Source organism: Sphaerisporangium sp. NPDC005289, assembly GCF_040607455.1.
GTDB lineage: Bacteria > Actinomycetota > Actinomycetes > Streptosporangiales > Streptosporangiaceae > Sphaerisporangium > Sphaerisporangium rhizosphaerae.
Window position 1 is genome coordinate 113,383 of record NZ_JBEXGS010000002.1, and the last position, 115,343, is coordinate 228,725.

86 protein-coding genes (2 of these 86 only partly in view) are annotated in these 115,343 nt (G+C 72.8%); 52 read left to right on the plus strand and 34 right to left on the minus strand.

The window, feature by feature from the left end:
• The 4 genes from ABZT47_RS03395 to ABZT47_RS03410 form a co-directional block, all read left to right on the plus strand.
• Window positions 1-730 carry the 3' end of a TOMM precursor leader peptide-binding protein gene (locus ABZT47_RS03395; RefSeq protein WP_354835673.1) on the plus strand. The gene continues 1,679 nt to the left of window position 1, outside the view, so only the last 730 of its 2,409 coding nucleotides appear in the window; the start codon falls outside the window, past its left edge; the stop codon is at window positions 728-730.
• Between the two features lie 37 nt (window positions 731-767).
• Window positions 768-2,306: a SagB family peptide dehydrogenase gene (locus ABZT47_RS03400; protein ID WP_354835675.1), complete on the plus strand. Its 1,539-nt coding sequence runs from the start codon at window positions 768-770 to the stop codon at window positions 2,304-2,306.
• Between the two features lie 266 nt (window positions 2,307-2,572).
• Complete coding sequence (locus tag ABZT47_RS03405; protein ID WP_354835677.1) at window positions 2,573-2,806, plus strand: hypothetical protein; 234 nt, start codon at window positions 2,573-2,575, stop codon at window positions 2,804-2,806.
• Window positions 2,807-3,167: 361 nt separating this feature from the next.
• On the plus strand, window positions 3,168-5,675 hold the full coding sequence (locus tag ABZT47_RS03410; protein WP_354835679.1) for a histidine kinase: 2,508 nt from the start codon (window positions 3,168-3,170) through the stop codon (window positions 5,673-5,675).
• 18 nt (window positions 5,676-5,693) lie between these two features.
• Here ABZT47_RS03410 and ABZT47_RS03415 read toward each other — a convergent pair whose 3' ends face one another.
• Entirely contained in the window at window positions 5,694-6,344 is a 651-nt protein-coding gene (locus ABZT47_RS03415) for a TetR family transcriptional regulator (RefSeq protein ID WP_354835681.1), read from the minus strand.
• Window positions 6,345-6,460: 116 nt separating this feature from the next.
• Here ABZT47_RS03415 and ABZT47_RS03420 point away from each other — a divergent pair, with 116 nt between their 5' ends.
• The 10 genes from ABZT47_RS03420 (at window position 6,461) to ABZT47_RS03465 (ending at window position 20,632) form a co-directional block, all read left to right on the plus strand.
• Window positions 6,461-7,069: a 2Fe-2S iron-sulfur cluster-binding protein gene (locus tag ABZT47_RS03420; RefSeq protein WP_354835683.1), complete on the plus strand. Its 609-nt coding sequence runs from the start codon at window positions 6,461-6,463 to the stop codon at window positions 7,067-7,069.
• Window positions 7,066-8,061: a xanthine dehydrogenase family protein subunit M gene (locus ABZT47_RS03425; RefSeq protein ID WP_354835685.1), complete on the plus strand. Its 996-nt coding sequence runs from the start codon at window positions 7,066-7,068 to the stop codon at window positions 8,059-8,061. Before ABZT47_RS03420 ends, ABZT47_RS03425 begins: the two co-directional genes overlap by 4 nt.
• Window positions 8,058-10,418, plus strand: coding sequence for a xanthine dehydrogenase family protein molybdopterin-binding subunit (locus ABZT47_RS03430; protein WP_354835687.1), 2,361 nt, complete (start codon window positions 8,058-8,060; stop codon window positions 10,416-10,418). Before ABZT47_RS03425 ends, ABZT47_RS03430 begins: the two co-directional genes overlap by 4 nt.
• A 78-nt stretch (window positions 10,419-10,496) precedes the next feature.
• On the plus strand, window positions 10,497-11,714 hold the full coding sequence (locus ABZT47_RS03435; protein WP_354835689.1) for an acyltransferase: 1,218 nt from the start codon (window positions 10,497-10,499) through the stop codon (window positions 11,712-11,714).
• A gap of 142 nt (window positions 11,715-11,856) precedes the next feature.
• Window positions 11,857-12,453, plus strand: a complete 597-nt coding sequence (locus ABZT47_RS03440; protein WP_354835691.1) for a PadR family transcriptional regulator — start codon at window positions 11,857-11,859, stop codon at window positions 12,451-12,453.
• Entirely contained in the window at window positions 12,450-13,646 is a 1,197-nt protein-coding gene (locus ABZT47_RS03445) for an FAD-dependent monooxygenase (protein ID WP_354835693.1), read from the plus strand. The genes ABZT47_RS03440 and ABZT47_RS03445 overlap by 4 nt, the downstream gene beginning before the upstream one ends.
• A 77-nt stretch (window positions 13,647-13,723) precedes the next feature.
• A complete protein-coding gene (locus ABZT47_RS03450; protein ID WP_354835695.1) occupies window positions 13,724-14,086 on the plus strand; it encodes an MmcQ/YjbR family DNA-binding protein in 363 nt (120 codons plus the stop codon).
• Window positions 14,087-14,470: 384 nt separating this feature from the next.
• Window positions 14,471-15,286: a hypothetical protein gene (locus ABZT47_RS03455; protein WP_354835697.1), complete on the plus strand. Its 816-nt coding sequence runs from the start codon at window positions 14,471-14,473 to the stop codon at window positions 15,284-15,286.
• Window positions 15,283-15,843 (plus strand): hypothetical protein, encoded by a 561-nt coding sequence (locus ABZT47_RS03460; protein WP_354835699.1) that lies wholly within the window; start codon window positions 15,283-15,285, stop codon window positions 15,841-15,843. Before ABZT47_RS03455 ends, ABZT47_RS03460 begins: the two co-directional genes overlap by 4 nt.
• 4 nt (window positions 15,844-15,847) lie before the next feature.
• Complete coding sequence (locus ABZT47_RS03465; RefSeq protein WP_354835701.1) at window positions 15,848-20,632, plus strand: AAA family ATPase; 4,785 nt, start codon at window positions 15,848-15,850, stop codon at window positions 20,630-20,632.
• A gap of 77 nt (window positions 20,633-20,709) precedes the next feature.
• Here ABZT47_RS03465 and ABZT47_RS03470 read toward each other — a convergent pair whose 3' ends face one another.
• On the minus strand, window positions 20,710-21,417 hold the full coding sequence (locus ABZT47_RS03470) for a TioE family transcriptional regulator (RefSeq protein ID WP_354835703.1): 708 nt from the start codon (window positions 21,415-21,417) through the stop codon (window positions 20,710-20,712).
• 90 nt (window positions 21,418-21,507) lie between these two features.
• Between ABZT47_RS03470 and ABZT47_RS03475 the strand changes: the two genes are divergently transcribed.
• A complete protein-coding gene (locus ABZT47_RS03475; protein WP_354835705.1) occupies window positions 21,508-22,674 on the plus strand; it encodes an erythromycin esterase family protein in 1,167 nt (388 codons plus the stop codon).
• Here ABZT47_RS03475 and ABZT47_RS03480 read toward each other — a convergent pair.
• The gene (locus tag ABZT47_RS03480) at window positions 22,652-23,071 is read right to left on the minus strand and encodes a DUF2809 domain-containing protein (protein WP_354835707.1); all 420 of its coding nucleotides are present in this window, start codon (window positions 23,069-23,071) and stop codon (window positions 22,652-22,654) included. The two genes, ABZT47_RS03475 and ABZT47_RS03480, sit on opposite strands and share 23 nt — an antisense overlap.
• Before the next feature lie 361 nt (window positions 23,072-23,432).
• Between ABZT47_RS03480 and ABZT47_RS03485 the strand changes: the two genes are divergently transcribed.
• The 6 genes from ABZT47_RS03485 (at window position 23,433) to ABZT47_RS03510 (ending at window position 32,197) form a co-directional block, all read left to right on the plus strand.
• On the plus strand, window positions 23,433-28,898 hold the full coding sequence (locus ABZT47_RS03485; RefSeq protein ID WP_354835709.1) for a carboxyl transferase domain-containing protein: 5,466 nt from the start codon (window positions 23,433-23,435) through the stop codon (window positions 28,896-28,898).
• A 171-nt stretch (window positions 28,899-29,069) separates the two neighbouring features.
• A complete protein-coding gene (locus ABZT47_RS03490; protein WP_354835711.1) occupies window positions 29,070-29,510 on the plus strand; it encodes a group II truncated hemoglobin in 441 nt (146 codons plus the stop codon).
• Between the two features lie 216 nt (window positions 29,511-29,726).
• Window positions 29,727-30,176, plus strand: coding sequence for a hypothetical protein (locus tag ABZT47_RS03495; RefSeq protein WP_354835714.1), 450 nt, complete (start codon window positions 29,727-29,729; stop codon window positions 30,174-30,176).
• Between the two features lie 10 nt (window positions 30,177-30,186).
• Window positions 30,187-30,783, plus strand: a complete 597-nt coding sequence (locus ABZT47_RS03500) for a cell wall protein (protein WP_354835717.1) — start codon at window positions 30,187-30,189, stop codon at window positions 30,781-30,783.
• Window positions 30,784-30,791: 8 nt separating this feature from the next.
• A complete protein-coding gene (locus tag ABZT47_RS03505) occupies window positions 30,792-31,568 on the plus strand; it encodes a MauE/DoxX family redox-associated membrane protein (protein ID WP_354835719.1) in 777 nt (258 codons plus the stop codon).
• Window positions 31,569-31,687: 119 nt separating this feature from the next.
• A complete protein-coding gene (locus ABZT47_RS03510; protein WP_354835721.1) occupies window positions 31,688-32,197 on the plus strand; it encodes a DUF1992 domain-containing protein in 510 nt (169 codons plus the stop codon).
• Between the two features lie 213 nt (window positions 32,198-32,410).
• Here ABZT47_RS03510 and ABZT47_RS03515 read toward each other — a convergent pair whose 3' ends face one another.
• Genes ABZT47_RS03515 through ABZT47_RS03540 form a run of 6 tightly spaced genes read right to left on the minus strand, consistent with a single transcriptional unit; the run spans window position 32,411 to window position 37,633 of the window.
• Window positions 32,411-33,004: a flavin reductase family protein gene (locus tag ABZT47_RS03515; RefSeq protein WP_354835724.1), complete on the minus strand. Its 594-nt coding sequence runs from the start codon at window positions 33,002-33,004 to the stop codon at window positions 32,411-32,413.
• Window positions 33,001-33,522, minus strand: a complete 522-nt coding sequence (locus tag ABZT47_RS03520) for an NAD(P)H-dependent oxidoreductase (RefSeq protein ID WP_354835726.1) — start codon at window positions 33,520-33,522, stop codon at window positions 33,001-33,003. The genes ABZT47_RS03515 and ABZT47_RS03520 overlap by 4 nt, the downstream gene beginning before the upstream one ends.
• Window positions 33,519-34,868: an LLM class flavin-dependent oxidoreductase gene (locus ABZT47_RS03525; protein ID WP_354835728.1), complete on the minus strand. Its 1,350-nt coding sequence runs from the start codon at window positions 34,866-34,868 to the stop codon at window positions 33,519-33,521. The genes ABZT47_RS03520 and ABZT47_RS03525 overlap by 4 nt, the downstream gene beginning before the upstream one ends.
• A complete protein-coding gene (locus ABZT47_RS03530; protein ID WP_354835730.1) occupies window positions 34,865-35,761 on the minus strand; it encodes an ABC transporter permease in 897 nt (298 codons plus the stop codon). The genes ABZT47_RS03525 and ABZT47_RS03530 overlap by 4 nt, the downstream gene beginning before the upstream one ends.
• Window positions 35,754-36,617: an ABC transporter ATP-binding protein gene (locus ABZT47_RS03535; protein WP_354835732.1), complete on the minus strand. Its 864-nt coding sequence runs from the start codon at window positions 36,615-36,617 to the stop codon at window positions 35,754-35,756. The genes ABZT47_RS03530 and ABZT47_RS03535 overlap by 8 nt, the downstream gene beginning before the upstream one ends.
• The gene (locus ABZT47_RS03540) at window positions 36,614-37,633 is read right to left on the minus strand and encodes an ABC transporter substrate-binding protein (protein ID WP_354835734.1); all 1,020 of its coding nucleotides are present in this window, start codon (window positions 37,631-37,633) and stop codon (window positions 36,614-36,616) included. Before ABZT47_RS03540 ends, ABZT47_RS03535 begins: the two co-directional genes overlap by 4 nt.
• Before the next feature lie 430 nt (window positions 37,634-38,063).
• Here ABZT47_RS03540 and ABZT47_RS03545 point away from each other — a divergent pair, with 430 nt between their 5' ends.
• The 5 genes from ABZT47_RS03545 (at window position 38,064) to ABZT47_RS03565 (ending at window position 43,833) form a co-directional block, all read left to right on the plus strand.
• Window positions 38,064-39,455, plus strand: coding sequence for a selenium-binding protein SBP56-related protein (locus ABZT47_RS03545; protein WP_354835737.1), 1,392 nt, complete (start codon window positions 38,064-38,066; stop codon window positions 39,453-39,455).
• The gene (locus tag ABZT47_RS03550) at window positions 39,452-40,132 is read left to right on the plus strand and encodes a hypothetical protein (protein ID WP_354835739.1); all 681 of its coding nucleotides are present in this window, start codon (window positions 39,452-39,454) and stop codon (window positions 40,130-40,132) included. The genes ABZT47_RS03545 and ABZT47_RS03550 overlap by 4 nt, the downstream gene beginning before the upstream one ends.
• A 171-nt stretch (window positions 40,133-40,303) precedes the next feature.
• Window positions 40,304-41,260 carry a TauD/TfdA family dioxygenase gene (locus ABZT47_RS03555; RefSeq protein ID WP_354835741.1) on the plus strand — a complete coding sequence of 319 codons (957 nt, stop codon included), beginning with the start codon at window positions 40,304-40,306 and terminating at the stop codon, window positions 41,258-41,260.
• 63 nt (window positions 41,261-41,323) lie between these two features.
• Window positions 41,324-42,655, plus strand: coding sequence for an NtaA/DmoA family FMN-dependent monooxygenase (locus tag ABZT47_RS03560; RefSeq protein WP_354835743.1), 1,332 nt, complete (start codon window positions 41,324-41,326; stop codon window positions 42,653-42,655).
• Window positions 42,652-43,833: an LLM class flavin-dependent oxidoreductase gene (locus tag ABZT47_RS03565; protein ID WP_354835746.1), complete on the plus strand. Its 1,182-nt coding sequence runs from the start codon at window positions 42,652-42,654 to the stop codon at window positions 43,831-43,833. The genes ABZT47_RS03560 and ABZT47_RS03565 overlap by 4 nt, the downstream gene beginning before the upstream one ends.
• A 177-nt stretch (window positions 43,834-44,010) precedes the next feature.
• Here ABZT47_RS03565 and ABZT47_RS03570 read toward each other — a convergent pair whose 3' ends face one another.
• Together ABZT47_RS03570 and ABZT47_RS03575 are read right to left on the minus strand one after the other, a co-directional pair.
• Window positions 44,011-44,733, minus strand: a complete 723-nt coding sequence (locus ABZT47_RS03570) for an NUDIX domain-containing protein (protein WP_354836560.1) — start codon at window positions 44,731-44,733, stop codon at window positions 44,011-44,013.
• Window positions 44,734-44,795: 62 nt separating this feature from the next.
• Complete coding sequence (locus ABZT47_RS03575) at window positions 44,796-45,509, minus strand: UdgX family uracil-DNA binding protein (protein WP_354835749.1); 714 nt, start codon at window positions 45,507-45,509, stop codon at window positions 44,796-44,798.
• Between the two features lie 128 nt (window positions 45,510-45,637).
• Between ABZT47_RS03575 and ABZT47_RS03580 the strand changes: the two genes are divergently transcribed.
• The 3 genes from ABZT47_RS03580 to ABZT47_RS03590 all read left to right on the plus strand — a co-directional run bounded on the left by ABZT47_RS03580 (window position 45,638) and on the right by ABZT47_RS03590 (window position 48,852).
• Window positions 45,638-46,615, plus strand: coding sequence for a lytic murein transglycosylase (locus ABZT47_RS03580; RefSeq protein ID WP_354835751.1), 978 nt, complete (start codon window positions 45,638-45,640; stop codon window positions 46,613-46,615).
• A gap of 63 nt (window positions 46,616-46,678) precedes the next feature.
• Complete coding sequence (locus ABZT47_RS03585; RefSeq protein ID WP_354835753.1) at window positions 46,679-47,392, plus strand: GNAT family protein; 714 nt, start codon at window positions 46,679-46,681, stop codon at window positions 47,390-47,392.
• Between the two features lie 47 nt (window positions 47,393-47,439).
• Window positions 47,440-48,852 (plus strand): NAD(P)/FAD-dependent oxidoreductase, encoded by a 1,413-nt coding sequence (locus ABZT47_RS03590; protein ID WP_354835755.1) that lies wholly within the window; start codon window positions 47,440-47,442, stop codon window positions 48,850-48,852.
• Window positions 48,853-48,954: 102 nt separating this feature from the next.
• On the opposite strand, the gene ABZT47_RS03595 is transcribed toward ABZT47_RS03590, so the two are convergent.
• Window positions 48,955-50,505 carry a M28 family metallopeptidase gene (locus ABZT47_RS03595; RefSeq protein WP_354835757.1) on the minus strand — a complete coding sequence of 517 codons (1,551 nt, stop codon included), beginning with the start codon at window positions 50,503-50,505 and terminating at the stop codon, window positions 48,955-48,957.
• 568 nt (window positions 50,506-51,073) lie between these two features.
• Here ABZT47_RS03595 and ABZT47_RS03600 point away from each other — a divergent pair.
• From ABZT47_RS03600 to ABZT47_RS03610, 3 genes are all read left to right on the plus strand, one after another.
• Window positions 51,074-52,531 (plus strand): HAMP domain-containing sensor histidine kinase, encoded by a 1,458-nt coding sequence (locus ABZT47_RS03600; protein ID WP_354835759.1) that lies wholly within the window; start codon window positions 51,074-51,076, stop codon window positions 52,529-52,531.
• 112 nt (window positions 52,532-52,643) lie between these two features.
• Window positions 52,644-53,063, plus strand: a complete 420-nt coding sequence (locus ABZT47_RS03605; RefSeq protein ID WP_354835761.1) for a nuclear transport factor 2 family protein — start codon at window positions 52,644-52,646, stop codon at window positions 53,061-53,063.
• A 151-nt stretch (window positions 53,064-53,214) separates the two neighbouring features.
• Entirely contained in the window at window positions 53,215-55,170 is a 1,956-nt protein-coding gene (locus ABZT47_RS03610) for a serine/threonine-protein kinase (RefSeq protein ID WP_354835763.1), read from the plus strand.
• Window positions 55,171-55,276: 106 nt separating this feature from the next.
• Here ABZT47_RS03610 and ABZT47_RS03615 read toward each other — a convergent pair whose 3' ends face one another.
• A complete protein-coding gene (locus ABZT47_RS03615) occupies window positions 55,277-56,740 on the minus strand; it encodes a hypothetical protein (RefSeq protein WP_354835765.1) in 1,464 nt (487 codons plus the stop codon).
• 66 nt (window positions 56,741-56,806) lie between these two features.
• On the opposite strand from ABZT47_RS03615, the gene ABZT47_RS03620 reads away from it, so the two are divergent.
• The 3 genes from ABZT47_RS03620 (at window position 56,807) to ABZT47_RS03630 (ending at window position 59,514) form a co-directional block, all read left to right on the plus strand.
• On the plus strand, window positions 56,807-57,547 hold the full coding sequence (locus ABZT47_RS03620) for a TetR/AcrR family transcriptional regulator (RefSeq protein ID WP_354835767.1): 741 nt from the start codon (window positions 56,807-56,809) through the stop codon (window positions 57,545-57,547).
• Between the two features lie 196 nt (window positions 57,548-57,743).
• The gene (locus ABZT47_RS03625; RefSeq protein ID WP_354835769.1) at window positions 57,744-58,499 is read left to right on the plus strand and encodes an SDR family oxidoreductase; all 756 of its coding nucleotides are present in this window, start codon (window positions 57,744-57,746) and stop codon (window positions 58,497-58,499) included.
• 139 nt (window positions 58,500-58,638) lie between these two features.
• A complete protein-coding gene (locus ABZT47_RS03630) occupies window positions 58,639-59,514 on the plus strand; it encodes an ABC transporter substrate-binding protein (RefSeq protein ID WP_354835771.1) in 876 nt (291 codons plus the stop codon).
• A gap of 218 nt (window positions 59,515-59,732) precedes the next feature.
• On the opposite strand, the gene ABZT47_RS03635 is transcribed toward ABZT47_RS03630, so the two are convergent.
• The 4 genes from ABZT47_RS03635 to ABZT47_RS03650 all read right to left on the minus strand — a co-directional run bounded on the left by ABZT47_RS03635 (window position 59,733) and on the right by ABZT47_RS03650 (window position 63,481).
• Entirely contained in the window at window positions 59,733-60,170 is a 438-nt protein-coding gene (locus ABZT47_RS03635) for a hypothetical protein (protein ID WP_354835773.1), read from the minus strand.
• Between the two features lie 247 nt (window positions 60,171-60,417).
• Window positions 60,418-61,077: a DUF2461 domain-containing protein gene (locus tag ABZT47_RS03640; RefSeq protein ID WP_354835775.1), complete on the minus strand. Its 660-nt coding sequence runs from the start codon at window positions 61,075-61,077 to the stop codon at window positions 60,418-60,420.
• 79 nt (window positions 61,078-61,156) lie between these two features.
• Window positions 61,157-62,329, minus strand: coding sequence for a lactate 2-monooxygenase (locus ABZT47_RS03645; protein ID WP_354835777.1), 1,173 nt, complete (start codon window positions 62,327-62,329; stop codon window positions 61,157-61,159).
• A 183-nt stretch (window positions 62,330-62,512) separates the two neighbouring features.
• A complete protein-coding gene (locus ABZT47_RS03650; protein WP_354835779.1) occupies window positions 62,513-63,481 on the minus strand; it encodes a helix-turn-helix domain-containing protein in 969 nt (322 codons plus the stop codon).
• Between the two features lie 176 nt (window positions 63,482-63,657).
• Between ABZT47_RS03650 and ABZT47_RS03655 the strand changes: the two genes are divergently transcribed.
• The 3 genes from ABZT47_RS03655 (at window position 63,658) to ABZT47_RS03665 (ending at window position 69,598) form a co-directional block, all read left to right on the plus strand.
• Window positions 63,658-67,107, plus strand: coding sequence for a S8 family serine peptidase (locus ABZT47_RS03655; RefSeq protein ID WP_354835781.1), 3,450 nt, complete (start codon window positions 63,658-63,660; stop codon window positions 67,105-67,107).
• Window positions 67,108-67,688: 581 nt separating this feature from the next.
• Window positions 67,689-68,708 carry an NAD-dependent epimerase/dehydratase family protein gene (locus ABZT47_RS03660; protein ID WP_354835783.1) on the plus strand — a complete coding sequence of 340 codons (1,020 nt, stop codon included), beginning with the start codon at window positions 67,689-67,691 and terminating at the stop codon, window positions 68,706-68,708.
• A complete protein-coding gene (locus ABZT47_RS03665) occupies window positions 68,705-69,598 on the plus strand; it encodes an SMP-30/gluconolactonase/LRE family protein (RefSeq protein WP_354835785.1) in 894 nt (297 codons plus the stop codon). The genes ABZT47_RS03660 and ABZT47_RS03665 overlap by 4 nt, the downstream gene beginning before the upstream one ends.
• An 86-nt stretch (window positions 69,599-69,684) precedes the next feature.
• Here the strand turns inward: ABZT47_RS03665 and ABZT47_RS03670 are convergent, their stop codons facing one another.
• The 10 genes from ABZT47_RS03670 to ABZT47_RS03715 form a co-directional block, all read right to left on the minus strand.
• The gene (locus tag ABZT47_RS03670) at window positions 69,685-70,731 is read right to left on the minus strand and encodes a LacI family DNA-binding transcriptional regulator (RefSeq protein WP_354835787.1); all 1,047 of its coding nucleotides are present in this window, start codon (window positions 70,729-70,731) and stop codon (window positions 69,685-69,687) included.
• A gap of 119 nt (window positions 70,732-70,850) precedes the next feature.
• Window positions 70,851-72,146 carry an ATP-binding protein gene (locus ABZT47_RS03675; RefSeq protein ID WP_354835789.1) on the minus strand — a complete coding sequence of 432 codons (1,296 nt, stop codon included), beginning with the start codon at window positions 72,144-72,146 and terminating at the stop codon, window positions 70,851-70,853.
• Between the two features lie 371 nt (window positions 72,147-72,517).
• The gene (locus ABZT47_RS03680) at window positions 72,518-72,907 is read right to left on the minus strand and encodes a TraR/DksA C4-type zinc finger protein (RefSeq protein WP_354835791.1); all 390 of its coding nucleotides are present in this window, start codon (window positions 72,905-72,907) and stop codon (window positions 72,518-72,520) included.
• Between the two features lie 238 nt (window positions 72,908-73,145).
• The gene (locus ABZT47_RS03685; RefSeq protein WP_354835793.1) at window positions 73,146-73,583 is read right to left on the minus strand and encodes a Rieske (2Fe-2S) protein; all 438 of its coding nucleotides are present in this window, start codon (window positions 73,581-73,583) and stop codon (window positions 73,146-73,148) included.
• A gap of 124 nt (window positions 73,584-73,707) precedes the next feature.
• Entirely contained in the window at window positions 73,708-75,738 is a 2,031-nt protein-coding gene (locus ABZT47_RS03690) for an NACHT domain-containing protein (RefSeq protein WP_354835795.1), read from the minus strand.
• 194 nt (window positions 75,739-75,932) lie between these two features.
• The gene (yjfF, locus tag ABZT47_RS03695) at window positions 75,933-76,913 is read right to left on the minus strand and encodes a galactofuranose ABC transporter, permease protein YjfF (protein ID WP_354835797.1); all 981 of its coding nucleotides are present in this window, start codon (window positions 76,911-76,913) and stop codon (window positions 75,933-75,935) included.
• Window positions 76,910-77,968, minus strand: coding sequence for an ABC transporter permease (locus ABZT47_RS03700; protein WP_354835799.1), 1,059 nt, complete (start codon window positions 77,966-77,968; stop codon window positions 76,910-76,912). Before ABZT47_RS03700 ends, yjfF begins: the two co-directional genes overlap by 4 nt.
• The gene (locus tag ABZT47_RS03705) at window positions 77,965-79,476 is read right to left on the minus strand and encodes a sugar ABC transporter ATP-binding protein (protein WP_354835801.1); all 1,512 of its coding nucleotides are present in this window, start codon (window positions 79,474-79,476) and stop codon (window positions 77,965-77,967) included. The genes ABZT47_RS03700 and ABZT47_RS03705 overlap by 4 nt, the downstream gene beginning before the upstream one ends.
• A gap of 64 nt (window positions 79,477-79,540) precedes the next feature.
• The gene (locus ABZT47_RS03710; protein ID WP_354835803.1) at window positions 79,541-80,530 is read right to left on the minus strand and encodes an ABC transporter substrate-binding protein; all 990 of its coding nucleotides are present in this window, start codon (window positions 80,528-80,530) and stop codon (window positions 79,541-79,543) included.
• A 686-nt stretch (window positions 80,531-81,216) separates the two neighbouring features.
• A complete protein-coding gene (locus ABZT47_RS03715; RefSeq protein ID WP_354835805.1) occupies window positions 81,217-81,705 on the minus strand; it encodes an SRPBCC family protein in 489 nt (162 codons plus the stop codon).
• Window positions 81,706-81,992: 287 nt separating this feature from the next.
• Between ABZT47_RS03715 and ABZT47_RS03720 the strand changes: the two genes are divergently transcribed.
• From ABZT47_RS03720 to ABZT47_RS03755, 8 genes are all read left to right on the plus strand, one after another.
• Entirely contained in the window at window positions 81,993-84,137 is a 2,145-nt protein-coding gene (locus ABZT47_RS03720; protein WP_354835807.1) for a YcaO-like family protein, read from the plus strand.
• Window positions 84,127-86,277, plus strand: a complete 2,151-nt coding sequence (locus ABZT47_RS03725) for a TOMM precursor leader peptide-binding protein (RefSeq protein WP_354835809.1) — start codon at window positions 84,127-84,129, stop codon at window positions 86,275-86,277. The genes ABZT47_RS03720 and ABZT47_RS03725 overlap by 11 nt, the downstream gene beginning before the upstream one ends.
• A gap of 103 nt (window positions 86,278-86,380) precedes the next feature.
• The gene (locus ABZT47_RS03730; protein WP_354835811.1) at window positions 86,381-88,249 is read left to right on the plus strand and encodes a SagB family peptide dehydrogenase; all 1,869 of its coding nucleotides are present in this window, start codon (window positions 86,381-86,383) and stop codon (window positions 88,247-88,249) included.
• A 73-nt stretch (window positions 88,250-88,322) separates the two neighbouring features.
• Window positions 88,323-88,502: a hypothetical protein gene (locus ABZT47_RS03735; protein WP_354835813.1), complete on the plus strand. Its 180-nt coding sequence runs from the start codon at window positions 88,323-88,325 to the stop codon at window positions 88,500-88,502.
• Between the two features lie 131 nt (window positions 88,503-88,633).
• Window positions 88,634-91,354 (plus strand): lantibiotic dehydratase, encoded by a 2,721-nt coding sequence (locus tag ABZT47_RS03740; protein WP_354835815.1) that lies wholly within the window; start codon window positions 88,634-88,636, stop codon window positions 91,352-91,354.
• A 101-nt stretch (window positions 91,355-91,455) separates the two neighbouring features.
• Entirely contained in the window at window positions 91,456-92,511 is a 1,056-nt protein-coding gene (locus tag ABZT47_RS03745) for a lantibiotic dehydratase C-terminal domain-containing protein (protein ID WP_354835817.1), read from the plus strand.
• 11 nt (window positions 92,512-92,522) lie between these two features.
• On the plus strand, window positions 92,523-93,653 hold the full coding sequence (locus ABZT47_RS03750; RefSeq protein WP_354835819.1) for a thiopeptide maturation pyridine synthase: 1,131 nt from the start codon (window positions 92,523-92,525) through the stop codon (window positions 93,651-93,653).
• 349 nt (window positions 93,654-94,002) lie between these two features.
• Window positions 94,003-95,319, plus strand: a complete 1,317-nt coding sequence (locus tag ABZT47_RS03755) for an FAD-binding oxidoreductase (protein ID WP_354835821.1) — start codon at window positions 94,003-94,005, stop codon at window positions 95,317-95,319.
• 47 nt (window positions 95,320-95,366) lie between these two features.
• Here the strand turns inward: ABZT47_RS03755 and ABZT47_RS03760 are convergent, their stop codons facing one another.
• Entirely contained in the window at window positions 95,367-96,038 is a 672-nt protein-coding gene (locus tag ABZT47_RS03760) for an NADPH-dependent FMN reductase (protein WP_354835823.1), read from the minus strand.
• Complete coding sequence (locus tag ABZT47_RS03765) at window positions 96,019-96,768, minus strand: nitroreductase (RefSeq protein WP_354835825.1); 750 nt, start codon at window positions 96,766-96,768, stop codon at window positions 96,019-96,021. Before ABZT47_RS03765 ends, ABZT47_RS03760 begins: the two co-directional genes overlap by 20 nt.
• 295 nt (window positions 96,769-97,063) lie before the next feature.
• On the opposite strand from ABZT47_RS03765, the gene ABZT47_RS03770 reads away from it, so the two are divergent.
• From ABZT47_RS03770 to ABZT47_RS03790, 5 genes are all read left to right on the plus strand, one after another.
• A complete protein-coding gene (locus tag ABZT47_RS03770) occupies window positions 97,064-97,960 on the plus strand; it encodes an alpha/beta hydrolase (RefSeq protein WP_354835827.1) in 897 nt (298 codons plus the stop codon).
• Window positions 97,961-98,504: 544 nt separating this feature from the next.
• Window positions 98,505-100,883, plus strand: coding sequence for a ricin-type beta-trefoil lectin domain protein (locus tag ABZT47_RS03775; RefSeq protein WP_354835829.1), 2,379 nt, complete (start codon window positions 98,505-98,507; stop codon window positions 100,881-100,883).
• A 147-nt stretch (window positions 100,884-101,030) separates the two neighbouring features.
• Window positions 101,031-103,859: an RICIN domain-containing protein gene (locus ABZT47_RS03780; protein ID WP_354835831.1), complete on the plus strand. Its 2,829-nt coding sequence runs from the start codon at window positions 101,031-101,033 to the stop codon at window positions 103,857-103,859.
• A gap of 81 nt (window positions 103,860-103,940) precedes the next feature.
• Window positions 103,941-105,689: a lectin gene (locus ABZT47_RS03785; RefSeq protein ID WP_354835833.1), complete on the plus strand. Its 1,749-nt coding sequence runs from the start codon at window positions 103,941-103,943 to the stop codon at window positions 105,687-105,689.
• Window positions 105,690-105,837: 148 nt separating this feature from the next.
• Complete coding sequence (locus tag ABZT47_RS03790; protein ID WP_354835835.1) at window positions 105,838-107,679, plus strand: family 43 glycosylhydrolase; 1,842 nt, start codon at window positions 105,838-105,840, stop codon at window positions 107,677-107,679.
• A gap of 165 nt (window positions 107,680-107,844) precedes the next feature.
• On the opposite strand, the gene ABZT47_RS03795 is transcribed toward ABZT47_RS03790, so the two are convergent.
• A complete protein-coding gene (locus tag ABZT47_RS03795; protein WP_354835837.1) occupies window positions 107,845-108,885 on the minus strand; it encodes a LacI family DNA-binding transcriptional regulator in 1,041 nt (346 codons plus the stop codon).
• 359 nt (window positions 108,886-109,244) lie between these two features.
• A complete protein-coding gene (locus ABZT47_RS03800) occupies window positions 109,245-111,071 on the minus strand; it encodes a ricin-type beta-trefoil lectin domain protein (RefSeq protein ID WP_354835839.1) in 1,827 nt (608 codons plus the stop codon).
• A gap of 717 nt (window positions 111,072-111,788) precedes the next feature.
• Between ABZT47_RS03800 and ABZT47_RS03805 the strand changes: the two genes are divergently transcribed.
• Window positions 111,789-113,321 (plus strand): lectin, encoded by a 1,533-nt coding sequence (locus ABZT47_RS03805; protein WP_354835841.1) that lies wholly within the window; start codon window positions 111,789-111,791, stop codon window positions 113,319-113,321.
• Window positions 113,322-113,371: 50 nt separating this feature from the next.
• Here the strand turns inward: ABZT47_RS03805 and larC are convergent, their stop codons facing one another.
• The 3 genes from larC to larA all read right to left on the minus strand — a co-directional run.
• The gene (gene larC / locus ABZT47_RS03810; protein WP_354835843.1) at window positions 113,372-114,487 is read right to left on the minus strand and encodes a nickel pincer cofactor biosynthesis protein LarC; all 1,116 of its coding nucleotides are present in this window, start codon (window positions 114,485-114,487) and stop codon (window positions 113,372-113,374) included.
• Window positions 114,484-115,149, minus strand: coding sequence for a nickel pincer cofactor biosynthesis protein LarB (gene larB, locus ABZT47_RS03815; protein WP_354835845.1), 666 nt, complete (start codon window positions 115,147-115,149; stop codon window positions 114,484-114,486). Before larB ends, larC begins: the two co-directional genes overlap by 4 nt.
• A 106-nt stretch (window positions 115,150-115,255) precedes the next feature.
• On the minus strand, window positions 115,256-115,343 hold the final stretch of the coding sequence (larA, locus tag ABZT47_RS03820; RefSeq protein WP_354835847.1) for a nickel-dependent lactate racemase. It continues 1,172 nt past the right edge of the window; 88 of the gene's 1,260 nt are visible here — the last part of the coding sequence; its start codon lies off the right edge, out of view; the stop codon is at window positions 115,256-115,258.

The following is a 115,343-nucleotide window of genomic DNA, read 5'->3' on the forward strand; positions in this document are numbered from 1 at the left end:
CAGCGTTGAGGACGCGATCCTGCAGGGGTTCCTCGAACTGGTGGAACGGGACGCGGTGGCGCTGTGGTGGTACAACCGCACCCGCCAGCCCGGGGTCGCGCTGGACTCCTTCGACGACCCGTGGATCGCCACCGTGCGGCGCGGCCTGGCCTCGATGGGCCGCGAGGTCTGGGTGCTGGACCTCACCTCCGACCTGGGCATCCCGGTGATGGCGGCGATCTCGCGGCGCACCGGCGGCCGGGCCGAGGACATCATGTTCGGCTTCGGCGCGCACTTCGACCCCAAGGTGGCGCTGCGCCGCGCGCTGGCCGAGCTCGGCCAGTTGCTCCCCATCACGCCGGCCGGGGACGGCGCGGGGTACGCGACCACCGACCCTGGGCTGCTGACCTGGTGGACGCGCGAGACGGTGGCCCGGAACCCGTACCTGCTGCCCGACCCCGGCCTGGCGCGGACGACGGCGGCCTGCCGCCCGTACACCCCGTTCGCGGACCTGCGCGACGACGTCGCCCACATCACCGAGCTGGCCCGCGCCAAGGGCCTGGAGGTGCTCGTGCTCGACCAGACCCGGCCCGACATCGGGCTGCCCGTGGTCAAGGTCGTGGTCCCGGGTCTGCGCCACTTCTGGGCGAGGTTCGCGCCCGGCCGTCTGTACGACGTCCCGGTGGCGCTCGGCCGCCTTGACGCGCCGACGGCCTACCAGGACCTCAACCCGATCCCGTTCTTCTTGTGATCCGCGCCGCGCCGTAACACGAACCAGGAGAAGCCACGTGTCCCCACCTCTGGACGAGGAAGCCGCCTCAGGCGGCTTCCTGCTCTGGTCGCTGCGCGAGGACGTGCACGTGGAGCCCGACGCGCGCGAGGACGTGGTCACGCTGCACAGCCGCTGGGGCGACGAGAGCGTGCCGCATCCCGCGCCCCGGGTGGTGGAGGCGCTGCGCCGGATGAGCCTTGGCCCGGTCTCGCTGGAGAACGCGATCAGCGACCCCGCCGAGCGGGCCGAGCTGGACCGGTTGCTGGTCCGGCTGCAGCACCTGGTGGTCCGTTCGCTCGGCCTGGACCAGGAGCGGGCCCTGCTGTCGGTCGTGCCGCTGAGCAGGCAGGCGCGCTTCCGGCCGGCGCGGCTGTCGCCGGTGCGGGCGGTGCGCATGTCCCGGTTCGCGGTGCTCCGGGCCGAGGAGGGCGCGTACTGGCTGGAGTCGCCGCTGTCGCTGCACCGCGTGGTGTTCCACCGGGCGGAGGCGATGTGGCTCGTCGGCGCGCTGAGCCGGGGCATGACCCCGGACGCCGCGCTGGCGGGGCTGCCCGCGTCCGTGCCGGGCGCGGCGGCCCTGGCCTACCTGGTGGCCGCCGGCATGGTGGTCCAGGCCGAGCCGGGTGAGTCGCCGGGCCCGCCCACCTTCGCCGAGGACACCGATCCCGCGCTGGTCACCTGGCTGCCGCAGGACCTGATGTTCCACACCCGCTCGACGCTCGGCCGGCACGACCGCGACTTCGGCGCCACCTACCCGATGGGCGAACGCTGGGCCGTCGAGCCGGTCACCAAACCCGCCACCGAGGGCGGGTACGTCCCGCTGCCCCGGCCGTGCTGGGACCGGCTCATCGAGGGCGACCCGCCGCTGACCGCCGCCATCGAGGGCCACCACCCCGCGTTCCGCTTCGGCGATGAACCGCTGAGCGACCGGCAGCTCGGCGAGGTGCTGTACCGGACGGCCCGGGTGCGCTCGCTCACCTCGGCCGCCCACGGCGGGGCGGGCAGCGGCCTGGCCAGCGACCGCCCGTACGCGAGCGCGGGGTCGGCCTACGAGCTGGAGCTGTACACGGCCGTCAGCGGGTGCGCCGGCATCCGCGATGGGATGTACCACTACGACCCGCTGGGGCACCGGCTGGAGCCGATCGACGTGGACGCGGTGGACCTGCGGGAACTGCTCGACCGGGGGCGGCTGTCGGCGGGCCTGGCGTCCGTCCCGCCGGTGCTGATCCTGGTCACCGCCCGGTTCAGGCGCGTCTCCTGGAAGTACACCGGCCCCGGGTACGCGCTCATCCTGAAGAACGCCGGCGCGCTCACCCAGACGCTCTACCTGGTCAGCACGGCCATGGGGCTGGCCGGGTGCGCGCTCGGCGCCGCCGACATCGAGGCCACGGCCCGGGCCCTCGGCACCGACTGGCGCACCGAGTCGTGCGTGAGCGGGTTCGCGCTCGGCAACCGGGACGAGGAGCCGCAGGCCCTGCCGCCCGGCCGCCGCCCGGCCAACGACCCCGCCTGGGGAGACCTCGCCGCGGAGCTGCTGCACAAGAGCGCCGGCTGACCCCGCCGCCGCGCTCCCTGCCCGTCCCGCGGCGCCTTCGGGCGGCTTCCTCCCGCCTCGCGCCGCCCTCCGGTCGCCTCCCGACGCCCGCCGCGCCATATCAAGCGCTGATTTCGGTCCGATATAAAATGCTCGGTCAAACCATGGGGAATACCGGCCATGAGGAATTCACGACCGGTTCGTGAAGTGCGGCCTTCCTCTTACCCGGCTTCTCATCGCACAATTAGGACAGCTGGGAACGCCACCGCGAAAAGAAGGGGAAGGCCATGCCGACCTGCACCATCGACACCGACCGGCACTTCACCGAGTTCGTCGCCCAGGCCTGGCAGGACCCGAAGTCCACGGAACAGGGGGAAACCCACCTTCTCGGCGCATTCGGCATTCGCCCCGCCGACGCCGGATACGAGTTCGAGTCACATTTCGACCTGGGGCAGGATCTGATCATCGAGCAGCTGGACGGCTCCACCCCGGCGTTCGCGGTGCCCACCTACTGCGGGTGAACCACCGGCGGCGCCGCCCGCCCTCCGCCTGCGCTTCCGCGCCCTGTGCCCCCACGCCCGGGGCCCCCGCGCCGGCGCACGACCGAAACCCTTCGCACGCCAAGCCCGCGCTCGACCGCGATGAGCGTCAACCCCTGTTCTTCCGTAGAATCCCCTGAGACCCTGATCACGGCGCGCACCATCCATGGACATCCGTAGAGAGCGGCGGACACATGGGAGCGCTCCCAGTCCTCGCGCTTCGGAGCGGGAGTCAATGGACAGCGAAGTGACAAGCGGGCTTTCACCGTTGCATACCAGGGGCGCGCGAGCGGCGCCCCTGCAGCCCTCCGGCGAGGCGGAGGGCCCGCCGTGGACCCCCCGGGTGGTGCTGCCCATCACCGTGGTGATGCTGGCCGGGTTCGCGCTGACCACGATCATGAACGTGCTCATGACCGGCCCGGACGCGGCCCGTCTCGCCGGCTTCGCGGTCTGCCTGACGCTCGTGTTCACCCTGCAGCTCGCCCACTCCCTCGCCGGGCCGCGGCACTGGCGGGCCGGCACCAGGGCCACCACCCTGACGCTCCAGGCGCTGGCCACCTACCTGCCGTTCTGGTGGCTCGGCAGCGCGTGGGGCGGCATGATCGGCTTCCTCGCCGGGTCGGCGCTGCTGTCGGTGACCGGGCCCGCGCGCTGGCCGCTGTACGTGGCCGGCGGCGCGGGCATCCTGCCGGTGCTCGCCTCCGAGGGCGTGCCCCCTGTGGGCCTGGCGTACGGCACCGGCTTCGCCCTGCTCACCGGCCTGGTGGTCTACGGGATGAGCTCGTTGTCGACGCTGGTGGCCGAACTGTACGCCGCACGCGGCAAACTCGCCCGCATGGCCGTCACCCGCGAACGCCTGCGCGTCGCCCGCGACCTGCACGACCTACTCGGCTACAGCCTCTCCGCCATCACCCTCAAAAGCGAACTCACCCACCGCCTGCTCCCCGCACACCCCCACCGCGCCCGCGACGAGATCACCGACATCCTCACCGTCGCCCGCCAAGCCCTCTCCGACGTCCGCACCGTCGCCAACGGCTACCGCACCATGTCCCTCACCACCGAAGCCGACTCCGCCACCAGCGTCCTCACCGCCGCCGACATCGACGTCACCACCACCATCACCACCCCCGACCTCCCCCCCCACATCGAAACCGTCCTGGCCACCGTCCTACGCGAAGCCGTCACCAACATCCTGCGCCACAGCAAAGCCCAGCACGCCACCATCCACGCCACCCTCCACACCAACGGCCACAACGACACCATCCGCCTGCACATCGCCAACGACGGCGTCGACCCCACCGACACCACCCCCACCGTCAACGGCGGCAACGGCCTCGGAAACCTCACCACCCGCCTACGAACCATCAACGGCCACCTCACCGCCGGCATCGACACCGACGGCTGGTTCCACCTCACCGCCCAAGCCCCCACCACCACCACCGGGCACCGGCCCGTCCCGGAACGGGCGCTGCCGCCGGACGCGATCGTCCCCCGGCTGGTCCCCCGGCTCGCGCAGCGGGCGCTCTCCCGGGGCCCGGCCCCGCGCCCTGATCCCGCCGACGGTGCCGCGCCGCGCGTCTCACCGCTGTGGCGGCTCAGGTCGGCGCGACACCGGCTGAAACAGATGCTGCCGTTCCCCCGCGCGAGCATGGTGCCCGACGACGTCGACACCGACCTGTGGGGGCCGCGCCAGCCGATCCCGGTGACCTTGGTGGTGCTGGCGGGATACGCGGCGATCATGCTGATCAACGTGATCGACGCCGCGCCCGGCACCGCCGGCCTGCTCGGTTTCGCGGCGTGCCTGGCCGCCGACCTCGGCCTGCAACTCGTCCACTCGTTCCGCGGTCCCCGAACCTGGTCGCGAAGGGCCCGCGTGCTCTCTCTGGGCGCCCAGGCGCTCGCCTGCTACCTGCCCCTGCTGTGGGTCGGCCGTCCGTGGGGCTCCATGGTGGGCTTCCTGGCCGGGTCGGTGCTGCTGGTGGTGCCCGGCGGCGCCGGGTGGGCGCTGTACGCGGCCGTGGTGGGCAGCGTGGTGCCGCTGGCGATGGCCCTCGGCGCCGAGCCGCGCTACCTGGTGTACCTCCCGGTGTCCAGCCTGCTGACCGGCATGATCGTGTACGGGATGAGCTCGTTGTCGACGCTGGTGGCCGAACTGTACGCAGCACGCGGCAAACTCGCCCGCATGGCCGTCACCCGCGAACGCCTGCGCGTCGCCCGCGACCTGCACGACCTACTCGGCTACAGCCTCTCCGCCATCACCCTCAAAAGCGAACTCACCCACCGCCTGCTCCCCGCACACCCCCACCGCGCCCGCGACGAGATCACCGACATCCTCACCGTCGCCCGCCAAGCCCTCTCCGACGTCCGCACCGTCGCCAACGGCTACCGCACCATGTCCCTCACCACCGAAGCCGACTCCGCCACCAGCGTCCTCACCGCCGCCGACATCGACGTCACCACCACCATCACCACCCCCGACCTCCCCCCCCACATCGAAACCGTCCTGGCCACCGTCCTACGCGAAGCCGTCACCAACATCCTGCGCCACAGCAAAGCCCAGCACGCCACCATCCACGCCACCCTCCACACCAACGGCCACAACGACACCATCCGCCTGCACATCGCCAACGACGGCGTCGACCCCACCGACACCACCCCCACCGTCAACGGCGGCAACGGCCTCGGAAACCTCACCACCCGCCTACGAACCATCAACGGCCACCTCACCGCCGGCATCGACACCGACGGCTGGTTCCACCTCACCGCCCAAGCCCCCACCACCACCGGGCTCGGCGAGGACTACCCCGGGGAGCACGCGGCGATGGGCGCGGCCGGGCCGCCGGTCCCCTGAGGCCCGGGCGAGGAAGGGTCAGCGCAGCGCGGGCAGGCCGACGGCGGCGGCCATCACGATGCGCTTGAGCGCCGGCAGGAACGCGGGGCAGGCGGCCGCCATGACGGGGTCCTCGGCGTAGATCTCGCGCAGCACCGCGGGAGGGTTGGAGACGGGGTAGAGCATTCCGGCGCCCGCGGTCGCCAGCCCGACCAGCTCGTAGGCCTCGCTCTCGGTCAGGCCGGAGGGCGCCGCGGCGACGCGGGCGGCCAGGTCGCCGATGACGTCCAGCACGGCGCGCTTGCACGCGCGCGCCGCCTCCACCGAGACGTTGTGCTCGAGGCTGGTGGCCGTGTTGCCGAGCAGGTCGCACATGAGCGGCCGCGCCTCGAGCGTCTCGGTGAGCGCGGCGACGACGGCCGCGAGGCCGGTGGCCCGGCCGAGCCGTTCGGCGACCTCGCTCCCCCACTCTCGCCACTCCTCGGCGGCCAGGACGAGGTAGATCTCCTCGCGGGTGCCGAAGTAGCGTCCGACGTTGGACTTGGCCAGGCCCGCGGCGGCGGCGACCCCGCCGAGGCTGACCGCGCGCACGCCGGATCGCAGGGCCAGTTCGCGGGCGGCCTCCAGAATGGCCTCGCGCCGCTGCAGCTTGTGCTCGGGCCGTCTGGCCCGGAGGAATCCCTGCGTCATGTCGCAGCAAGCATACGGCGACGATAAAAGAACGCCGTTCTCTTGTTAAGATGACATCGTTCTGTTAACGTCGGCGCACATCTGGACGCATCACGTCCACCGGCGGGAGGCAGCGCGTGGTCGAGGTACAACTAAGGATCAACGGGACCGTCCACACCTGCGAAATCCCGCCACAGGTCAGCCTGCTGGACGTCCTGCGCGAGCATCTCGGGCTCACCGGCACCAAGAAGGGCTGCGACCAGGGGGCGTGCGGCGCGTGCACGGTGCTCGTCGACGGCGAGCGCATCAACTCCTGCCTGACGCTCGCCGTGCAGTACGCCGGCCGCGAGGTCACCACCATCGAGGGCGTCGCGGGCGAGCAGGGCCCGCACCCGCTTCAGGCGGCGTTCATCCGCAACGACGGCTTCCAGTGCGGCTACTGCACCTCCGGGCAGATCTGCTCGGCGATCGGCATGCTCGCCGAGCACGCCTCCGGCGCGCCGAGCCTGGTCACCGAGCACCTGGCCGCGACCGGCGCCGAGCTGACGGACGCCGAGATCAGAGAGCGCATGAGCGGCAACCTGTGCCGCTGCGGCGCCTACAACGGCATCGTCGACGCCATCCGCGAGGTCGCCACCGCGAAGGCCCGGCGGGAACTCGCCGAAGACGGGGACGGGCGGGCGGACCGCGAGCACACCGCCGCGCGCGCCGGACGGCCGGCCGCCGCGGCGGAGGCCGTCCGATGAGGCCGCTCGCCTACGTGCGCCCCGGCGACGTCCCTGCAGCCCTGCGCGCCATCACCGCCGAGCCGGGCGCGAGGTTCCTCGGCGGCGGCACCAACCTGGTCGACCTGATGCGGCAGGACGTCGAACGCCCCGCCACGGTCGTCGACATCACCGGCCTCCCCTTGGACCGGGTGGAGCAGGCCCCGGACGGCGGGGTGCGCGTCGGCGCGCTGGTGCGCAACAGCCACCTGGCCGCCCACCCGGTCATCCGCGGCCGGTACCCGGTGCTGGCGCAGGCCGTCCTCAGCGGCGCCTCGGCGCAGCTGCGCAACATGGCGACGGTCGGCGGCAACCTGCTCCAGCGCACCCGCTGCCCCTACTTCTACGACGGCGCCGCCGCCTGCAACAAGCGCGAGCCCGGCAGCGGGTGCGACGCGATCGGCGGGCTCAACCGCGACCACGCCGTGCTCGGCGCCAGCGAGGCGTGCGTCGCCACCCATCCCTCCGACATGTGCGTCGCCCTGGCCGCGCTGGACGCCGTGGTCGTCGTCGAGAGCCTGCGCGGCGAACGGCGCGTCCCGATGGAGGACTTCCACCGGCTGCCCGGCGGCACCCCGCACATCGAGAGCGCGATCGAGGCCGACGAGCTGGTCACGGCGGTGGAGCTGCCCTCCTGCCCGGTCGCGGCGACCTCCCGCTACCGCAAGGTCCGCGACCGGGCGTCCTACGCCTTCGCGCTGGTCTCGGTCGCCGCGGCGATGGAGGTCCGCGACGGCGCGGTGGCGGAGGTGCGCCTGGCCCTCGGCGGCGTCGCGGCCAAGCCGTGGCGGGCCCGGGAGGCAGAGCGGGTCCTGCTCGGCGCGCCGGCCGTCGAGGAGTCCTTCCGGCGGGCCGCCGAGGCCGAGCTCGCCGCCGCCACCGCCCTGTCCCACAACACCTTCAAGATCGAGCTGGCCCGGCGCACCGTCACCGCGACGCTGCTGCGGCTGCTCACCGACGGGAGCGCGGCATGACCCGCACCGATGCGCACGGCACGACCCCGGCGGAGGGCTCGCCGGTGACGTCGCCGGCCGGGGAGCGCGGCCCGGCGCGCGTGGAGGGCTCCGGGCGTCTGGTCGGCAGGCCGATCGACCGGGTGGACGGGGTGCCGAAGACCACCGGCGCGGCCCGGTACTCGGCCGAGCACCCCTACCCCGGCCTCGCCCACGCCGTCCTGGTGCACGCGACCATCACGCGCGGCCATCTCACCGCCATCGACACCGCCGAGGCGTCGGCGGTGCCGGGCGTGCTCACCGTCATCACCCACCACAACGCGCCCGCGCTGAAGCCTCCGCCGCCGGTCAGCGTCATGAACCTCAGCACGATGGCCTCCGGCACGTCGGTCGCCTACCTCAACACCGACGAGGTCCACTGGAACGGCCAGCCGGTCGCGGTCGTCGTCGCCGAGACCCTGCACGCCGCCCAGCACGCCGCCCGGCTGGTGAGGGTCGCCTACCGCGAGTCGCCCGCGGCCGTCGACTTCGCCGCCGAGGAGCCGAACGCCACGCCGCAGAAGAACGACATGGTCTCCGAGGGCTCGGCGAAGAAGGGCGACGCCGAGGCCGCGCTCGCGGCGGCGCCGGTGTCGGTGGACCTGCGGTACACCACGCCGGCGCACGCCCACAACGCGATCGAGCCGCACGCCACCACGGCCGTCTGGGACGGCGACCGGCTGACCGTCCACGACGGCGCGCAGAACGTGGCCTGGATGCGCGACCATCTCGCCCTGCGCTTCGGCGTGCCCGCCGCCGGGGTACGCGTCGTCGCGCCGTACGTCGGCGGCGCGTTCGGCGGCAAGACCGTGGTGTGGGCCGGGACGATCCTCACCGTGATGGCGGCACGGGTGACCGGCCGGCCGGTGCGGATGACGCTCACCCGCGAGGGCGTCTACCGCACGGTCGGCGGGCGCACCCCCTCGGCGCAGCGCGTCGCGCTCGGCGCCCGGCCCGACGGGCGGCTCACCGCGCTGGTCCACACCGGCGTCACCCAGATCGGCCGGGTCGGGGGCGGGCCCGAGCAGGTCACCTCCCAGTCGCGGCACCTCTACGACGCCGGGAACATCCTGCTCCAGCAGAGCCAGGTCGCGCTGGACACGGTCTCCAACACCTACATGCGCGCGCCCGGGGAGTCGATCGGCACCTTCGCGCTGGAGGCGGCGATCGACGAGCTGGCCTGCGAGCTCGGCATGGACCCGATCGAGCTGCGCATGCGCAACGAGCCCGAGCGCAATCCCATCGACGGCAAGCGCTTCTCCCACCGGATGCTGCGCGAGGCGTACGCGATGGGCGCGCGGCGGTTCGGCTGGGCGGAGCGCACGCCGGAGCCCGGCTCGATGCGCGACGGCAGGTGGCTGGTCGGCATGGGCGTCGCCTCCGCCTACCACCCGGCGTGGCAGTTCGCCGCCAACCTCACGGTGCGCCTGTCGGCCGACGGCACGGTGCTGGTGCGCTGCGGGTTCCACGAGATGGGCATGGGCGGGGCGACCGCCCAGGGGCAGATCGCCGCCGACGCCCTCGGCGTGCCGTTCGAGGCCGTGCGGGTCGAGTACGGCGACTCCGACCTGCCCACCGGCCCCGGGGCGGGAGGCTCGGGCCAGACCGCCAGCGTGGCGGCGAGCCTCGGCACCGCCTGCGCGAGGCTGCGCGACACGATGCTGGCGCTGGCCCGGCGGTCGAAGGACTCCCCGCTCCGGGGAAGCCGCCGGGCCGAGGTCCGCGCCCGCGACGGGGGGCTGTGGACCTCCACCGCCGGGACCGTCGCAGGCGAGACGTACGCGGCGATCCTCGCCCGGGCGGGCCGCCCGCACGTCGAGGTGGCCGTCGGATCCGACACGCGCGTCGGGACGGCGGTCGGACAGGCCCGGTTCATGGCCAAGTTCCTGCTCGACCGGCGGCGCTGGACGAAGGCGGCGTGCGGGGCGCAGTTCTGCGAGGTGCGCGTCGACCCCGACACCGGCGAGGTGCGGGTGTCGCGGTGGGTGGGGGCGTTCGACGTCGGGACGGTCATCAACGCCAAGACCGCCGCCGCCCAACTGCGGGGCGGCATCGTCATGGGCATCGGCATGGCCCTGTCGGAGGAGACGCTGACCGACCCGCGCACCGGGCGCATCATGAACCCCGGCCTCGGCGGGTACCACGTCCCGGTGCACGCCGACATCCCGCCGATCGACGTCTGCTACCTGGACGAGCCCGACCCGACCATGCCCCTCGGCCTGATCGGCGTCGGCGAGGTCGGCATCACCGGCGTCGCCGCCGCCGTCGCCAACGCCGTCCACCACGCCACCGGCCGCCGCGTCCGCGACCTGCCCATCACCCCCGACAAACTCCTCTGACCACCCCTCCGGCTCCCCCGCCGGCGCCTCACCCGCGGCGGGCGCGGGGGCGGCAGGGGGTTCGGTAAGTTGTGTCGGGTGTCTGTCGTGCCCGGTACGCCGTCCGTGTCCGCGGTGAGCCCCTCCTCCCGCCTGGCGTGGCTGGACGCCTTGCGGGGCATCGGCGCCGTCGCGGTGGTGGCCGAGCACCTGCTGCCCTGGGTGGTCCCGTGGCTGCGCCCGTACTGGTTCAACATCGGCATCTACGGCATCCTGGTGTTCTTCCTGGTCAGCGGCTACATCATCCCCGCCTCGCTGGAACGGCACGGGGACGTGCGGGCGTTCTGGATCAGCCGCGCCTTCCGGCTGTACCCGCTGTACCTGCTGGTCATCGGGCTGGTGCTGGCGATGGCGTGGCGCCTGCCGGTGCGCGAGGCGGTGCCACGCGACCCCGCCGCGGCGGTCGCGCACGCCACCATGCTGCTGGACGTGGTCGGCGTCGGCGGCGTCGCCGACACCATGTGGACCCTGTCCTACGAGATGGTCTTCTACCTGCTGGTCACCGCGCTGTTCGTCACCGGCGCGCACCGGCGCAGCGCCGTGCCCGCGGTGGTGCTCGGCCTGGCGGCGGTCGCCGTGGCCGCGCTCGTCCCGGCCGCCGCGCTGCGCGGCGCCTGGGTCGTATGGGCGTCCGGCGCGGTCCTCGCCATCGGGCTCGCGTGCGTGGTGTCGGGCCGCCTGCGCAGGACCGGCGCCTGCCTGCTCGGCGTGATGGCGCTGGTCCTGCTGTTCCTGGGCAGCCGGGTGCCCTGGCTGGGCGTGCTCATCCTGGCGGTGATGTTCGCCGGCACCGCCGTGTACCGCTGGGAGAGCGGCACCGGCCCGTTCTGGCCGGTCGCGCTGACCATGGCCCTGGTGGCCCTCACCCCGCTGCCCGCCCTCCAGGCCGGCTGGTGGTGGTCGGCGCCGGATGTGTGGATCACCACCGTCGCGCTGGCCAGCGCGACCTTCGCGGGCGCCTTCGCCCTGCGCCGCCGCCGCGTCCCGCGGGTGCTCACCTGGCTCGGGCTGGTCAGCTACTCGCTCTACCTGCTGCACCATCCGCTGCTGCGGCTGTACGCCTCGGTGACCGGCGACCTGCGCTGGTCGGCCTGGCACGTCCAGGTGCTGATGGCCGCGCTGTTCCTGGCGCTGGTCCTGCCCGCGTCCTGGGTGACCTACCGCCTGGTCGAGCGCCCCGCCCAGCGCCTGGGCCACCGCCTCGCCCGCCGGGCCCCGCACGGCGACCGGCGCCGCAGCGCCTCCCCCGCCGCGTAGGCGCCCGGCTTCGGCCATTCGATCCCGCGAGATGTCCTGGGAGTGGTTCGGGAGATACCGGGGGTGCCTCGTCGTGAAAGTCATAGTTGACATCAACTAGTCGATGATTGATATTCAGTATCAACTAACAAGATGGGGACTCGTGGAGAAGCGACGCAAGGTGTCCAATCCGCTGGCTCTGGCCGTGCTCGTCTACCTGATGGCCGAGCCGATGCACGCCTACGAGCTCGGACGACGACTCCAGGAGCACGGCAAGGACCGCAGCATCAAGTACAACCGCGGGTCGCTGTACATGGTCGTCGAGCAGCTGCGCAAGGCGGGGTTCGTCGCCGAACGGGAGACCGTGCGCGACACCCAGCGTCCAGAACGCACCATCTACGGCATCACCGAGGCGGGACGGGCCGAGCTCTACGACTGGATGCGCGAACTGGTCGCCGTCCCCCGCGAGGAGTACCCCTCCTTCGGGGTCGCCCTGTCGCTGCTGGCCGTGCTCGCCCCTGCGGAGGGGGCCGGCCTGCTCGGCCGCCGCCTCGCGGCCCTGACCGAGCAGGCCGAGGAGGTGCGGGGGGTGCTGCGGCAGGCCGGCGAGGACCAGGTGCACTGGGTGTTCCTGGCCGAGGAGCGCTACCGGCTCGCCCTGGTGGAGGCCGAGATGCGCTTCGCCGCCGATCTCGCCGAGTCCCTGAAGGACCCCGCCTACGAGCGGGCCTGGCAACGGATGCGGGAGGACATGACATGAGCAAGGTGAGGACGGCACTGGTCATCGGCGGCGGCGTCGCGGGCCCGGTGGCGGGAACGGCGCTGCGCAGGGCCGGGGTGGAGGTCACCCTCTACGAGGCCTACCCGACCACGGCCGACGGCGCCGGCGGCTCGCTCGGCCTGGCGCCCAACGGCCTGGCGGCGCTGGAGATCGTCGGCGCCGCCGACGCGGTGCGGGCGCTCGCCCGTCCGATGCCCCGCTCGGTCATGGCCGTCGGGCGCAGACGGCTCGACACCCTGCCCACGCTGCCCGGCCTCGCGCCGTTGCAGCTCATCTGGCGCGCCGACCTGCACCGCGCGCTGTACGACCGCGCGGTCGCGCTCGGCGTCCGGGTCGAGCACGGCAAGCGCCTGGTGGGAGCCGAGGAGACCGGCTCGGGGGTCACGGCGCGGTTCGCCGACGGGACCACCGCCACGGCCGACATCCTGGTCGGCGCCGACGGCATCCGCTCCACGGTCCGCACGCTGATCGACCCGGACGCGCCGGGCCCGACCCCCACCGGGCTGCTCGGCTTCGAGGCCATCGCCGACTTCGACCTGCGGCAGCACGAGGGGACGATCACCTACGCGTTCGGCAGGCGCGGCTTCTACCTGTTCCGCCCGCATCCCGGCGGCGGGGCCGAGTGGGGCGCCAACCTGCCCCACCCGCCCATGACCCTGACCGAGGCCCGGCGGATCCCGAACGAGGAATGGCTGCGCAGGCTGCTGGAGCACCACGCCGAGGACCACCCCGGCGCCGAGCTGATCCGGCACACCGACCCCGGGCGGCTCCAGGTGCTGGGGTCGATGTACATGATGCCGCGCGTGCCGCGCTGGCACAGCGACCGCATGGTCCTGGTCGGCGACGCCGTGCACGCCCCGTCCAACAGCTCCGGCCAGGGCGCGTCACTGGCCGTCGAGAGCGCCGTCGAGCTCGCCCGTTGCGTGCGCGACCTGCCCGACGCGCCCTCCGCCTTCGCCGCCTACGAGCGCCTGCGCCGGCCGAGGGTGGAGCGGGTCGCCGCGCGCGCGGCCAGGATCAACGGCGGCAAGGCGGCCGGGCCGCTGGCCAGGGCCCTGATGCCGCTGCTGATGCCGATCATGCTGAAGACGGTCATGCACCCCGAGCGGGCCTTCGGCGTCGAACAGCGCCACGTCATCGCCTGGGACGAACCGGCCGCCACCCTCGGCTAGACGTTCACTCGTGCGCGCGCACCGGACGAGGAGGCGCCCCTTGAGAAAATGTCGGTGAGGTCTGGTAGAGGTTGGTCATGGGCGTGAGCATTGAGGAGTTCCTGCTGATGCTGACCCGTCTGCCCGAGGTGAAGCAGGCGGACGGCGGCGACTGGACGGCGCTGAAGGTGCGCGGGCGGGGCTTCGGCTACCTGTGGGAACGCACCCGCACCGTCGGGCTGAAGGCGACGATCGAGGAGCAGATCGCCCTGGTGGCCGAGCGGCCCGAGGTGTTCGAGGTCCAGTTCACCGCCGGCCGGTTCGGCTGGGTCGTGGTGCACCTCGACAAGATCGACGCCGACGAGCTGTTCGAGCTGGTCACCGAAGCCTGGTGCCTGACCGCCCCCCAGCCCCTCCTTTCGGCACACGCCGCCACAGGAGCCCTGCCCTTCACCCCCTGACCCCCGCCCGCCGCGGCCCGCCCCGGTCGCGGCCGGCGACGGCCTCCACCGGCGTCGTGGCACTCCGGCGGCCCCGCAGCCGCCCTAGGGTCCTCGACCTCAACCTCCTCGATACCTGGCACGCCGAACGCCCCGACACCGCCAAGAACGCGGACACTGGTGCGTAGCCGTACGGTCCGCACGGAGGGACGGCGCCGTCGGCGGGGCCGGGCGTAATGCCCCATATGCCGTTTAGCGGGCGAAGCACTAATAGGGTATCGATCTGATCGAACACCGCAAATGCCGCCAAAATCCCGGGTTCATATATCGATCAGATAACCGACCTTGGCGATCTAGCCCATGACCTAACCCGCTCGCGGGGTGGAAATCTAGACTCTGAGCACAGTGCATCGCGTCCTGGGGGCGTATGTGATGAGGCGTCGTGTTCTCTGGGGTACGGGTGTCGTGCTCGTTGTGCTGATCTTGGCGGCGGGAACGGCTTGTTTTCTGGTGAGGCCCACCGACTCCGTCCGGCTGAATATCGTGGCCGACAGTGGGGTGGTGCCGCTCACGTTGCCGGGGGAAGCGTCGGAGTCGTGCGGTGAGCGGGTGTGCCGGTCCGTGCTGCGGGTCGACAAGAGTGACCAGGTCAGGTCGGTCAGCGCGACCCCGGACGACGCGCTGCCGCAGGGTGTGCGGCTCGCCTACTGGGGTTGCGGGGAGGGTCCGGGGTCCGCCGCCTGCACGGTGCGCCCGGACCGGGACACCACGATCTGCGTGACGACCACCGGCCCGGCCGATGTCGAGCGGAACGCCTGCGGCACCAGGCCCGGCACGCCGGTCGCCGAGGCGCCGGGCACGTTGTCCGTCATTTTCAACACGAAATGGAAGATCAAGCTATTCGGGAACTTCGACGGGTCCTGCGCGAGCGGCGGCGCCCTCGGAAAGAGGTGCGAGATCAGCATCAAACCCGGCAAGATCTATTACCTGCGTGCCCAGTTCGAGAAGGCGGCCGACCCCTATCCACGGTCCGGCCGTTCGTGGGATTTCCACTATGTGACCTATGAGGGCTGCAACAGCGGCATGGGGCACGCCGACGCGATCACCTGTGTCGTCTTCGGCGGGTCCAAGCCCGCCATGGTCTGCGTGGCCTCCGGCGATCCGGCGGAGCAGAAGCCGGCCCGCGAGTGCCTCGCCTATCGCAGGGCGGGGACGTCGTGATCGGCCAGGTGGCCGTCGCCGTGGGATGCCTCCTCGCCGTCACCGCCTGCGGTGCGAAGGCGGGGAACGACGGCGCCGCCGCCCCCTCACCATCGAAAGCCTCGCCCACGGGCGTGCCGTTGGTGGTGCTCATGCCGACCGCGTGGAGTTCCGGGATCGGCTCCGACATCCCGGGCCAGAAGTTCTGCCCCGACATCCGCAAGCGCGGCGGGACGATGCCGCAGAACACGGTGTCCTGCAGGTTCGTGGCTCCCCGCGGCATGGTCGTCCACCTCACCGCCAAGGTGCGCAAGCAGCATCCCGTTCTGGTGGGTGAGAACGAGTCCATCCGGCTCAGCCTCTGCCGCAACGGGTCGTGGTCCGAGGCGACCCGCACGGTGACCTGCACGGTCACGGCGTCCACCGGCACCGTACTGTGCCTGGACGAGAACCAGTTCGGCTCCATGATCGAATGCCCGTGGGTCGAGCAGGGGTACGCGCGCCTACCGGCGACCGTGCCGCCCGGCTTCACTCCGGGGCCGCATGTGGCGGCGCGCCAGGACGAGCCGCTGAGCTGACCCGGTGAGCGAGGAGACAGAGCCGGAGCCCGCGGAGCCGAACCGCGACGAACAGCGGAACGGCGATAACGAGCAGGCCGACGGCGATGGCCAGGCAGTCGGCGCGCCGAGCGGCCAGTCCCGGTCGGCCGACGACGCACCCATGGGCGACAGCGGGCTGGCGGAGCGGAAGCGGCGCATGGGGGCCGGCATGCGCAGCAGGCTGCGGCGTTGGGCGCGGGCGACCGGGGCCGGGGTGCGCCGGGCAACGCCGGTCACGATCATGGGGGTGCTGGCGGTCGGCTCGTTCGCCACGCTGCTCGGTCCACAGGTGGGCTGGGAGGTGCTGGCCGCGGTCGGCGGCAACGTGCTGACCGACGTGGTGAAGGGGGCCGTCGAACGCATCCGGCCCGGCGCCTCCCGCGAGCAGACGCTCGATGCGGTGCAGCAGCGGATCGTGGCGACGCTGGCCGAGGGCGGTGAGCGGGCCGCCGCGTTGCGCGCCGACATTGCGCGACTGCTGAAAGAGGTGGGCGGTATCGACGAGCTGCTCCGCGAGGTGCTGGCGGAGCAGGAGGACCTGCGCTGGGAGCTGATCGAGGGCCTGACCTCGCTGAGCGAGGAGTTCGACGAGTTCCGGTTCCTGCTGTGGGAGATCCTGCGGGCCGTCCAGGACAGCGACGACCGGGACACCGCGCGGCACGAGCAGCTCCTGGATCGGTTGCACCGGCTGGAGCTCCAGGGGTACCAGGTGCAGCTGGCGGTCGAGGCGGGGCCGCAGCGAGCACCGAGCGAGCGGCCGCCGTCTCCGTACCCGCCGTGGCGGGGCGAACGCCCGTACCGGGGGCTGGCGGCGTTCCAGCAGGGCGATGCCGGGCTGTTCCACGGGCGGGCCCAGGCCACGGCGGAGCTACTCGGCATCGTGGCCAGGGCCGTCGAGCCCGGCGCGCTGGGCATGGTGATGGTGACGGGCGCGTCGGGGGTCGGGAAGTCCTCGCTGCTGCGCGCCGGGCTGTTACCGGCGCTGGCGGCGGGAACGCCCGTGGCGGCGGCGCGCTGGCCGCGGATCGTGCTGACCCCCGAGCAGTACGGTTCGCCGCTGCGCGGGCTCGCGGTGGAGCTGGCGGCGCTGGCCGAGAAGTCCAATCAGCGTGCGCTGCTGGAGCAGCTCACCGCCGAACCGGGCGGCGCCGGGTTCCTCGTCGCGGAGGCGGTGCTGGCCGAGGCGCGGCGGAGCCCGGCGGGCCACCTGGTGGGCGAGGATCGGCGGCTCGTCCTGGTGGTGGACCAGTTCGAGCAGCTGTTCGGCACGGACGGCCCGGGCGAGGCGGAGGCGTTCGTCGCGGCGCTGCACGCCGCCGCCGTGCCGCTGCCAGATGGCGGGGTCGCGCCGGCGCTGGTGGTGCTCGGGATGCGCGGCGATCAGCTCGACCACTGCGCCCAGTACGCCGTGCTCCGGCGGGTCCAGCAGGAGAACCAGTTCGTGCTCGGCCCGATGGAGGAGGCGGATCTGCGGCGGGCGATCGTGGGCCAGGCGACGGCCGCCGGGCTGCGGGTCGAGGACGGGCTCGTGCCGATGGTGCTGGACGAGCTGCGTTCGCGAGAGCTGGCCGACCTCGGCGCGGGGACGCTGCCGCTGGTGGCCCAGGCCATGCTGCTCACCTGGGAGAAGCGGGAGGAGGGCTGGCTGACCTGCCGGGGGTACGAGCTGTCGGGGGGCGTGCGGCGGGCGGTCGAGAACAGCGCCGAGGGGGTCTTCGGGGAGCTGGAGCCCGAAGAGCGGGACGTCGCCACGCAGGCGCTGCGCCAGATGATGTTCGTGGGCGGGGACGGGCAGCCGGTCAGCCGCAGGGTCGCCCTGGAGAGCCTGCCCGCGTCGGCGCTGCCGATCCTGCGGCGGTTCGAGGAGAAGCGGCTGCTCGTGATCGGTGACGGCGCGGTGGAGCCCGCTCACCATGTGCTGCTGAAGGCGTGGTCCCGGCTGCGGCGCTGGTTCGAGGCCGACAGCGAGGAGTGGAAGCTGTACGGGCGGCTGGTCGACGACGCGGCCCGGTGGGCGCGGAGCACGGCGTCATCCGGCTCGGGTTTCCTGTACACCGGGCGGCGGCTGGAGACGGTCAGGTCGGCGGAGCGGCGGTGGGCGGCCGACCCCGGGCGGTTTCCCGTGCTGGAAGCGCAGCAGCGGGAGTTCCTGGAGGCCTCGGCCGCCGCCGACCGCCGGCGGCGCGTCGTCCTGTCGTCGATCGCGGCGCTGGTGGTGATGGCGCTGGTCGCCATCGTCGGGGCGGCGGTGGTGAGCGGCAGGTCGAGGGCCGAGCTCACCGGTGAGCTGTCCCGCAGGCTGACGGCGAGCAGTGCGCGGGAGGAGGATCCGGTCGTCGCCGCGCTGCTGGCGGCCGCGGCCTGGCGGGTCTCCCCCACCGACGAGGCCCGCTACGGTCTGCGCGCCGTCCTGGCGGGCCGCCACCGCGGCACGCTGACGGTGCCCCTCGGATCCGTCGAGGCGGTCGCCGTCAGCCGGGACGGCCGGATGCTGGCGACCGCGAGCAGAGACAGCCTGATCAGGCTGTGGGACCTGTCCACGCATCGCCCGATCGGCCGGCCGCTCGCCCTGCACGCCGGCCCCGTGACGGCGGTGGCGTTCGGCGCGGACGGCCGTACCTTGGTCAGCGCGGGTGAGGACCGCACCGTTCAGGTCTGGGACCTCGAGAGAGGGCGGCGGGCCGCCCCGATCACCGTTCCTGGCACCGGGCCGATCGTGCTCGGCCCGGATGGGGCGAGGTTCTTCACCGGGACGCAGTTGTGGGACCTTGGCCTGCGGCGGCCGCTCGGCCCTCCGCTGGAGGTCGAGGCGAGCGGCGCGGTCTTCGGCCCCGACGGGCGGATGATGGCCACCTCCGATTCGGAGGGAGGCGTCCGGATCTGGGATACCTACCTCAACCACCAGCTCGGCCCCGTTCTCACCGGTGCGGTACGGCCGCTGGCCTTCAGTCGCGACGGGAAGCTCCTGCTCACCACGACCGGTACGGAGCGGCTGCGGCTGTGGGACGTGGCCGGCGGCGAGGCGCTGGGCGACCGGCGGGGCTGCGCGGCGGGCGGTGCGGCGCGGGTCGCGGCGTTCCGGGCGGACTACGTGATCGCCGTCGGCTGTGCGGGCGGAGCGGTGAAGTTGTGGACCGTGAGCGGCCGCGCCCTGTTCGAGGTGGACGGTCATGACGGGCCGGTCGCCGCGGTCGCGTTCAGTCCGGACGGAACGACGCTGGTCGGCGCCGCGGGCGGTCACGTCCGGCTGTGGGATGTGCGTGATCCGCTGCTGACCTTCGTCGGCGACCGGAACACCCCGGTCGCCGTCGACCGGAGCGGGAGACGGCTGGCGACCGCAGCGGGCCGCGACGGGAACGAGGGCGTGCTGCTCTGGGATCTGGTCACCGGGCGGACCGTCGCCCTCGGCGGGCATGGCGCCTGGCCGGGTGAACTGGTCTTCAGCCCCGACGGCCGCAGTCTGGCCGCCGGAGGTGACGGCAGGGTGCAGCTCTGGGACGTGGCGAGCGGCGAGGCGCGCGGCGTCCTCGGCGACGCCGGGCCGGTGCACTCGCTCGCCTACTCCGCCGACGGGCGGTCGCTGGTGACCGCGTCGGGCGGGGCGGGGTTCACGGTGCGCTGGTGGGAGATGCCCGGCGGACGCGTGCTGCGGACGCTCACTCCGAAGGTCCCGCCGAGCGAGAACCTGCCGGCGTTCGGCCATCTGACGCTCAGCCCCGACCTGCGCGTGCTCGCATCGGTCCAGGACGGGCAGTCCTTACGGCTGTGGGACCTCGCCGACGGGCGTCCCTTGGGCGAGCCGATGGGCGGGCACGCCGGCACCATCCGCGCCATCGCGTTCAGCCGCGATGGCCGGCTGGTGGCCACGGCCGATTCGGACGGCGTCCTGCGGCTGTGGGACACCAGGACCCGCAGGCCCGTCGGCGAGCCATGGACCGGGCACACCGCCGAAGTGGTGGCCGTCGCCTTCAGCGAGGATGGCCGTACCCTCGCCTCCGGCGGACGGGACGGGACGGTCCGGCTGTGGGACGTCGCCACCCGCCGGCAGCTCGGTGCGCCGCTCACCGGGCCGTTCGAATACGCGGCGGGGCTGACGTTCCTGCCCGGACGGGGGACGCTGGCCGCCGCCGAGGACACCGGGACGCTCGACCTGTGGCGGGTCGGGGAACCGCCCGACCCGCTCGCCGCGGTCTGCGCGACCGCGGGGCGGGCCATGACCCGGGAGGAGTGGAGACGGTACGCGCCAGGCGCCGACTTCCAGACGGTGTGCGGCGACCAGGCCCCCGCCGTGTTCCCCTCGGCGAAGGACGTGCACCGGCCGCTCCCCGTCATCACCCCGAAGCCAACCGGCTCCGCGACCGTCCCGGCGACGGCCGCCCAGTTCGCCGGGCGCTACACCCTGGTACTCGACAACGACGAGACCAGGGCCGCCTTCCGCCGGGAAGCTCCGGCGCAGACCTACCCCCTCCAGCAGGACCTCGAGAACACGGCCGCCCGCCACCGCGGCGACCATCCGATCGCACTCGAAGCGACCTGCCCCGATCGGTCCTGCGCCCTACGCCTCACCGGCTTCGCGTACACCCCTTCCCTTACCCTCTCCCCCACCCGAAACGGAACCTTCCGCGCCTCAGTCGGCCCCCGCACCTGGACCCTGCACGCCACCACCCTCACCGCCGACCGAGTGACCACCTTCACCCTCACCTACAAGATCACCGACCCCACCCACACCTACACCGGCGCCCTAGGCTTCCGCGGCGCCCGCCCCTGACCGGCGTCGCGGACCTTCCGAGCGTAGAGATCATGCTGTGCACGGGTTCAATGCGACCCAGGGCCGCCCGACGGCGGCTAGGGCGACGGCGGGCCGCCACTCGCTTGCTCGCGGGCGCTGAGGTAGGCGTCCAGGGCGGCGGCGCCCCTGAGCATGGCCCGGCCCCGGGCGGACAGGCGGGCACGCCAGTCGCGCAGCGCCGACTCCAGCGGGGCGACCCCTCCCGCCGCACGCACCTGGCCGATCAGCGGGGCGATCTGCTCCAGCAGGTGGCCGCCCCGCCTGAGCTGGTGGGCCAGCCGCGCGTCCCGCACGTCGGCCGCACTGTAGACGCGGTAGCCCGTGCGCGGGTCGCGGCGCGGCCGCACCAGCCCGGCTTGCTCCCATTTGCGCAGCGTGGCGGGCCGGACGCCGAGCCTGCGGGCCAAGGGGCCGATGAAGGTGTCGCCGCGCTCCTGCGGCACGGGCGCCAGGTCGCCGAGCGCGGCCTCGACGGCCTGCAGGGTGCGGCGGTCGTCCAGGAGCAGGCGGTGGCCCTCGTCGACCAGCCGCAGCGCCTCCTCGGTGGCGCCCCGGCCGACCGCCTGCATGATCGCGGTGGCCGCCTGGTGGCCGTGCCCCGGCACCAGGGCGAGGAACGCGCGCAGGGCGTGGGCGTGCAGCGCCGTGTAGGCGCGGTGGCCGTGGACGGTGCGCCCGGCGGCGGGCAGGATGCCGGCCTGCTCGTAGTTCCTGACCGCCTGGGTGGACAGGCCGTGCTCGCGTGCCAGGTCCACCGGCCTCATGGGTGCATCACCGTTTGAAGGTCCGTCGCGACGGTACAGCACTTTCGACGGGAAAGTTTACACTGAGGGTTCAACGATACCGTTGAAGGAATGGACATCATGGACACGGCCCGGCCGCTCGACGGCGCGGCCGTCTCGGCGTTCCTGCGGTCGCTCCCGGCCGAGCCGCTGCTGCTCGGCCTGGGCGAGGCGAGGCACTTCGTGGAAGAGCTCGGCCGGTCGCGCAACGAGATCTTCCGGCACCTGGTCGAGCACGAGGGCTACCGGTCGTTCGCCATCGAGAGCGACTGCCTCAAAGGCCTGGTGGTGGACGACCACCTCGCGACGGGCGCGGGCGCGCTCGACGAGGTCATGGAACGCGGCTTCAGCCACGACTTCGGTGCCTCCCCCGCCAACCGCGAACTCGTGCGCTGGATGCGGGCCTACAACGAGGAGCATGACGAGAAGCTGCGGTTCTTCGGGATCGACGGCCCCCTTGAGTACTGGGCGGCCAGCCCGCGCGAGGCCCTCACCGCCCTCCACGCCCTCCTGGAGGGCCCGCTCCCCTGCACCAGGGAGACCCTCGACGCGCTGCTCGGCCCGGACGAGCCGTGGACCGACGAGGCCACGGTCATGGACCCGTCCCGGTCGATCGGCCGGTCCGCCGACGCGCAGCGGCTGCGGCTGCTCGCCGACGACCTGGTGACCCTGCTGGACACGCAGGCGCCGCGGCTGAGCCCGAAGGACAGGGAACGGGCGGAGCTGTACGGGCGCACCGCCGTCGGCCTGCTCCGCTACCACCACTGGATGGCCGACACCTCCCCGGCGCGGATATCGCGGCTGTCGGCCCTGCGGGACGCGATGATGGCCGACAACCTGCGCGCCGTCGCCGAGCAGGGACCGGCGCTGGTCTTCGCCCACAACCTCCACCTGCAGCGCGACGGCAGCGTCATGACCTTCGGCGACCGGCCGCTGGAGTGGTGGGGCGCCGGGGCGATCACCGCGACGCGCCTGGGCGACCGGTACGCCTTCCTGGCCTCGGCCCTCGGCACGGTCGGCGACGACGCCCCGCCCCCCGACACCGTCGAGGGGATGCTGTCCGCGCTTCCCTGGGACCGGGGTCTCATCGACGCCCGCCGCCTGGCCGGGGCCGTCGCCGACCCCGTCCCCCGTGTCTCTCACGATTTCGCTTATTTCCCGCTGGACCCCGCCCGGCTCGGCCGGATCGACGGCGTCGTCTTCGTCAAGCGGGTCGTCACGCCGGATCGGCCGGCCTGACGATCGCCTCCCGCGCCCGCCGCCGGCGCCGCGCGCCCATGGCGGCGCCGTGGGCCAGGCAGCACAGCAGGGCGGCCACGGCGTACCAGGCCAGGTCGGGAGGGTTGAAGGTCGTGCCGAGCACCAGACGGGCGACGGCGCTGTGGGCGGCCAGCTCGGCGGGGACGCCTGTGAGCTGGGCGAACTCCACCAGCCAGCTCACCCCGAGCGCCACGGCGGCCACCGTGAGCGGGCGCGGCCGCGGGGCCGCCGCGAGCACGAGGGTGTAGAGCAGCACCGTGTACAGCATGTCTCCGGCGTACTTGGCCGCGTCGCCCGCGAACACGCCCCGCACCGCCAGCCCCGCCGCCACCGTCACCGCGGCGGCGGCGCAGGCGACGACCCTCCGGCGAACCATGCCGCACACCCTATCGGCGGCCTCACCGGCGGGTGGTGCGGAACGGGCCCGCCATGACCGCGCTCGGGCCCGCCATGACCCGGACTCGAAGATCACGGCTTAAAGTGTCCTGGACGTCCCCGCCGGGGCCGCGTCGCCTCCGGGCGGCGCGACCTGGCGCGAGGCGGCCGTCGCTCCGTTCGCCCGTGGTTCGGCCGAGCGCGGGCGGCAGGGGCTTTTGGTCGTCTCCCACAACTGGAGCGGCACAGCCTTCGTCGTCAGCGACATGGCGCCGCGGGCCGCCAGGGGGAAGGGTGAAGACTACAGGGGGGCCGCCGTCGTGACGGCGCGCACATCGTTGTCTACAGGAGGGCTCGGTCGGGTGTTCAGACGTGTCGCCATCGTCAACCGTGGTGAGGCCGCCATGCGCCTCATCCACGCCGTACGGGAGATCGCCGCGGAGACCGGTGCACCGATCGAGACCGTCGCCCTGCACACCGACGTCGACCGCGACGCCACGTTCGTGCGCGAGGCCGACGTCGCCTACGATCTGGGCCCCGCGTCCGCGCGCCCGTACCTCGACCTGAAGGCGCTGGAGCGCGCCCTGGTGAAGACCGGAGCCGACGCCGCGTGGGTCGGCTGGGGCTTCGTCGCGGAGGACCCGGCGTTCGCGGAGCTGTGCGAGCAGATCGGGGTCACCTTCGTCGGGCCGGGCCCGGAGGCGATGCGCAGGCTCGGCGACAAGATCGGCGCGAAGCTGATCGCCGAGGAGGTCGGCGTGCCGGTCGCCCCGTGGAGCCGCGGCGCGGTCGAGAGCCTGGACGCCGCTCTGGCGGCGGCGGCCGAGATCGGCTACCCGCTGATGCTGAAGGCCACGGCGGGCGGCGGCGGGCGGGGCATCCGCGTGATCGCGAACGAGGCCGAGCTCGCCGACGCCTACGAGCGCACCAGCCAGGAGGCCGCGCGGGCGTTCGGCAGCGGCGTGGTGTTCCTGGAGCGCCTGGTGACCGGCGCCCGGCACGTCGAGGTGCAGGTGATCGCCGACGGCGAGGGCACCGCGTGGGCGCTCGGCGTCCGCGACTGCTCGGTGCAGCGCCGCAACCAGAAGATCATCGAGGAGTCCGCGTCGCCGGTGCTCGCCCCCGAGCAGGCCGCCGAGCTCAAGGCGTCGGCCGAGCGGCTGGCCCTCGCGGTCGGCTACCGGGGCGCGGCGACCGTCGAGTTCCTCTACCACCCCGGCGACCGGCGCTTCGCCTTCCTGGAGGTGAACACCCGCCTGCAGGTCGAGCACCCGATCACCGAGTCCACCACCGGGTTCGACCTGGTCAAGGCACAGCTCCACGTGGCGGCCGGCGGCCGGCTCGAAGGCGCGCCGCCGGCGGAGCGCGGGCACGCCGTCGAGGCCCGGCTGAACGCCGAGGACCCCGACCGCGACTTCGCGCCCTCCCCCGGCCGCATCGCGCGGCTGGACCTGCCCGCCGGGCCGGGCATCCGCGTGGACACCGGGGTGAGCGAGGGTGACACCATCCCCGCCGACTTCGACTCGATGATCGCCAAGATCATCGCCTACGGCCGCGACCGCGACGAGGCGCTCGGCCGGTTGCGCCGGGCGATGGCGCAGACCACGGTGATCATCGAGGGGGGCGCGACGAACAAGAGCTTCGTGCTCGACCTGCTCGACCGGCCCGAGGTGATCGAGGCCACCGCGGACACCGGCTGGATCGACCGCGTCCGCGCCGAGGGCGGGCTGGTCTCGCACCGGCACTCCGCCGTCGCTCTGGCCGCCGCCGCCATCGAGGCCTACGAGGAGGAGGAGCGCGCCGAGCGGCAACGGCTGCTGTCGACGGCCTTCGGCGGACGCCCGCAGGTGCAGCACATGAGCGGACGGCCACTGGACCTCAAGCTGCGCGGCGCGGGCTACCGCGTGCGCGTCGCGCGGGTCGGCCCGCATCGCTTCCGCGTCGGCGTGGAGGCCGGTGAGGACGTGCGCACCGCCGACGTCGAACTCGACCGCTTCGACCGGCACACCGCGCAGATCATCGTCAACGGCGCCCGCTACCGCCTGCTCGCCGGCACGCACGGGCCGATCCACCTGGTCGAGGTGGACGGGGTGGCACACCGCGTCAGCCGGGACGAGGGCGGCGTCGTCCGCTCGCCCGCGCCCGCTCTGGTCGTGGCCACGCCGCTCGCGGTCGGCGCCGAGGTCGAGGCGGGCGCGCCGGTGCTGGTGCTGGAGAGCATGAAGATGGAGACGGTGCTGCGGGCGCCGTTCAGGGCACGGCTGAAGGAATGCGCCGTCTCGGTGGGCAGCCAGGTGGAGACCGGGGCGCCGCTGCTGCGGCTGGAGCCGCTCGCCGACGGCGGCGCCGTGGCCGAGGCCGGCTCGGCCGCCGGGTCCGTCGAGCTGGACCTGCCCGCCGCTTCCGGGGAGATCCCGGCGCGCTCACGCGCCGGGCGGGGCCTTGAGGACCTGCGCAGCCTGCTGCTGGGCTTCGACGTCGACCCGCACGACGAGGGCCGGGTGCTGGAGGAGTACCTCGCCGCGCGCCGCGCGGCCATCGATGACGACCACCGGCCGCTGGCCGGGGAATTCGAACTGCTCGGGGTGTTCGCCGACCTGGCCGAGCTGAGCCGCAACCGGCCGGCGGGCGAGGACGTCGGCGGCGAGGGCCACGTGCACAGTGCCCGCGAGTACTTCCACACCTACCTGCAGAGCCTGGACGTCGAGCGCGCCGGGCTGCCGGAGGCCTTCCAGGCCAAGCTCGCCAAGGCCCTCGGGCACTACGGCGTCAGCGGGCTCGACCGCTCCCCCGAACTCGAGTCCGCGGTGTTCCGCATCTTCCTCGCCCAGCAGCGCGCCTCCGCCGACGTCGCGGCGGTGACGGCGTTGCTGCGCGCCTGGTTGCGCGAGCCGCCACCGGACGAGACGCTGCGCGAGCCCGCCGGTCTGGCGCTGGAGCGGCTGGTGGCCGCGACGCAGGTCCGCTTCCCCGTGGTCAGCGATCTGGCGCGCGGCGTGGTGTTCGCCTGGTTCGGCCAGCCGCTGCTGCGCCGCAACCGCGCCCGCGTCTACGCCGACGTCCGCAGGCACCTGCGTCACCTGGACGAGCACCCGGACGCGCCCGACCGCGCCGAGCGCGTCGCCGAGATGGTGCGCAGCACCGAGCCGCTGGTGCGGCTGCTCGGCCGGCGACTGGTCCGCGACGACCTGGACAACGCGGTCATGCTGGAGGTGCTGACCCGGCGGTACTACGGCAACAAGGGGCTGACCGCCGTCCGCACCAGCGAGGTCGCGGGGTGCACGTTCGTGGTCGCCGAGCGCGCGGGCTCGTGCCTGGTCTCCTCCGGGGTGCGCTTCCAGGCGCTGGGCGACGCGCTGCGCGGGCTCGCCGAGCTGGCGAGCGGCGAGGACGCCGTCGACGCCGACATCTACCTGGCCTGGGAGATGCAGCCGGAGGACTCCGAGGCGATGGCCGCCGCGCTGCACGAGGTGATCAGCGCGCACCCGCTGCCGGGGCAGGTCCGCAGGATCACCGCCACCGTCGCCGGCAGCGGCGGCGCGGTGATGCACCACCACTTCACCTTCCGCCCGTCGGCCGCGGGGATGACCGAGGAGCGGCTGATCCGCGGCCTGCACCCCTACATCGCCCAGCGGATGCAGCTCGAGCGGCTGAGCGGGTTCGACCTCACGCGGCTGCCGTCGTCGGACGAGGAGGTCTACCTGTTCCGCTGCGTGGCGCGGGAGAACCCCGCGGACGACCGGCTCGTGGCCTTCGCGCAGGTGCGCGACCTGACCGAGCTGCGCGAGCACGAGGGCAGGCTGCTCGCGCTGCCGACGGCCGAGGACACCATCGCCACCTGCCTGGACTCCATCCGCCGCGCGCAGGCGCGGCGCCCGTCCAAGAAGCGCTTCACCACCAACCGCATCGTGGTCTACGTCTGGCCGCCGAGCGACCTCACCCGCGCCGAGCTGGAGATGCTCGCCGGACGCGTGCTGCCGACGACCGCCGGCGCCGGGCTGGAGGAGATCCTGATCATCGGCCGGCAGCGCGACCGCGAGACCGGCGAGCTGACGAAGATCGCTGTGCGGATCTCCTTCGACGCCGTCGGCGGCGCCGAGCTGACCATCGGCGAGCCGTCGGACGAGCCGGTCGAGCCGATCGACGACTACCGGCAGAAGGTGCTGGTCGCCAGCAGCCGCAACACGGTGTACCCGTACGAGCTGACCGGCCTGCTCGGCGACTTCGTCGAGCACGACCTGGACGAGGACCACGCGCTGGTGCCGGTCGAGCGGCCGAAGGGGCGCAACACCGCGGCGATCGTCGCCGGCGTGGTGACCACGCCGACCCCGCGGCACCCGCAGGGCGTCACCAGGGTCGTGCTGCTCGGCGACCCGACCAAGTCGCTCGGCGCGCTGTCGGAGCCCGAGTGCCGCAGGGTGATCGCCGCGCTGGACCTCGCCGAGCGCATGCGGGTGCCGCTGGAGTGGTACGCGCTGTCGTCGGGGGCCCGCATCTCCATGACGTCGGGCACGGAGAACATGGACTGGGTGGCCGCGGCGCTCAAGCGCATCGTCGAGTTCACCCAGGACGGCGGCGAGATCAACATCGTGGTCACGGGCATCAACGTCGGCGCGCAGCCGTACTGGAACGCCGAGGCGACGATGCTGATGCACACCAAGGGCATCCTGGTGATGACGCCGGACTCGGCGATGGTGCTCACCGGCAAGCAGGCGCTGGACTTCTCCGGCGGGGTGTCGGCCGAGGACAACTTCGGCATCGGCGGTTACGACCGGGTGATGGGCCCGAACGGGCAGGCGCAGTACTGGGCGCCTGACCTCGCCGGGGCGCGCGGGGTGCTGATGTCGCACTACGACCACACCTACGTCGCGCCCGGCGAGCGGGGGCCGCGGCGGGCGACGACCACCGACCCCGTCGACCGTGACGTCTCTGACTTCCCGCACGCCGTGGCGGGCAGCGACTTCACCACCGTCGGCGAGATCTTCTCCGCCGAGGTCAACCCCGACCGCAAGAAGCCGTTCGACATCCGGACGGTGATGCGGGCCCTGTCCGACCAGGACCACCCGGTGCTGGAGCGCTGGGCGGGCATGGCCGACGCGGAGACCGCGGTGGTGCAGGACGTGCATCTCGGCGGCATCCCGGTGTGCCTGCTCGGCATCGAGTCGCGGTCGGTGCAGCGGCGGGGCTTCCCGCCCACCAACGGCCCGGACGCCTACACCGCCGGCACGCTGTTCCCGCGCTCGTCGAAGAAGGCCGCGCGGGCGATCAACGCGGCCAGCGGCAACCGCCCGCTCGTGGTGCTGGCGAACCTGTCGGGCTTCGACGGCTCGCCGGAGTCGATGCGCAAGCTGCAGCTGGAGTACGGCGCGGAGATCGGCCGCGCGATCGTGAACTTCCGCGGGCCCATCGTGTTCTGCGTCATCTCGCGATACCACGGCGGCGCGTTCGTGGTGTTCTCCAAGGCGCTGAACCCGAACATGACGGTGCTCGCGCTGGAGGGCTCGTACGCCTCGGTGCTCGGCGGCGCCCCCGCCGCCGCGGTGGTGTTCGCCGGCGAGGTCAACGCCCGCGCCGCGGCCGATCCGCGCGTGCGCGATCTGGAGGCCCGCGCCGCGGCCGCCTCCGGCGCCGACCGCGCCGCGCTGACGGCGGAGCTCGACGAACTGCGCTCGTCGGTCCGGACGGAGAAGCTGGGCGAGGTGGCCGCGGAGTTCGACCGCGTGCACGACATCCGGCGCGCGGTCGAGGTCGGCTCGGTCGACGCCGTCATCCGCGCCGCGGAACTGCGCCCGCGCATCATCGAGGTCATCGGGTCCCGCCTGGGCTGACGCCACGTGCCCCCTGGCGGCCGGCCGCCAGGGGGCACGGGCGTTCCGCCCATGATCACTTCCACCCCGGCGCCGGCCACCGGACGCGGGCCTGGCCCTCGCCCCCGCCCGGTCCCGAAGGCGTCGCCGCCGGCCATGGACACCTACAGGAAAGCACGTAATGCTGTAATCATGATCTCCCTCTTCGAGCACGCCGGCGGCCGGCAAGGGCTGCGACGCTTCATCGACGTCTTCTACACCAGCGTCCTGGCCGATCCCCTACTCCACCCCCTGTTCGGCCAAGGACGGCCCGAGCACGTCACCCACCTCACCGCCTTCACCGCCGAGACCTTCGGCGGACCGGACGACTTCTCCGCGAACATGGGCGGATTCCCGCACATCATCGCCGTCCACCGCGGCCTCAAGATCACCGAAGAGCAGCGCAGCCGCTTCGTCGAGCTGTACATGGCCGCCGCGGACACCGCCGGCCTGCCCGCCGACGCCCCCTTCCGTGAGGCCCTCCGCTCGCACGTCGAGTTCGGATCCCGCGTCGCCCTCCAGAACTCCCACGCGGAGACCGACGACGCGCTCCATCCGCTGCGCGAGGTACCTCTCTGGACCTGGCCGGAATGACGGGTGCCGGAGGGTAAGGACGCACCACGCGGGGTGGGAAGGCGCACATCTCCGGCGGGCCGCGACGCCGCGTGCGGTTCCATAGCTTTCGAGTGATCGAAAGTTGGTCGTAGACGGAGATTTATTACCTGTTATTCATGGGAGTTGTCAGGAAGTTTCCACCAGCCGTACCGCCTGACACGGGGGATCCGCATCCCAACCCCTAGGAGGACGCGCATGGCGCGCAGCCAGTCCGCCGACCCACCCCGTGACCTGCTCGGCCCCGTCCAGGGCGAGGTGTCCTGGTTCTGCTGCGGCTCGGCCTGGGGGCCGTGCAGCAGCGCCGGGCACGGCGCCTGTGGCACCTGCAACTCCGGCAGCATGCAACACGCCTGGCCCAACACCTCCGACGCCTGCCTGTCGATCACCCGGCCGGACAGCTGCGGCGTCAGCCTGTCCCGCCGGACCTGCGGCTTCACACACCGGACGACGGCGCTGTGCACCGGCACCAGCGTCGTCACCTCGATCGCCGACTGCGGCCCGCAGACGGACCTGTTCTGCGGCGAGCGCAGTTGTTGCGGTGCGACCTGCGCCAGCAACCGGCTGCTCGACCTCACCCCGGCCGCCTTCAGCAAGATCGCCAGTCTGTCGGCGGGCCTGCGGCCGGCCGAGATCTCGGTTCCCTAGGAGTCCGCCGATGACCAGCAGAAGGCAACTGCTCAAGTCCGCCGTGCTCGGCGGCGGCGCCGGAGTGCTCGCCGCGACCGCGATGGGCTCGCTCGGCCCGGAGGCGGCCTTCGGCGCCGCCGCGCCCGACATCGTGCCCGGCGCGCCCGACCCGAACTTCGCCGAAGGCCGCATCCGCTCCGTCAAGGACAACACCCTGTTCGTGCTGGGCTCGAACATGGTGTTCCACCGCATCCGCGTCGTCGACGGAACCAGCCTGTGGAAGCTCGGGCCGGTCGCCTTCGACCAGGCCCGTCCCGGCGACGGACTGTACGCGCGGGGCGTCCGCATGCCCGACGGCGTGCTCGCCGCGGAGTCGGTGTGGCTGAACATCGTCAACATCAAGGGCCACGTCCGCAACATCACCAGCGAGCGGCTGCACCTGGACCACAACGGGCAGGAGATCGTCTGCCACCAGGTGCCGGGCAAGTCGGTCGCCGTCTACTCCGACGCCCCGCCGTCGGCCGATCTCTCGCTGCTGCGTGTCGGCCAGCACGTCCAGGTGCTGGGCGCCTGGCGTCCCGACACCAACCAGGTCGACATAGCCACCGTCTTCTCCCCCCACTAGGAGCGCCTGTGAACGGGATCGCCGCGCTGCAGCCGTACGTGATCGGCCCGCTCCTCGCCTGGGCGGCCGTGCTGAAGCTCTTCGGCCGCCGGACGCGGGCGCAGGCCGGGCGCACCGCCCTGGCACGCCTGGTCGGCGCGGCGCGCGCGGTCCCGGCACTACGCCTGGTCGGGGTGCTGGAACTGGCGGTGGCGGCGGCGCTGCTGCTGCCGCCGGCCATGCCCGCGGAGGGCGCGGCCGCCGCGGCGCTGTCGGCCGGGTTCCTCGCCTATCTCGCCTACGCGCGCCGCGCCGCGCCGATGTCGTCCTGCGGGTGTCTCGGCGCGCACGCAAGGCCGGTCGACCTGCGCGGTTTCGCCCGCGCGGGCCTGCTGCTGGCCGCGAGCGTCACGGCGGTCTGGGCCGGTCCGCACCCGATCGACGCGTCTCTGGCCGCCCTCGGCGTCGCCGAGGGCGCCGCGCTGCTGGCGCTGTCGCCGGAGCTGGACCACGCCTGGCTGATGCCGCTGCGCCGGCTGCTGGTGCGGCTGCGCAGGCCGCTCTCCGTCCCCTCACCTGAGGAGGTGCCGCTGGAGGTCACCCTGCGCCTGCTCTACCGCAGTCCCGCGTACTGCTCGGCCTCGGCGCGGCTGAGCTCGGACGTGCGCGAGACCTGGGACGAGGACGGCGTGCGCTTCGTGGTGTACGCCGCCCGCGGGCGCGCCGTGGTCTTCGCGGTCCCCCTGGGCGGCGAGGACCCGGCCACCGTCCGCGTCGCCCTCCTCGACGAGCCCGCGGTCGCCTGACGCGGGCCGCGCTCGGGTCCGCCTCCACGTCGCGCCTTGGCCGCGAACCCACCGCGCAACCCGGACACCGGGCCGATTATGGTGACAAGGAGCCGGGTGGAGGACGGGGAGGCGAGCCTGTGACGGAACGCAAGCCGCGGGGAGTTCCGTTCGAGACGTGGGTCGACCGCCAGATCCGTGAGGCCTCCGAACGCGGCCTGTTCGACGATCTGCCGGGCGCGGGCAAGCCTCTGCCCGGCCAGGGCGAGCCGCAGGACGAGATGTGGTGGATCAAGCGCAAGCTGGAGGAGGAGAACCTCAGGTTCCCGCTGCCCGGTTCGCTCGCCCTGCGCAGGGAGGCCGAGGACGCCCTGGCCGCCGCCGCGCGGGCCCGCTCGGAGACCGAGGTGCGCGAGATCATCGCCGGCATCAACGCGAAGATCCTCGACGGCACGAGAAAGGCGCTGTCCGGCCCGCCCCTGAACCTGATGCCCTTCGACGTCGAGGAGTTCGTCGGTGACTGGCGCGAGCGCCGCCCTGCAGAGCCCGCCCCGGACACGCCGGCCGCCACCGAGCCCCCGGACGAACCACCCGCCGGGACACGGTCCGGGTGGCGCTCCTTGTTCCGCGGGCGCCGCTCCACGCCCTGACCCGGCCGACCGAGGTTCCCATCGCCGCACCGCGGGCCATGCCGGCGGGGCGTCCGCCGGACCGGCCGCCCCGCCTGTGACGGGCGGCGGGACGGCCGGCGGCGAGCCGCCCGCCGATCCGGGGGCGTGAGCCGGACCGGCGGGGGCTGGTCATCGGGAGGCGGGAGGCGGGCGGCGGGCCCGGACCTCACCTGGACGGTGGCCGGCGGGCGGTCAGGGGTGGGTGGTGAAGCGGCCGAAGCGGCCCTGGTGGTAGAGCAGCGGGTGGCCGGGGTGGTAGACCCCTGCCTCGGCGACCAGCCCGACGACCAGCACGTGGTCGCCCACGGTGAAGGTGTCGTAGGGCAGGCACACCAGGTGCGCCGAGACGTCCTGCAGCAACGGCGCGCCCAGCGGCCCGGGCCGCCAGCGCGTCGGCTCGGCGAAGCGGTCGACGCCCTTGCGGGCGAACCGCGCCGCCAGCTCCGCCTGGTCGCCGGTCAGGATGTTGACGGCGAAGTGGTCGGCCGAGCGCAGCCACGGCCAGGTAGTGGACTCCTGGGCGACATAGAAGGACACCAGCGGCGGGTCCAGGCTCACCGAGGAGAAGGAGGTGGCGGTCAGCCCGACCGGCACGCCTTCGCTCTGCGCGGTGATCACCACGACGCCCGCGGCGTGCACGGCGAGCGCCTGCCGGAACGTCTCCTCGTCCACCGACCCCGGCGCCGTGCCGTCGGGGCGCGCGGACGCCGGGCCGGTGGGCGGCGTGCCGTCGTCCCGCCTGGGGAGGCGGAACGGCGGGCGCTGAGCGGGCACCGTCTCCGTCATATCTCCGCCCTCTCCCGCGATGTCGCGGCCACCTGGGGCGCGACCCGGTCGGCCCACCCGGCGAGCGCCGCCTCCAGATCGGGGATCTGCGACTCCAGCAGGGCCAGACCGGGGGTCGGCACCTGCGCGCCGAGCTCGGCCAGCACCGGGCGCAGGTGCAGCTCGACGGCCAGCGCGTGCCGGGGGTCGCCCATGACGAGCAGGGGCAGCGCCACCGTCCGGGACAGGGCGCCCGGGGGGAGGCGGTCGAGGAACACCTTCAGCAGGCCGGTGTAGGTGGCCTTGTAGGTGGGGCTGGCCACCACCAGCACCCCGGCCCCGGCCACCGTCTCCAGCGCCGCCTCCACCTGGGGCGAGGGGCCGGTGAGCAGCAGCGGCGCGAGCTCGGACAGGTCCACGACGCGCGGGGGGCCGTGGTGCCCGGTCCGCCGTCCGACCGCCTCGGCCGCCGCGACCGCCGCCGTCAGCGTCCTGGACCCGGGGCGGGGGTTGCCGACCAGCGCCACGGGGACGCTCATGACGCCACCGCCACGCCGAGGCGCTCGCCGGAGTCGCCGGCCGCGTGGCGGGAGGCGGGCCGTGCCAGGCCGTAGTTGCCGCGCAGGGTGCGGCCGTCGTAGGCGGTGCGGAACAGCCCTCTGGCCTGCAGTTCCGGCACGACGTGGTCGACGAAGCGCTCCAGGCCGTCCGGCAGGATCGGCGGCATGATGTTGAACCCGTCGGCCGCGCCGTTCTCGAACCACGTCTGGATCTGGTCGGCGATCTGCTCGGGGGTGCCGGTCACCACGCGGTGTCCGCGCCCGCCCGCGAGGCGGCCGAGGAGCTGCCGCACGGTCAGCTCGTCGCGCCGGGCGATGTCGATGACGAGCTTGCGGCGGCTCTGCGCCCCCTCGGTCTCGAGCGGGACCTCCGGCAGCGGCCGGTCCAGCGCCTCCTCGGGCAGGTCGATGCCGACCAGGTGCGCGAGCTGCGCCAGCCCGTAGGCGGGGATGATCAGCTCCTCCAGCTCGCGCTCCAGCCGCCGCGCCTCCTGCTCGGTGGAGCCGATGATCGGCGAGATGCCGGGAAGGACGAGCACGTCCTCGGGGCGCCTGCCGTGCCCGGCGACGCGCGCCTTGAGGTCGGCGTAGAACTCCTGGCCATCGGCGAGGGTCTGCTGGGCGGTGAAGACGGCCTCGGCGAAGCGGGCGGCGAACTCCTTGCCGTCCTCGGAGGACCCGGCCTGGACCAGCAGGGGGTGGCCCTGCGGCGAGCGGGAGGTGTTCAGCGGGCCGCCGACCCGGAAGTGGACGCCCTGGTGGTCCAGCGCGTGGATCTTCCCGGTGTCGGCGTAGGTCCCGCTGTGCCGGTCGCCCACGACCGCGTCGTCCTCCCAGCTGTCCCACAGCTTGGTGACGACCTCCAGGAACTCGGTGGCCCTGGCGTATCGGTCGGCGTGCGCGGGCCGTTCGATGCCGAAGTTGCGGGCCTCGGCCTCGCTCGCCGAGGTGACGATGTTCCATCCGGCCCGGCCGCCGCTGATGTGGTCCAGCGAGGCGAACTTGCGCGCGACGTGGAAGGGCTCGTTGTAGGTGGTGGACACCGTCGCGATCAGCCCGATGTGGTCGGTCACCGCCGCCAGGGCCGCCAGCAGGGTGAGCGGCTCCAGACCGCCGAGCGCGTTGTGCCGGACGTTCCCCTGCAGGGCCAGGCCGTCGGCGAGGAACACCGAGTCCAGCAGGCCGCGCTCGGCGATGCGGGCGAGCCGCTGGTAGTGGCGGACGTCGGTGAGGCGGGCGGGCTCGGTACGCGGGTGGCGCCAGGCCGCTTCGTGGTGGCCCACGCCCATGAGGAAGGCGTTGAGGTGGAGCGTGCGGGCGGTCATGCGGAGGTCCTCCAGGTCGAGAAGCGGCGCTCCACGGTCAGAAGGAGCAGGTTGAACAGCACGCCGAGCACCGAGATCGTGATGATTCCCGCGTACATGTCGGGGATGCGGAAGCTGAACTGGGCGTCCTGGACGAGGTAGCCGAGCCCGGCCTTGGCGCCGACCATCTCGGCGAACAGCAGCACGAGGATGGAGTAGGCCCCGGCCAGGCGGACGCCGGTGAAGACGGCCGGCACGGCGGCCGGCAGGATGACCTTGCGGAACAGGCGCAGCGGGCCGAGCCCCATGGAACGGGCCGACTTGATCAGCAGCGGTTCCACGGTGCGGACGCCGCCGATGGTGTTGAGCAGGATCGGCCAGGCGCAGGCGTACAGGATGAAGGTGATCTTGGAGGTCTCGCCCAGGCCCAGGATCAGGATGAACACCGGCAGCAGGGCCACCGGCGAGGTGTTGCGGAACAGCTCCAGCACCGGGGTGAGGAAGTCGGCGACCGGGCGGTACCAGCCGATGGCCAGCCCCAGCGGGATGGCCAGCACGATGGCCAGGCCGAACCCCGACACCGAGCGGATCAGCGACGCCTGGAAGTGCTCCAGCAGCTGCCCGCCGGCCAGCAGGTCGTACCAGGCGGCCAGGACCTCCGACAAGGGGGGCACGAAGACCCGGTCCACCACGCCCGTGCGGGGCAGCAGCTCCCAGGTCGCGGCGAGCAGCACCAGCGCCAGCGACCGCCGGGCCAGCAGCGCCACCCGCCCGCCGCCGGCCCGCCGCTTCCGCGCAGGCGCCGGCGCGGCGGGGGCCGTGTTCTTGGGTGTCACCCGCGGGGTGGCGCCGGGGGCCGGGTTCTGGGACGCCGCCCGCGGGGTGGCGCCGGGGGCGGCGAGGGTGTCAGCCAATGGTCCGCTCCTGCTCCTGAGCCGCCGCGACCTCGTCGCGCAGCAGGGTCCAGATCTCGTGGCGGTACTCGCCGAACCGCGGGTCGGCGCGCAGGTCGCCCTCGCGCGAACCGAACGCCACGTCGATGATCTTCTTGATCCGGCCGGGCCGGGAGGTCATCACCGCGACCCGCCGCCCCAGGTACACCGCCTCGTCGATGCCGTGGGTGATGAAGACGATGGTCTTCCCGGTCTTCTCCCAGATGTGCAGCAGCTCCTCCTGCAGCGACTCGCGGGTCTGGGCGTCCAGGGCGGCGAACGGCTCGTCCATCAGCAGCACGTCGGGGTCGAAGGCCAGGCTGCGCGCGATGGCGACGCGCTGGCGCATGCCGCCCGACAGCTCGTGCGGGTAGCGCTGCGCGAACCCGGCGAGCCCGACGAGGTCGAGGTAGTGGCGGGCCCGTTCGCGCCGTTCCCTGCGCGGCACGTCCTTGGCCTCCAGCCCGAACTCGACGTTGGCGAGGGCCGTGCGCCAGGGGAACAGGGCGTACTGCTGGAAGACGATGCCGCGGTCCAGGCCCGGCCCGGTCACCGCGCGGCCGTCGATGACGACCTGTCCGGTGGTGGGCGCTGTGAGACCGGCGATCAGGTCGAGCAGCGTCGACTTGCCGCAGCCGCTCGGCCCGACCAGGGTGAGGAACTCGCCCTCGCGCACGTCCAGGTCGATGGCCTCGATCGCGGTGAACGGCTGGTCCGATCCTCTGACCTCGAAGGTCTTGCCGACACCCTGGATCTCGATCTTCGTCCGGGTGCGGTCCCCCGTGGCGGGGGCGGTCACGGCGTCCGTCACGGCGACGGAACGGCCGGCCGGGCTCATGAGGCGCTCCCGCTCGCGAACGGGTTGTACTGGTTGGTGTAGAGGTCGGCCGCCTTGACCTGGCCCGGCTTGATCTCGCCCTCGCGTTGCAGCCAGTCGATCCATGTCTGGAACTCCTTGGCGTCGATGACGCCGCCCTTGTTGGCGACGCCGCTGCTCTTCCAGAACGCGACGCCGCCGGCGTCCTCGTTCCTGCCCCGGGCCGCGATGATCTTCTTGTACTCGGCGATCACCTCCTCGCGGGAGTGGGTCTGGGTCCACTCCACGGCCTTGGCGAAGGCGGCGACGAACTTGCGGGTGGTGTTCGGGTTGCGCTGGATGAACCGCTCGGTGAGCACGACGCTGCCCGCGGTGAACGGGCCGAACAGGTCGATGTCCTTGAACAGCGGGCGGATGCCGCCGCGTTCCAGGGCCTTGTCGCGCAGGATGCCCGACAGCGCGGCCACGTCGATCTGCCCCTGGCGCAGCGCCTGCTCGGTGTTGACCGGCGGGACGACCACCAGTTCGACCTTGGCGATCTCCTGCGGGGTGAGGCCGCCTCGCTTGAGGTACTCCTTGACCACGGCCTCCAGATGGGCGCCGAGGGTGTTGACGCCGATCTTCTTGCCGATCAGGTCACGGGGGCCCTTGATGGGCGAGCCGCCGGCGACGTAGTAGCCGACGTAGCTGTCCTTGTCGCTGCCGTAGTAGCCGACGACCGCCTTGATCGGGGCCTTGGCGGCGGCGAGCTTGACGATGGCGCCGTCGAACGCGCCGCCGAAGTCGGTCTGGCCGGTGGCCGCGGCCTGGATGTCCTGCGGGCCGGAGATGGTGTTGCCGATCCACTTGAGCTTGATGGGGGCGAGGTAGCCGAGCTCCTCGGCCAGCTCGGGGAAGCTGACGGCCCCGACGCTGCCCTGGTAGCGCAGTTCGGTGAGCTCCAGGCCGCCCGGCGTGGAGGCGCCGGAGGCCGAGCCGCACGCGGCCAGGGTCGTGGCGAGGAGAACGGGGAGAAGGGCGTGTCTGCGTCTGATCACGGAAGGCCTCATGGAGGAAGGGCATGCTCGCGCGAGGCCGCGCCGCGGGCGGGGCATGCCGGAAGGGACGGTCGTTCGGAGGTGACACGGGTGGTGGAAGGCGTGGACACCGTCGGCCACGCGGAGGCGCGAGGTGGGATCGCGGCGGCACCTTGGCCGCACGCGCCCCTCGCCGGTGTGGGCGGGTGTGAAGGATGCCCGCGATGCGCGATCAGCGACACTGCGCGCTGGCGAGGTGGCCGAAGTCGACGTGCGAGCGCCGTGTGAGGTAAAGCCCTTGGCCCATAGATCGAACCTACGACGGCGGGGCCGACCAAGTCAATATTTCCTACCGGATATACATAGAACTGTCCTCTCACCAGCACTGACGACACGCCGTCACCGGTAGATTACCTATTGACTCCATAGGCAATGCCGGAATCATGGGGGCATGGCACTCTGGACTCCTGACCCGACCTTCTACCCGTCGCCGAGAGACGCCGCGACCGCGCCGGCGGAACGGCTCGCCTACGTGGCCGCCTTCGACCGGCGGGCCGAAAGGCCCGACGCCATGGCCGTCGTGGACACCGACCCCGCGTCGCCCGGCTACGGCAAGGTCGTCGGCTGGACCGACCTGCCCAACACCGGCGACGAGCTGCACCACTTCGGGTGGAACGCCTGCAGCAGCGCGCTGTGCCCGTACGCGCCGCATCCGCACGTCGAGCGCCGCTACCTGGTCGTGCCGGGCCTGCGATCCTCGCGCATCTACATCCTGGACACCAAGGACCGGACCAGCCCCGAGATCGTCAAGGTGATCGAGCCGGAGGAGCTGGCCAGGCGCGCCGGGTACTCCCGCCCGCACACCGTGCACTGCGGGCCGGAGGGACTGTACGTCTCCGCGCTCGGCGGGGCGGACGGCCAGGAGGGCCCGGGCGGCATCGCGGTCCTGGACCACCTGTCGTTCGAGGTGCTCGGCCGGTGGGAGCGCGACCGCGGGCCGCAGTACCTGGCCTACGACTTCTGGTGGCACATCAACCACGACGTGCTGGTCACCTCCGAGTGGGGCACCCCGTCGATGATCGAGAACGGCGTCGTGGGCGAGCTGCTCCTCGGCCGCCAGTACGGCCACAAGCTGCACTTCTGGGACCTGCGCAAGCGCCGCCACGTGCAGGAGGTGGACCTCGGCGACCAGTACCAGATGGCGCTCGAACTGCGCCCCGCGCACGACCCGACGCGGACCTACGGGTTCGCCGGCGTCGTGATCAGCGTCGAGGACCTGTCGGCGTCGGTGTGGACGTGGTTCCAGGAGGACGGCCGCTGGCAGGCGCGCAAGGTGATCGACATCCCGGCCGAGCCCGCCGACCCCGAGGACCTGCCCGACCTGCTCAAACCGTTCGGCGCCGTGCCGCCGCTGATCACCGACATCGACCTGTCGGTGGACGACCGGCGCCTGTACGTCTCCTGCTGGGGCACCGGGGAGATCAAGCAGTACGACGTGAGCGACCCCTTCAAGCCGGTCGAGATCGGCTCCCTGCGCATCGGCGGCATCGCCCGCACCCAGGCGCACCCGGCCGCGCCGGACGTCCCTCTGCGGGGCGGCCCGCAGATGGTCGAGGTGAGCCGGGACGGCCGGCGCGTCTACCTCACCAACTCCCTGTACGGGGCGTGGGACGACCAGTTCTACCCTGAAGGGGTGGGCGCCTGGATGGCCAAGATCGACGCGGGGACGTTCGCCTTCGACGAGCGCTTCTTCCCGCACGGCGACGACTTCCGCGGCCTTCGTCCCCACCAGGTGCGGCTCCAGGGCGGCGACGCCTCCTCCGACTCCTACTGCTACCCGTGACCATCACCGCGGCGCTCCTGCTCGGCGCCTTCCACGGCCTGAACCCGGCGATGGGATGGCTGTTCGCGGTGGCCCGCGGCCTGCAGGAGCACAGCAGGGGCAGGCTCGCGTGGTCGCTGCCGGCGATCGCGGCCGGCCACCTCGCCTCGGTCGCGCTGGTCGCGCTCGCCGTCGCCGTCACCGGCTCGCTGGTGACGGCGACGGCGCTGTCGATCGCCGGGGGCGCCGCCCTGGTCGTCTTCGGCCTGTGGCGGCTGCTGTCCAACCGGCACTTCCGCTGGGTGGGCATGCGGCTGTCGCTGCCGCAGCTCGCCGCGTGGTCGTTCCTGATGTCCTCCGCGCACGGCGCGGGGCTGATGCTCGTCCCGCTGTTCACCCGCGTCCAGACCGGCCAGGACGCCCACAGCGGCATGTCCGGCATGAACGGCATGAACGGCGTCAACGGCATGGACGGCGTGACGGGCGGGTACGCCGGGCATCTGGCGCACGCGCTGGCCGGCGACCTCGGCGTGGCGGCGCTGCACACACTGGCCATGTTCACGGTCGCCGGCGTGGTCGCGCTGGTGGTGTACGAGGTGGCCGGGCTGACGGTGCTGCGCCGCGCCTGGTTCAACGTCGACCGCATGTGGGCGGCGGCGCTCGTCGGCGCGGGGCTGCTGACGCTGGCCCAGGCCTGAGGAGCCGCTCACGCGGGCCCCGCCTCCGAGAGGGACCGCCGGCATATTCCATGTATTCCCTATTGACTTATAGGGGAAGATGACACAAGGTCGATGTACCGGCCCCGCACCTCACCGCGCCGGTCCGCGACCCCGGGCCCGCGCCACCAGAGCTCATGGAGGCCCAAGCTCATGCCATCGACCACCACCCTGGACGTCCGCCGCATCGCCGGGCACATCGGCGCCGAGATCCGAGGCATCGACATCTCCCGACCGCTCGACCCCTCGACGGTGGCGGCGATCCGCCAGGCCCTCCTCGCGCACAAGGTCGTGTTCTTCCGCGGGCAGACCCTCGACCACGCGGCGCAGATCTCCTTCGCCCGGCAGTTCGGCGACCTCACCCACGCCCACCCGCACGAGGACGCGCCGCCGGAGGAGTTCCCGCAGATCCTCACCATCGACCCGCGCCGGTACGAGGAGCGGTACGGCAAGCAGTACCGCGAGCTGTACCGCACGCGGCAGTACTCCTACTACTCCGGCTGGCACACCGACGTCACCGCCGCCGTCAACCCGCCGGCCGCCTCGATCCTGCGGGCCGAGACCGTCCCGGCCTTCGGCGGCGACACCCAGTGGACCAACCTGGTCGCCGCCTACGAGGGCCTGTCGGACCCGCTGCGCCGGCTCGCCGACGGGCTGCGCGCCGAGCACCGCTTCCTGGCCGGTCAGCAGGCCGCCGCGGAGGACGGCAGGCTCCTCAAGCGGATCAACGACAACCTGCTGGTCTCCGTGCACCCCGTGGTCCGCGTCCACCCCGAGACCGGTGAACGGGCCCTGTTCGTCAACCCCGGCTTCACCGACCGCATCGTCGGCCTGTCCTCCCACGAGAGCCGCCGCGTACTGGAACTGCTGTACGAGCAGATCACCCGCCCGGAGTACACCGTCCGCTTCCGGTGGGAGCACGGCAGCGTCGCCTTCTGGGACAACCGCGCCACCGCCCACCTCGCCCCCTCCGACCTGGACCACCTCGACGTCGAGCGCACCCTGCACCGCGTCACCCTGATCGGCGACCGGCCGGTCGGGCCGGACGGCTTCGTCTCCGAGATCGTCGCCGGCCGCGAGTTCACCGCCGAGGCGCTCGTCGTCGCCTGACCGCCCTCCCCCACCGGGCGCCTGGGCGCCGTCCCCGCTCCGGACTCCTCGTCAGGAAGGCCCATGACCAAGCAGATCCACCTCGCCGCCCACTTCCCCGGTGTCAACAACACCACCGTGTGGTCCGACCCGCGCTCCGGCAGCCAGATCGACTTCGACTCCTTCCGCCACCTCGCCCGGACGGCCGAGCGCGGCAAGTTCGACTTCTTCTTCCTCGCCGAAGGGCTGCGGCTGCGGGAGATGAAGGGCCGCATCCACGACCTGGACGTGGTGGGACGGCCCGAGTCGCTGACCGTCCTCGCGGCGCTGTCGGCGGTCACGACCCACCTCGGGCTGGCCGCCACGGTCAACTCCACCTTCAACGAGCCGTACGAGGTGGCGCGGCGGCTGGCGTCGCTGGACCATCTGAGCGGTGGCCGCGCCGCGTGGAACGTCGTGACGAGCTGGGACGCCTTCACCGGCGAGAACTTCCGGCGCGGCGGCTTCCTGGCCGAGGGAGACCGGTACACCCGGGCCGCCGAGTTCCTGCGGACGGCGCGCGAGCTGTGGGACTCCTGGGCGCCGGACGCGGTGGTCGCCGACCCGGCCTCCGGACGGTTCCTGCGGCCGGGCGGCGTCACCCCGTTCCGGCACCGGGACCGCCACTTCGACATCACGGGCCTGTTCAACGTGCCCCGCCCCCCGCAGGGCCACCCGGTGATCATCCAGGCCGGCGACTCAGAGGAGGGTCGCGAGTTCGCCGCCTCCGACGCCGACGTGATCTTCAGCAGGCACTCCCGGCTGGAGGAGGGCCGCGCCTTCTACGCCGACGTCAAGCGCCGCCTCCCGGCGTACGGGCGGCGGCCGGAGGATCTGAAGATCCTCCCCGCGGTGACGTGCGTCCTCGGCGACACCGACCAGGAGGCGCGCGAGTACGCCGCCGAGATCCGGCGGGCGCAGGTCAGCCCGCAGACCGCGATCGCCTTCGTCGAGGCCGTCTGGGGCCGGGACCTGTCGGCGTACGACCCCGACGGCCCGCTGCCCGACCTCGAACCCGACCTCGGAGAGGAGGTGTCCAAGGGCCGCGCCCAGTTCCGCCGCGACCGGGGCGAACTGGCCGCCAAGTGGCGGGCTCTCGCGCAGGAGAAGAACCTGTCGATCCGCGAGCTGGTCATCGAGGTGTCCGCGCGGCAGACCTTCATCGGCACGCCGCGGACCGTCGCCGACGCCATCGACACCTTCGTCCAGACCGACGCCGCCGACGGCTTCATCTTCGTGCCCCACCTGACCCCGGGCGGCCTGGACGACCTGGTGGACAAGGTCGTCCCGCTGCTGCAAGAGAAGGGCGTCTTCCGCGCCGACTACACCGGACCCACCCTGCGCGACCACCTCGGCCTGACCAAGGAGACCCGATGACGCTGCATCTCGCCGTGGCCCTGGACGGCGCCGGCTGGCATCCGGCCGCCTGGCGGGCCGAGGGCGTCCGCCCCGACCGGCTGTTCACCGCCGGCTACTGGGCCGAGCTGGTGCTGGAGGCCGAAAGCGGCCTGCTCGACTGGGTGACCTTCGAGGACTCCCTGGCGCTGCAGTCCTCCCGCTTCGACGGGCAGGACGAGCGCCTGGACCAGGTGCGCGGCCGGCTCGACGCGGTGCTGCTGGCCTCCAGCCTGGCGCCGCTGACCTCCCGTATCGGGCTGGTGCCGACGACGAGCACCACCCACACCGAGCCGTTCCACGTCGCGATCGGCATCGCCTCGCTGGACCACGTCAGCCGCGGGCGGGCCGGCTGGCGCCCGCGGGTGTCGGCCCGCCCGGACGAGGCCGCCCACTTCGGCCGCCGCGTCTTCCCCCCGCTGGACCTCGCCGACCCGTCGGTCACCGCGCACGTCGGGCGGCTGCTGGAGGAGGCCTCGGACGCGGTGGAGGTGGTCCGCCGCCTGTGGGACAGCTGGGAGGACGGCGCCGAGATCAGGGACGTGCCGACCGGCCGGTTCATCGACCGCGACCGGCTGCACTACATCGACTTCCAGGGCGAGTGGTTCAGCGTCCGCGGCCCGTCGATCACCCCGCGCTCGCCGCAGGGCCAGCCCCTGGTCACCGTGCTCGCCCACGACACCCTGCCCTACGAGTTCGCGGCCCGCGGCGCCGACGTCGTGTACGTCACTCCGCGCGACCGCGAGGACGCCGAGGCCGTCGTCGGCCGCGTGCGGGCCGCCGAGGCGGCCGTGGGCCGCACCGGGCCGGCGCTGCGCGTCCTCGCCGACATCGTGGTCTTCCTCGAGGGCCCCGGCGCCGGTCCGGGACGCAAGGAGCGGCTGGACGACCTCGACGGCGCCGAGCTGGAGTCCGACGCCTTCGTCTTCAGCGGCACCCCCGAGGCGCTGGCCGACCTGCTGCTGGCCTGGCGGGAGACCGGCCTGGACGGCTACCGCCTGCGGCCGGGGGTGCTGCCCCACGACCTGACGGCGATCACGCGCGGCCTGGTGCCCGAGTTGCGGGCCCGCGGCGCGTTCCGCGGCGCCTACGAGACGGCCGACCTGCGCGGGCGTCTCGGCCTGACCCGCCCGGCCGGCCGCTACGAGCGGGCGTCATAGCCCCGCGGCGCCCTGTGCTCCCGGAGCCGTCGCGACACCCGTGTCCAGATCCGACGGAGACCGGTGGATCCGGGTGGTTTCCGAGGAAGCCGCGGATCCGGGCGGTTCCGGGGTGGTGAGAGATCCGCGGATCCGGGCGGTGCGGCAGAAGCCGGGCCGGCTGGTACGGGAGCGGACCTAGTGCCCGGGGTCGCCGGCCCTGGGCATCGGGGGGAACAGCAGCCCGGCCGGGCCGCGGCGGTACAGCGCGGCGGGCCGGCCGATCTCCAGCGGCCGCGACTCGCCGGTCGCCTCGACGAAGCCCTCCGCCTTCAGCACCTTGCGCCGGAAGTTGCTCGGGTCGAGCGGGATGCCCCAGACCACCTCGTAGACGTGGCGCAGCTCGGCGAGGGTGAAGGGTTCGCGGCAGAAGGCCGCGGCCACGGTGGTGTACTCCAGTTTGGCCCTGGCCCGGTCCAGGCCCTGCCCGAGGATCTCGGCGTGGTCGAAGGCGAGCCGCACCGACGGGGAGAGCGCCGTCTCGACGGGCACCCAGCGCGCCGCTCTGGCGTCGGTGCCGGCGACCGGCGCCGGCAGGTCGGGGCCCAGGGCGAGGTAGGCGACGGTGAAGGTCCTGTTGCGCGGGTCGCGGCCGGGCTCGCCGAACGTGCGGAGCTGCTCCAGGTGCAGGACGCTCCCGTCGACGCCGGTCTCCTCCTCCAGCTCGCGCAGGGCGGCGGCGTCCAGGCCCTCACCTACGCGCACGAACCCTCCGGGCAGCGCCATCTCGCCCTCGAACGGCTCCTTGCCGCGTTCGATCAGCAGAACCTGCAGATCATGCCGTCCGAGCGTGAAGATCACCAGGTCGACGGTCACCGCGACCGGCGTGCCGCCGTCGTACTTCGACGCCCGATCATGGATCACGTTCCCACCCTATAAGGTCGCCATGACCGGAAAAGGCGCGCCGCTGGAGCCCCCGGTGATCATCGCAGGGCGCCGGCGGCGACCCGCAGGTCCGCGACCAGCCCGGCGTACATCGCCTCGCGGTCCTGCGCGCGCAGGACGGCCGACGGGTGGATGGTCGCCAGCAGCAGCGCCTCCTCCGGCGCGAACGCCCCCTCCCACGCCCCGGCGCCGTCGCCGGCCGGCGGGAAGGGCAGCAGCACGCCGCGCTCCTTGGTCACCCGGAAGGAGGGGCCGAGCAGCGCCTTGCCGGCGGTCGCGCCGAGGGCGACGACGACGTCGGGTCGCAGCACCCGCAGCTCGGCGGCCAGCCACGGCCGGCAGGCCGCCATCTCGCGCAGGGTCGGCGGCTTGTGAATGCGCTTCTTGCCGCGGTCCTGCGCCGTGAACTTGAAGTGCTTGACCGCGTTGGTGACGTAGGCGCGGGTCCTGTCGATGCCGGCCTCCTCAAGGGCCCGCGTCAGGACGCCGCCGGCCGGCCCCACGAAGGGGTGCCCGCGCCGGTCCTCCTGGTCGCCCGGCTGCTCCCCCACCAGGACCACGCGCGCGCCGGGGTCCCCCTCGCCGAAGACGGTCCGGGTGGCGTCCCGGTACAGCGGACAGCCCCGGCAGCCGGCGGCGGCCTCGCTCAGGGCGCGCAGGTCATCCTCGCCGGGCAGGTACGGCGAGGCGTCGTAGCCCTCTCCGTCCCGGGCGACGCCCTCTGCGCCCTTGGCGTCGGCACGGCCCGTCACGGTCTTCTCCTTCCCGCGTCCGGAGAGCCCCTGCCCTCTCACTCCCTTCGCCTACCCGCCGCGGGCCGCGCCATTCAGGACGGCGTGCCGCACCGCTCGCCGCGGCGCCGGTTGTAGGTTGGATCACTATGGGGAAGGGCACGGGTGACGCTCGAGGTCCCGGCCGCGCCGGCCGGGTGGTGACGCTGGCCGCGGCCGCCGCGGTGGCGCTGGCCGCGACGACGGGATGCGGGCGGGCATCGACCGCTCCGGACGCCGCCTCTCCGCCTCCGTCCGCCGCCGGCGCGGCGACGCCGTCCCCGGGCGCGACCACGGCGTCGAGCACGCCGTCCGGGCCGCCCCGCCCGGACGCCGCGATCCCGCAGGACCCGCGCAAGCTGGCGCGCGCCCTGGACCGGACCACCCGTGCGATGCGCGCGGCCATCGGCTCCTGGACCAAGGACGGCGACCCCGGGCACGGCCGGCCGCCGGAGGACGTCGTCCTGCTCACCCTCTACCACCAGCGCCTGTGCCGGTACGCCGCCCGCCATCCCGACACCGCCGAGCGCGCCTTCGCCGAGCTGACCCCCTCGGTCGCCGCCCAGGCCCGCGACGACGCCACGGCCGTGCGCGAGCTGCTGTCGCTGGCCCACCCGGTCACCGGCAAGGTGAGCTTCAAGCTGCGCGAACCCCTGCCGGCGGACGTCCTGCTCGGCCACTTCAAGAAGGCCGGGCGACGCTTCGGCGTGGAGTGGGAGGTGCTGGCGGCGGTCATGCTCGTGGAGACCAAGTTCGGCCGGGTGCGCTCGGCGAGCTCCGCGGGCGCTCAGGGCCCCATGCAGTTCATGCCGGCCACCTGGCGGGCGTACGGCATGGGCGGCGACATCCACGACACCGGCGACGCCGTCGCGGCCGCCGCGAACTACCTGCGGGCCTCCGGCGCGCCGGGCGACTACCGCAAGGCGCTGCACGCCTACAACCACTCCCAGGCGTACGTGGACGCCGTGCTGCTGCACGCCCGCGCGATGAAGCGCGACGTCCGCGCCTACTACGCCTACTACAACTGGCAGGTGTTCGTGCTGGTCCCCGGCGGCGAGCGCCGCCTCACCGGCCCGGGGCTCGCCTAGGCCGTGTCCTGAGGTCCGATATATCGGTTGCGGTGGAAAGTGTCGTCTCTTACGGTGCCAGCCATGTCGAGCGCCGCGGAGACCGTGTCGTCATATCCGCCGTTGAACGTGCGAGTGCGCATGCCCGGGCTGTCACTGCTCGGGGCGACGGACGCACTGCTGGAGCGCCTGGTGCCGACGGTGCGCAAGGGTGTCGCCACGCAGGCTCCGTGGCCGTTCGACGACCCGATGTCGCTGTACAAGGATGGGCCCGAGCGTGAGTGGTCCTGGCTGCGCAGGATCTGGACCGGCCGTGGAAGGGTCGATGACGGCTTCTGGCGGCTGTACTTCGTCGTGGTCGTCGACGACGAGCCGGTCGGCATGCAGGACCTGATCGGCGTCGACTTCTCCGTGCACGGCACGGTCACCACGTTCTCGTGGCTCAGCCCCGAGATGCGCGGGCGCGGCCTGGGCAAGCTGATGCGGCAGGCGGTCCTGCATCTGGCCTTCGAAGGGCTCGGCGCCCACGAGGCCGAGAGCGAGGCCTTCGTCGACAACCACGCCTCGAACCGCGTTTCGGCGGCAGTGGGCTACCGCCCCAACGGAAGCGGCCGGGCCACCCGGCGCGGCGAGCCCGCCGAACTGAACAGGTGGCTGCTGACACGCGAGCGATGGCTCCCCGGCAGGCGCGATGACGTCGAACTCGCCGGCGTGGCCGCGTGTCTGCCGGTCCTCGGAATCAGGCGCGGTGATCGATCGGCGGGAGGCGGCACCCTGCCGATCTCGCCGGCTTCCTGAGCGGGCATGATGGTCTTCTCCCTCGCGACCAGGAAAGGGGAGGACCCGTGCCGGACGAGTTCGATGTGATCGTGATCGGCGCAGGGCCCGCCGGTGAGAACGCCGCCGGACGGGCCGGGCGCGGCGGCCTGAGCGTGGCCATCGTCGAGGGCGACCTCGCCGGGGGCGAGTGCGCCTACTGGGCCTGCGTGCCCAGCAAGGCACTGCTGCGCCCGGTGGAGCTGGCCGCCGAGGTGCGCCGCATGCCCGGGCTGGAGGTGGGCCCGATCGACGCCGGCGCCGTCCTGGCCCGCCGCGACGAGGCCGTCTCGCACTACGACGACGCCGGGCAGGTGCGCTGGATCGAGGGGGTGCCCGCCACGTTCGTGCGGGGGTGGGGCGGCCTGGACGGGCCCCTGCGCGTCCGGGTGGCCGAGCCCGGGGGCGGGTCGCGCCTCCTGACGGCCCGGCACGCGGTCGTGCTGGCCACCGGCAGCTATGCGGCCGTTCCGCCCGTCCCGGGCCTGGCCGAGGCCGAGCCGTGGACCAGCCATGAGGTCACCGCCGTCAAGGCCATCCCCGAACGGCTGGCCGTCATCGGCGGCGGCGTGGTCGCCTGCGAGATGGCCCAGGCCATGCACGGACTCGGCGCTGCCCGCACGACCATTCTGGTGCGCGGCGACCGCTTGCTGCCGCGCATGGAACCGTTCGCCTCCGACCTAATCGCCGAGTCCTTCGCCGCCTCGGGCATCGAGGTGCGCACCGGCACCGGCGTCGTCCGGGTCGAGCGGCCGGTCCCCGGCGGGCCGGTCACCGTGCACCTGACCTCGGGCCCGCCGGTGGAGGCCGATGAGCTGCTGGTGGCCACCGGCCGCCGCCCCGCCACGGACGGCCTCGGCCTCGCGTCGGTCGGCCTGCCCGCCGACCGTGTGGTGGAGGTGGACGACAGCATGCGCGCCACCGGGGTCCAGGGCGGCTGGCTGTACGCCGTGGGCGACATCAACGGGCGCGCCCTGCTGACCCACATGGGCAAGTACCAGGCCCGCGTCTGCGGCGACGTCATCGCGGCCCGCGCCAGGGGCGAGAGCGGCGACCTGCCCTCACTGCGCGACACCGCCGACGCCTACGGGGCGCCGCAGGTGGTCTTCACCGACCCGCAGGTGTGCGCGGTGGGCCGCACCGAGGCCCAGGCACGCGCCGAGGGCTTCCCCGTGCGCGCCGTCGAGTACGACCTGGGCGCGGTGACCGGCGCCTACCTGCTCGGCGACGGCTACCGCGGCCGGGCCGGCGCCGTGGTGGACACCGAGCGCCGCGTGCTGCTCGGGGTGACCTTCGTCGGGCCCGGCGCCGCCGATCTGCTGCACGCCGCGACCATCGCCGTCACCGCCGAGGTGCCGCTGGACCGGCTGTGGCACGCGGTCCCGACGTTCCCGACCGTCAGCGAGATCTGGCTGCGCCTGCTGGAGACCTACGGCCTGTGACCCGCTCGCGGCGGTGAGGCGCCCGCGACCGCGACGGTCGCACGGCACCTCACCGCGGCGAGGGACAGGGCCAGGTGATCGGCCGCGGGCGCGCTCGGCGCGTTACCGGGCCGCGGGCAGGTGATCGGCGGTGGCCGGGGCCGCGAGGGTCCTGCGGGCGGCGGTGGCCGGACGGGTGTCCGGGCCGGGCAGGTCACTGCTGAAGGCGTAGACGACGGCGGCCGTGGCGATGGCGCCGGTGTTCAGGGCGAGGGCCTTGTCGTTGATGTTGGCGACGGTGTCGCAGGCCTGGTGGTAGCAGGAGTCGTAAGGCTGTCCCGCGGTGCCGCCGAACTTGGCCTGCTCGTCGGCCGTCTTGACGCCCTCGGCGCCGGTGAACAGCCCGCCGGCCGGGACGCCCGCCTCGATGAACGGGCCGTAGTCGGAGCGGCCGTCGAAGTCGGTGCCGACGTGCCCCTGGCGCAGGGTGTCGAAGTACTTCTCGAAGAGCTTCTCGATCTCCGCGGACCCCGCCGGGCCGGCGGGCGCGCCCGTGGCGTCGGAGTCGTCACCGTCGTAGATCTTCAGCGCGTAGTTCGGCGAGGCCACCATGTCGAAGTTGAGGTACAGCTTGATCTTGGCCAGCTCCGCGGGGGCCAGCGAGGCGACGTAGTGCTCGGAGCCGAGCAGCCCGAGCTCCTCGGCGCTCCAGAACGAGAACCGCAGCTTGTTGCGCGTCGGGATCTTGCCGAGCACCGAGGCCACCTCGAGGATCGCGGCGCTGCCCGAGCCGTTGTCGTTGATGCCGGGCCCGGCCACGACGCTGTCGAGGTGGGCGCCGAACTGCACGACCTTGTTCGCGTCGCCGTACTTGGAGTCGGCGATGACGTTGTGCGTGGTGCGGTACTCGCTGGTGGTGTCGGTCTTCAGCCGGACGACCGTCCCGGCGGGCGAGGAGAGCTCCTGGCCCACCGCGAAGCTCACGCCGACCACCGGGATGGTGAGCGGGGTGCCGAGGGTGCCCTGCAGGGTGGCGGTGCGGCCCGGCTGGCCCTCGTTGAAGATGATCGCGGCGGTCGCGCCGGCGGCCTGGGCGTTCTGGGCCTTCACCCGGAAGTCGCAGGTGCCGCGCTGGAGCAGGGCGATGTTGCCGGGGGTGAACCCGGCGAAGTCGCTCGCCTCGCAGCCGGAGGTGGAACTCGGCGACGGCGCGGGCGGCAGGGTCAAATCGACGTTCTGCAGGGTTCCGGTGACCGCGCCGGAGCCGGAGTACGTCATCGTGGCGAACTCGCCGACCCCGCTGCCGTTGGGCGGGGTGGGGGCGTAGACCTTCGGCTCCGGCGAGATCTGCTCCAGCAGGGCCGTGGAGTTCTCCTTGAAGAACGGGAACTCGAACGGCTGGATCGTCACCTTGTAGCCGGCCTTCTTCAGCACGCCCGCCACGTAGTCGCGCGAGGCGTCGTGGCCGGGGGTGCCCGCGGCCCGGGTGCCGCCGTTGGCGTCGGCGATCTGCTGCAACTTCTGCAGGTGCCGCTTGACCGCCGGCCCGTTCGCGGTCTGGGCGAGCCGCGCGGGATCGGGATCGGCGGCGGCGGGCCCGGCCGCCGCCATGGGCAGGACGAGCGCGACGATCGCCATGGCGACGCCTGTTCCCCCGCGGAGGGTGATGCGCATTCAGCTTCTCCCTTGTGCCGTGACAGGACTTCCCGAGATGGTGCTCCCCGGCAAGCTAGCCGCAGTTCTCCCTTCCGTGAAGGGCCCCCGCCGGGATGCTCCGCGGTTCGCTTGTCAGCGGTCCCGCTGAGCCGATCGAGCCGGAATTCCGGACATCGCTCGAACCTTCGGCATAACCGACTGGTCATGGGCGCTCCACCACGGCGGCGCCTCCGACGGCGACTTGACCGCCGGGGCGGGCGGCCCGACGCTATACGGGCTCGGCGCGGTGGGCGGCGGCGCGCATGCCGACACCGAGCACGTGGTCGTCGCCGAGATGCCCGCCGCGAAATGCCCCGCCGGGGCGCCCTGCCCGCCGGCCCGGTCCGGCGCGGTCGTCGCTCGCTTGAACCGCCGTCCCGGCTTCCTCCTGGACGGCCGCGCCGGGAAAGTTCGGTTCTGGTGGTGGTAATGGGCAGGCCTGTATTTGGTGTGGATATGGGGCCTTCATTGCTTGATCAGCAGTTCGACGGATACCGTCGAAGTTGACCTGACCTGGGCTTTTACATTACGTGAGGGAGGCCACCTCTTGGAAGCCAGGCGGCTGTCGCTTCTCCCGGCGTCGATGCGGGCGCGGTCCACGCTCATCATCGGCAGCGCGTGCCTGATCTTCCTCGCCATCATCGGCGCCGGCATCGACTTCCTGGTCACCGACAGGATAGAGGCCGGCGTCTTCCGGGACGCGCAACGCACCGCGACCAACTGGGTCGGCTCCATGGCGCCCGGCCAGATCCCCCGGCCGGCGCCCGAGGGGCGCATCGACCTGCTGCAGCTCGTCGACGACCACGGGCGCGTGGTCATGGCCAGCCCCGCCGCGGCCGGTCGTCCTCCCCTCGGCACCATCCGCCCGCCGAAGGACAACCGCATCCAGGACGGGACCGTGTGCCGGCCGGAGGGCGGCTGCGTGATGTTCACCGTCATCCGCCTCCCCCCGCTCGACACCAGCGAGATCTTCGGCGGCGAGTCCCACTTCGTCTACAGCGGGACGACCCAGCCGAGCATCCTGGCCGGTCACCGCCTGGAGCTGGTCACCACCACCGGTGTGCTGCTGGCCAGCGCCCTGGTCGCCTGGGGCAACTGGTGGGTCGGCGGCCGCGCCCTGCGCCCGGTCGCGGCGATCCGCGCGACCATGGCCGACATCACGGTGAGCGACCTGAGCATGCGGGTGCCCGAACCGCCCGGCCGCACCGAGTACGCGCTGCTCGCCCGCACCGCCAACCAGACCCTGGCCCGGCTGGAGGAGGCGGTGAGGCAGCAGCGCCGGTTCGCCTCCACCACCTCCCACGAGCTCAGGACGCCCCTCACCGGGCTGCGCGCCCGGCTGGAGGAGGCGGTGCTCTACCCCGGCGACGTCGACCCCCGGCAGACCATCCGCGACGCCCTCACGCTCACCCAGCGGCTGGAGACGATCGTCGAGGACCTGCTGGTGCTGGCCAGGCTCCGCTCGGGCACCCCGGCCCAGCACGAGCCGGTCGACCTGGCGATGCTCGTGCGGGAGGCCATCGCGACCCTTCCGGCCGACGGCGTGCCGATCTGCGTCCGCGCCCAAGGCGACATCACCGTCCACGGCAACCGCATCCAGCTCGTCCGCGTGCTGGACAACCTGCTGGCCAATGCCCGGCGCCACGCCCACGGCAAGGTCGAGGTCACCGTCGGCCACCAGGGTGACCGGGCCGTGGTCGCCGTGACCGACGACGGCGACGGCATCGCGCACCAGGATCGCGAGCGGGTGTTCGAGCGCTTTGTGCGCCTGGAGGACGGGCGGCGCCTCGAACCCGGCGGCAGCGGGCTCGGCCTGGCCATCTCGCGCGACATCGCCCACGGCCACGACGGCACGCTGCGCGTCGAGGACTCCCCACGCGGCGCGCGTTTCGTCCTGGACCTGCCCCTGCTGGACATGGGCGACTCCTCTCCGCCCACCAGCGGGGACCCGCCCGGCGTGGCCGGGTTCGGCGCCCTGCCCCAGACCCCCGCCTGGCGCGCCTGAGCGTCGCGACGCCCCCGCGGCGGCCCGTACCACGGCCGCACGGCCACGTGCCGCCTCCCCACGACCGGCGCCCCCTGACGCCGGCGCATCACCCCACGCAAGGAGCCCGACGGTGTCCGACGACCGTGAACCCACCGACGAGCTGGTGACCGCGTTCAACACCGCCGACTTCGCCTCGGCGACGCGGCTGTTCGACCGGCGCGCCACCTACGTCTGCCCTGGTGGCGTCGCCGAGGGCCACGAGGAGATCGCCTCCTACTTCGCCCTCTACCACGAGGCGTTCCCCGACATCAGGGTGACGCTCCACGACAAGGGCGCGTGCGGCGACATGGTGGTCACCGAGTGGACGCTCACCAGCACCCACACCGGCCCTCTTCTCCTGCCCACCGGCCACGTCGCCGAGCCGACCGGCCGGCGCGTCGCCGTCCGCGGCTGTGACGTCCGCACCATGGAGGACGGCCTGATCGCCAGTCAGCGGGTCTACTACGACCAGCTCGAGATGCTGACCCAGCTCGGCCTCCCCTGCCTCTGAACGCCTGCCGTCCGGGCGCTCGCGAGCGCCCGGGACCGGCGTCGCCGCGGCCGTGCCGGACCGGATGGGCGACGGCACTTCACCGACCGGCCGGCAGGCCCTATCGTGAGCCCTCGCACCCCGAATGCCGAGACGACCGAAGAGGTGGGCCGTGCGCGGGCGTGGCCTTGAACCGGGAGATCCCGAGCGCGTCGGCCGCTATCTGCTGAGCGCGGTGCTCGGAGAGGGCGGCCAGGGCACCGTCTACCTTGGACGGGCCGAGGAGGCCGGACCCGTCCGCGCCGCCGGGCCCGAGGTGGCGGTCAAGGTGCTGCACACCAGGGCCGCGGGCGACGCCGAGAGCAGGCGGCGGTTCGTGCGGGAGGTCGAGACGGCGCGGCGGGTCGCGGCGTTCTGCACCGCGCGGGTGCTGGACGTCGGCACGGTCAACGGCCGCCCCTTCGTGGTCAGCGAGTACATCCCCGGGGTGTCCCTGGCGGAGGCGGTGGCGCGCGACGGGCCGCGCTCCGGCAGCGGGCTGCAGCGGCTGGCGGTCGCCACGCTCACCGCGCTGGCCGCGATCCACCGGGCTGGTGTGGTGCACCGCGACTTCAAGCCGGCCAACGTGATCCTCGGCCCCGAGGGACCGGTGGTGATCGACTTCGGCATCGCCCGCGCGCTGGACCACGCCACCACCGCCTCCGGGCTGATCGGCACGCCCGCCTACATCGCCCCGGAGCAGCTCGCCGGGCACCCGCCCGGCACCGCGTCCGACCTGTTCGGCTGGGCCTGCACGATGGTGTACGCCGCCACGGGGCACCTGCCCTTCTCGGCGGCGACGGTGCCCGCGCTGCTGGTCGCGGTCTCCACCCGCGAGCCCGACATGTCGGGCGTGCCGGACGAGCTGCGCCCGGCGCTGCTGGCCTGCCTGGCCAAGGACCCCGCCGCCCGGCCCGCCGCCGAGCAGGTGCTGCGCGCCCTCACCGGCCACGACATGGACGACACCCGGCCCAGCGGAGCCGACTCCGCCCTCCCTGGTTCACCCGCGTCGCCGGCCCCGCCCACGTCGCCGGCCCGGTCCGCCTCGCCCGCCGGAACCCGCCCGCTCGACGGCCCCCGGACGACCCGCGAGGCCGGCCTCCTCGATGACCCGGAGACGACCCGTCCCGCTGACGGCTCGCAGCGGCCCCGTCCCGCCGGCTCCCCGGCGGCGACCCGGGCGTTCACCGGGCCGGACGCCGGCCCGGGACGGCGGCCCGGCGCGGTGCCGTCCGACGCCCCCGGCCCGGGCGGCCCGGTCGGCGCGGTCGGCGCGGGTGGCCCGGGCGGCTCCGGCGGCCCGGGCGGCTCCGGCGGCCCGGGCGGCTCCGGCGGGCGCCGGTCGCGGCGGTTGCTCGTGCGGGTGGCCGCCGCCGGGCTGGTGGTGCTGGTCCCGATGGCGGTCGTGCTGGTGCGCTCGCTGGCCTCCGGCTCCGGCGGCCGGGCGCCCGCGGAGGGCACGCTGCTCTACCAGGACGACTTCGATACGCGCGGCAACTGGGACGGCTACGACTTCCAGCCCGGCGCGCGGGGGGCCGACCGGCTGACCCACGGGTACGAGATCGCCCGCGGGGTCTACACCATCCTCGCCGACGCGACCGACCCGCGCGGCCTGGCCCTGTCGCCGGTCCCGCCCAAGGAGCGGGCCCAGACGGCCGCCGACCCCGGCGTGATGGCCGGCGTGACGGCGCGGGTGCGGGAGGCGACGGGCGGACGAGGCGGGTTCGGCCTGGTGTGCCGATGGGACGAGGACGTGCCCAACGGGTACACCTTCCTGCTCGGCCTCGACGGCGCCGCGCGGGTCGTGCGCACCGTCTCGGGCACCCGCCTGGACGTGGCGCCCCCCGTGCCGGTGGCGGCGCCGCGGGTGGGACACGATGTGCACGTACAGGCGTCATGCCGGCGGGAGGGCGCCGCCACGCGGGTCTGCATGTGGGTAGACGGCGACCGGCTGTTCGACGTCCTCGACGCGCAGGCGCCGCCTGAGGGGCCGCACAGCCAGGTCGGCCTGACGGCCGAGGTGCCGGAGTCCGGCGGCGGGTCCCTCATGGTGTCCTTCGACGACTTCACCCTCCACCGCCCCGGCTGACCCGAGCCGCCGCGCCGCGACCGGCACCCCGGCCATCGCGGCTCCCCCTCCCCTTCAGATCGCCCCTCGGCCCTGCGGTCCGGTCCACCGCGGGGCGCCGGGTGATTCAGGCGGTGAGGAAGACGGGGGTGAGCGACACCGGCAGGCGCAAGGTCTTGTCGCCGGCCTCGGTGACGGGGCGGCCGCCCAGCGCGTCCACGGCGGTCGCCGTCGGGGCGGACCAGGGCAGGGTGACGGTGACCGGCGGCTCGTCCTCGCCGTCGAACATGTCGCGCTCGTCCCAGAGCACCAGCAGCGGCCCCCGCCCGCCGCGGTCGGCCTCGAACGCCCGCACGCCGGCGGGCAGGCCGGCGATCTCGGCCCGCCGCACACCGCGCACTCCGGCGAGGCGCTCGGCCATCAGCGCGAAGGCGTCCCCCGCCGGACGGCGCACGGCCAGGTCGGCACCCTTGTACTCCATCAGGGCGAGCTTGCCGAACATCAGGTGCATCACCTGGCGGGGGCCCACCGGCGCGGCGACCTCCGGCGCGAGGTTCCAGTACGCCGTCCGGCGCACGCCTTCGGCCAGTGCCAGCACGGTGCCCATGACGAGCTGGCGGCGGTTGACGCGGTGGCGCTTGGCCTCCAGCTCGCCGGGACACCCTTCCATGAACATCTGCAGCTTGGGCGGCAGCTCGGGCATGCGCTCGTACAGCGCCGTCATCGCGCGCCGCTCGGGGGTGCCGCCCTGCTCGCGCTCGGCGAGCTCGGCCGTGCTCTGCGTGCGCGGCGCCTGCGCGAAGGCCTCGGCCAGCGCCTGGTACATGACGGCCCCGACCTCGGGGAACTCGAACGGGATGGGCGCCGCGTACTCGCCGGCCACGATCGGCTTGAGATAGCCGTGGGCGCGCATCAGCTCGCCCGCGGTGGCGAGGTGCCCGGGGACCCGGGCCGCCTCCCCGTACAGGTGGACGTCGAACACGTCGAAGGCGTCGCGGCCCGCGCGGGTCACGTGCTCGAAGAACCGCCGCGGCTCACCGCCCTCCTCGGCGCTCAGCACGTCGTACCCACAGCCGCCGAGCACGACGACGGCCCCGGGGTCGGCCTGCTTGACCGCCGCGTACATGGCCTGGAGCTGGGTGACGTACTCCTCCGCCGTGCCGGCCCACAGCAGGCCGGTGTTGCTCGGCTCGTTGTCGCACTGCCAGTAGCGCACCCGGCCGGCGCAGCGGCGCACGACCTCGCGGACGAACCGGGCGTAGGCCGACAGGTCGCGCGCGGGCGAGGGGGGCAGGAAGTCGGTCGCCTCCCGGGTCGCCCACGGGGAGCTGGAGCACAGCGTGATCCAGACCTCCTCGTCGCCGTCGAGCTGGTCGAGCAGCGCGTCCACCGCCGTCCAGGTGAAGCGGCCGGGCTCGGGTTCGACCTGCCCCCAGTACACGTAGCAGCGCACGAGCCCCGCGCCGAGCGCACGGGCCTGGGGAACGAACGCGTCGGCCGGACCGAACAGGCCGTAGCTGATGCCGCGGACGACACCCAGCCGGATGTCGTGCGGGTCGTACGCGCTGGTGGCGGGGCTGGTCTCGGACATCCGGAGCACCTCTCGCGAAGAAAGTTTACGTCATATACCTGGAGTTTATAGCGTATACTCAGGCCTGTGCGAGAGACAGCCCCCGGCCCGATCGACCTGATCTGGACCCAGCCGCCGCCCCCGCCGCGCCAGCGCGCCCTCGGCCGGGAGGAGATCGTGGCCGCCGCCATCGGCATCGCCGACGAGCAGGGGTTGGAGGCCATGACGATGAAGGCGGTCGCCGCGCGACTCGGCCCCTGTACGCCGATGGCGCTCTACCGCTACGTGCACAGCAAAGAAGGCCTCGTCGATCTGATGCTGGACGCGGCCGCGGCGCAGGTCCCGCTGCCCGAGAAACCGGGCGACGACTGGCGGGCCGACCTGCGCGCCGTCTCTGTGGACACCTGGCGGGTGATCCGGCGCCACCCGTGGTGCGCGCTGCTCGTGCACACCCGTCCCCCGGCCGGGCCGCACGTCATGCGCAGGCTGGAGTTCATGCTCGCCGTGCTGGTCCGGCGGGGCGCGAGCGTCGCCGAGGCGATGACGTACGCCGCGCTGCTCGACCGGCACGTGTTCGGCAGCGGCCTCCAGCAGGACACCGAGGCCCGGTTCGAGCGGCGCTACGGGCTGGACGACGGCGCGCGCCTGTACGCCGCCATCGCCACGCTGCACGATCTGGCCGCCGCGGACGGCCGCCTGCCCCACCTGACCGCCTGGCTGGCCCGGCCCTCGGGCGCCGGGCCCGAGGAACAGTTCGCCATGGGCCTGGACTTCCTCCTGGACGGCATCGCGGCCCGCCTGCCCGCAGCTCCTCCCGCGGGCGGATGAGCGGGACACGAGCCCCGGCGGGTTACGGCGTAGTCAGACGGGCACAGCAGTAGGTGTCCGGTATGTGCGCTGTGAGAGGTTCGTCGAAGGCCGTGGCAGGCACGCGAGGCTCGCCGCGGAGCGGAGCGACGCCGGCCGAACGCAGTGGCCCACCAGCGACTCGACGAGTTGTCCCAGGTGAGGCAGGAGGTGGCCCGTGACCAGGGCGACCAGCAGGGTGGCATTGGTGACAGGGGCGAGCAGCGGGATCGGTGCCGCCACCGCGCACCTTCTGGCCGCACGAGGAATGCGCGTCGTGGTCAACTACCTCCGCAGCGTCACGGCGGCCGGCGAGGTCGTGGCCGGCATCGAGGCCGCGGGCGGCGAGGCCATGGCCGTGCGGGCCGACGTGCGCGAGACGGCGGCGGTCGAGAGCATGATCGTGCGGGTCCAGGAGGCATGGGGCGGCATCGACGTGCTCGTGCACAACGCGCTCACCCCGTATGCGATCAAGCCGTTCCAGGACATGACGTGGGACGAACTGGGCGGCAAGCTCGACGACGAGATGCGTGCGGCGTTCGTGGTGACCAAGGCCGTTCTGCCCGCCATGATGGAACAAAGCTGGGGACGCATCGTCTATCTCGGCACCGGCCTCAGCCGCCGCCCCCGGGAGGGCATGATCGCACTGGGCACGGCCAAGGCCGCACTGGCGCAGTTCGCCCGGTATCTCGCCCAGGAGCTGGGCCCGCAGGGCATCACGGTCAACGTCGTCGAGCCCGGCCCGGTGGAGGACACCCGCATGGCGAACGTGATGGGCGAGGAGCAGAAGCGGCGGCAGGTGGCCGCCACCCCCCTGGGCCGCCTGGCACACCCGGCCGACGTCGCCCAGGCGGTCGCTTTCTACGCCGGCGAGGAGAACGCCTTCATGACCGGCACCACGGCCGCGGTCAACGGCGGGATGTCCATGTACTGACGCCCCGCCGGCCCGCGCACACGGAGCCATGCCGGCCCCGGTCCGGCTCACGGCAGGACGGCATTCCGCACACCGTCACCTCGAGCACCATGATCCGCCGCGCGGGCGCGTGGCATGGCACGATCAAGGGACGACGTTCATGTACACGATCGATCTGGCCTACGTCGGGCGGGGCCTGCACGAGGAGCTGGTCGCCTACATCGCCGACCAGCAGGGCTACTACGCCGACGAGGGCGTCCATGTCGCGCTGCGCGACGGCTGCTCCTGGGAGGAGGAACGGCTGCGCCGCGGCGCCACCATCGGGCTCGGCAGGGCACTGCTGTCCCGGCTGTCCGACGGCACCCCCTGGGTCGCACTCAGTGTCAACACCCACCGCCCGCTGTTCTGGTTCCTCGCGCGCGTCGGCCTGACCTCCCTGGCCGACCTGGCCGGCCGGACGCTGGCGGTACACGGCCCCCGGACCGCGCCCGGGTGCTTCGCCCGGATCGTGCTGCGCCGGGCCGGCCTCGACCCGGACCGCGACGTCCACACCGTCGTCCGCCCACCCGGCGACTACGGCATGGACCTGCGCCGGCTGCACGACGGCACGATCGACGCCGCCCTGGTCGGCAGCACCATGGCACCGGAGGCGGTGGCCGCCGAGCACGGCTGGCGGGTGCTGGCCTGGGTCGGCGACCTCTTCCAGATCCCCACCGTAGGCGTGGCCGTCGACCCCGGCTTCATCCGGCCGGACGATCCTGCGGTCCAGGCCGTCGTACGAGCCCACCGGCGCGCCCTGCGGGTGGTTCACGAAGATCCCGACACCACGGTGCGGCACATCCGGGCATTTCTCGGCCGGCACACCGCGGAGGAGGCCCGAGCCCACTACGAGGCGTTCATCGCGCCGTACTTCGCCACCGACGGCCAGGCCGACCTCGCCGTCGGCGCCACCGCGATCACCGCGGTGGCCGCCGAACTCGGCGTCCCCGCCGCCTTCACCGCAGCCGAGTTCTACCGCACCGCGCCGGATCGATGACCGGAAAAGCGGATGGGGCGGGTGACAGCGTGGGTGATCCGCTCGGCGGGACGCGGCGTGGTGGAGGGAAGGGCGCCGGTGGCGGGCGCGGGGCCGTGGGGGTCTCCCCGGCCGCCGGCACCGCACCGTGCGCCGCTTCCCGCTCACCGGCCCGCTATCGGGGCGTGGCCACCGTGAACGGCGGCGCCTCCGATCGCGGTCCGGTCACCTCACGGTGATCAGCGGCCGTCGTGGCCGGAGTGCCCGTGGTGGTGGCCGGAGTGACCGTGATCGTGGCCGGAGTGGCCGTGGTGGTGCCGGTCACGGGGGAAGTCCCCGCGGTCGAACCCGTGGTGCTTGGCGTAGTCGGACGACAGCGACTTCCACTTGCCGTCGCTCCACTTGTAGAAGCGGTGCCCGTCGAAGCGGTAGTGCCTGCCGTGGTCCGTGCTGTACCAGTCACCGTGGCCGGTGTACCGGTGCCACCACCGGTGGCCGTCCCAGAGGTGACGGCTGCCGTGCCCGTGCTCACCGTGGCCGCGATCGGCGACGGTATCGCTCTGGGTCACACCGGTCTGTACCGCCGCCGAGGCCGCGCCGCCGGAGGCGAGCAGGGCACCGCCCGTGATGGTGAGGGCGGTCATCGCGGTGGCAATGCGCCGAGCGATCGTGTTCATGATCTTCTCCTCGACACGCACGTCCGTCCGGTGTCTCCGGACCTGGACGTTTCCTGCGTGTTACGCCCGGCTCAACCCGCCCCTCTGAGCGAATAATCCCAATCATCCCATGATGTGCAGTTTGTCACTAAAAGGAAGGTTTCTAGTGTGAGATCACCCCGGATCCCGCCGCCACCGGCGAAGCGCCGCGGCGACGTCCCGCCATCACCGCCGCGGCCCCGCCGCCGAGCCGGCGCCATCCCCGCTCTCACCTGCGGCGCAGCGGCTGTTCCGACGGCCGGACGTGCGTGGCCAGCCAGTCGACCAGCGGACCGAGCGACCGCCAGGTCGTCCGCACACGGTCGAGCGCCTCAGGGGTGTGCAGCCAGTCCTCCGGCGGCCGGCGTTGGCCGACGTGGAGCGAGCGGTGCCGCAACAGGTGCAGGCGGGGATGGCCGGGGTCGACCCCGCGCGGGCGGGTCTTGAGCCGGTCGCCCTCGATCGCCATGCCCGCGGCGCCGAGCCCGTGGAGGATCTCCTCCAGCAGCGCGCCCGCCTTGTCGTCGTCCACGGCCGCGCGGAACCGCTCCACCTGGTCCGGCGCGGGGGAGAACCATCCCGCGGCGGTGTACAGGCCGTCGGCGTCGAGCTGCACGTAGTACCCGATGCCTTCCCCGCCCGCCCGCACGTAGGCGCCCTGATGGGTCTTGTACGGCGACTTGTCCTTGGCGAACCGCACGTCGCGGTACGGCCGGAACAGGCTCCCGGGCCCGAACTCCCCCGCCAGCTCCTCCATCAGCGCCTGCATCGGCTCCTTCACCGCCGCCTCGTACACCCCCTTGCGCTCCATCCAGTACGCCTTGGAGTTGTCCGCCTCCAAGCCCTCGTAGAACATCAACCCCTCGTCGGGGAAGCCCTCGAAACCCATCCGTCCACAATGCCAGGTCGCACCGACGACGAACCGCGCGAGCGGCGCCCGCGTCAGAAGACGGCGTTCTCCCCGGCGGTCACGGGGACTCCCTCACCAGGTCGCTAGGGGCCAGCGAACCCGGGCCGGTGTGCCCGGACAGCGCCAGGGCCAGGTCCAGTTCGGCCAGCACGCAGCGGATGACGTGGTCGACGCCCGCCTGCCCCTCCAGGGCGAGCCCGTAGGCGTACGGGCGGCCGAGCAGCACCGTGCTCGCGCCCAGCGCGAGGGCCTTGTAGACGTCGGCCCCGCCGCGCACCCCGCTGTCGAACAGGACGGTGAGCCGGTCGCCTGCCGCCTGGACGACGCGGGGCAGGGCGTCGGCGGCGCCGACGGACCCGGCCACCTGGCGCCCGCCGTGGTTGGAGACGACCACGCCGTCCACGCCCGCGTCGGCGGCGCGGCGGGCGTCGTCGGGGTGCAGCACGCCCTTGAGCACGATCGGCCCGTCCCAGCGCTCGCGCAGGAACGCGAGGTCGGGCCAGGTCTTGGCGGGGTCGCCGAACAGGCCGAGGAAATGCCGGACGGCTCCTTCGGGATCCTCGTGCACCGGTTTGGCGAGGCCCTGCCGGAAGGCGGGGTCGGTGAAGTAGTTGGCGGTGCCCACGCCGTGCAGGAAGGGGAGGTAGGCATGGTCGAGGTCGCGGGGGCGCCATCCCAGCATCGGGGTGTCCAGCGTCACGAACAGCACGGTGTACCCGGCCGCCCGGGCCCTGGCGAGGAAGCTGCCGGCCACCTCGGGGTCCTTCGGCCAGTAGAGCTGGAACCACCGCTCGGCGTCGCCCATCGCCTCGGCGACCTGTTCCATCGGGGTGCTGGAGGCCGAGGACAGGATGAAGGGCACCTCCCGGGCGGCGGCGGCGCGCGCGGCCGCCGTCTCGGCGTCGGCGTGCATGACCGACATCACGCCGACCGGGGCGAGGGCGAGCGGCGCGGGGATGCGCCGTCCCAGCACCTCCACCGACAGGTCGCGCTCGTGGACGTCCCGGAGCACGCGCGGCACGATGCGCCACCGGTCGAGCGCGGCCCGGTTGGCGCGGGCGGTGCTGCCGTCGCCCGCGCTGCCGGCCACGTAGCCGTACGGGCCCGGGCCGAGCGTGCCTTCGGCGAGCTCCTCCAGCCGGGTGAGGTCGGTCGGCAGCCGGGGCCGCGTCCCGGCCATGCCGTTGAGGTAGATCTCGTACTGGTAGTCCGCCCAGTTCGGCCTCGTCATGGCAGGTCGCACCTCTCGCCTCGCCCACTCGAGCCCGGCCGGCTCCTCGCGCGGGGCGCCGCGCCGCCTTCCGACGATCATCCCGGGCGCCGCCGGTCCCGTCCATAGCGGCCGCGTTCCCCGGACGGCCGGTCGATATGCGCGGCCGCGCCCTCGGTGGCGGCCTCGGTGACCTGCGCGGGGTCAGATCCAGCCGCGGCGGGTGGCCTCCATGGCGATCTGGAAGCGGGTCCGGGCCCCGACGCGCCGCATCAGCTTGGTCACGTGGCGCTGGACGGTGCGCTCGCTCCAGCCGAGGACCCGGCCGGCGGCCTGGTCGGTGGCGCCGGCGGCGAGCAGGGTCAGCAGCCGCGCCTCCTCCTCCGACAGCTCCTGCGTCGCCGGCCCGGTGTGCTGGACGGGAACGCTGCGCGCCCAGGTGGCCTCGAAGAGCGCGACCAGCGCGTCCAGCAGCGGCGAGGGGTGGATGAGGTAGGAGGCGGTGAGCGCCTCGTCGCCGGGCCGCATCAACGGGAGCATGGCCAGCCGGTCGTCGGAGATCGCCAGCTTCATGGGCAGGTCGGCGGCGATCCTGGCCTGCTCGCCGTGGCGCATGCCGGTCGTGACGTCCTCCAGCCAGCCGGGGAGCTCCAGCGCGCTCTTGTCGTAGATGACGCGGTACTTCACCCCGCGCTTGAGCAGGGCGAGCTCGACGTGGTTGGACTCGGTGTGGCCCTGCGGGGCGGCGTAGGGCGGGCGGTCGAAGCCGCGCATCTGCACGCTGGTGTTCTGCTGCATCTGCACCCAGCGGTGGTTGACCTCGTCGCGCCCGGAGACCACCTCGATCAGCTCGCCGGGGTGGGCGAACCGGGCGCCCGCCCGGTACATCTTCATCAGCGTGCGGATGTGCAGCCGCACGTCGTGCAATCCGGCCTCGCGCTCGCGCAGGACGGCCTCCAGCCCGCTGTCGGGCGAGACGGCGACGTAGCGGACGGGGCGCCCGGCCGAGCGGGTGGCCAGGCCCAGGTCGACGAGCGTGCGCAGGGCGCGGCGGGCGCCCGCGACCGGCAGGTGGCAGTCGTGGACCAGCTCGGTCAGCGTCGCCCGCGTCCGGCGGACGAGCGCGTCGTACACCATCTCGTCCTGCCGGCTCAGTCCGATCGCCTCGAGCACGCCCGTTCTCCTCGCGAAACCTCCCCGTCACCTCGGGGAAACGGCGCCGCCTGCGCCTTGTCGTCTTCCCGCCACCTGACGGGAACTCGCCGTTCGCTCAGCTTGTCAGCGGATGACGACTGATGCCAGCGTTCATGCTCGTCAGATTTGTCCTAGATTCTTGCAAGGAGCCCCCCATGTCGTCGTCCGCCCTGCGAAATCGCGGGCACCGCCTCATCCTCGCCGTGCTGGTGCTGCTGGGAGCGGTCGCCGCCGCCCTGCCGGCGCGCCCGGCGATGGCGGCCGACCCGCCGGGCGCGCCGGCCCACCGGGGGAAGATCGCCCCTGAGCTGGCCGAACAGATGAAGAACGCGCGGCTGCGCTCCGACGGCCGCATCGAGGCGGTCGTCGTGCTGGGCGCCCGCCCGGACCTGCCGCCGGACGCCTCCGGCCCGGCGGAGGTGCGTGAGGGCCTGGCCGGCACGGCCGCGTCCATGCAGGCCCCGGTCGTGCGACTGATCAAGTCGCAAGGTGATCAGGTCGTCAACACCTTCTGGCTGAAGAACATGGTCCTCATCCGGGCCACGCCGGCGACGCTGGACGCGGTCGCGGCGCTGCCCCTGGTCGAGCGCGTCATCCCCAACTTCGAGCTGAAGGCCCCCGAGACCGGGCCCGCCAAGCCCGCCGCCGCGCGCCGGGCCGCCAAGGCGGGCGAGCCCACGTGGGGCATCGCCAAGATCGGCGCCGACCGGGTGGAGAGCGAGCGCGGGCTGACCGGCAAGGGCGTGCGCGTCGCGATCCTGGACACCGGCATCGACGTCTCCCACCCGGATCTCACCGGCAAGCTCGCCACCGACGACGCCGCCGACCCCGCCTACCCCGGCGGCTGGATCGAGTTCGCCCCGGACGGCACCCCGGTGGCCTCCACGCCGCACGACAGCTCCTACCACGGCACCCACGTCGCCGGCACGATCGCCGGCGGTGACGCCTCGGGCACGCGAATCGGCGTGGCGCCCGGCGTCAGCCTGATGGCCGGCCTGGTCATTCCCGGCGGCAACGGCACGCTCGCCCAGGTCATCGCCGGCATGCAGTGGGCGATCGCCCCCTACGACGCCCACGGCCGCCCGGCCGGCAAGCCCGCCGACGTCGTCAGCATGTCGCTGGGAGGCGAGGGCTACTCCGACGAGATGATCGAGCCGGCCAGGAACATCTACCGGGCCGGAGCCTTCCCGTCCTTCGCCATCGGCAACGAATGCCTGCCCGGCGGGTCGAGCAGCCCCGGCAACGTGTACGAGTCGGTGTCGGTCGGCGCGACCGACGCCGACGACAGCGTGCCGGACTTCTCCTGCGGTGGCACGGTCAGGCGGGACGACTGGGTCGACGCGCCCGGCGACTGGCCCGACTCCTACATCGTCCCCGACGTCTCGGCGCCCGGCGTCGACGTGCTCTCGGCCCTCCCCGGCGGCGAGTACGGCACGCTCAGCGGCACCTCGATGGCGACCCCGCACGTCTCCGGCACGGTCGCGCTCATGCTGCAGGCCCGTCCCGAACTCACCGTGGACCAGGCCCTGGACATCCTGGCCGGCACCTCGCTCGACGACGAGCGTTACGGCGAGCGCCCCAACGCCCGCTACGGCGCCGGGCGGATCGACGCCTACGCCGCCGTCGCCGAGGCCGCCCTGACCAGCGGCGTGCGCGGCACGGTCACCGACGGCAAGACCCGCGAGCCGCTCGCGGGCGTCACCGTCACCCGGGCGGGCGACGGCCGGGCCGTCACCACCGACGCGCAGGGCCGCTTCGAGATGCGGCTCGCTCCCGGGTCCTACGACCTCACGCTGACCCGCTTCGGCTACAAGCCGGCCACGACCCGCGTCCGCGTCCAGGCGGACCGCATGACCGACCTGCGCACGGCGCTCGAGCAGACCCCCCGCGGCAAGATCACCGGCCGGGTGGTGTACGGCCCGACCGGCTCGACCGTTCCGGGCGCGACGGTCACCGTGCTCGGCGTGCCCGACACCCTGGCGGCCACGACCGGCCTCAACGGCGCCTACACCATCTCCGAGGTACCGGAGGGCGACTACCGGATCGCCGCGGTGGCCCCGGGCGTGTCCCGGTCGGACCCGCAGCGGGTCACCGTGCGCGGCAAGGGCCAGGCGCGGGCCGACATCGCCCTGCCCCGCTCGCCCGACACCCAGCGCGTCTCCCTGAGCGTCGACGGTCACCAGGGCGACAACGAGAGCTGGTGGCCGCAGCTGAGCGACGACGGCAGCGCCGTGACCTTCGCCAGCGTGGCCGGAAACCTCGTCCCCGGCGACACCAACGACGACCTGGACGTCTTCGTCACCGACCTGCGCACCGGGGCGATCGAGCGGGTGTCGGTGGCCTCCGACGGAACCCAGGCGGACGCCTTCTCCCTGACCCCGACCCTCAGCGGTGACGCCAGGTACGTCGGGTTCAGCAGCGGGGCGACCAACCTGGTGCCCGGCGACACCAACGGGCAGACCGACGCCTTCGCGCACGACCGGCAGTCCGGCAGGACCGAGCTGATCTCGGTCGGGCCGGGCGGCGCGCTGAGCGACGGGCTGTCCTCGCAGCCGGCGTTCAGCTCCGACGGCCGCTTCGCCGTCTTCAACAGCGACGCGACGAACCTGGTCGCCGGGGACACCAACGGCCGCACCGACGTCTTCGTCCGCGACCGGCAGGCCGGCACGACCGAGCGCGTCTCGGTGGGCCCGGGCGGCGCCCAGGGCGACGGCAACTCGCGCGAGCAGACCATCAGCGCGGACGGCAGGTTCGTCGCGTTCGAGAGCAACGCCACGAACCTGGTGCCGGGCCAGGACGACGGGAGCACCAACCTGTTCGTCCGCGACCGGCAGGCCGGCACGACCGAGGCGCTCACCACTCCCGAGGGCGTCGAGCCGAGCAGCCCGAAGATCAGCGCGGACGGCCGCATGGTGGTCTACATCGGCGCCGGGCCGAAGGGGTGGCAGATCTACCGCTACGACCGGCAGGCCCGCACGAACGCGCTGGTGTCGGCGGCCTCCGACGGGAGCCCGGGCGACGACTGGTCCTTCGCCCCCTCCCCCGGCGCCGACGGGCAGACGGTGGTGTTCTACAGCTACGCGGCCAACCTCGCCGGCCCGGACGTCAACGGGCGCACCGACGTGTTCGTGCGCGACCTGAAGGCCGGTACGACCCAGCGGGTCTCGACGGGCCCGAAGGGCGTGGAGGGCGACGGCTCCAGCGAGGTGCCGTCGATCAGCGGGAACGGGCGCTACGTCGCCTTCCAGAGCTCCTCGGCGAACCTGGTCGAGGGCGACACCAACCGGCACTCCGACGTGTTCGTCCGCGACCGCACTCCCGGCCCCGAGCCGCGCTTCGCGCTCGGCGAGCTGGAGGTGAGCCCGGACGCCGTGCGGCCCGGACGCCCGGTGCGGGTCAGCGCGTGGGTGAAGAACGTCGGCGAGAAGACGGGCGGCTACGACGCCGTCCTGCGGGTCGGTGACCAGGTGGAACGGCGCCAGACCGTCCAGGTGCGGGCCGGAGCGGCCGTGCGCCTGTCCTTCGAGGTGCGCCGCAGCGCACCGGGCGCCTACACGGTCGTCCTGGGCCCGCTCACCGGCCGTTTCACGGTGACCGGACACTGAACCGCCGGTTCCGCGCCGGCCGCGGCGCCCTCCCGGGGCCGCGGCCGGCGCGGAACGCCGCCTGAGCCGCTCTCACAAAGCGCCGGGCCCGATTCGGGCCCGGCGCTTCGCTTGTGCGCCGTCACGCGGGTGCTTCCGCAGAGGCGTACGGGCCTCAATCGGCGGACGACGCGACCGGCCTCCGATCGAAAGTTCCTCGAAACTGCGGGCGCGGCGTAACGTCACGCGTGGCCGGGCCGACACCGCCGGGACCGCCGTCCTCCTGGCGTTTCGCCGAGGTCACCGCCCTTGACGTTCGCCGACCGGGCGTTCTACGTTGAGGCATCGTGCCGTCGATGTTTCGGGCAGTTTCCGAAAGTTCTCCAACCACATCGGCCGTCGTCTCTCTGACCGCTCTGCTCGAAGGAGCCACCGGTGCCATTCGGTACACACCGATCCAGAGCGTTCCCTCGCCGAGCCGCCGGAGGAGATCGGTGTCCGCGACGACGACCGGCTGACCGGCGTCGCGGCGAACGGGTTCGAGGCCTTGGACGCGGGGAGGCCGCGGGGCCGGCCGCGATCCCACAGAGCGGGAGTCCGGCATGAAGGTCCTCTATATCGGGGGCACCGGCACGATCAGCTCGGCCTGCGTGGCCGAGTCGGTGCGCCGGGGCCAGGACGTGAGCGTCCTCAACCGGGGACGCACGGCCGGGCGCCGGCCCCTGCCGGAGGGCGTCACCTCCATCATCGCCGACGTCGGCGACGCCGGCTCCCTGCGCGGCGCCCTCGACGGTGAGACCTTCGACTGCGTGGTCGACTTCCTCGGCTTCGACGCCAGGGACGCCTCCGCGGCGGTCGAGCTGTTCCAGGACCGCACCGGCCAGTACATCCACATCAGCTCGGCCTCCATCTACCACAAGCCGGTGCGCCGTGTGCCGACCGTGGAGTCCACCGCCCGGCGCAACCCCTACCTGGCCTACGCGCGCGACAAGATCGCCGCGGAGGACGTCCTGCGCCGCGCCTACGACGAGCGCGACTTCCCGGTGACGATCGTGCGGCCGTCGCACACCTACGACGACGCCCAGCCGCCGCTGCCCGGCGGCTGGACCGCCTGGGACCGCGTCGCCCGCGGCGAGGAGATCGTCGTGCCCGGCGACGGGACCAATCCCTGGACCCTCACCCACGCGCGGGACTTCGCCGTCGGCCTGGCCGGCCTGGCGGGGAACTGGCAGGCCGTCGGCGAGGACTTCCACATCACCTCCGACGAGGCGCTGACCTGGAACGAGATCTACGACGTCATCGGCAGGACCGCCGGGACGCCGGTCCGCCCGCTGCACCTGCCCTCGGAGTTCCTGCCGGTCGTGGCCCCCGACTGGTTCTGGTCGGAGCTGATCGTCGGCGACCTGTCGCACAGCGCGGTGTTCGACAACACCAAGATCAAGCGGTTCGTTCCCGCGTTTCACCCGACGGTCACCTGGCCGGAGGGAGCGCGCCGGCTGGCCGGGTGGCGCGCCGCCCACCCCGGCGAGACCCGCCCGGACCCGGCCACCGACGCGATGCTGTCCCGGCTGGTGGAGGCGCACCGCCGCGCCATGGCGGCGGTCGCGCCGCCCGCGCCGTGACGCCCCGGACGGGCGGCGACCTGACCGCCGAGCCGTGGCTGCCGGTGTCCGGCGTCCACTGCGAGGGCGTGGTCTGGGACGACGCGGCGGGCCTGGTGCGGTTCGTCGACATCCCGCGCGGGCGGCTGTTCGAGGCCGACGTCGCGACCGGCGCCGTCTCCTTCGCCGACCTGCCCGCCCCGGTGACCGCCGTGCACCCCACCTCCCGCCCCGGGACGGTCCTGGTCGCCGACGGCGCGGGCATGGCTCTCGCGGCGCACGGCGAACTGGTCGAACGGCTCGCCTCGCCTCTCGCCGACCGGCCCGAGATCCGGATGAACGACGGCAACGTCGACCCGGCCGGGCGGTACTTCGCCGGCAGCATGGCCTACGACGCCGCGCCGGGCGCGGCGAGCCTGTACCGCCTGGACCCCGACCGGTCGCTGCGCACCGTCCTGACCGGGGTCACCATCGCCAACGGCCTCGACTGGTCGCCCGATGCCGCCCTGTGCTACTTCGTGGACAGCCCGACGCGCCGCGTCGACGTGTTCGACTACGACGTGACCACCGGAGAGCTGTCCGGCCGGCGCGTCTTCGCCGACACCTCGGCCCTGCCCGGCGTGCCGGACGGGCTGACCGTGGACGCCGAGGGCGGCGTGTGGGTGGCCTTCTACGGCGGCTCGCGGGTGTGCCGCTTCAGCCCCGGCGGCGCGCTGGACCGCACGGTCACCGTGCCGGTGCCGCAGGTCACCTCCTGCTGCTTCGCCGGACCCGGCCTCGACCTGCTGGTGATCTCCACCTCCACCGAAGGGCTCTCCCCCGATGAGCTGCGAGACCTGCCGGGCGCCGGCGCGATCTTCCGAGCCGAGCCCGGATGCCGCGGCCGCCTGCCGAACAGGTTCGTGATCTGACCTGACCGAGAACTCGCCGGCCGCGGTGGGATCGAAACTCGGGCCGGGCCGGCCGAAACTCCCGGGCGTGCGGCGTGGAGCGGCGGTCAGGGAGCCGGGCGGCGGACCGGCGGGGCCGTGCTCGCTCGCACGACCAGCTTGGTGGACAGCTCCACCCGGCCCTCGGGGACCCCGCTGCCGTCCTGGTGGGCGAGCAGCGTGCGGACGGCCAGGGCGCCCAGCTCGGCGATGGGCTGGCGCACCGTGGTCAGCGGCGGCGTGACCCACTGCGACATCGGCACGTCGTCGAAACCGACGACGCTGAGGTCGTCGGGGACGCGCAGGCCCCGCTGCTGGATCGCGGCGTAGACGCCGAGCGCCTGCTCGTCGTTCGCGGCGAAGACCGCCGTCGGCGGGCCGGGCCGGTCGAGCAGGGACAGGGTCAGCCGCAGTCCGGAGGCGTAGTGGAAGTCGCCGTGCTCGATGAGCCCTTCGTCGGCCGGGATGCCGGCCCGCTCCAGCGCCGCCCGGTAGCCGGCCAGGCGCGCCTGGCTGCACAGGAAGCGCATCGGCCCGGTGATCAGCCCGATGCGGCGATGGCCGAGGTCGATCAGGTGGCGGGTGGCGGCCAGCCCGCCGCCCCAGTTGCCCGCGCCGATGGAGGGCAGGTCGGACTCGCCGTCACCGACCGGGTCGACGAGGATCGCGGGCACGCCGAGCCTGACGATGCGCTTGTGGTCGGCCGCCGGCAGCTCCGACAGGGCGAGGATGATGCCGCGCGGCGCGCGGCCGGCGATGTCCTCCAGCCACTGCCGCCCTCGGCCGGGCCCGCCGTCCGGCACCGACACCACGATCGCCGCCCGCGCCGCCCGGGCGGCCTCCTCCGCGCCGCGGATCATCTCGGCCGCCCAGGGAGTGCCGGCGTCGTGGAAGAGCATCTCGATCAGGCCGGCGCGCCTGACCGCGGGCACCGCCCGCTTGGTGCGGGTGGTGGGGACGTAGCCGCGCGCGGTGAGCATGGCCTCGATCTGCGCCCTCGTCGACGGAGCCACGTCCGAACGGCCGTTGAGCACCTTCGAGACGGTCGCCCGTGACACCCCCGCCTCGGCGGCTATGTCGGCGACGGTGACCCGCCGTTCGATCGAGTGAGACACCAACGCTTGCTCCATCGCCGAAACCCGGCCTCGTTGTCGTGGTCACCATCGTACGGGGCTCCGAGCACCCGGACCCGGCGCTCGCCCGTTCGACGCGAGGCTCCCGCGACGGCGGCGGATCACCGCTCCAGTGCCGGGAGCCGCAGGACGAACCGGGCGCCGCGCGGGGAGTCCTCGATGCGCAGCGTCCCGTGGTGGGCCTCGGCGATCTCCCTGGAGATGGCCAGCCCCAGGCCGCTGCCCGCGGGGTCGCGGCGACGGCCCTCCTCAAGGCGGGCGAAGCGGCCGAAGACACGTTCGCGGTCCTTCGGCGCGATGCCGTCCCCGTCGTCGGTGACGACGAGCCGCGCCTCTCCCTCGGTCGCGCACACGCTCACGCCCGCCTCGGTGCGAGCATGCCGCTGAGCGTTGGTCACCAGGTTCTCCACCACGCGCATCAGCTGGACCCGCGAGCCCGCCACCCACACCGCGCCGCCGTCCCGGACGCGCACCGGGACGTTCCACACCCGGTCGTCGACGACCTCGTACACCATGGCGGTGAGGTCCACCGGTTCGTGCAGCGCGGGCTCGGCGGCGCGCAGGCGGGCCAGCACCAGCAGGTCCCCGACGATCGCCTCCAGCCGGTCGGTGGTCGCCAGGGCCGCCCGCATGGCCTCCTGGGGGTCGACGTCCTCGGGGTGGCTGAGCGCCTCCTCCAGCCGCACCCGCAGTCCGGTGATCGGGGAGCGCAGCTCGTGGGAGACGTCGGAGGCGAAGCGGCGCTGCTGCTTGACGGCGATCTCCAGCCGGGAGAGCGTCTGGTTGGCCGTCACGGCGAGCGTGGTGATCTCGTCGTGGCCGGGCGGCAGCGGGACGCGCCGGCTCAGGTCGGTGCCGGTGATCTCCGACATCCGCTCGCAGATGGTCTGCACCGGGCGCAGCGTGCGGCCGAGCATGACCCAGGTGATCCACCCGACGAGCCCGAGGATGGGCAGGCCGGCGACCGCGAGGCCGTAGTCGAGCTCGCTGGTGGCGAGGATGGCCGGTTCGGGCACGCCCGCGTAGACCACCGGGGAGTCGGCCGCCGGGGAGACGCGGATCGCCATCAGCATCGCGCATCCCTCGTCGCCCGTGCACTCGGTGAGGTTCTGGAACCGGTCGTCGGCCGGGGGGCGCAGCGTGCTGAGCGGCGGCTTGCCGGAGACGGCCCTGCTGGCGTGCAGGACGCGCCCGGCGGCGTCGACGACCTGGATGAGATCGACCGCGGCGGACGCCGGGATGACGCGAGGCACCGCGCCGTTGCGCACCGCCGCGCTCCACTGGCTGGCGACACGCTTGGTGGCCTCGAAGGTGTCGACCTCGACCTTGTAGCGGATCGCCGCGTCGATGCTCGCCCCGCCGATGGCGACGAAGACCGCCGACAGCGCCACGGCCATCAGGGTGCACCTCGCCCGGATCGACCGCGGGTGCGTCAGGCGGCGCCACATCATGTCCCGGTCCAGGCCATGGCGCCCGAGGAGCACGCTCACCAGGAGCGGCGCCGGTGGGCCGGCTCGGCCGGCGGACACAGTGGGGAGGCGGGCCGGGACTGCGGCGAGGAGGACATGTCGTGGACGCTCCGATCAGGACGTTCGCCGGCGACGGGGAAGGCAGGTAAGCCTCTGACCTGCATCAACGCTACGCCAAACTGGAGCGCTTCCAGGAAAAAACTTGCCCAAGCTTACGGTGGAGCCCGGCATGGCCCGCGCCCGGCAGGGCGTCCCCGATGGTGTCGCCGACGCGTTCCGGCCGCCCGGGGGCGACGCCCTCAGCGGCGGGCGGTGGCGCAGGGAACGCAGGACTTCGCCGCCGGGCGGACCTTCAGGCGTTCGGGGCTGATGGGGCGCCCGCAGCCCTGGCACACCCCGTAGTCGCCGTCGCGGAGCCGTGCCTGGGCCGCGTCCAGGTCGGCGAGGTGGCTTCGCGCCTGGTCGAGCAGCGCCTGGACGTGGGCGCGCTCGAACGCCGTGGACGACCCCTCGGGATCGTGCTCGTCGTCGGTGGCCACCAGGGCGGAGGACTCGACGATGCCCTCCCAGTCGCGCAGCAGCGAGGCGACGCGCGCGGTGGTCCGCTCACGCTCGGCGCCGAGGAGATCGCGGAGGGCCGCCCGCTCGGCGCAGGACAGGGCGGTGCCCTCGGGCCGCTGTGCCGCCATGTGGCCTCACCTCCGCCACCACCCTACGCGGCCGCCCCGGCCACACCTGGAGACCCGATGCCCATGCCGACCCGCCGGCCCGATGCCCGGTACCGCCCGAGAACCCGATGCCCACCGGCTTGAGGGCCCGCGCCCTGTATCGCCCGAGAGGCCCGGTCCCCCGTCCCGGGCGTGGTGCCTGTACCGCCGAGGACCCGGTGCCCGGCGTCGGCCAGGGGCGGGGCACCGGGTGCGGCCGTCACTTCAGGCGGATGACGCCCTTGGAGACGGTGATCCTCTTGCGCGGGAGGGGACGGTCGGCCGGGCCGCGCGCCACGGCGCCGGTCGAGATCGAGAACCTGCTTCCGTGGCACGGGCAGTTGATCGTCCCGCCGCTGACGCTCGCGACGGCGCATCCCTGGTGGGTGCACTTGGCGCTGAAGACGCGGAACACCCCCTTCGCGGGCTGGGTGACGACGTACTTCCCCTTGATGATCTTCCCGCCGCGAACCGGGATGTTCTTGGTCCTGGCGAGCACCGCGCCCGCGGTCTCGCCGGTCGCGTCCTCGCGTGCGGCCGTGCCCGCCGACGCCCTCGCCGGTCGCACGCCCATCAACGCCAGCACGGCGGCGAACCCGCCCGCCACGCTCCGCACGATCACCGAACGGCGCGTCGCGCCCGTCTCGTCAGCTCGCATGCCGACCTCCGCTCCTGGGGGGTAAGGGAGACTCCTCCCCCGGAACGTACAGGCGCGGGACGCGGTTCGGGCCCCGGCGCGCCGCACGGAACGCGGGTCGCGGTGAGCCGTGCGGGGCCAGGGGTCAGGGGGCCGGGAAGCGGGCCAGGTGGTCCTGGAGTTCACGGTGCCGGAACTGGTAGGCCACGCCTGCCACGCGGAGCAACCCCGCGTCCTCATAGCACCAGTGCAGGAACCGGCCGAGGCGCCAGGGCAACCGGCCACGCGTGCAGAGGATCAGCATCAGATAACGCGTCACCGCCCGGCGACCGGCCTGGACGAACCAGACCCAGACCAGAGGCGAGAGGAGCCAGAACAGCCCGTTAGTGAACTCGCCCATGAGCCAGTACCACTTGAGCACGAACAGCAATGCGGCCTGTAGCCCGAGAACGAGTGAGCATGCGAGGTCGTTGCGTATCGGATCACGGGGATCCACCACCCTTCCGGCGCCGGGGCTCAGGAACCAGAATCCGAGCCCGCCCACGATGACGAACGTGAGTCCCCCGGCGAGGCCGGGCGCCCACCCGCGGGTGAACCCGACCACGAGCCCGAGAACCGCTCCGGCCACGAGGCCGGAGATGGCCCCGCCCACGAGTTTGCGGTGTCCGAGAGGCGTTCTCATCCGCGGAAGTTCGATGCGCCAGGGTTCGGGCCACCGCACGCCCATCACTCGGGTGAGCCCCCAGGCGCCGATGAAGGCCAGCGTCAGCCGATGTGGCACGTGGAAGGCGAACAGCACCACCGCGAGGAACACGAAGGTGGAGACACCGGCGAGTGACTGCGCGAGGACGCGCGGGCGATCACCGGCCAGGGGCCACAGTTGGTACAGGACCAGGTCGGTGCCGCTGAGCACCCTTCCGGCGAACGGCCCCTTCTCGGCATTGCCGTTCAGGTAACGGGCCAGATGAGCCAGCCACCGGTGGATCTGGTCCGGAGAGTAATGACGGAGATTGCGGCCGGCCGCGTCGGCGGCGGTGGTCGCGGCGGGAATGTACGCGGCCAGCAGATGGCGGCCGATCTTGGCGGGGGTGTCGAGATCCGGCGCCGTGAGTTCAGCGGGGTCACGCAGGTAGGCGCCGGTGACCGGGTCGAGCCGCCTGTAGACGGTGACGGCCAGTGTGAGCCGCCAGGGGGTGTCCAATGCGCGGGCCAGGGCGCCGTCGGGGTGGAAGTCCAGCGCGTCGAGGACCGGCCCCCATCGCACCAGGTCCTCGACACCCACCCGGGTCTCCAGGAAGGTCTGCGCGGTGCCGGTGTCCACGGGCTCGATCCGGATGTGGGCGGCGTCCTGGGCCCGGACCCTCACGTGCGCGTCATCCAGGGCGGCATACTGGTCGGTGCGGCAGGTGAGCACCACCCCCATCTTGCCGAGGCCGTCCTGAGCGGAGTTCAGCGCACGCAGGGCGTCAGCGGCGCGGGAGGTGTGACCGGGCGCGCCGATGTCCATCTCGTCCAGCCCGTCGATCACCGGGAGTATGCGTCCCGCCTTCACCAGGGCGGCGGCGGTACGTCGCGGCATCCGGAAGACCGTGACCAGGTGGGCGGCCACCCACGCTGTCAGCGGGGTGGCGGTGTCCCACTGCGTCGCGGAAAGGCGGACCGGGACCCGGTCTCCTGGGGCAGGGGCGGCCAGCAGTCCCAGGAGCAGGCGCAGGGCCAGTACCGTCTTCCCCGCCCCGGCCGCACCTGTGATCACCAGCCGCCCGGGCCGCAGCCGCCGGTAGTACTCCACCACCTCGGTCAGGCACCCCGACGGCTGGACCCCGCCGGCCTGGTGGGCGCGGGTGGGCAACAGCACGAACCGCACGTCGATGGGTTTGTCGGCCTGGTCGTCGTCGCCCAGCAGTTTCCTCAGCTCACCGGTCTCCGCGCCTCGCACCTCGACGGCCAGCCGCCTGGCCCAATGGTCCAGGTCCATTTCACTGACGCGCTGCGCCCGCACCGCCAGCCAGAGCGACACCACGGTCAACGCCAACCCCGACAGCCCGATGACCGCGCCGATCGGGTCGACGTCCCCGAGCTTCATCCGCGGCGACCCCGAGGCCGCCGCGGCGCCGATCACCAGCAGACCGCACACAGCCGCCCACACCGGGCCGGGCCCACGCTCCCATCTCATGAACGACCATCGTCGACGGGAACGAAGGCCCGTTCCCCTGACCTCCGGCGAATGTGACCAGAGTGCGATGAACACGTGACACCGCCGCTCGCCGGCCGTCCGGACGGGCCCGAGAGACCCTATGCTGCCCAGACGCGCCGGCATAGGGGGCGGCCGTTCCGCGCGTCACACCGCGGCGCCCGCCGGCTCGGCGGTCACCGCCTCCTGGCCGTGATCAGGCGCTGCATGAGGATGAAGACGAACAGCAGGAGCCCGATGAAGATGCGCGTCCACCAGGAGCTCAGCGTGCCGTCGAAGCTGATGAGCGTCTGGATCAGCCCGAGCACCAGCACTCCCAGCACGGTGCCGAGCAGATAGCCGGTGCCGCCGGTCAGCAGCGTGCCGCCGATCACCACGGCGGCGATGGCGTCGAGTTCCATGCCCACCGCGTGCAGACCGTAGCCGGACAGCATGTAGAACGACAGGAGCAGGCCGCCAAGGGCCGAGCACAAGCCGCTGATCGTGTAGACCGCGATCTTCGTCCGGGCCACCGGGAGGCCCATGAGCAGCGCCGACTGCTCGCTGCCGCCGGTGGCGTAGACGTTCCTGCCGAGCCGTGTGTAGTGGAGCGCGTAGGTCGCGACGACCACCACGACGGCCGCGATCACCACGCTGGGCGAGATCCACATGTCGCCGCCGAGGTTGATCTGCGTCTGCGCGATGGCGGTGAACGTGGGCTCGTCGATGGGGATCGACGCGGTGCCGATCGTGTAGCACAGGCCGCGGGCCAGGAACATCCCGGCGAGCGTCACGATGAACGGCTGGATCTCGAAATAGTGGATGATCGCGCCCATGCCGAGGCCCAGGACCGAGCCGATGAGCAGGACGAGCACCATCACCGTCCACGGCGACCAGCCCTGCTTCAGCAACGTCGCGGCGACCATGGTGGACAGCGCCACCACCGAGCCGACCGACAGGTCGATGCCGCCCGTGAGGATCACGAACGTCATGCCGACCGCGACGACCAGCAGGAAGGCGTTGTCGATGAAGACGTTGAGGATGACCTGCCCGCTCGCCAGCCCGTCGTACCTGATGCCGCCCAAGATGAACATGGCGATGAACAGCCCGGCCGTGACGAGGACGGGGACGTACTTGCGCGGCACCGGGGATGGGCCCAGGAGTGTCGCGATGGTCATGCCGTGACCCTCACCTTCTCTTCTGCCACCGGAGACGCGCCGGCGGGCCGCCTGCGGCGGTGGAAGACCTTCGCGCGGAAGGCCGGGGACTGGACCAGGCAGACGATGGTGACCACGAGCGCCTTGAACAGCAGCGTCGTCTCCGGCGGCACGCCGATCGAGTAGATGGTCGTGGTCAGCGTCTGGATGATGAGCGCGCCGATCACCGTGCCGCCGAGCGAGAACCGGCCGCCGGACAGGGATGTGCCGCCCATCACCACGGCCAGGATCGCGTCCAGCTCGATCCACAGGCCGGCGTAGTTGCCGTCGGCGCTGGAGACGTTCGAGCTGATCATCAGCCCGGCGATGCCCGCGCACAGCCCGCAGAAGGTGTAGACGGTGAGGATCACGCCGCGTGCCCGGATGCCGGCCAGCCGGCTCGCCTGGGCGTTACCGCCGACCGACTCGATGAGCATGCCAAGGGCGAGCCTGCGGGTGAGGAAAGCGGTCAGCGCCAGCACCGCGAGCACGATGAGGATCCCGAAGGGCACCGTGAGCCAGTAGCCGCCGCCGATCAGCTTGTACGGGGAGCTGTTGATGGTGATGATCTGGCCGCCGGTGATGAGCTGGGCCAGGCCGCGGCCGGCGACCATGAGGATCAGCGTCGCGATGATGGGCTGGATGCCCACGCCCGCGACGAGCAGGCCGTTCCACACTCCGAGCACCAGTGACAGAGCCAGGGCGATGCCCACGGCCCCCATCACGCCGCCCACCGAGTTCTGGTCGCGAAGGTCGCTGATCTGCAGGCAGGCGAGGGCCCCGGAGATCGCGACGACCGAACCCACCGACAGGTCGATGCCGCTGGTCGCGATCACCAGCGTCATGCCGAGCGCCACCAGGATCAGGGGCGCGCCGAACCGGACGATGTCGATCAGGCTGCCGTAGAGGTGCCCGTCCTTGATCTCGACGTTGAAGAAGTGGTCGGTGAAGACCAGGTTCAGCAGCAGCAGTGCCACCAGGATCATGACGGGCCAGAACAGGCGGTGTCTGAGGAACGATCTGAGGTATTCGGTCATGACGCGCCTCCGCTCGCGATCGTCTCCGTCAGGACGTCGGTGGTCAACCGTTCGTCGTTGTCGACCTCGGCGACGAGCCTGCGGTCGCGCAGCACGGCCACCTTGTGGCTGAGGCGCAGGACCTCCTCCAGCTCGGCGGAGATGAACAGCACGGCCATCCCCCCGTCGGACAGCTCGGCCACCAGGCGCTGGATCTCGGCCTTGGCGCCGACGTCGATGCCGCGGGTGGGCTCGTCGAGGATGAGCAGGCGAGGCTCCAGGATCAGCCAGCGGGCCAGCAGCACCTTCTGCTGGTTGCCGCCGCTGAGGTTCCTGACCGGCAGCTCAGGGGCGGCGGGGCGGATGTTCAGGGCGGTGATGTACTTGGCCACCAGCTCGTCCTGCCTGCGCCGGGGGATCGGCCGGGTCCAGCCGCGGGCGGCCTGCAACGCCAGGACGATGTTCTCCCGCACGGTGAGGTCGGGCACCACGCCCTCCTCGCGCCGGTTCTCCGAGCAGAACGCGAACTTGCGGTTGATCGCCGCCCAGGGGGTGCGCAGGTTGACCGGCTCCCCGTCGATCCGCAGCGATCCGGTGCTCGCGTGGTCGGCGCCGAACAGCAGCCGGGCGATCTCGGTGCGCCCGGAGCCGAGCAGCCCGGCCAGGCCCACCACCTCGCCCTGGTGGATGGTCAGCGAGAACGGCTCGATGGCCCCGGTGCGGCCCAGGCCGTCCGCCTCCACCAGCCGCGCGCCCTCGCGGGCCGGCGGCCTGCCCTCCAGCCGCTCCAGGTCGGCGAGCTCGCGGCCGATCATCTTGCCGACCAGGTCAACCTGGCTCAGCTCGCTGGTGAGGTGCTCCCCCACGAGCCGGCCGTTGCGCAGGATCGTCATCCGGTCGGCGATCTCGTAGATCTGGTCCAGGAAGTGCGAGACGAACAGGATCGCGATGCCCTGCTCCTTCAGCCGCCGCATCACCCGGAACAGCTGGGCGACCTCGCTCGCGTCGAGGCTGGAGGTGGGCTCGTCGAGGATGAGGACCCGCGCGTCGATGTCCACGGCCCGGGCGATGGCCACCATCTGCTGGACGGCCAGCGAGTACGCCGAGAGCGGGGCCGCGACATCGATGTCGAGGTCCAGGCGCTTCAGCAGCTCGGCGGCCCGGCGCCGCATCTCCTTCCACCGGATGCGGCCGAGGCGGCGGGGCTCACGGCCGATGAAGATGTTCTCGGCGACCGAGAGGTTCGGGCAGAGGTTGACCTCCTGGTACACGGTGCTGATGCCGGCCTGCTGCGCGGCGAGCGGGGTGGAGAAGGCCACCTGGCGGCCCTCCAGCTCGATCTCGCCGGCGTCGATCTCGTACACGCCGGTGAGCACCTTGATCAGGGTGGACTTGCCGGCGCCGTTCTCTCCCATGAGGGCGTGGACCTCGCCGGGCAACAGCCGGAAGTCCACCCCGTCCAGCGCCTTCACGCCGGGGAATTCTTTCCCGATCCCCCTCATGCGCAGGATCGGCGCGGGTGCGTCCATCAGGCGCCCCTCTCCTCCTCAGCCGGCGGGCCGCCCCGGTTGGACGGGGCGGCCCGGCGCGGTATCAGTACTTGCGCTCGGGGAGCGCCTGCTTCGCCTGGTCCTGGGTGAAGGTCGTCTCCTCGGTCACGACCCGGGCGGGGACCTCCTCGCCGGCCAGGACCTTCTTGGTCAGGTCCATGAGTTGCGGGCCGAGCAGCGGGCTGCACTCGACGATGTAGTTGATCTTTCCGTCGGCCAGCGCCTGCATGCCGTCGTGGACGGCGTCCACCGAGATGATCTTGATGTCCTTGCCCGGCACCTTGCCCGCGCCCTCGATGGCCTCGATCGCGCCGAGGGCCATGTCGTCGTTGTGCGCGTACAGCACGTCGATCTTGGGGTTGGCCTTGAGGAAGGCCTCCATGACCTCCTTGCCCTTGGCCCGGGTGAAGTCACCGGTCTGCGAGGCGATCACCTTGAACTTGGGATCGGTGACGACCTGCTCGAAGCCGGCCTTGCGGTCGTTGGCCGGGGCGGAGCCCGTCGTGCCCTCGAGCTGCACGATGTTGACCGGGTCCTTGCTGTCCTTGTACTGGTCGACCAGCCACTGCCCGGCCTTCTTGCCCTCCTCGACGAAGTCGGAGCCGAGGAAGGTCTTGTACAGGCTCTTGTCGGGGGAGTCCACGGCCCGGTCGGTCAGGATGACCGGGATCTTGGCGTTCTTGGCTTCCTTGAGGATGGTGTCCCAGCCGGACTCCACCACCGGCGAGAAGGCGATGACCGACACCTTCTGCTGGATGTAGGAGCGGATCGCCTTGATCTGGTTCTCCTGCTTCTGCTGGGCGTCGGAGAACTTCAGCTCGATGCCCGCCTCCTTGGCGGACTCCTGGATCGACTTGGTGTTGGCCGTGCGCCAGCCGCTCTCCGCGCCGACCTGGGCGAAGCCCATGACGATCTTTTTGTCGCCCGAGCCGCTCGTGCCGGCACTGTCCGTGCCGCCCGAACCGCTGCCGCACCCTGCCATGACCAGCGTCGTGACACCGGCCAGCACCAGTGCCGAGATCTTCTTATACACGGGGGGTTTCCTTTCTGGATGTTAACGCTAACACGGCGAAACCGCGTCAACCATGCGTGTAACTCCCATGGACGGCCGGCATACGATCGCCGCATCCCTCCTGGCCACGGGTGACGGAACAGATCACGTCGCGCTCACCCGCGCACGGATCCTCCGCCGCGGCGGGCCGGAGAAGCACGTCGATGCCGTGCCTGCCCACGGCCCCGAGTTTCTGCATGATGGTCGTGAAAGGAGAGCTCGCGGGCCCGTGAACCCGGCCCGCGACGCCGCCCGGTGCGAAACGCCGGCCGCCTTCGCCATGTCCACCATGACGGACGGGCGGCACCCGGCGCTTGGTCCCACCGGCTACTCCTCTCAATCGGCCTGGCACGACTGTGAGCGTTAACAGCACTTGTCGTCAAGGTAACGCCGGTCACGGTCTGATCACACCGAAACGGCCCGTCGGCGCGGGTCGTATTCGGCGGCCGGTCGCCCGATCGGGGAAGTGCCGACATGCACGGATCGGCGGGTGAGCGGGACGGACGAAATCCACCAAAAAGGACGAAACGGGGAGGACCGGCAAGGAAAAGGCCCGGTCACCGGCATTGCCGGCGCCAAGGCTTCCGCGTTCCGCCCGCTCGGCGCCGACCTCGTCCCCCGGCGTCCCCGGCGTCCCCGGCGCGACCGGCGTCCCCCGCGCGCCCGGCCTACTCGGCGGTCGCGCCGGGAGCCGGGGACCGGCCCTCCTCGACGAGCGCGGCGAGCTTCGCCAGCGCCATCCGCGTCCCCATCTCGTTGTCGGCAGGGGGCACGCCGTCGGGGATCCCGTCGTGCGTGATGACGACCTCGGTGCCGCCGCCGGCGTCGGCGAGCGTCGTCGTCATCGTCATGGTGCCGCGCAGCGAGGGATCGCCGGTCTCGAACTCGAAGACCTCCACCGTGCGCTCGTCCGGAACGAGCCGCGCGAAATGGCCGTGGTAGGTATCGGTGTGCGAGGCCGATTTGCCGGTCGGCCCGGGCGCGTCATAGGTGAGCGAGATCCGGAATCCCCCGCCTTCCCTGGCGTCGAACTCGTGGACGTGGCTCCTCATGCCCTCCGGAACCCGCCATTTCGCGATCGCGTCCTCATTCACCAGCGCCTGGTAGACGGCCGACCGGGGCGCGTTCACGTGCTGAGAGACCTGCGTCGAGTACATGGGCCGACCTTACTCGGCCTCCGAATTCCCCCCGATCCGGCCGATCGTCCCATATAGCACCATCGATGATGTTTCGAGGACGAGTCACGCGCCCGATGCCGACACGAACCCAACAGCGCCCGCACGCCGTCCGACATCGACAAATCGGACAGCCGATTCTCCATGTACTTCCGATAGGGAACTGTGAATTACGGCTTACCCCTATCCGAAATTCGCGTGATTCTACACATGATGGGCGACGTGCGGAAGATTTACATTTCGGTCATAGGATCTTAATATTAGGGCCCATGGGAGCGCTCCCACGCGCCGATATGGCGATGCGGCCACGGTTGTCGGACGACGTGCGTTTCGTCGAGAGTCCGGACGGGGTCTACGTGCACAGCGACTACGGAGCATGCGTGCTGCGGGGCCGCCAGGCGTACGCGTGGCTCAGCAGGCTCGCCCCGGCGCTCACCGGGGAGCACACCCTGGCCGAGCTGACCGAGCGACTGCCGGGCGACAAGCGCGACATGGTGGAGAACCTGGTGCGCCGGCTGGCGGAGCAGCGGTTCGTCGTGGACGCGCGCCGCTCGCGGCCGCACGGCCTGACCGAGGACGAGCGCCGCGTGTACGCCGAGGAGATCGCCTTCATCGGCTACGTGCTCGACTCCCCGGAATGGCGGTTCGAGCGGCTTCGCGGCTCCCGGCTGGTGCTGGCCGGTGACGGGCCGCTGCTGACGGCGTTGCTGGCCGCGTGCGTCGGCACCGGCTGGCGCCGGATCAGCGTGGCCGGCCCCGGCCCCGCCGCGATCGGCCGGACGGTGGAGGAGGCCCGCCGCGATCCCGCGCAGGAGGTGCGGATCGTCCCGGGCGCGTCCCTGCCCGACGTCATCGCCAACGACGCCGACGTTTTGCTCCAGGTGAGCACGGACATCGGCGCGCTCGTGCGGACGGCCCGCGCCTGCGAGGCGGCCGGCATCCCCGCGGGCCAGGCCCTGGTGCGCCCCGCGGAGGTGTGGCTCAGCCAGGTGGGCAGGCCGTCGGTGACGGCCGTCGAGTCCGGCTGGCACCGGCTGGCCGCGCTGCCGGCCGCGACCCCGGCCGCATCCGGCGAGAACCTGCTGGTCGGCCCGCTGCCCGAGGTCGTCGCCGCCATGCCGGCCCTGGCCTGTTTCTCCCACCTGACCGGCCTGGACGCCGTCGGCGCCGCCCCCGAGCCCGCGCTCACCCGGGTCGACCTGCGCAACCTGGACACCTTTCCGCACCGGTTCGTCCCCCATCCTCGTGTCGTCACCCGGCGGGCCCGTGGCCCCGAGGCGGCGCGGGCGCTGGCCGAGTCCCTGGCGTCGGCCACGGCGGTCGGCGCGGGCGAGCTGCCGGACCGGGCGGCGGTGGCGATCGACTCCCGGCTCGGCCTCATCGGCGCGCTGGACGAGGAAGGACTGGCGCAGACCCCGCTCCCGGTCTGTCAGGCGACGGTCTCCGACCCGCTGGGCGCGCTGCCCGGGTGGGCGCCGCCCCCGCAGGTCGTCGGATGGGGCGAGGACCGCCGGACGGCGCGGCTGCGCTGCCTGCTCGCCGCGCTGGCCACCTACGGCGTCCTCGCCGCCGCGGACTCCGACGGACCGCACACCGCAGACCGGGACGCCATGGGCCAGGACGGCGGGAACGAGGACGTCCCAGGTCAGGACGGCGGGAACGAGGACGTCCCACGCCGGGACGCCGAGCGTGAGGACGTCGCAGGCCGGGACGCCAGGGGCGGGGACGTTGGAGGCCAGGGCGTCGTGTGGGGGGTGGAGCTGCCGGAGGGCCGGCCGCGCGCGGTCCCCGTGGCGGCCTTGCGGCTCACCGGGACCGGCATGCTCCGAGCTCCCGAGGGCACCGGAGCCGGCCTCACCTGGCCGGAGGCGCTCGCCGCCGGACTCCGCGCCCACGTCGAGTCCTTGCTGGTCGCCCGCCTGACAGGAGGCACCGCGGGCACACCTGGCGCGCCCTCCGACCTGACGACCGACTTCGTCGCCGGCCCGGCGGCCGACCCGCCGGCCGGTCTGCTGTCCGATCCGGTGGCGGGGGCCCTGGCGCGCCGGCTCCGGCTGGCCGGGGTGCCGCTGGACGTCCGCGACTGCACGTCGATCCTCGGGGTGCCCGCGCACGCTTTCACCGTCCCGGGCGGGGCGGTGCTGGTGTCGGCGGCGGCCACGGCGCAGGCCGCCCTGCGGGACGGCCTGGAGCGGCTGCTGCTGGCCTGGCAGTCCCGTGCCGAACGGCAGAGCGCGTACTCCGCCGCGCGCCCCCTGTGGGCGCCGTCCGGCGACCCGGAGGAGGCCGTGCGGGTGATGACGCGGGCCCTGCGCGCGGCCGGCAGGGTGCCGGTCGCGGTGCCGCTGGACGGCGACCCCGAGGCGTCCCGGCTGCTCCCCTTCGTCACCCAGGTCGTGCTCCTTGACGACTGACACCGCTCCGGCGACCGCGCCCGCCGAGCCTCCTGGTCCGGTGACGGTGCTGGGAACGGGCAGGCTGTTCGCGGCGATCCGCTCCCGCCTCATGGCCGCCGGTCCCGCCGGTCCCGCCGGTCCGCGCGGCCGGTCCGATCTCGCGGCCCTCGCCGCCGATCTCCCAGACACCGCCGATCTCTCCGGGCCCACCGGCCTTCCCCGTCCGGCCGACCTTCTCCGTCCAGCCGGTCTCTCCCGTCCGGCCGATCTCTCCGGCGCCGCCGATCTCGCCGGTCGTGCCGCCGGCCGTGGGGTGGGGGCGATCGTCATCGCGACCGACGCCGATGACGTCCGGTCCTATCCCGCGGTGGCGCGGCGGGCGGCCGAGCAGGATGTGCCGTGGCTGCCGGTCCGGGTCGACGCGGGCTGGGTGCTGATCGGCCCGGCGGTGCGCCCGGCCGCCCCCGGCTGCCCGACCTGCGTCGCGCGGCGGCGCGCCGGCAACCGGCCCGACGCGGTGGGACGCGACGCGCTGCGCGAGCGGCACGGCGCGGAGCTGGACACCCGGCCCTGCGCCCTGCTCACCCCGCTCCTCGCCAGGACGGTGGCGGCGCTGGTGGCCGACGAGGCCGACCGGCTGCGCCGCGACCCCGCGTCCGCGCGGACCGCCGGCGCGCTGCTCAGAATCCACGTGCCGACGGGCCTGGTGCGCCGCCACGGGTTCCTGCCCGACCCGCTGTGCCCGGACTGCGGCGCCAGGCCGGACGACGGCCCGCACGCCGGCCGCTACATCCCCGAGCCGGCGCCCAAGCCGCACCCGGCGTCCTTCCGCGTCGGCGGCATCAGCGGCAGGGCGGCCGAGCTGGAACGGCGGTTCGTCGACCCGGAGACCGGGATCGTTCAGGCCCTGGTCGCCGAGGAGCGCGGGGGCGGCCCCATGGCGGTCGCCCGGCTCAGCCCGGCGCGGACCGCGCACGAGAGCCACCACGGGTACGGCCGCAGCGACGACTTCCCCTCCGCGCGGGCCACGGCGATCGCCGAGGCCCTGGAGCGGATCGCGGGCATCCATCCGCGCGGCAGGCGGACCGCCGTGCGCGCCGCGTACGCAGACCTCGCCGGCCGCGCCCTGGACCCGCGGACGCTGGGCCTCTACCCCGACCGCTGGTACGACCAGCCCGACTTCTGGTTCACCCGCTTTCATCCCGAGCGGCCCACCGCATGGGTGTGGGCGTACTCCTTCCGCCGCGACGAACCGGTGCTGGTGCCGGAGAGCTACGCCTACTTCGGGCCTCGTCCGGCCGGCGACCTGGGGTTCGCCTACGAATGCTCCAACGGGTGCGCCCTCGGCGGCAACCCGGCGGAGGCGATCTTGTACGGGCTGCTGGAGGTGGCCGAGCGGGACGCGTTCCTCACCACCTGGTACGCCCGGATGCCCATCCCGCGTGTCGACCTGGCGTCGGCGGCCGACCGGCGCATCCCCATGCTGGCCCAGCGGGTGCGGGACCGGCTCGGGTACGACGTCCACGCCTTCGTCGCCATGCTGGAGCAACGGGTGCCGGTGTTCTGGGTGATGGCCGTCGAGGCGACGGGCCGGCCGGACCGGCCGCGGGCGCTGTGCGGCACCGCCGCCCACCTGTCGCCGGAGCGGGCGCTGCGCCGGGCGCTGGACGACCTCGGCCCGATGCTGGAGGGGCACATCGAGCGGTACGACCCGCGGGAGGCGGCCCGGCTGGCGGCCGACTCCGGCGAGGTGCGGCTGCTGGAGCACCATCCCCTGCTGTACGGCCACCCCGAGGCGTTCGGGCGCCTGGGCTTCCTCCCGCTCGACGGGCCCGCGCTCACGGTGGCGGACGTCACGGCCCGGCTGGGCTGGCCCGAGCACGACGACCTCACGGCGGACCTGGCCGAGCTGGCCGGGCGCTACCTGGCGAGCGGGCTCGACGTCATCGCCGTCGACATCACCTCTCCCGAGGCGCGGGCGGGCGGCTTCTCCGGCGCGAAGGTCATCGTGCCGGGAGCGATGCCGATGACGTTCGGGCACCGGCACCGGCGCACCCACGGCCTGCCCCGGCTGCTGTCCTTGCCCCGGAGGCTCGGCTACCGGGACGACGAACTGCGGCCCGACGAGCTGAACCCCTACCCTCACCCCTTCCCCTGACCACGGCCAGGCCTCGACCACCGCACCAGCACCAGGAATGCGCGCATCGAAAGTCCGCACACCAGGAGTTCGCAGGACCGGCGAAGGAAGAGAGGCAGACCGGATGCACGGCACCACGGCGACGGGCGCCCCCGGCGACGCCACCCGCCTCTACCTGGCCGCGATGCGGAACCGGGGGCCGCTGTCCATCGACCGCGCCAACGCCCCCACCCGCCACAAGCGGTACCCGGACGCCGAGCGCACCGTCCTGCCCTGGACGACCCGGAACGACGCGCCCCCGAACCCGGCCGGTGAAGGGGCCACCGGAGACGACGCGGCCCTCGACCCGCCCGGCCAGACGAACATCCGGAGCGACACGGCCCTAGACCCGCCCGGCCGGACCGACCCCCGGAACGGCCCCGCGCTCGACCTGGTCGGCGAGCTGCTGCGGGAGCTGCTCGGCGTGGCCAGACTCGTGTGGTCGCACGAGTTGGACGACCTCGGCGATCCGCTCGGCGGGCCGCCCATGCTCCTCGTCGGCCGTCCCGCGCCCTCGGGGGGCGGGCTGTACCCCATCGAGGCGTACGTCGCGGCCGGGGAGGCGCGCGTGGCCGGCCTGCCCGCCGCCCTGTACCACTACGACCCGGTGCACCACGCTCTGGAACGGGTGCGGCAGGGCGACCACATCCCGGCCCTGAGCGGCCTGCTCGCGGATCCGGCGACGCCGGACGTCACGCTCGTGCTGTCGGCGGTGTTCTGGCGGTCGATGTTCAAGTACGGCGACTTCGGCTACCGCCTGATCTGCCAGGAGACGGGCGTCCTGCTCGCCCAGGCGATGGCCGTCGCCGGGCGGCTGGGCATGACCGCCCGCGCCCGCCTGCGTTTCCCCGACGCGGACCTCGACCGTCTGCTCGGCCTCGACGGCGCGCGCGAGGCCGCGCTGGCCGTACTCGCGCTCACCCTGCCGCCCACCGCCGCATCAGCGGCCTCATCGCTCTCGGGCTCGGACGACGCCGCGCCGCTCTCGCCCCCGCGTCCGTCTCAGCGGCAGGTCTCGCCGCTCTCGGGGGTGGTGGCGAAGGAGAGCACGCCGCTCCCCCTGCCGATGCCCGACGGTCCCGCCGCCGGCCTGCACCGCGCCGGTACGGCCGCCCACCGCCCCGCCCCCTCCCCCGGGGCCGCCGCCCCGGCATCCTTGGCCACACCGTCCTCAGGCCCCGCACCGTCCTCAGGTCCCGCACCGTCCTCAGCTCCCGTACCGTCGCCCGATGCCGCCCCGTCCTGCGGGGCGAGCCGGTTGCGGCCGCGTCCGCCGGCAAGGACCGGGACCGTCATCCCCCTCCCCGAGCCGGCGCCCGGAGTGCGCCTGGCGGCCGGGGTGCCGCGCCGGGCGTCCCCGACGGCCGGGTACCGGCCGGTCGCCCTCCCGGGAGGCGCGCTCGGCGCGATCCTGGCGGCCGCGGCCGGCGGCTACCCCGCCGACCTGCCCGATGCCGGGGAGGGGCCCGCGGCGACCGCCCTGTGCCTGCTGGCCCTGCGGGTGGACGGAGTGCCCCCCGGCGGGTACTGGTACGACCCGGAGCGGCGGGAGCTGGTCGAGGTCGCCGGCGCGGAGCGGGTGGCCGCCGTGGCCGGCGCACGCCTGCTGCCCAACACCCGCGTCGCGCTGCGCGGGGCCGCCGCCGCGCTCGTCCCCGTGGGCGACCCGCTGGCGGGCATCGACCTGTTCGGCGACCGCTGGTACCGCCTGCAGCAGATCGAGGCGGGCCTGGTCGTCCATCGCGCGGCCCTGGCCGCCGCCGCGCTCGGCCTGGCCGCGCGCATCCATTCCGACGGCGCCAACGACACCACCGACGAGGTGCTCGGGATCGCCGCCACTCCGCTGCGGAGCCTGTCGTTCCTGGCGACGGGCACGCCCCTGACCGGCGGGCCGCTCCTGGCCCGCCAGATCCCGCCCGGCGCACGCGAGGAGGTGAGGCCCATCCCCCGATGACGGCCGTGACCCCGTGGTCCGCGGCCGGTACGTGATCGAAACCGCAAATGATCTTTCGCAGAAGGAGAACGACATGTCCAACAACAACCTGAACCTCGACCTGCGCGGTCTCGAGGTCGACTCCATCGACGTGCTGTCCGCCGACTCCATCGTCGTGGAGGGCCACGGCACCATCGAGACCGGCGCCTCCTCCTACACCGGTTACTGCTCGTCCTACCTGTCGGCCACCAGCTGCTGGGCCCCCGAGGCGTAGAGCGGCAGGGCACGACCGAATATCAGGACCGGTGAGCCCACGGGCACGCCGGTGAGATGAGCAGGGCCGAGGGCGCCCACTCCACGGGCGCCCTCGGCCCCCCGGCGAACCACACGAGGAGCGCGTTTCCGTTGACCCACGTAGCGCAGTCCGCCCCCGCAGGCGGGGGCGGCGACCCGGCATGGCTCGCCTGTCGAGATTATGCCGTGTCGCCGGTCTTCGCGGTCCGCGTCGCGGGCCTGTCCCTGGCGGGGCTGGACCGGATGCGCTGCACCCGCACCTGGGAGCTCGTGGACGAGCTCGCGGAGATCTCGGCGTGGCTGAGGCGGGAGGGCGCCGAGCTGTCCGCCCCGCTGCACGAAGTGATCGGCGGCACGGCGGGCGGGCCGCTCAAGTCCGGCCTGGTCGCGCTGCGGCGCGCGGTGTACTCCGGGCGCCGCCCGTCCGGCCGGGCCGTCTCGGCCGAGGTGCTGGCCGCCCTGCCCGAGGAGCTCGCCGCGCGCGTCAGGGAGTGGACCGCCCGCAGGGACCGCGCGGACGCGCTGCGGGACGCGCTGCCCGCCGTGCTGGCGGAGGAGTCCCGGGAGAAGGTCGCGCTGCTGCGCGAGGCGGTCGCCGACGACGGCTTCCGGCGCGGGCTCTCCCAGGGCAGCCCGGTGCTGGCCGCCCGCCTCGACGCCTGGCTCGCCGGGCCGGCGGACCGCCCGCCGGACCGGCAGGAACTGCTGCGGCTGGCGAGGTACCTGGCGAGGGCGACCGTCAAGACCAGCCCGTACGCCACGTTCACCCTCAGCGGGCTCGGCCGCTGGACGGCGGGCGGCTCCGCCGTGGAGACCTGCGGCGAGCCGCTGTGGCACGAGGTCGCCGAGCTGGACCGGGCCGTCCTGCGCCCGTTGTGGGCCGCGCTCGCCCGGCATCCTTCCGTGCGGCGGCGCGCGCGGCTGCGGATCAACCCGTCGGCGGCGGACGGCGGCGGACGGGTCTGGTTCCTCGGCCCCGGACCCACCGAACCGCTGTCCAGCGTGCCGGCGAGCCCCGGCGTGCGTCAGGCGCTCGGCTGGGTGGGCGGGCACCCCTTCCCCACGATCGCCGACGCCCCCGGGATCGAGCCGCTGGTCGACGCGGGCCTGCTTGAGCTGGTGCCACCGTACGACGAGCAGTCGGCCGACCCTGTGGGACGGCTGGCGTCCTGGCTCGCCGAGGACGGCGCCTCACCCCACGCGGCGCCCGTCGGCCGGGCCGCCGAGGCCCTGCGGCGGCTGCCCGGGCACCCCGCCGCCTCACGGCACACCGGCCGCCTCACGACACCACCGCCGGCCGCCGGCCCGGAAGGCCGTCAGGAAGGCGGTCCGGCCACCGGTCCGGAAGGCGGCCCAGAAGGTGATCCGGAAGGTGATCCGGCCGCCGTGGTGCGGGAGGTCCTGGAGGAGGTGCTGCCGGCCGGGACGGGCGGGCCGTCTCTGCCGGCCAAGAACCTGCTCTGGCACAGCGCCGTCATCCCCGGCGTCGCGGGACGGCTGGACGCCGCGGCCTGGAGCGGGGTGTGCGACGACCTCGACGCCGTGCGCGGGCTGATCGGCCTGTTCGATCCCGACCTGCCCGTCAAGATCGCCGCCACCGCCTTCTTCCTCGGCCGGCACGGCGCCGGCGGCCGGATCCGGGCCCTCGACCTCTACCGCGAGGTGCACGCGGCGACTCCCGGGACCGGCGGCGCGCTGCTGCGCGAGATGCTGCGCAACCCGGTGGCGGTCCCGCGCGCGACGCCGGGCGAGCAGGCCCCGCCGGGCCTGCGCGAGCTGTCGGAGCTGCGGCGGCGGTTCTGGGACCTGGCCGGGGCCGGCCCCTCGGCGCGGGAGGCCGTGGTCGACGTCACCGCCGGCCGCCTGTCCGGCTTCGCCGCCTCCTGGCCACGCTTCGTCCGGCCGCCCGGCTCGATCTGCTGCTACCTGCAGGCCGTGCCGGACGGGCCGGACGGCGTGCGCGCCGTCGTCAACTCGGTGTCCGCCGGATACGGCCGGGGGCTGTCGCGCCTGCACCGGCTGGTCACGCTGGCCGGCGGGGACGCCCCGCCCGCCGCGGAGCTGCGGGCCGCTCAGCGCGAGGTGCTGGTCGCCGAGTGCCGAGGGCTGGTGGGCGGCGGGCTCAACGTGCGCCCGGCCACGGCCGACCTGTCCCTCGACCACCCCTTCACGGCCGGGGACGCCGGGCTGCCGCTCCTCGCGCCCGCCGACCTGACGGCCGTCTACGACCCCGTGCGGGACCGGCTCGCGCTGCTCGACGGCGAGGGCCGCGCCGTACGGCCGGTCCACCTCGGGATGACCGCCCAGCACTGGCTGCCGCCGTGGTTGCAGTTCCTCGTGCGGGCGTTCGGCGAGCCTTCCGTCGCGATGGTGCCCGGGTGGGTGTTCCGCACCCGGGGCGAGACGCCGGCCGAGGGCGAGGTGGAACGCTGGCCCCGGATGGACGTCGGGCGCGTGACGCTCGGCCGGACGGCCTGGCGGCTGCGGGCGGGCGAGTTCCCCGTGCCGGCCAAGGGCGAGGGCGAGGCGGCCTACCTGCCGCGGCTGGCCGCGTGGCTGGAGTCGCACGGCGTGCCCCGCCGGTTCTTCGCCCGGGTGGTCGGCCTCGGGGACGGTCTGCTGGTGGGGCTGCTGAGCAAGGACCGCAAGCCGATGTACGTCGATGTGACCGACATGCTGCTGCTGACCGGGTTCCTGCGTTCGCTGCGCGACCCGGAGGCGCTGATGGTGCTGGAAGAGGCCCTGCCCGACCCGGCCGACGCCCCGCTGTACGGGACCGGGCGACGCGTCACCGAGTACGTCGTCCAGCTCTCCGAAGGCCCCGGCCGATGACCGGAACGCGGACGGGCCCGGAGGCGGGGACTGGCCGGGAGGCGGGGACTGGCCCGGAGGCGCCGGTGAACCGGGAGGCGCGGGCGGGCGGGCGGACGCGGATGAGCGGAGAAGCGCCGGTGGACGAGGAGGCCCGCGTGGACCGGGAGGCGCCGGTGGACGGGGAAGGGGAGGCCCCCGGGGGCTGGGTGAGTGCGCATCTGTTCCATTTCGGCGACATAGACGCGCTGCTCACCGGGGTGGTCGCGCCGGTGGTGCGGGAGCCGGCCGCCGACGGCACGGCCTACCGGTACTTCTTCCTCCGCTACTGGGAGGGCGGCCAGCACGTGCGGCTGCGGCTGTGGGTCCCCGACCCCTCGCGGGCCGCGCACGTCCGCGACCTGGTACGCGAGCGCGCGACGGCCTACTTCGCCGCGTCGCCCTCTCCCCCGGTCGACGCGGACGCCTACCGCGCCTTCGCGGCGACCGTGGCCAGGGGCGAGCGGCGCGAGCGGTACGACGAGCGGCTGCGCCGCCCCGACTCGGTGGAGTTCATCGCCTACCGGCCCGAGCACGACGCCTACGGCGACGACGCCTGCGTGGCCGCCGCGGAGCGGCACTTCGCGGTGTCCAGCGCGCTCGCCCTCCACGTGCTGGAGGCGGGCGCGACGATGGAACGGCGTGCCGCGATCGGGCTGGCCGCGCTCACCATCGTGCTCGCGGCCTGCGAGCCCGACCTGCCCGCCGCCGCGGGCAGGTTCGCCGCCGCCGCCGAGGAGGCGAACCGGCGCCCCCGGGTCCCGGGCGGCGAGGACGACTGGCTGCGCCGCGAGGACGCCGTGCTGGCCCAGACCCGCGCGCTGTGGGCGTTGCCGGAGCCGGGCGAGGGCCTGCTCGGCGCGTGGGCGTCCTCGGTGCGCGCCCTGCGCGACGATCTCGGCGCGCTGCGCGCCGCGGGCAGGTGCGCCCCCGCGGACCCTGGGTCCCCGCACGCCTTCCTGGCCATGGCGGTGCCGCCCGAGCGGCGCACGGTGCCGCTGATCCTGCTGCGGTGCGCCCACCTGTTCCACAACCGGCTCGGTCTGCGCGCCGGCACGGAGCACCACGTGTCCTTCCTGGCCGCCCGCGCCCTCACCGCCCTGGCCGGCCGTTCCGACTCCCGGAGGTGGTCCCCCTGACCGGCTCGCCCGTGAACGAGGCCCCGGCCTGGCACTGCGCGCACGTCTACTACCACGCCCCCGACAAGGACGGCCTGCTGCTGGACGCCGTGCGGCCGCTGCTCGACGGGCTGCGCGGCCGAGTGGAGGCGGCGTACGTGCTGCGCCACTGGAGGCAGGGCCCGCACCTGCGGATCAACGTCAAGGCCGCGCCGCGGGTGTGGCGGGAGGTGGTGCGCCCGCGCATCGACGAGGTCGTCGGCGCCTACCTGCGCGAGCATCCGTCCACGACCGTGCTGGACCCGGACCAGAGCCTGACCCGGCACCGCCTGATGGCCGTGCGGGAGCAGGAGCACGGGCCGCTCACGCCGTGGCCGCCGGACAACTCCATCCGCGACGCGCCGTACGACTCGCGGCGGCACGTGCTCGGCAGTGAGGAGGCGGTGGAGCTGCTCACGGCGTTCTACGCCGACAGCACCCCGCTGTTGTTCGCCATGCTCGACCATGTGCGCGCGGGCGAGGACGGCAAGCTCGGCCTGGCTCTGAGCCTGATGCTGACCGTCGCGCACACCTCCCACCCCATCGCCCGCAGCTACCTGTCGTACCGCATGCACGCCGAAGGGTTCATCACCTGGGCGGCCGACCCCGACGCCACGCGCGCCGGCTTCGAGCGCGACTTCGCCCAGCGGCGGGAGGCGCTGACGGGCCGGGTGCGGGACGTGGTCGCCGCGCTGGACGACCCGGCCGCGCCGCCCGTTCCGTTCGTGCGGGAGTGGGCCGCGCTGCTCGAGCGCTACCGTGCCCGCGCCGGCGCGCTGATGGACCAGGGACGGCTGCCCCAGCCGATGACAAGGCCGGGCGAGGCGCTGGAGGCCCGGCTGGGCGACCTGCCGGTGCCGCGGCGGGAGCCGGGCGAGCTGCAGCGCCTGATCTTCGACAGCGCGGCCTACCACGAGGCGGTCTTCACCGATCCCGGCTTCCTGCGCTACCGGGTGCTGCTGAACTACACCTACCTGCACCTCACCCGCATGGGCCTGACCCCGCTGGACAGGTTCCGGATGTGCCACCTGCTGGCCGACGCCGTGGAGGAGGTCTACGGCGTCTCCGCCCTGGACTCCCTGCGCAGGTTCGCCGCCGCCCGCGAGCCGCGCCCCCAGGTGTGACCGCCCGGACCGCCGGCCCTCGCGGCGGTTGAGAACCGCACGAGCGACCGGCCCTGGTGACGGTGGCCGCCGCATGCACCGCCGGGCCCTCGCGGCGGCACGGACGCGTCTCGCGCACCCCAGGGCCGGTACCCCACCCCACCCCTATTCGGGTTGTGGGGGCGAGGCGCCGGGCGGAATCATGCGTGGGAGTGACTGCCTGGCCGATGACACCGTCATCGCCGGAACGCGAGCGCGCTCTCTGTCAGCGACGAGCGGGTGAACAGGCCGCTTCGGAGGGGTTTTCCTTATGTCGTTAAATGTGTCGATTGACACGATTTCGCACCTTCGTACAGTCCTCAGCGGCAGCGTGACCGAGCCCCATGACGAGGGGTACGACGAGGCACGCAGGGTCTACGGCGGCTTCGACCGCCGTCCGCTGGCCGTCGTCCGGCCGGCCGACGTGGACGACGTCGTGCGCGTCGTCACCTTCGCCCGCGAGACGGGCCTGGAACTGGCCGTGCGCGGCGGCGGCCACAGCAACGCCGGGCACAGCGTCACCGAGGGCGGCATCGTGCTCGACCTCCAGGACCTGTCCCAGATCGAGATCGACGCCGAGGGCCGCACCGCGTGGGCCCAGGGCGGGGCGACCGCCGGCGCCTACACCGTCGCGGCGGAGGCGCACGGGCTCGCGACCGGCTTCGGCGACACCGGCTCGGTGGGCATCGGCGGCATCACGCTCGGCGGCGGCATCGGGTTCCTGGTGCGCAAGCACGGGCTGAGCATCGACAACCTGCTGGCCGCCGAGATCGTGACCGCGGACGGCGAGGTGCTGCTCGTCGACGAGCGGCACCACCCGGACCTGTTCTGGGCCATCCGCGGCGGCGGCGGCAACTTCGGCGTGGTCACCCGGCTCCGCTTCAAGCTGTACCCGCTGTCGTCGGTCCACGGCGGCATCCTGGTGCTGCCCGCGACCGCCGAGGTCGTCGCCGGGTTCATCGCGGCGGCGGAGGCCGCGCCGGACGAGCTGTCCACCATCGCCAATGTCATGCCGGCGCCGCCGATGCCGTTCCTGCCGGAGGAGCTGCACGGCTCGATGATCGTGCTGGCCTTCCTGGTCCACTCCGGGCCCGAGGAGGACGGCGAGCGGATCCTCGCGCCGTTCCGCGCGCTGGCCACGCCGCTCGCCGACTTCATCCAGCGCATCCCGTACTCGGCCATGTTCCCGCCGGAGGAGCACGGAGAGCAGCCCTCGGCGGCGGCCTCGACGATGTTCATGGACGGCGTGGACCTGGAGATGGCCGAGACGATCATCGACTACCTCGCCTCCTCCGACGCCTCGATGCGGGCCATCCAGCTCCGGGTGCTCGGCGGGGCGGTGCCCCGCGTGCCGGCCGACGCGACCGCGTTCGCGCACCGGAACAGCAAGATCATGGTGAACGTCGCGGCGTTCTACGAGGGTCCCGAGGAGCGGGTCGTCCGCGAGAGGTGGGTCGCCGACTTCATGGCGGCCATCCGGCAGAGCGACTCCGGCGCCTACGTCAACTTCCTGGGCGACGAGAGCCAGGACCGGGTGCGCGACGCCTACCCGGGCGAGACCTGGAACCGGCTGCGGGCGGTCAAGGCCCAGTACGACCCGACCAACTTCTTCCACCTCAACCAGAACATCCCCCCGGCGACCGGCTGACCCACGCGGCGGTCCCCGGTCCTGGCCGCACCCGCGGAGTGACCGGCTCAGGGGCGGTACGGCGGCGCTTCAACGCCGTCCTGCCGCCCCTGCGCCCGTTCGACCACCGTGTGGCGCCGGTGTCCGGCGGGGTGGTCGTGATGGCGCCGGATATGGACGGCGAAGGCCCTCAGATACTCGCTCAGGAACGCGGCGGTGGACGGCACCTGGATGTCGCCCCCTTCGTCGATCAATCCCTTGGTGAACTGGATGTAGGCCTCGGGCTGACCCATCACCGGGGAGTCGGTGAAGGACAGGATGGTCTTGAGATGCTGCTGCGCGACCGCGGTGGAGATCGGCCCCGGTGAGGCTCCGATGATCGCGGACGGCTTGCCGTTCAGCACGTTCGACCCATAGGGCCGGGTCGCCCAGTCGATGGCGTTCTTCAACGCGCCCGGGATGGACCGGTTGTACTCCGGGGTGACGAACAGCAGGGCGTCGGCGGCTTCGATCGCGTCCTTGAACTCCCGGGCCACGGCGGGATAGCTCGAGTCGTGGTCGTGGCTGTAGAGGGGCAGCTCGCCGATGGGGATCTCCGTGAGGCGCAGGTCGGGCGGCGCCAGACGGCTCAGGGCGACAGCGAGCGTCCTGTTGATCGACTTCCGGGACAGGCTCCCGACGATGTAACCAACGGTGTAGGTCATGCGTTTCCTCTCATGGTCAAAACGTGCGGCCGCCACCGTTGACGGCCTCGGCCGCGAGGTGACGCTCCGGTGGCCGGCCTCCGACGAACGTGACCGTCTCGTCGAGGGGCGCCCGGCCCGTACGGACGTGGTGCACCGTGACGTCCTCGAAACCGATCGACATGCCGCAGAACAGGATGAGCTCGTCCGGCGGCGAGAGGATCTCCGCGACGGTCCTGCGGTACACCGACCAGGCCATCTGCGGGCAACTGTGCAGCCCTTCGGCACGCAGAAGCAGCATGACGGTCTGCAGGTACATCCCCACGTCGGCCCATTGGGGCCGGCCCAGGTCGCGGTCGATGTAGCAGAACAGGGCGGCGGGTGCGCCGAAGCACCGCCAGTTCTCCCCCGCGGCCCTCTGGCGCGCCTCCCAGTCCTCGCGCGAGACCCCGAGCGCGCTGTAGCGCTCCCGGCCGAAGGCGGATCGGCGCTCCTGATACGGAGACTTCAGCGTGGCCGGGTACATCTCGTACTCGCGCTCGTCCCAGGAGTCGCCCGCGGCCAGGCGCTCGCCGGCGCGCTTCTTGAGCTCGGCCAGCGGCCCGCCGGTCAGCACGTAGACGTGCCAGGGCTGGAGGTTCGATCCGGACGGCGACCAGGCCGCGGCGGCCAGCACGCGCTCCAGCAGCTCCCTCGGAACCTCCCGGCCGGTGAATCCGCGCACCGCCCTGCGGCTCGTGACCGCCTCGTACACCTCCATGATCAACGCCCCCTCCGCTCGACGCATTCGAGTTCGTCACATCAACGATCGTATCAGTCGATACAGTATCATTCAATACTATCTGACGGCACGCGGACCCTCGGCGGGGAGAAGGCGACTCGCGCCGCCCGTGCGCCCTACGCCCCCTCCGTGGGACGGCCAAGCAGGTCAGGGGAAGGCTGGCCATGTCTTGGCCGGCTCCAGGTTGGTTCCCCGCCTCCCGGAGAGCAGACTCTCGTCAGTGGAGTCCGAGGGTGAGCGGTGGCACCCGCCGTGCCCCCGGAACGCGATGGCGATCAGGAGAGAGCGCCCAGGGGGACCGATGAACCGCTCACGTGCCGGGAAGACGACGAGATCCGTGGCCGCGCTCACCATGGTCGCCGCGTCGGTCGCCGCCGCGTCGGTGGCCGCCGCGCCCACGGCCGGCGCCCGGGCCGCCGCCACGGCGCCGGCGTCGTCCGCCCTCACGAGCACCCCTCTGCCGTGCCGGTCGCCGGGCCGGGCCAAGCCGACGGTCGTCCTGGTCCACGGAGCCTGGGCCGACACCTCGAGCTGGAACGGAGAGGTGGACGCCCTGCGCCGGGCGGGCTACGTCGCGCGCGCCATCGCCAACCCCCTGCGCGGCCTCGGCACCGACGCCGCGACCGTCGCGGACTTCCTGAAGACCATCTCCGGCCCGATCGTGCTCGTCGGGCACTCCTACGGGGGCTCGGTGATCACCGAGGCCGCGGCGGGCGTTCCAGGGGTCAAAGCGCTGGTGTACGTCGACGCCGCCGCGCCGGACGTCGGGGAGGCCACCGGCCGGCTCAGCGGGCCGGACTCCGCGCTCAACGCCGATCCCGGCTCCCTTTACGACAAGGTCCCCTACCCGGGCGCGCCTCAGGGAGCGGCCGATCTGTACCTCAAGAGGGACGTCTTCGTCCGCTCGTTCGCCTCCGACCTGCCGCGCGACACCGCCCTGCGCCTGTGGGCGTCCCAGCGAGCCGCCTCGACCAGCGCGTTCACGACGCCGGCCACGGCCGCGGCGTGGAAGTCGATCCCGTCCTGGTACTTCATCAGCACCGGCGACCGGATCATCACCCCGTCCGCGGAACTGTCCATGGCCCGGCGGGCGCACGCCAGGGTCAGCCGGTTCGAGGGCGGGTCGCACCTCACGCTGATCTCCCACCCGGCCGCGGTGACCTCGCTGATCGGCTCGGCCATCTGCGCCACGCCCTAGAACCGGCGGCGCGCTCCATACAGATGCGTACCGGCCGCGGCCGGCCGCCGGTGATCGTGTCAGCCTGCCGCCATCTCGGCCAGGTCCCCACGCGACTCACCGGCGAGATCTGACGCGCGAGACGAGGACCGGCCCGGGACCGCCCGGCGATGAAACGTTCAGAGGCGGCGGCCTCCTTCCGACGGGCGGTCTCGCGTCGACGACATGCGGGACCGGCTAACACGGGCCGCACGGTCCCCACTGGGGTCGAATCGGTTCGCCGATACGTTCTTGACATGTTTCATACTTATTTCCACACTGAGCACTCACGGCGGCTGCCTCCTGCCGGGCCGGTGGTGAAGCGGCAGGAGCCCCGGCTGAGACACGGGCCGACGATGCCCCATGTCGTGACGCACGGAGCTCCCCCGCGTATCCCATCGAGACCAGCACTGGAGGTTCAGGTATGCGCGAGAACGCCAGACCGGTCAACCGGATCCGGCCTCGTTCGCACCTGCTCGTTCGGACCGACCTCCTTGCCGAGACGACCCGAGAAGGGGTTCGCTACATGAGCCGACGAAGTAGAACAAGGGCATTCCTCCCGGCGCTCGTGGTCGCGCTGCTGACCGCCGCCCTCTCGTTGATCGGCGTCTCCTCGGCGCACGCCGCCGTCTCGATCACGATCAACGGCGGTTCCGGCGGCCGTACGCTCGACGGCGTGGGCGCCATCAGCGGCGGCGGCGGCAACAGCCGCCTGCTCGTCGACTACCCCGAGCCCCAGCGCGGCCAGATCTTGGACTACATGTTCAAGCCCGGGTACGGCGCCGCGGTGCAGATCCTGAAGGTGGAGATCGGCGGCGACACCAACTCCACCAGCGGCGCCGAGCCGAGCCACCGGCACACCTCCGCCGACCTGGACTGCGGCCGGGGCTATGAGTGGTGGCTGATGGAGCAGGCCAAGGCCCGCAACCCCAACATCAAGCTGGCCGGCCTCTCGTGGGGCGCGCCGGGCTGGATCGGCAACCGCAACTTCTGGTCCCAGGACATGATCAACTACCTGGTCGACTGGCTCAAGTGCGCGAAGAACAGCCACGGGCTGACCATCGACTACCTCGGCGGCTGGAACGAGCGGGGGCGCGACCTCAACTGGTACATCAACCTGAACGCCGCCCTGGACTCCAACGGTTTCAGCAACGTCAAGATCGTGGCCGATGACACCAACTGGGGCTCGGCCGACGACGCGGTGAACAACACCGCGTTCCGGAACGCCGTGGACATTTACGGCAACCACTACGTGTGCGGTTATCGCAGCGCGCAGACCAACTGCCCCAGTACCACCAACGCCATCAACTCCGGCAAGCAGTTGTGGGCCAGCGAGAACGGGTCCGACGACTACAACGACGGCGCCAAGGCCCTCGCGCGCGGCATCAACCGCGACTACATCGACGGCAAGATGACCGCCTACCTCAACTGGCCGATCGTCGCCGCCATCACCCCGAACATCCCGTGGCCCACGATGGGCGTCGCCATCGCGCCCCAGCCGTGGTCGGGGTACTACAACATCGGCAAGAACGCCTGGACGATGGCGCAGACCACCCAGTTCACCGCGCCGGGGTGGAAGTACCTGGACTCCTCCAGCGGGTACATCGGCGGCAGCCGCAACAACGGCAGCTACGTCTCGCTGAAGTCGACCAACAACTCCGACTACAGCACGATCATCGAGACCATGGACGCCGGCGCGGCCCAGACGCTGAACTTCACCGTCAACGGCGGCCTGTCCACCGGCACCGTGCACGTGTGGTCCACCAACCTCAACTCCAACAACTCCGCCGACCACATGGTGCGCGGCAGTGACATCACCCCCTCGGGCGGCGCCTTCTCGCTGACCGTCCAGCCCGGCCGCGTCTACACCATCACCACCACCACCGGCCAGGGCAAGGGCACCGCCACCAGCCCCGCGCAGGGCTCGATGCCGCTGCCCTACTCCGACGACTACGACGGGTACGAGGTCGGCAAGGAGGCCAAGTACCTGATGGACCAGCAGGGGGCCTTCGAGGTGACCGCCTGTGGCGGGGGCCGCGCGGGCAGGTGCGTGCGCCAGATGGCGCCGCGCATGCCGATCACGTGGGACGGTGACTACGACCCCTACGCGCTGCTCGGCGACGTGGGCTGGAGCAACTACACCGTCTCCTCCGACGTCCTGCTGGAGCAGTCGGGCTACGTCAAGCTCATCGGCCGCGGCGGCACCCAGCACTACAGCCCGGCCGGGCAGAACGCCTACTACCTGCGGGTGACCGACGGCGGCGCCTGGTCGATCCAGCGCAACACCGCCTCCAACGCCACCACGACCCTGAGCAGCGGCACCGTGGCGGCCCTCGGCACCAACCGCTGGCACACCCTGTCCCTCGGGTTCTCCGGGTCCACGATCACCGCCGCGATCGACGGCGTGACGGTCGGCAGGGTCACCGACACGATGTGGGGCGCCGGCCAGGTCGGCCTTGCCACCGGCGCGACCGAGACGGCGCAGTTCGACAACCTGTCCATCACTCCCGGCTCGGGCGGCACCCCGACCAACGTGCTGCGGAGCATGGCGTCGGGCCGCTGCCTGGACGTCCCCGGCCAGACGCAGACCAACGGCACCCAGGTGGCGATCTGGGACTGCAACGGGCAGGCCAACCAGCAGTGGATCGCGACCTCGGGCAAGCAGCTCCAGGTGTACGGCACCAAGTGCCTGGACGCCCAGGGCACCAACGCCGGCGCCCGGGTCGTCATCAACGGCTGCAGCGGAGGCACCAACCAGCAGTGGAACCTCAACGCCGACGGCACGGTCACCAGCGTGCAGTCCAACCTGTGCCTGGACGTCACCGGCGAGGCGACGGCCAACGGCACGCTGGTCGAACTGTGGTCCTGCACCGGCGGCGCCAACCAAAGGTGGACCCGTAACTGAGAGGCGCCGGGGGTGACCCCGGACGGACGTGCGCGCGGGCGGCGGCCCCCACTCGCGCGCACGTCCGTCGCCTCTGCGCGCAGAGCATGCGCGAGCTGATCTCGACAAACCATGGCGTTTCGCACGGCAGGAAGGACCCATCCCCCTATGTCCCGACGTTGGTGGCTCACGCTACTGACCGCGTTCGCGCTGGTCGGTCCGGGAGCCCTCGTTCTCACCGCTCCGGCGGCCAACGCGCTGACCATCCCCGCGTCCGACTACCAGCAGATCAACCTCGCCTCCGGCGGCAACGAGCTCGGCGAGGCGATGTCGCTGGCCGTCATGCCGAACCGGTCGGTGCTCCACACGGCTCGCGACGGCACACTCCGCGTCACCGACGTCAACGGCAACACCAAGGTCTCCGGCAAACTCAACGTCTACACCCATGACGAAGAAGGCCTCCAGGGCGTCGCCGTGGACCCCAACTTCGCCACCAACCGGTGGATCTACCTGTACTTCTCGCCGCGGCTGAGCACGCCGAGCGGCGACGCGCCGGCCACCGGCACGCAGTCGCAGTTCGACTCCTGGAAGGGCGAGCTGCACCTGTCGCGGTTCACCCTCAACTCCGACGACACGCTCAACATGAGCAGCGAGAAGGTCGTGCTGGTCGTCGCCAACGACCGCGGCCTGTGCTGCCACGTCGGCGGCGACCTCGACTTCGACGCGCAGGGGAACCTGTACCTGACCACGGGCGACGACAGCAACCCCTTCGACTCCGCCGGGTACGCACCGCTCGACGAGCGCACCAACCGCAACCCGCAGTACGACTCGCAGCGCACGGCGGGCAACACCAACGACCTGCGCGGCAAGCTCCTGCGGATCCACCCGGAGTCCGACGGCAGCTACACCATCCCGAGCGGCAACCTGTTCCCGCCGGGGACGGCGAAGACCCGCCCCGAGATCTACGCCATGGGCCTGCGCAACCCGTTCCGCATGTCGGTGGACAAGGCGACCGGCGTCGTCTACGTCGGCGACTACGGCCCCGACGCGGGCTCCACCAACTCCAACCGCGGGCCGAGCGGCCAGGTGGAGTTCAACCGGATCACCGGCCCGGGCAACATGGGCTGGCCGTACTGCACGGGCACCAACACCAGCAGCGAGACCTACAACGAGTGGGACTTCAACAGCAACAGCACCGGTCCGAAGTACAACTGCTCCGGTGGCCCCACCAACAACTCCTTCCGCAACACCGGCCTGACCACCCTTCCCGCGGCCAAGCCGGCCTGGATCAAGTACGGCGGCGACTCCGGCTCCCCGTCGGAGTTCGGCAGCGGCTCTGAGTCGCCGATGGCCGGCCCGGTCTACCGCTACGACGCCTCGCTCAACTCCTCCGTCAAGTTCCCCTCGACACTGGACGGCAGGTTCTTCGCCGGCGAGTACGGCCGCCGGTGGATCAAGGCGATCGAGGTCAAGAGCGACGGCTCGCGGGGCGAGATCTCCGCGTTCCCCTGGTCGGGCACGCAGGTGATGGACCAGGCCTTCGGCCCCGACGGCGCCCTGTACGTCCTGGACTACGGGACGGGCAGCAACAACCAGGCTCTGTGGCGCATCGAGTACATCGGCACGGCGGCCAACCGCAACCCGATCGCCAAGGCGGCGGCCGACAAGACCTCCGGCCCCGCGCCGCTGACGGTGAACTTCTCCTCCTCGGGCAGCTCCGACCCCGAGGGCGGCGCGCTGAGCTACTCGTGGAACTTCGGCGACGGGAGCACCTCCACCTCGGCCAACCCGAGCCACACCTACTCGAGCGACGGCGCCTACACCGCGACGCTGACCGTCCGGGACCCGCAGGGGCTGACCGGAAGCGCGAGCGTCAGCGTGAGCGTGGGCAACACGGCCCCGACGGTCACGCTGACGAGCCCGGGTGACGGCCAGCTGTTCTCCTTCGGCGACACGGTGCCCTTCACGGTCAGCGTCAGCGACCCGGAGGACGGCACGATCGACTGCTCGACGGTGTCGGTGACCTACTTCCTCGGACACGACAGCCACCGCCACCAGATCACCACCGCCAACGGCTGCAGCGGCACCCTGACGGTGCCGACCGACGGTGAGCACGACGCCGCGGCCAACATCTACGGCGTGTTCGTGGCCTCCTACACCGACAAGGGCGGCCTGACCACGACCAGCACCCGCACCCTGCAGCCGCGCCACCGCCAGGCGGAGCACTTCGGCGCCCAGCAGGGTGTCCAGGCGACCGCCCACACCCCGGCCGAGGGTGGCAACACCGTGGGCTACATCGACGACGGCGACTGGATCTCCTTCCAGCCGTACGCGCTGGGCAACGCCACCAAGATCACCGCACGCGTGGCCTCGGCCGGCGCGGGCGGGCGCATCGAGGTGCGCGCCGGCTCGGCGACCGGCACCCTGCTCGGCACCGTCACCGTGCCGGTCACCGGGAACTGGGAGACCTACGTCGACGCCACGGCCAACCTCAGCGGCGCGCCCTCCGGCACGACCACGCTGTACCTGGTCTTCCGCGGCTCCACCGGCGGGGGTTACCTGTTCGACCTGGACGCCTTCACCCTGGACACCGGGACCGTCACCAACCCGACCTCCACCACGATCAAGGGCACGGGGTCGGGCCGGTGCCTGTACGTCACCGGCGGGTCGCAGACCAACGGCACCGCCGCGGTGATCCAGGACTGCAACGGATCGGCCGCCCAGCAGTGGACGGCGACCAGCGCGACCGAGCTGCGGGTCTACGGCAACAAGTGCCTGGACGTCAACGGCGGCGCCACCGCCGACGGCACCGCGGTGATCATCTGGGACTGCAACGGGCAGAACAACCAGAAGTGGCGGTTCAACAGCGACGGCACCATCACGGCCGTCGGCGCCAACAAGTGCCTGGACGTCAACGGCGGCGGCACCGCCAACGGCACCAAGGTCCAGATCTGGACCTGCAACAGCGGAAACAACCAGAAGTGGACCCGCGTCTGACCCTCCCTGTTCATCGGCTCATGTGACGTCGTGGCGCGGCCCCCTGCCGCGTCACGACGTCACGACCTGGAAGGACCCCCCATGCTCCGACATCTGATCCCCGGCCGAAGCGCAGGGAGCGGCAGCAAGAGGTCGGCCCCGCGCCGGTTGGCGCTGGTGGCCGCGCTCGCCGTGGGCGCCGTCACCGGCATCGCCGTCGCCCCCGCCGACGCCGCCTCCTACAAGGTGCTGGTGTTCTCCAAGACCGCCGCGTTCCGGCACGACTCCATCCCCGCCGGCATCCAGGCCATCCGCGACCTCGGCGCGGCCAACGACTTCTCGGTGGACGCCACCGAGGACGCGAGCGCGTTCAACTCCGGCAACCTCGCGCAGTACAAGGCCGTCGTCTTCCTCAGCACCACCGGAGACGTGCTGAACGACTCCCAGCAGAGCGCCTTCCAGTCCTACGTCGACGGCGGCGGCGGTTACGTGGGCGTGCACTCCGCCGCCGACACCGAGTACAACTGGTCCTACTACGGCGGGCTGGTCGGAGCCTGGTTCAACAACCACCCGGCGATCCAGCGGGCCACCGTGCGCACCGAGGACCGCGCGCACGCCGCCACGTCCCATCTCGGGGCCACCTGGTCGCGCACCGACGAGTGGTACAACTACCGCACCAACCCGCGCTCCAGCGTGCACGTGCTGCAGAACCTGGACGAGTCCAGCTACAGCGGCGGCTCCATGAGCGGCGACCACCCCATCACCTGGTGTCACCCGCAGTCGGCCGGCCGCGCCTTCTACACCGGCCTCGGGCACTCCATCGACTCCTACTCCGAGACCAACTTCCGGACGCTGCTCCTCGGCGGCATCCGCTACGCCGCCGGAGCGGTGAAGGCCGACTGCCGTCCGGAGACCGGGTACACCACCCTGTACAACGGCTCCACCACCGGCTGGTCGCAGGCCGGCTCGGGGTCCTTCGCCAACAGCGACGCCACGCTGACCTCGCAGGACGGCCTCGGCATGCTGTGGTACAGCGCCAAGGAGTTCAAGTCCTACTCGCTCAAGCTCGACTGGAAGCTGACCGGCGACTCCGACTCCGGCGTGGTCATCGGCTTCCCGTCCACCAGCGACCCCAACGCCGCCCTGAGCAACGGCTATGAGGTGCAGATCGACGCCAGCGACACCGCCGGTTACACGACGGGCGCCGTCAACGGGGCCAAGGCCGCCGACACCACCGCCCGCGACGCGGCGCTGAACCCGGCGGGGCAGTGGAACACCTACGAGCTGCTCGTCGAGGGCGAGCGGCTGCAGGTGTTCCTCAACGGCGTGAAGATCAACGACTTCACCAACACCGACTCGGTCCGGTCCCTCCAGCAGGGGTACATCGGCATCCAGAACCACGGGTCCGGCGACACGGCGGCCTTCCGCAACGTCCGCATCAAGGAGCTGGGCGGCACGACGCCGACCGGCAACGCGCTCCGGGGCGTGGGGTCGGGCCGGTGCCTGAACGTCAACGGCGGGTCGCAGACCAACGGCACCGCCGCGGTGCTCTATGACTGCAACGGATCGGCCGCCCAGCAGTGGACGGCGACCAGCGCGACCGAGCTGCGGGTCTACGGCAACAAGTGCCTGGACGTCAACGGCGGCAGCACCGCCAACGGCAGCGCCGTGATCATCTGGGACTGCAACGGGCAGAACAACCAGAAGTGGCGGCTGAACTCCGACGGCAGCATCACCGCGGTCGGCGCCAACAAGTGCCTGGACGTCAACGGCGGCGGCACCGCCAACGGCACCAAGGTGCAGATCTGGACGTGCAACGGCCAGAACAACCAGAAGTGGACCCGCGTCTGACCATCACCGTTCGCGGCGTACGAACCGGGAGCCCGGCGGCGAAATTTCGCCGCCGGGCTGCCTGGCTGTCACCCCCCTTCCACCGGCCCGCCATCCCGGCACGGGTTCATCACCTAAATTGTTAGCGCTAACAATTCTGGAGTCGACGTTGAGAACCGCCTTTCAGCTCCGAGCCGGGCACCGGCTCGGGCGGGGCCTGCTGCTGGTCATCGGCCTGCTGTGCGCCGTGACACTCCTGCCCGGCCTGCCCGCCAGGGCCGACAACCCGATCGTGCAGACGATCTACACCGCCGACCCCGCTCCGCTGGTCTACAACGGCCGGGTCTATCTCTACACGGGACACGACGAGGACAACTCCACCTACTTCACCATGAAGGACTGGCGGGTCTGGTCCTCGGCCGACATGGTCAACTGGACCGACCACGGCTCGCCGATGAGCCTGTCCACCTTCTCCTGGGCGGCCTCGGACGCCTGGGCCGGCCAGACCGTCTACCGCAACGGCAAGTTCTACTGGTACGTCCCGGTCAAGGACCGCGCGAGCGGCCAGATGGCCATCGGCGTCGGCGTCTCCACCAGCCCCACCGGCCCGTTCACCGACGCCATCGGGCACGCACTGGTGCGTAACGGGGAGATCGACCCGACGGTGTTCATCGACGACAACGGCCAGGCCTACCTCTACTGGGGCAACCCCAACCTGTGGTACGTCCGGCTCAACACCGACATGATCTCCTACAGCGGCTCCCCCACCCAGATCCCGCTCACGACCTCCGGGTTCGGCACCCGCACGGGCAACACCAGCCGTCCCACCCTGTATGAGGAAGGCCCCTGGGTCTACAAGCGCGGCGGCACCTACTACAACGTCTTCGCCGCCAAGTGCTGCTCGGAGTTCATCGGCTACTCGACGGCCTCCAGCCCCACCGGGCCGTGGACCTACCGCGGCACCGTCATGCCGACCCAGGGCGCCTCGTTCACCAACCACCCGGGGGTCATCGACTTCAACGGCAACTCCTACTTCTTCTACCACAACGGCGCCCTGCCCGGCGGCGGCGGTTACACCCGTTCGGTCGCGGTCGAGAGGTTCACCTACAACTCCGACGGCAGCATCCCGACGATCAACATGACCACCACCGGGGCGCCCCAGGTGGGCACGCTCAACCCCTACACCCGCCAGGAAGCGGAGACCATCGCCTGGGAGTCCGGCGTGGAGACCGAACCCGCGAGCGAAGGCGGCATGAACGTCGGCTGGATCGAGAACGGCGACTACATCAAGGTCAAGGGGGTCGCGTTCGGCTCCGGCGCGACGTCCTTCAGCGCCAGAGTGGCCTCGGCGAACAGCGGCGGCAAGATCGAACTGCGCCTGGACGGCGTCAACGGCTCCCTGGTCGGCACCTGCACCGTCAACGGCACCGGCGGCTGGCAGACCTGGACGACCGTCTCGTGCCCCGTCAGCGGCGCCACCGGCACCCACGACCTGTACCTGCGTTTCACCGGCGGTTCCGGCACCCTGTTCAACGTGAACTACTGGCAGTTCGCCGGCGGGACGAGCAGCGGCGGCAACCTGCTGGCCAACGGCGACATGGAAGGCGGCACCACGGGCTGGGGCGCCTCCGGCGGAACCCTCTCCTCCAGCACCACCACGCCGCACGGCGGCGCACGGTCGCTGTCGATCACGGGGCGCACGGCGTCGTGGAACGGCACGACCCAGGACGTGACCTCCAAGCTCACCAACGGCAAGAGCTACACCACGAGCGTCTGGGTGCGCGCGCAGAGCGGCACGCCCAGCGCGAAGGCGACCCTGGCGGTGACCGCCGGCGGCACGACCAGCTACATTCAGCTGACCCCCGCGACGGCGGTCACCTCCAGCGGCTGGACCCAGCTCTCCGGCACGGCGACCGTGTCGTGGAGCGGGACGCTGACCGGCGCGAGCTTCTACGTCGAGACGGCGGCGGGCACCGACGGCTTCTCCGTCGACGACGCCTCGTTCGCGTAACCGCCCCACCGGCCGGCGCGACGCATCTCCCGCCCCCGCCTCTCCCCCGGCCCGGTCCCGATCGCCGGTCCCGTCCCCTATCACTGGTCCCGTCCCGATCAGGTCCCGTCCCGATCACCGGTCCCGCCCCGATCACCGGCCGCCTCCCGCGGCCGGAGTCACCGGTCAGCGCGCCCCCGGATCTCCCGCCTCCGGCCGCCGGCGGGCGGGGCCGGTGGTCCCGCGCAGGGAGACGGGAGGGGCGACCAGGACGTGGCGGTGCGGGATGGCGGGATCGGCGATGCGCTGGATGAGCATCTCGACGGCGCGGGCGCCGAGCTCGTCGGCGGGCACGTCGGCGGCGGTGAGCGGCGGGTGCAGGTTCTCCGCCCAGTCGCGGGCGGCGACGCCGATGATGGAGAAGTCGCGCGGCACGGCCAGGCCCGCCTGGGCCAGGGCACGGTACATGCCCGGCATGGCGGCCTCGTTGATCGTGGCGACGGCGGTCAGATCGGGGTGGTCGTCGAGGAGCCGCTCGACGCAGGTGACCCCCGACTGGGCCTCGTCGGCACAGCATCTCTGCACGCCTTGCAGGCCGCGTTCGGCCACCGCGCGTGTGAAGCCGGCCTGCGCGCGGTGGCCGGGGCCGTACCCGGCCGCCACCAGCTCCGCGGACCGGTTGACCAGGGCGATGCGGCGGTGCCCCAGGTCGGCGAGGTGGTGCACGCACCTGGCGATCAGCGTCTCGTAGTCGATGTCGACCCAGGACATCTCTTCGGGGTGGCCGGTGCGGCCGATGCCGACGAACGGCAGCCCGCTCTGCTGCAGACGGGTGACCCGGTCGTCCTCCAGCCGTATCTCCATGAGGATGACGCCGTCCACCCGCCTGCCGCCGACCACCCGCTCGAAGGAACGGTCGTGCTCGCCCCCCGACGGCGACAGCAGCACGTCCAGGTCGGCGCGCGCCGCGGCGTCGACGACGCTGGCCACGAAGCCGAGCTGCATGTCGGTCAGCCGCCTGCTGGCCGGAGGGATGACCAGCCCGAGAGTGCGGGTCTTGCCTTCCTTCAGCGCCTTGGCCACGGCGTTGGGCCGGTAGCCCAGCTCGTCGATGACCGCCTGGATGCGCCGCCGCGTGTCCTGCGACACCGGACGCTTGCCGCTCAAGGCGTAGGAGACGGTGCTACGCGACACCCCCGACCGCCTGGCGATCTCCCCGATGTTCACGGCGCTCCTCACCCCAACCGACCCGACACGCACATCGTAGGTCGAATCGAGCCCGCGAAGAACGCTTCCGGCACGGCGGCGTGCGGACGTGCTCCCTGGAGGTGCGGGGTCAGAAGGTTTCGGTCGATGACGAATCGATTCGACTACCACCGAAAATAGGTGTGAAACACCTACCGGCGGAGATCACTCGACCTCGGGACGTGACGCACGTCCGCCCGGCGGCGGCATCGGCTACCCTCCGGCTCGGACGCGTGCCGGCCCGGCGGCGGGAGATCCCGCCGCCGGGCCGTCGCACTCACGGGCGTGGCGCCGTTCCGCGTCATGAGTCCCTCATGCCCGGCGGGCCGGCGCCGGCCGGGTCAGCTCCGGGTCCACTTCTGACTGGTCGTGCCGGTGCAGGACCACAGTTGGACCTTCGTGCCGTTCGCCGTGCCGAAGTTGCTCGCCTCCACGCACAGGCCGGACTGCACACCGGTGATGGTGCCGTCACTGTTGACGTTCCACTGCTGGTTGGTCTGTCCGTTGCAGTCCCAGATGATCACCTGGGTGCCGTTGCTGGTGCCCTGCCCGTTGGCGTCCAGACACTTGTTGCCGTACACCTGCAGTTGCTTTCCGGAGGTCAGGGTCCATTGCTGGTTCGCGCCGGTGCCGCAGTCCCACAGATTGAGCTGGGTGCCGTTGGTGGTGGACGAGTTCGGGACGTCAAGGCACCGGCCGGCGTTGACGTTGCGCAGCACCGATGACGCCCCGGTGCTGGGGCTGGGACTGGGGCTCGGGCCGGGGCCCGAGGAGGGGGGCAGGAGCGTGATGGTGAAGGTGTCGTCGACGCTGGTGTGCGGCAGGTTGACCGTCGTGGCGTTGCCCGACAGGGTCGCCACGGAGTTCTGGACGGTGACCGGGCCGCTCACCGCGCCGCCGCCGTTGTAGGGGATGCGCTCGACGAGGACGCGTACCTGGTTGTTCTCCACGATGCCGCTGGTGGTGTTCAGGCCCTGCAGGTTGACCGCGACGTTCCCGGTGGTGGTGCCGCCGCCGACCAGGACCTTGGCGTTGCCGCTCGCCTTGGTGGCGAAGGCGTCGTAGTTGGCGCTCGGGGTGACCGAGGCGATCTGGCCGGTCTGGGAGCCGTAGAAGCGGTAGACCCACCATTCGCCCTTGGTCTGGTACTGCCCCGAGGAGTTGTGGATCAGCAGGTTGCCCAGGTCGTTGTGCAGGTTGCCGCCGCTGGCCCAGTTGGCGCGCAGGCCGTCGGCGCCGGCCCTCTCCAGGCGCGCGATGTACCACGCGCCGTCGGCCGGGTTCTGCTCGTTGGACGCCCCGTACTCGTTGATCTGGTACGGCCGGGTGTGGGGGATGCCCCGTGAGTCGAGGGTGCTGTTGGCCGTGGACACGTTCGACACCGGGTCACCGGGCAGGGAGTGCCAGCTGACGATGTCGGGGACCACGTTGTTGGCCTTGACGTAGTCGAGGTACTGGGTCCACCAGCCGCCGGTGGACGGGACGCCGGCGAGGCTCGGGCCCACAATGAGCTGGGAGGGGAAGGCCGCGCGGACGCGCTGGTAGGCGCGCCGCCACATCTCGAAGTACTGCGACTGGGGACGGTTCCAGAAGATCGTGATGTTGGGCTCGTTCCACAGGTCCCACTGGACCGGGGCGCCGGTCGCCTGCACGTCGCTGATCAGGCGGGTGAGGAAGTTGTCGAAGTCGGTCCAGTTGCCGTTGTCGCCGGGGAAGCGGGAGATCGGGTAGCCGTCGGCGCCCCACAGGTCATGGACCAGCAGGACGAACTGCCCGCCGAGCGACCGGGTGCGCAGCAACTGGGCGCGGGTGGCGTTCCACCGGCGGTCGTACTTGCCCGACACCCAGCCGCCCGGGCTGTCCAGCTGCGCCCCGCCGGCGCGCATGTACCGGAACTTCACGTCGGTGAAGAAGTTGTCCGCGGGCGCGGCACCGTTCTCGGTCATGCCGTAGATCCAGCCGGAGGCCCGGTAGGTCGGTGCGCCGCCGGCGGTGGAGAAGTTGACGGTGATGGACTGGTCGGCGGCCTGGGCCGGCGCCGTCGGCAGGACGGAGGCGGCCACGAGCGCGCCGAAGGAGAGCAGGGCGGCCAGGCCGTACCGGCGTCTGCGCCGCCTGCCGGGGGTGGTGTCCGCGGATGACTTGCCTGACGACACGCCGATGTTCATCTCGCACTCCTCACGAAAGGCTCCGGGCGGCGGGCGCGAATGTGAGCAGCTCGGCCCGGCGGACGGCTCGTGCTGGGGGGACAACCGATCCATCGAACCGATTCGCACGCAGCTTAGGTTTCGCTGCGGCGCGATGTCAATGGCGGGTGTCGGAGACATGAATGGGGTGTTTCGGTGCCCCGTCCGCCGCGAGCGAGCGCGGAAACCTGCGCGAAAAACGCCAAGGCACGACGAGCGGTTTTGCGGCGGCGGCGGGTGCGTCAGCCGCGTCCACCCGGCGGCTTCGGCACCGAGCGCCCGCCGTCACCGATGAACGTTTCACCGCCGCTCACCGGCGAACACATCCGCGGACGGAGAAATGGGCAGATAACTCCGCCTATTGCCGACAAATGCGACTAAACGACCCTGGCTGGATCTTGACAGAACGCGGCCCGTCCTATGTGCTTCGGTGCGCATAGCACCTCCGGCTCAGCCGACGGAAGGGAGCGCTGGCCCGTCCCGATGTGTTAGCGCTAACAATGCCGTCCGTCCGCTCCGGTCGGACGGAAGAAGACCTGAATCGCGAATCGATTCGCCGGTCACGGGTGTGCCGCGCCCCCTCCGGCCGCGCGCACGGTGACCCTTCCGCCCGGGACACGGCGATCGCCGGCCCCGAGGCGGCCACGGCGTGCACGAGCCCTGTCACCGCCGTGCCTCCACCCCCCAAGGAGTTGAACAATGCGCTCATCACCCGTTCCCCCGTCCGGCCGTCGCCGGCCATGGTCGCCGGTGGCCATGGCCGCCTGTCTCATGGCGTTGCTGGCGGCCACGCTGCTGTGGTCTGTGCCGGCGTCGGCGGCGACGGCGCCGCTGGTCAGCGCGGCGTCGGGGCGTTGCCTGGATGTGCGGGGCAACGTCGACACGCAGGGGTCGGCGATGCAGATCTACGACTGCAACGGTCAGGCCAACCAGGCGTTCGAGTTCACCTCGGCCGGGGAGCTGCGGACCTTCAACGGCACGCGCTGCCTGGACGCCTACAACGCCCAGACCTCGAACGGGACGCAGGTGGTCATCTGGTCCTGCAACGGGCAGAACAATCAGAAGTGGCGGCAGAACTCCAACGGGTCGATCACCGGCGTCCAGTCGGGACTATGCCTGGACGTGAACGGCGGGGGCACCGCCAACGGCACCGCGGTCATCCTGTGGACCTGCAACGGCCAGAGCAACCAGAGATGGACCACCTCGGCCCAGCCGACCCCCACGCCCACTCCCACGGTCACCCCCACCACCACCCCCTCGCCGGGCACCGGACTGCCGTGTGACATCTACGCCTCGGGCGGCACCCCGTGTGTGGCCGCGCACAGCACGACGCGGGCGCTGTACAGCGCCTACAACGGAAACCTGTACCAGGTCAGGCGCTCGTCGGACAACACCACCCGCAACATCGGCGTGCTGAGCCAGGGCGGCGTCGCCAACGCCGCGTCCCAGGACTCCTTCTGCTCGGGCACCACGTGCGTCATCACCGTGCTGTACGACCAGTCGGGCCGAGGGAACGACCTGTGGTACCAGGGATCGAGCCAGGTTCCCGGCTCGACGTCCAGCAGCCCCGCCCGGGCGACCACCGAGTCGCTGACGGTCGGCAACAGCAAGGCGTACTCGCTGTACATCAACCCCGGCAACAGCTACTGGCGCGACGGCCACCTGACCGGCGTCCCGACCGGCACCGCCCCCGAGGGTATGTACATGGTGACCAGCGGCACGCACGTCAACAGCGGATGCTGCTTCGACTACGGCAACAGCGAGACCACCCGCAAGGCCGACGCCGCGGGCGCCATGGACGCGATCTACTTCGGCACCAGCTGCTGGTTCGGCGGCTGCTCAGGTTCCGGTCCCTGGGTCCAGGCCGACCTGGAGTGGGGCCTGTTCCCCGGGGGGAGCAGTTCCTGGAACCCCAACCAGCGGGCGTTCAACAGCAAGTTCGTCACCGCGACGCTGAAGAACAACGGCACCTCGCGCTTCGCCATCAAGGGCGGCAACGCGCAGTCCGGCGGCCTGACCACCCTGTGGGACGGCTCCCTGCCCAACGGATACAGCCCCATGAAGAAGCAGGGGGCCATCGTCCTGGGCAGCGGCGGTGACTGCTGCAAGCCGGGCGGCGGCGCCAACCTCAGCGCGGGCACCTTCTACGAGGGGGCCATGGTCGCGGGCTACCCCTCCGACGCCACCGAGAACGCCGTCCACGCCAGCATCACCGCGGCCGGCTACCGCTGACCCCGGTTCGCTCCGCCTGTCAGAGGACACCGGAAGTGCCCGCACGCGGGTCACAGGGCGTCGAGGGCCTCTCGCGCCAGCTCCCGCAGCGGCCTTCCGGTGGCCTCGGCCAGGACGACCAGGTCGTCATGCTCGGGTTTGACGCCCCACGGCCCGCGTTTCATCCGCACCTGGTGTCCGTACAGCTTCACGGTCTCGAAGTGCCGGGGCAGCGCGACCTTCTCGACCACGTGGCGGCGCAGGCCGAGACTCCCCGTCTCGGCGAGAACGAGCTCCTGCAGCTGCTCGGCCGACTCGAGCGGCGCCAGCACGTGCAGGACGTGCGCGGGACGGCCCTTCTTCATGACGGCGGGCGTGGCCCAGGCATCTGCCGCGCCCGCGGCCATGGCGCGCGCGATCACGTGCCCGAGGACCTCTCCGGTGACGTCGTCGAGGTTGGTCGACAGGACGACCTGGCGGCCCGGCTCGGCGAGGGGCCGGCCGACCATGGCCACGGTCACGTTGGGCCGGTCCGGCAGCACCCGGGTTCCGGCGCCGTATCCGGTGGCGAGCAGTTCCATCTCCGGCGCCGGGCCGTACACCGCGCCCGCGGCCCGCAGCAGGGCCGCTCCGGTCGGCGTGACGGCCTCCCCCGCCTCCCCGCCTCGCACCAGTGCCCCTTTGAGCAGGGCGAGGGTGGCCGGAGCGGGGACGGGAAGCGTGCCGTGGCGGGTTCGCACGGTGCCGCCGCCCAGAGGCAGCGGCGCGCAGTGGACGCGGGTCACGCCGAGGTCCCGCAGTGCCGCCGCGCACCCGACGATGTCGATCAGCGAGTCGTGCCCGCCGAGTTCGTGCAGGTGGACCTCCGCGGCCGGGACTCCGTGCAGTGCGCCCTCCGCCTCGGCGATCGCGGTGAGCGCCGCCTCGGCGACGGGCAGTCCGGCGCGGGAGGCCATCTCGATCAGGGCAGAGGCGGGGCGCTCGGTGGCGTCGTCGTCGACGTCGATGCGGACCCGCAGGGCGACCAGCGCGCCGGTGCGCACCCGCTCGGCCTCCAGCCGCCAGCCGGTCAGGCCGGTCATGGCGACGGCCCGTCGCACGGCGTCGATCGAGGCGCCCGCGTCCAGGAGCGCGCCGAGCAGCATGTCGCCGGCCAGGCCGGTGAACGGATTCAAATAGAGGATCACCTTGGCCGCCTGGTGAGGCGGTAGGCCGCCAGCGCGGCGCCGAACCCGGAGTCGATGTTGACCACGGTGATCCCGGCCGCGCACGAGGTGAGCATGGCGAGCAGGGCGGTCACGCCCTCCAGCGCGGCCCCGTAGCCGGTGGAGGTGGGCACCGCGACCACCGGCGTCTCAACGAGCCCGCCGACGACGCTGGCCAGCGCCCCCTCCATGCCGGCGATGACGATCACGCTGTCGGCCGCGCGCAGGTCGGCGGCGGCGGCGAGCACCCGGTGGATTCCGGCCACGCCCACGTCCCTGACCATCGTGGTGCGCAGGCCGAGCGCGGCGGCGACGGCGGCGGCCTCGGCGGCCACCGGGCCGTCCGCCGTTCCCGCCGTGACCACCGCCACCGTGTGGCCGATCGGCCGCGCCTCGCGCCAGACGAGCAGGCTCGCGGCCTCCTCGTACCGGCCGCCGGGGACCAGCGCGAGCACGGCCGCGGCGGCGCCGGGCTCGACGCGGGTCACCAGGACCGGGCCGGTGTTGCGGTCGAGCAGGGCGGTGACGATGCCGGCGATCTCGGCCACCTGCTTTCCCGGACCGTAGACGATCTCGGGCAGCCCCTGGCGGGCCTCCCTGTCTATGTCGACCCGGGCGTACCCGAGGTCCGTCGACTCGCTCATGCGGGGCCCGTGCGGCGGACGGCGCCCGGCCGGGCGGCGCGGGCCCCCGGCAGCGGCGACCGGATCGGCGGGCGGATCGGCGGGCAGATCGGCGGACGGCGGAGCACTACACCTCCTCGGCCAGGTACGGGATGGTCATCGGCCCCTCCGGCAGGACGCACACCCGGCCCGGCAAGGATTCTACGGTGGCGGCG

Coding starts and splice junctions, on each gene's coding strand:
- ABZT47_RS03545 (WP_354835737.1), top strand. CDS start 38,064: ATGGCACTCTGGACTCCTGACCCGACCTTCTACCCGTCGCCGAGAGAC.
- ABZT47_RS03500 (WP_354835717.1), top strand. CDS start 30,187: ATGACCAGCAGAAGGCAACTGCTCAAGTCCGCCGTGCTCGGCGGCGGC.
- ABZT47_RS03785 (WP_354835833.1), top strand. CDS start 103,941: ATGCTCCGACATCTGATCCCCGGCCGAAGCGCAGGGAGCGGCAGCAAG.
- ABZT47_RS03560 (WP_354835743.1), top strand. CDS start 41,324: ATGACCAAGCAGATCCACCTCGCCGCCCACTTCCCCGGTGTCAACAAC.
- ABZT47_RS03555 (WP_354835741.1), top strand. CDS start 40,304: ATGCCATCGACCACCACCCTGGACGTCCGCCGCATCGCCGGGCACATC.
- ABZT47_RS03415 (WP_354835681.1), bottom strand. CDS start 6,344: ATGACGCAGGGATTCCTCCGGGCCAGACGGCCCGAGCACAAGCTGCAG.
- ABZT47_RS03520 (WP_354835726.1), bottom strand. CDS start 33,522: ATGAGCGTCCCCGTGGCGCTGGTCGGCAACCCCCGCCCCGGGTCCAGG.
- ABZT47_RS03430 (WP_354835687.1), top strand. CDS start 8,058: ATGACCCGCACCGATGCGCACGGCACGACCCCGGCGGAGGGCTCGCCG.
- ABZT47_RS03685 (WP_354835793.1), bottom strand. CDS start 73,583: ATGCGAGCTGACGAGACGGGCGCGACGCGCCGTTCGGTGATCGTGCGG.
- ABZT47_RS03715 (WP_354835805.1), bottom strand. CDS start 81,705: ATGTACTCGACGCAGGTCTCTCAGCACGTGAACGCGCCCCGGTCGGCC.
- ABZT47_RS03770 (WP_354835827.1), top strand. CDS start 97,064: ATGAACCGCTCACGTGCCGGGAAGACGACGAGATCCGTGGCCGCGCTC.
- ABZT47_RS03585 (WP_354835753.1), top strand. CDS start 46,679: ATGTCGAGCGCCGCGGAGACCGTGTCGTCATATCCGCCGTTGAACGTG.
- ABZT47_RS03480 (WP_354835707.1), bottom strand. CDS start 23,071: ATGGTTCGCCGGAGGGTCGTCGCCTGCGCCGCCGCCGCGGTGACGGTG.
- larB (WP_354835845.1), bottom strand. CDS start 115,149: ATGAGCGAGTCGACGGACCTCGGGTACGCCCGGGTCGACATAGACAGG.
- ABZT47_RS03490 (WP_354835711.1), top strand. CDS start 29,070: ATGATCTCCCTCTTCGAGCACGCCGGCGGCCGGCAAGGGCTGCGACGC.
- ABZT47_RS03780 (WP_354835831.1), top strand. CDS start 101,031: ATGTCCCGACGTTGGTGGCTCACGCTACTGACCGCGTTCGCGCTGGTC.
- ABZT47_RS03645 (WP_354835777.1), bottom strand. CDS start 62,329: ATGACGAGGCCGAACTGGGCGGACTACCAGTACGAGATCTACCTCAAC.
- ABZT47_RS03720 (WP_354835807.1), top strand. CDS start 81,993: ATGGGAGCGCTCCCACGCGCCGATATGGCGATGCGGCCACGGTTGTCG.
- ABZT47_RS03765 (WP_354835825.1), bottom strand. CDS start 96,768: ATGCGTCGAGCGGAGGGGGCGTTGATCATGGAGGTGTACGAGGCGGTC.
- ABZT47_RS03775 (WP_354835829.1), top strand. CDS start 98,505: ATGAGCCGACGAAGTAGAACAAGGGCATTCCTCCCGGCGCTCGTGGTC.
- ABZT47_RS03535 (WP_354835732.1), bottom strand. CDS start 36,617: ATGAGCCCGGCCGGCCGTTCCGTCGCCGTGACGGACGCCGTGACCGCC.
- ABZT47_RS03680 (WP_354835791.1), bottom strand. CDS start 72,907: ATGGCGGCACAGCGGCCCGAGGGCACCGCCCTGTCCTGCGCCGAGCGG.
- ABZT47_RS03565 (WP_354835746.1), top strand. CDS start 42,652: ATGACGCTGCATCTCGCCGTGGCCCTGGACGGCGCCGGCTGGCATCCG.
- ABZT47_RS03705 (WP_354835801.1), bottom strand. CDS start 79,476: ATGGACGCACCCGCGCCGATCCTGCGCATGAGGGGGATCGGGAAAGAA.
- ABZT47_RS03475 (WP_354835705.1), top strand. CDS start 21,508: ATGGACATCATGGACACGGCCCGGCCGCTCGACGGCGCGGCCGTCTCG.
- ABZT47_RS03675 (WP_354835789.1), bottom strand. CDS start 72,146: ATGGCCGTGGCGCTGTCGGCGGTCTTCGTCGCCATCGGCGGGGCGAGC.
- ABZT47_RS03640 (WP_354835775.1), bottom strand. CDS start 61,077: ATGGGTTTCGAGGGCTTCCCCGACGAGGGGTTGATGTTCTACGAGGGC.
- ABZT47_RS03595 (WP_354835757.1), bottom strand. CDS start 50,505: ATGCGCATCACCCTCCGCGGGGGAACAGGCGTCGCCATGGCGATCGTC.
- ABZT47_RS03690 (WP_354835795.1), bottom strand. CDS start 75,738: ATGAGATGGGAGCGTGGGCCCGGCCCGGTGTGGGCGGCTGTGTGCGGT.
- ABZT47_RS03615 (WP_354835765.1), bottom strand. CDS start 56,740: ATGTCCGAGACCAGCCCCGCCACCAGCGCGTACGACCCGCACGACATC.
- ABZT47_RS03730 (WP_354835811.1), top strand. CDS start 86,381: ATGCACGGCACCACGGCGACGGGCGCCCCCGGCGACGCCACCCGCCTC.
- ABZT47_RS03805 (WP_354835841.1), top strand. CDS start 111,789: ATGCGCTCATCACCCGTTCCCCCGTCCGGCCGTCGCCGGCCATGGTCG.
- ABZT47_RS03450 (WP_354835695.1), top strand. CDS start 13,724: ATGGGCGTGAGCATTGAGGAGTTCCTGCTGATGCTGACCCGTCTGCCC.
- ABZT47_RS03800 (WP_354835839.1), bottom strand. CDS start 111,071: ATGAACATCGGCGTGTCGTCAGGCAAGTCATCCGCGGACACCACCCCC.
- ABZT47_RS03700 (WP_354835799.1), bottom strand. CDS start 77,968: ATGACCGAATACCTCAGATCGTTCCTCAGACACCGCCTGTTCTGGCCC.
- ABZT47_RS03745 (WP_354835817.1), top strand. CDS start 91,456: ATGAGCGGAGAAGCGCCGGTGGACGAGGAGGCCCGCGTGGACCGGGAG.
- ABZT47_RS03655 (WP_354835781.1), top strand. CDS start 63,658: ATGTCGTCGTCCGCCCTGCGAAATCGCGGGCACCGCCTCATCCTCGCC.
- ABZT47_RS03470 (WP_354835703.1), bottom strand. CDS start 21,417: ATGAGGCCGGTGGACCTGGCACGCGAGCACGGCCTGTCCACCCAGGCG.
- ABZT47_RS03425 (WP_354835685.1), top strand. CDS start 7,066: ATGAGGCCGCTCGCCTACGTGCGCCCCGGCGACGTCCCTGCAGCCCTG.
- ABZT47_RS03580 (WP_354835751.1), top strand. CDS start 45,638: ATGGGGAAGGGCACGGGTGACGCTCGAGGTCCCGGCCGCGCCGGCCGG.
- ABZT47_RS03515 (WP_354835724.1), bottom strand. CDS start 33,004: ATGACGGAGACGGTGCCCGCTCAGCGCCCGCCGTTCCGCCTCCCCAGG.
- ABZT47_RS03405 (WP_354835677.1), top strand. CDS start 2,573: ATGCCGACCTGCACCATCGACACCGACCGGCACTTCACCGAGTTCGTC.
- ABZT47_RS03525 (WP_354835728.1), bottom strand. CDS start 34,868: ATGACCGCCCGCACGCTCCACCTCAACGCCTTCCTCATGGGCGTGGGC.
- ABZT47_RS03630 (WP_354835771.1), top strand. CDS start 58,639: ATGTACACGATCGATCTGGCCTACGTCGGGCGGGGCCTGCACGAGGAG.
- ABZT47_RS03445 (WP_354835693.1), top strand. CDS start 12,450: ATGAGCAAGGTGAGGACGGCACTGGTCATCGGCGGCGGCGTCGCGGGC.
- ABZT47_RS03660 (WP_354835783.1), top strand. CDS start 67,689: ATGAAGGTCCTCTATATCGGGGGCACCGGCACGATCAGCTCGGCCTGC.
- ABZT47_RS03635 (WP_354835773.1), bottom strand. CDS start 60,170: ATGAACACGATCGCTCGGCGCATTGCCACCGCGATGACCGCCCTCACC.
- ABZT47_RS03735 (WP_354835813.1), top strand. CDS start 88,323: ATGTCCAACAACAACCTGAACCTCGACCTGCGCGGTCTCGAGGTCGAC.
- ABZT47_RS03495 (WP_354835714.1), top strand. CDS start 29,727: ATGGCGCGCAGCCAGTCCGCCGACCCACCCCGTGACCTGCTCGGCCCC.
- yjfF (WP_354835797.1), bottom strand. CDS start 76,913: ATGACCATCGCGACACTCCTGGGCCCATCCCCGGTGCCGCGCAAGTAC.